The organism is Brevibacillus laterosporus DSM 25, assembly GCF_002706795.1.
Classification (GTDB): domain Bacteria; phylum Bacillota; class Bacilli; order Brevibacillales; family Brevibacillaceae; genus Brevibacillus_B; species Brevibacillus_B laterosporus.
The window spans coordinates 346,030-461,372 of record NZ_CP017705.1 but is presented as its reverse complement, the minus strand read 5'-3'; the positions used below and the strand labels follow the sequence as shown (position 1 = coordinate 461,372).

Below are 115,343 nucleotides of genomic sequence, written 5' to 3'. Positions count from 1 at the left end.
CATGTTGATCAAATTAAAGAGATGATAAAGAATTGGGAGGAAACAGATGCAAAACGAACATCAATCGAACGAGCGCTTAAGACAAACTAATAAACGTAATGTAGCCGTCCTTGTAGCTATGATCATCATGATTCTGATGGTTATGAGTACCTATATTCCTATGCCTTATTATGTTCAGCGCGCTGGAACGGCAAAAGAGCTTGCCCCCATGATTACTGTAGAGGGTGGCGTGAAGGACGAGAAGGGCACATTTATGTTGACCACCGTACGTATGTCCCGAGCAACACCTTTATGGTATGTATACGCACAATTTTCTAAGGATGCTGATCTTATTTCAGATAAATTTATTACGGCTCAGGGTGAAAGCGATGAAGATTACGCAAAACGAGAGCTATTGGTCATGCAACGCTCTCAACAGGTTGCAGAAGCGGTTGCTCTTAAAAAAGCAGGTTATCCAGTCAAAATGGAAGATCAAGGAGTCCTAGTTTTGTCTGTTATGGATGGCTTTCCAGCTAAAAAAGTATTAAAGGTAGGCGATGTCATTACCTCGCTAAACGACAAGCCTGTGAAAAATAAGAATGACCTATTCCTCTTATTAGAAGGAAAGAAAGCGGGGGATGCCATCCAATTGCAATTTAAACGGGATGGTAAGGAAGAGCAAGCGGAATTAATTTTGGTTCAATTACCAGAAAATAACGGAGCTACGTCCCATCGAGCTGGATTCGGTATTACACCACAGGATCAAAAGCGTATCCTATTTGATAAAAAAATAACGATTGCCGCTAATAATATTGGGGGACCATCCGCAGGCTTAATGTTTACCTTGGAAATTTATAATCAATTGCGCTCAGAAATCGATATAACGCGTGGCTATCGTATCGCTGGAACGGGTGAAATGAATTCGGATGGTACAATAGGGCGGATCGGGGGTATCAATCATAAGGTTATCGCCGCTGATGCCGCAGGAGCAGAAATATTTTTTGCACCAAACGATACGAGCGGCGATAAATCAAACTATGAAATAGCGGTGGAAACAGCGAAACGTATTCACACTTCTATGCGGATTGTACCAGTAAAGACGGTAGATGATGCACTTCAGTATCTACAGCACCTAAAGCCAAAGGGAACAGAGTAAGTTTCTCTATTGCTCAGGTGTGATTTGTAAAGGAATTCGTCGATATTCCTCCAAAAAGGGCTGCTCGATGCAAGTAGGATGCGCCAAACGGTACAAAGCATTTGAGCGAATATCAATATCAAGCATAGGGTGCAATCCATCTCGTACATTCGTGTAGAGAGGGATTGCACTTTTTTGTTTAGCCTGCTGGAGTAATTCTCTTCCTTTCTGGCTGAACCCAAGCACACGGGCGTATGAGGCCCCATGTCGGAGGTTGAAAGTAGATATTTGTTCTTTTGTCACATCGAGTAACACGTTAAGTAACATACGTTGAATGCGGTTTTGTGTATATCGCTTACTTTTGGCGGAAGTGATCACCTCTGCAACTGTTTTTGATCGCCGTACCGATTCAAGGAGCCGGTATTCCATGCCTTCTTCAATTTCATGGTACGCGGCAAGTTTTTGTGGAGTGAGCTGTAAGAGACGATGGAATACAGGATGAACGAAATCCTCCCAACTCATAGGACAAAGTCCCGAATTCCATTCACGTTGCAACACATCTATGGTAGTTTTAGGTACGTAAGAGGCGACTGTAGCTACACTTTGCTGTTTATCTGTCAATATTTTTCGCAAAGCAGTAGCGCTGGCTATCTGCTCGTCTGTGATCGTTTCTTGATGGTAGCCTGCTTTTTGGCGTTGAATGGTGACAGGTACAATTTTGCTGTTTAACCTAGCCAGCGATAGGAGATAGTTAAAACCGAGTATATTATTTGGTTGATCGAGGGTGGTACCGTGAATGCCACGATCAGCGAGGTACATGTGAGCTGCTTCAGCGTACGCCTTAGGGTAAGGGAGACCATCACGTAGACCTGCTTTTAGTAAATGAGAAAATTCAGGTGTTTCATGCGCTAGCAGCTGTGCCGCTTGTTTCATCCAACTAATGTCTCCACTTTCACTACCAAAGCATAGCGTATCTACTACACCGATCCGATCTAACAGCGAGACTGCGCCATGGGCAAACAACTCAGCGTTAGAGGTGGCAAAGAGGGTGGGAAGTTCAATTACCAGATCAACACCTAAACGAAGAGCCATCTCGGTTCGAGCCCATTTCGAAACGATGGCAGGTTCACCCCGTTGTAAAAAGTTACCGCTCATGACCGCGACACAGGCGTCAGCCCCTGTCTTTTTTTTCGCTAACGAAAAATGAAGCTTGTGTCCATTATGCAAAGGGTTGTATTCTACTATAAGGCCCACTGTTTTCATTTGTAAAAATTACATCCTTTCTACCAGAACCTATCTGTACTGGTAGTGTAGACAAGTTCATTTGTTCTGGCAAATTCTATTTGCAGCTAATAAGGTGTCAAGGAAAATAGGTTGACAAAGATGTAGGCAAAAGCTATAATCATCTTTGTTGTGCATGAGGTGATAACATGAATATTAAACTAATAGAATTGCACCACAGAAAAGGAGAACCACTTCCTTTTCAAACAAACTTGGATTCCCAGGATTTAAAGAAGCGTCATCAAGAGATTCGAGACTTATCACCCGTAAGCGTTACGGGAGAGGCTGTGGAGCTCGGTGGCTTAATCTATATCAAGGGAGAAATACAAGCAGAAGCTAAGTTCGTTTGTGCGCGTTGCTTGACACCGTACACGGAACAGCTTTCGATTCCTTTTTCTGAAACCTTTGCGCCGAATACATCCGATATCGAATTCGATGAGGATAGCGATATTCATCAGGTGACTGGCGAAGAGATCGAGTTGGACCCGTTCCTGGAAGAAGACTTCCTGTTGTCGATTTCAGCGTTTCCATTGTGCTCCAAGGATTGTGAGGGACTGTGCTCGAATTGCGGAATCAACCGCAATGAACAGTCATGCAATTGTTCCACAGAACGTATTGATCCGCGTTTAGAAGCTCTAAAGAAATTCTTCATTCAAGCAGAAGAATAAGCTTGTTTTCAAGATGAAGCGCTTCTCTTTGGATGAATTGCTTCATTTTTGAACGGGTTGGTCGATTCCTGTGAATTGGTCCTAACCCACATACATCGGTTCCACAGATAACCATTTCACTTATGGCTTTATGCCTTGAGTTTCTATATGGGGAACCTTCAGACATTTTGACTTCGAAGGAGGTGTAAGGAAGATGGCAGTACCTCAACGTAGAACTTCCAAAACTCGTAAAAGATTGCGTCGTACGCACTTCAAATTAGAGATTCCAGGTATGGTTAAATGCGATAACTGCGGCGAACACAAACTAGCTCACCGCGTATGCGCAAGCTGCGGAACTTACAAAGGTAAGAAAGTGGTTCAATAAGTAAGAGGCAAGGTGAGATAATCACCTTGCTTTTTTTCTATTCAAACGGGAATTTATAACGGATTAAGTTGTTTTTTATGAATAGGGTTGTAAAAACACCCTCCCTCCCGTATACTAATTTAGTACCTGGTATTAAAAACAACTCGTAAGCATAGATAGAAAAAGCTAAGGGGGGTGCCGAAAATCGCTCGCATAGCAAAGAGAGATCGTCAAAGACAGCTCGTGGATAGTCTGGAACGAAATCCATTCGCTACGGATGAAGATTTGGCTACGATGTTTGATGTTAGCATTCAAACAATCAGGCTGGATCGTTTAGAGCTAGGCATACCGGAATTACGTGAACGGATTAAGACTGTTGCAGAAAAAAGTTTGGATCCAGTCAAATCACTAGGAATTGAAGAAGTGATTGGCGAAGTAATAGATCTACAGTTGGATGATTATGGAATTTCTGTTTTAGAAATAACAGAGGAGCATGTGTTTCATCGAACACAAATTGCTCGTGGGCATTACATTTTTGCTCAAGCCAACTCCCTGGCCGTTGCTGTCATCGACGCGGATGTTGCTTTAACGGCTACAGCCCGCATGCGTTTTATCCGACCTGTGAAGCAAGGTGAGAAGCTAGTTGCCAAGGCTGTGGTTCGTTCTACGGAAGGGGACGAAAGCAAGGTGCGCGTCGAAACGAAGGTCCAAGGAGAAAATGTGTTTACTGCTACCTTCAGGGTGTTTCGTATCCGGGAGTAGTAAGAGCAGAAAGAAACAGGAGGGAATTGTATTTGCGTATTTCACTTGATGCCATGGGGGGCGATCATGCACCCCGCAGTGCTGTAGAAGGAGCTCTGGAGGCTATCGCTGTTGAACCCTCCTTACAAATTGTTTTAGTTGGGGATGAATCAGCTATTGGCAACTATCTGCCTACACCCCGTCCATCTAATATTGAGATTTTACATACAACAGAAAAAATAGCAACAGATGAAGAACCGGTCAAAGCAGTACGCCGTAAAAAAGATTCTTCCTTAGTGAAAGCTGTTGAGCTAGCACGTCAAGAGGAAGTAGAAGCGGTCATTTCAGCTGGTAACACCGGCGCGCTGATGACAGCTGGCTTACTTGTGACTGGACGTATGAAGGGAATTGAGCGTCCAGCTCTTGCTGCGATGATTCCTAAGATTAAGGGTGGGGTTACTTTGGTGCTTGATGTTGGTGCCAATATGGATGCCAAACCGCAACACCTTGTGCAATATGCCATTATGGGTAGCCTTTATGTAGAAAAAGTCTTAGGAATTAAACAACCACGTGTTGGACTACTAAATGTCGGTACGGAAGAAGCAAAAGGTAATGAGCTGGCAAAAAGCACCTTTCCTTTGCTAAAAGAGAGTCCGGTACATTTTATTGGAAACGTAGAAGCACGAGACTTATTAGAGGATGCTTGCGATGTGCTGGTATGTGAAGGCTTCTCTGGCAACATATTATTAAAAAACACAGAGGGAACGGCATTAGCAATATTCTCCCAGTTGAAACGTGAGCTTACTTCAACTCTCATGAATAAACTGGCTGCTGCTATTTTAAAACCAAGTCTAAAGCGTTTTGCTAACCGCATGGACTATGCAGAGTATGGTGGTGCGCCGATGCTTGGATTGAAACGACCTGTCTTTAAGGCGCATGGTTCATCCGATGCAAAAGCTTTTAAAAATGCCCTGCTTGCAGCGGCGCGTTTTTGCAAGTCTGATGTCAATCAGCTCATCTTGAAGGAGCTACAGATCGATCATAGCGGAAAAGGGGAAAAAGAATGAATGGATTACGTCCTGTAGGAATCCTGGCAACAGGCTCCTATACACCTGATAAAGTGTTAAGTAATGCCGATTTGGAAAAGATCGTGGAAACCTCTGACGAATGGATTACCTCTCGTACTGGAATTCGTGAACGCCGAATTTGTGCGGAAGACCAAGCTTCTTCAGACCTAGCCTATGAAGCTGCTGTGAGAGCGCTGAACAAGGCAAATATTAGTGCTGAAGAGATTGACATGATCATTGTGGCAACAGTAACCCCAGACCATTCTTTCCCATCTACATCATGCATATTACAAGAAAGATTGGGTGCTAAGAAAGCGTCAGCAATAGATCTTTCAGCAGCATGCACTGGCTTCATTTACGGGGTAACGACTGCTACACAATTTATCGCGAATGGCATGTATCGTTATGTGCTGGTAATCGGGGTAGAGTCATTGTCCAAAATTACAAACTATGAAGATCGAAATACATGCGTACTGTTTGGTGACGGTGCAGGAGCCGCTGTTCTTGGTCCTGTTCCAGAGGGAATGGGCTTTAAAGCATTTGATCTAGGCGCGGATGGATCTGGCGCCAAGTTATTAAGTCTACCAGCTGGCGGTTCACGTTACCCAGTTTCGAAAGAGACAGTAGAGAACAAAATGCACTATTTGAGCATGACAGGCAATGAAGTCTTTAAATTTGCCGTGCGTGTAATGAACAGTGCAACTGAAACGGTTTTAACAAAAGCAGGTTTAGAAAAGGAAGCAATCGATCTCTTGGTACCACATCAAGCGAATCTACGTATCATTGATTCAGCTGTGAAACGGTTTGGCTTGTCAGAAGATAAAGTGGTAATTAACTTGGATCGCTATGGAAATATGTCGTCTGCCTCTATTCCTGTTGCATTGGATGAAGCAATCCAATCGGGAAGAGTAAAAGAAGGAGACAATGTTATTCTCGTTGGCTTTGGTGGCGGCTTGACTTGGGGAGCAGCGCTGCTTACATGGTGCACACGTGAGCAAAACGGCGAATAATACGAAGTACACAGGGATTGGAGTCGAATGGATTTGAATAAACTAGCATTTGTTTTTCCAGGACAAGGCTCTCAGTTTGTTGGAATGGGAGCACAGTTATGTGAAGAATCATCAGCGGCAAAAGCGATTTTTAGTCAGGCGGATGAAGCGTTAGGCTTCTCGCTTTCACATCTTTGTTTTGAAGGACCTGAAGAGGAGTTGCGTTTGACAGTAAACACGCAACCAGCTATTTTGACCATGAGCGTTGCTGTTCTCAGGGTTTTACAAGAAAAATGCCCTGATCTGAAGCCGGATTTCGTGGCAGGACACAGTTTGGGCGAGTATTCTGCACTGGCAGCTGCTGGAGCAATCAGCTTTACTGATGCTGTGAAAACCGTACGAGCTCGTGGACAATTTATGGAACAAGCAGTGCCTGCTGGCCAAGGGGCTATGGCAGCTGTACTTAATATGGACCGCCAAAATTTGCGAAGCATATGTGAACAAGTTACCGAAGCCGGATATCCTGTTCAGCTTGCAAATATGAACTGCCCAGGACAAATTGTAATTTCAGGTAGTGCTGAAGGTGTAGAAAAAGCAGGAGTACTGGCAAAAGAAGCGGGCGCTAAACGCGTCATGCCACTAAATGTTAGCGGACCTTTCCATTCTTCTTTAATGCAACCAGCTGCTGAGCTTTTACAAGCTGTTTTGGCTGATATCGAAATAAACGATGCCAACGTATCAGTAGTGACGAATGTTACGGCACGTCCTGTGACGAAATCTAGTGAAATCACTACGAGCTTGGTTGAACAGGTATCTTCTCCTGTTCTTTGGGAAGATTCGGTTGCTTGGATGATCGAGCAAGGCGTGACTACGTTTGTTGAGATCGGTCCAGGAAAAGTATTAGCTGGTCTGGTGAAAAAAATTGCACCAAAAGAAGCCAACATAAAAATCTTTAGCCTGCAAGACATGGATTCACTTACTGAATTCGTTGGAGGAGGAGAAGCATGTTAATGTTAGAAGGTAAAGTAGCTTTGATTACAGGAGCTTCTCGTGGTATCGGTCGTGCCATCGCGCTAAAATATGCGGAAGCAGGAGCGAATATCATCGTTAATTATTCAGGAAACGAAGCGAAAGCTCAGGAAACAGTGGCCGACATCGAAAAACTGGGTCGTGAAGCAATTATGATTCGCGCCAATGTAGGAAATACAGAAGAAGCGGAGAATATGGTAAAAGAAGCGTTGGAGCGCTTTGGAAAAATTGATATTCTCGTAAATAATGCAGGAATTACTAGAGATAATCTCTTAATGCGTATGAAAGAGTCAGAATGGGATGAGGTTATCAACGTCAATTTAAAAGGCGTATTTAATATGACAAAAGCGTTGACTCGTCCAATGATGAAACAACGTGGTGGAAGCATCATCAATATTACATCGGTTGTAGGTGTATTAGGTAACGCAGGACAGGCTAACTATGTGGCTGCCAAAGCAGGAGTCATTGGCTTAACCAAAACCACTGCTCGTGAACTAGCTTCACGAAACATTAAGGTGAATGCTATTGCTCCAGGATTTGTTGACACTGATATGACAGATGTTCTACCTGAAGATGTCAAGAGTGGAATTCTAGCACAAATTCCATTTAACCGTCTGGGATCAGCTGACGAAATTTCTAATGTAGCCCTTTTCCTAGCATCTGATGCATCTAGCTACATGACAGGGCAAACTTTACATGTAGACGGCGGTATGTATATGTAAACTGGTTTTTACTAGGGACATCCCGTATAATACGTGAGAGGGGGTGAAGTAAGTGGCAGAAATTCTTGATCGTGTAAAGAAAATCGTCATTGACCGTTTAGGTGTAGACGAAGATAAAGTAACGTTGGAAGCTTCTTTCAAAGAAGATCTAGGGGCAGACTCTCTTGACGTAGTTGAGCTTGTTATGGAATTAGAAGACGAGTTCGACCTAGAGATATCTGATGAAGATGCAGAAAAAATTACTACTGTGGGTGAAGTAGTTAATTACATATCTTCCCACAAGTAATCGCTAAGGAGGGGCTCCGTTTCGACGGGGCTTCTCCCTTTACGCAAATAAGTGATTTTTTCAACAGACGTACGTTACTAATAATGTAAAGCTAGGATGCGCAAGCTGATTTATATAGAGGTGAATGAACATGAGACGTAGAGTAGTCATTACGGGTTTCGGATGCATTACTGCACTTGGAAAAGACCCAGAAACCCTTTGGAAGAACCTGCTTGCAGGTAAATCAGGGATCAGTCCGATTGAGAATTTTGACGCGACCGATTATCCTACAAAAATTGCAGCAGAAGTTAAAGATTTTGATCCAGAACAATATATGGATAAACGAGAAGCACGTCGGATGGACCGTTTCGTGCAGTTTGGTCTGGCAGCAGCGAAGGAAGCAGTGAAAAACGCAGATTTGACCATTACTGATGAGAATGCTGAGCGTATCGGTGTCTATATTGGTTCAGGAATAGGTGGACTTAGCACATGGGAAGAACAACATCAGATTTTGGTGGAGAAAGGTCCACGTCGTGTTAGCCCGTTCTTTATTCCTATGCTAATCGCTAATATGGCTTCTGGAATTGCTTCTATCGAGTTGGGGGCTAAAGGTCCAACTTCGAGTGCAATCACTGCATGTGCAACAGGTACGAATGCAATTGGTGACGCTTTCCGTCTCATTCAGTTCGGTCAAGCTGATGTTATGATTACGGGTGGAACAGAAGCGACGATTCGTCCGATGGGGATGGCTGGTTTTTGTTCCTTAAAAGCAATGTCTACTCGTAATGATGAACCACAAAAGGCAAGTCGTCCTTTTGATCAAGGTCGAGATGGTTTTGTTATGGGTGAAGGTGCTGGGGTATTGGTTTTGGAAGAATTAGAGCACGCTAAACAACGTGGAGCAACCATTATTGCCGAGGTAATTGGCTACGGTATGAGCGCTGATGCGTTCCATATTACTGCTCCGGATGAAAATGGAGACGGTGCACGCCGCTGTATGTTAAATACGTTAAAAGATGCGGGCATATCTCCTGAGCAAGTGGACTACATCAATGCACATGGTACATCTACTCCAGCTGGGGATGTGGCTGAAACAAAAGCGATTAAGAACCTGTTTGGCGAGCATGCCTATAAGTTAGCTGTGAGTTCTACAAAATCGATGACAGGTCATCTGTTGGGAGCAACAGGCGCAATCGAAGCGATGGCGACGGCTTATGCTCTGCGTGACCAGATTTTACCTCCAACCATCAACTTAGAGAACCCTGACCCAGAATGCGATCTGGATTATGTACCAAACAAAGCGAGAGGGGCAAAGGTGGAATATGCCTTGTCTAACACGTTTGGCTTTGGTGGGCATAATGCGACCATTCTTTTAAAACGTTATGCGGAGTAGGGTATGCATTCGGTGAGGGAAGGTGTGAGAGGGATGAATTTTAAACAGCTGCAAGAAAAAATCGGAATCGTATTTACTGATGAGTCCTTGTTGCGGCAAGCATTCACCCATTCTTCCTATGTGAACGAGCAAAGGGGCAAACGGATTTCTGACAACGAACGCTTGGAGTTTTTAGGTGATGCGGTGTTGGAGCTAACGGTCTCCCAATTTCTCTACAAAATGTTCCCGAAAATGAGCGAAGGTGAAATGACCAAGCTTCGTGCGGCGATCGTATGTGAACCGTCACTCGTTAAGTTTGCGGAGTTGCTTCATTTTGGTGAACTGGTGCTATTGGGAAAAGGCGAGGAGCTTACAGGAGGGCGACAACGTCCAGCTCTCCTCGCTGACGTTTTTGAAGCCTTTGTCGGCGCTTTGTACCTTGATCAAGGCTTGGATGCGGTTTTTCAATTCCTAGAAAAATATGTGTATCCGCGCATTGATAAAGGTGAATTTACACAAGTGACCGATTTTAAAAGTCAATTGCAAGAGCTTGTTCAACAGGACAGCTTGGGAGAAATTATTTATCGAATTTTGCAAGAGAGAGGGCCTGCCCACAATCGTGAGTTCGTATCCGAAGTGATATTGAATGGGAATCAGTTGGGAGTAGGCTCTGGTCGTTCCAAGAAAGAGGCAGAACAACGCGCTGCTGCACTTGCTCTCATGAAAATTGAGACGAAAGCATAAAAATAGCTGTAAACCTATAAAAAAGACTAGGCTTCTACTTTGTTTTATCTACAAGGTAGGGGCTTAGTCTTTTTTTTGATGAAAAGTTATTTACAATTATTTTGAAATAAGATGAAACGCTTGTAGAAGACCGCAACATTAATTGGAAAGTACCACTGACGAATTAATTAGGATGAAGTGCAGAGCAAACCAATAATAGAAACATGGTTTGAATAGTAGGAATCGTAAGTCCTTACTTTGGCTGAAAACAAAGTAAGGGCTTCTTTTGTTTTCATTCTAAATAAAGCTTAGTTTTTCTATAAATGCAGGATATATGGAAAAAATGGTAACACGCCAGAAAATCAGGTATTTCCCAAGTCACCCTACGCCAAATGGGTCATCTGTGATAAACTAGGAGAGTTAAAGAGGATTGAGTATGTTTAGGGGAGATTATCATGTATTTAAAACGGTTGGAACTGATCGGCTTTAAGTCGTTTGCAGACCGGACCGAATTGGAGTTTGTACCGGGAGTGACTGCGGTAGTTGGTCCAAACGGTAGCGGCAAGAGCAATGTATCGGATGCGATTCGTTGGGTGCTTGGTGAACAAAGCGCCAAGTCGCTTCGTGGCTCCAAGATGGAAGATATTATTTTTGCTGGTAGCGATACGCGCAAACCGGTAAATTTCGCGGAAGTATCTTTGACCCTAGATAACTCGGATGGCTCTTTGGATACCGAATACTCCGAAGTGACCGTTACACGTCGAGTCTATCGTTCAGGGGACAGCGACTATTCTATTAACAAGCGTTCCTGCCGATTAAAAGATATCATGGAACTGTTTATGGATACCGGTGTGGGAAAAGAAGCCTACTCCATCATTGGACAAGGACGAATCGAAGAAATACTTAGTACAAAATCAGAAGATCGCCGGGGCATTTTTGAAGAAGCAGCCGGAATTGTAAAATATAAAACTCGTAAGCGAGAAGCAGGCAAGAAACTGGATGAAACTACCCAAAATTTAGTGCGCATTTATGATATTCGCAATGAGGTAGAAGAGCAAGTAGGACCACTGCAGGAGCAAGCTGAAAAAGCAAAGACCTATAAAGGGCTACATGAAAAGCTGATCCAGCATGAGGTAGCCCTCTACGTGCAGCAAATCGAACAGACGCATGCCAAATGGGAAGAAACGAAACGACAGTCAGCTGATTTTGAAAACCAATTGGCCAAGCGTACCGCGCAAGCAGGCCAGCAAGAAGCTGAGCTGGAGCAAGCTCGTTACAAGGTTAACCAAATTGACGAATCAATTGAAGAGCTTCAACAGGTATTGCTAACGGTTAGTGAAGAGGCGGAGAAGGTAGAGGGTCGCCGTGAGGTATTGCGGGAGCGCAAAAGAAATCTTGAAGCGAATCGTAAGCAAACGATGGAGCAAATGCATCGCTTAACCGAGAAGCAGCATGCCTTAGAGGAAGAGCTGACAGCGGAAGAGGCACGTCGAGAAGAAGCCAAGGGAAAGATGCGTGAAGCAGAAGGAAAGCTCAAGAAGGCGGAATCTGAATTCCAGGTTGTCGTGCGTGGATTGACAGATGACTTGGAAAAGCTGAAAAGCGATTACTTCGATAAGCTTAATGAAATGGCTCGCCTTCGTAATGATATTCGTCATCAAGAACAGACGCGTGATACCAGCAAGGCGCGAATAGAACGTCTGCAAGTAGATCGTGATCGCTTGGTTAGTGAAGAGTCTACTCAGCTGCATACAGGTGAAGGGCATGCCACTGAACTGGCAACAATTGAGCAAAAGCTAAATACAACCTTAACCCGTTTCCGTGAACTCATGGCCGAAACTCGCGGACAAGAACAACAGATTGAAGAGGCTGAAAAGGAAGTACGTCGCCTTGAACAGCAACGGGAAGCTACACGCTCTAGATTAGACTTATTAAAAGAGATGCAGCATGATTTCGCAGGCTTCCAGCAGGGGGTTAAAGAAATCTTACGAGCTCGTGAAAAAGGCATGAAAGGAATTCACGGAGCGGTTGCTGAGCTAATGACGGTACCGCGTAAGGTTGAAACGGCTATCGAGGTTGCTTTGGGTGGAGCGCTACAAAATGTGGTCGTAAACGACGAAGCAGCGGGACGTGAAGCGATTACCTACTTGAAACGGCATAATCTGGGGCGTGCTACCTTTTTGCCACTATCGGTGATTCGCTCTCGTTCACTTACCAGTGAAGATGAACGGCAATTGCGCCATGAAAGCGGAGTGGTAGGTATTGCCAGTCGTCTTGTTTCCTTTGATGAAGCTTATCGCGCTGTTGTCGAGTCTATGCTTGGCAATGTGATTATTACTGAAACATTGGAGCAAGCAAACCGTGTAGCGAGAAGTTGTCATTACCGGTATCGGGTGGTTACGCTAGATGGTGATATCGTTAATGCAGGCGGCTCTATGACAGGTGGAGCTGTGAAGAAGAACAATGCCAATCTTCTAGGGCGCAACCGTCAGGTAGAAGAGCTAGAAGGTATGTTAGACACCTTGCATAATGAAATGATACAGAAAAAGGCTAGCATTGATGCTGTTACAAAAACTGCGAAACAAGCAGAGGAACAACAGGAAAAGTTGCGTGAACAGGGAGAAGTTCTCCGTTTACGTGAACAGGAATTAAAAGGGTTGTTACAACAGGCGGAGTTATCTGGAAAGTCATTACGTGAACGTATGGCTGTACTTGATCAGGATATGGCTCTCTATCAAAAAGAGATGAACGATGCTGAGCATAAGCTGATGGAACTTACCCAGCAATTGAAAGGGCTAGAGGAAGAAGAGCATTTGCTCACAACCGCCATCGCTACAGCAGAAACAAGACGAAAAGAGCATATGCTTAGCAAGGAAGAAATGAATGAGCAGATTACCAGTCTGAAGGTGCTGGTGGCTCAAGTAAAGCAGGAGCATGCTTCTCGAATTGAACAGGTAGAGCGTTTGCGTGAACAACGTACCTTGTTGACGAAAGAATGGGAAGAAGCAAATCAGGCATTGATGGATCTACATAGTCTGGATGATAATAATGATTCATTTTTTGGAGAGCTGGATGAAAAAATCACCGAGCTTCGCCAGGATAAGGACCGTGTTGCCAACTTAATTTCTGAACGACGTGGAGATCGAGCTAGTCTATTTGCTAAGCAGGAGCAATTGGAGCTTGAAGTAAAAGAGATTCGTAAACAAGTAAAAGCACTTGAAGAGAAACTACATGCCGAAGAGGTAAAAGGAAACCGGTATGAAGTGGAATTAGATCATTTGCTAAACAAGCTATCAGAAGAGTACGAGCTAAGCTTTGACCTTGCCAAGCAGAAATATCCTCCGCTGGGAGAGATTGCTGAGCAACAGGTGGTAGTTAATGGATTGAAGAAGCAAATAGCTGCACTCGGTACGGTTCATTTAGGAGCAATTGAAGAGTTTGATCGCCTAGCAGAGAGGTTAGATTTCTTGCGTAAACAAGAAGAAGACCTAATAGAGGCAAAAGAGATGCTCTATCAGGTGATTGCTGAAATGGACACAGAGATGTCGCGTCGTTTCCAACAGACATTTGATGAGATTCGAGTCCAATTCCAGGATGTGTTTGTGCAGTTGTTTGGAGGAGGTCGAGCTGATCTCTTATTGTCACAACCGGATCGATTGCTGGAAACAGGAATTGATATTGTGGCTCAACCGCCTGGTAAGAAATTGCAGAATTTAGCTTTGTTATCTGGAGGAGAACGCGCATTAACAGCTATGGCGCTATTATTTGCCATTCTGCGTGTAAAACCAGTGCCATTCTGTGTATTAGATGAGGTCGAGGCCGCACTGGATGAAGCCAATGTCAGCCGCTTTGCAGAATACATGCACCACTTTAGCGGTGAGACCCAGTTTATTTGTGTCACACATCGGAAAGGTACTATGGAAAGTGCTGATGTTTTGTACGGTATTACTATGCAGGAAGGCGGCGTTTCCAAGCTGGTGTCTGTTAAGCTTGAAGAAACGAAAAAACTGATTGATTCAGCTTCATAGATAGTTGTAGTCTTGTAGACTCAACGCATCATGAAAAACAAAGAAACAATATTCAAGGAGGGTCATTTGTGAGCTTTTTTAAAAAACTTCGTGATTCCATCGTTAAAAAATCAGAAGAGGTAACGCAGAAGTTTACGGATGGGTTAACCAAAACCAGAGATCTTTTAGTAGAAAAAGTAGAGGATTTAGTCCGTCGTTACAAAAAAATTGATGAGGATTTCTTTGAAGAGCTAGAAGAGATTCTAATAGCAGCTGATGTAGGCGTAAATACAGTGATGGAGCTCGTTGATGATTTGCGAGGTGAGGTTCGTAAGCACAAGATTGAGAATGCTCTTGACTTGCAACCGATTCTATCGGAAAAGCTAGTTAACTTATTACGTAATGATGAAGCCCACAATACGGCATTACAGATAGAAGAAGGACGTTTAAATGTTGTGTTATTCGTAGGGGTAAATGGTGTAGGGAAAACCACCACCATTGGTAAAATGGCCCATATGTTTAAACAACAAGGCAAAAAAGTAGTTCTGGCTGCGGGGGACACGTTTCGTGCGGCAGCGATTGAGCAGTTGGAGGTTTGGGGGAATCGTGTTGGTGTAGACGTGATTAAACACCAACAGGGCGCTGATCCGGCAGCTGTCATCTATGACGCGGTGCAAGCGGCTAAGTCACGTAAGGCAGATATTCTTCTCTGCGATACGGCGGGGCGCTTGCAAAACAAAGTGAATCTAATGGAGGAGCTAAATAAGATCTTCCGTGTCCTACAACGAGAAATCCCGGATGCTCCACACGAAGTATTGTTGGTTCTAGACGCTACGACTGGACAGAATGCTATGAATCAAGCTAAGGCTTTTGGGCAATCAGCAGGTGTCACAGGCATTGTATTGACCAAACTAGATGGTACAGCGAAGGGTGGTATCGTTATTGCTATCCGCAATGAACTGGATATACCGGTGAAATATGTAGGTTTGGGTGAAAAAATGGATGATTTACAAGCCTTTGATCCAGAGCAATTCGTACATGCACTGTTTGCTGGCTTGATTGAAAAAGAGGCAGAACAGGAAGCTGAATCCAAGCAAGAATAGTGAGCTTACGAACGCTGTTTTTGTAGAATTTATATAGAAAAAATTAATGTCAACAAAAAGACTTGACAGTAGGCGCAGGATTGTATAGTATATTACTTGGCTCTGTAAAGGAAAAGAACTTTACACAGTAGCAACCGATCTAACTGTAAAGGATTGGTTCCATGCTGGAAAAAACGAATCAAGTGAATCTCTTATTTGACTTCTATGCTTCTCTTTTAAAAGGAAAGCAACGTGAATACCTTGAGCTTTACTACCTGGATGATCTATCGTTAAGCGAGATTGCAGAAATGCATGAAGTAAGCCGACAAGCCGTTTATGATCATATCAAGCGAGCTGAAAAGCAGCTGTATGAATATGACGAGAAGCTGAAGCTAACAGCGAAATACGAACAGCGTCAAGAGGTTGTGAGGATGATGATCAATCTGGTAGAGGCCACAGGTGGGGACGATACGAGAGAGGAATTGCTTATCTTGCTCCGCCAACTGTCAGAGATGGATTAGGAGGGGCACATATGGCATTTGAAAGCTTGGCAAGCCGATTGCAGGGCGCCTTTGATAAGCTGCGTGGCAGAGGTAAAATCGACGAGACCATCGTAAATGAAGCGATGCGTGAAGTACGTCTCGCTTTATTGGAAGCAGATGTTAACTTTAAAGTCGTGAAACAATTTGTCGCTCGCATCAAGGAACGTGCAGTTGGACAAGATGTTTTGAAAAGCTTAACGCCAGGACAAATGGTTATTAAAGTGGTAAATGAAGAGCTGACTGAGCTTATGGGCGGTAACGTCTCCAAGCTAGCTGTCTCTAACCGGCCACCGACTGTTATTATGATGGTTGGTCTACAAGGTGCGGGGAAAACAACCACAACCGGTAAACTGGCTAAGCTATTACAAAAACAAAATCGTAAGCCTATGCTAGTTGCTTGCGATATTTATCGCCCTGCTGCAATTAAGCAGCTACAAGTACTAGGTGAACAACTGAGTACTCCTGTATTTTCTATGGGTGATCAAGTCAGTCCTGTAGAAATCGCTACGAAAGCGATTGAACATGCTAAAGAAAATCACTACGATTACGTGATTCTTGATACGGCAGGTCGTCTGCACATTGATGAAACTCTTATGGAAGAGCTTCAACAAGTGCGTGAAGTGGCAAAGCCAGATGAGATTTTGCTGGTTGTGGATGCTATGACTGGTCAGGATGCAGTCAATGTAGCAGAGAGCTTTAACAATCAATTAGAGCTTACAGGTGTGATTCTTACTAAGCTAGATGGAGACACACGTGGTGGTGCGGCCCTGTCCGTTAAAGCAGTGACTGGTAAACCGATCAAGTTCGCAGCAATGGGTGAAAAGCTTGATGCCTTGGAACCATTCCATCCAGATCGTATGGCATCACGCATTCTGGGTATGGGCGATGTACTGAGCTTGATAGAAAAAGCACAGGAAAACGTCGATGTGGATAAAGCAAAAGAGATGGAGCGCCAAATGCGCCAAGGGGAATTCACTTTTGACATGTTCTTGGATTCCATGCAGCAAATGCGCCAGTTAGGACCTCTTGAGGACCTATTGGGAATGTTGCCTGGCATGAATAAGATGAAGGGCATGAAAGATCTAAAGGTGGATGAAAAGCAAATCGCTCGTACGGAAGCCATCGTGAAATCGATGACAAAGGAAGAGCGCGCTAACCCTGATGTCATGAATGCAAACCGTCGCAAGCGTATTGCTGCTGGTAGCGGAACCACGATCCAGGAAGTGAATCGTTTTATCAAACAGTTCGAAGATATGAAGAAAATGATGAAGCAATTCACAGGCATGACGGACAAAATGAAAAAGAAAAGCAAGAAAAAAGGCGGATTCCTTCCATTTAAAGGGAATTCACCAATCGATCCGTTTGGTGGCATGGGTGGAGATACCGATGATAAAAAAGGTGGCTTCAACTTCCCATTTAATCCGTTTAAATAATGTAGGCTTGAACTCTCTTCGCTCTATAAAGGCGATAGTTCAGATATATAGACACATACAACGTTTATCGTTGATTCTTTTAGGAGGTGAACAACATGGCAGTTAAAATTCGTCTAAAGCGCATGGGTTCTAAAAAGGCTCCTTTCTACCGTGTGGTAGTTGCGGATTCTCGTTCCCCACGTGATGGTCGTTTCATTGAAGAGATCGGCTATTACAATCCAGTTGCTCAACCAGCAGTGGTTAACATTGACAGCGAGAAAGCTGTTCAATGGATCATGAACGGAGCGCAACCTACCGATACAGCTCGTAACTTGCTTTCTCAAGTAGGCGTACTTGCGAAAGTACACGAAGCAAAAATCGGCAAGAAGTAAGATTGGGACGGTGATCTTTAGATGAAGGCTTTGATCGAAACGATCGCGAAAGCTCTTGTGGATCATCCGGAACATGTGAAAGTGAACGCAGTGGACAAGGAGCGTATCTTGGTTTTCGAGCTTTCCGTTCATCCAGATGATATGGGTAAGATTATTGGAAAACAAGGTCGCATTGCGAAAGCCCTGCGGACGGTTGTAACGGCTGCTGCAGTGCAGACTGATAAGCGGATTACCGTTGAAATCGTATAAAAAAGACTGGGGGTTTCTCCAGTCTTTTTTCGTATCTACATACGTGTTAATCCCACATGCAAAGGTATAACGTTACTAAATGTGTTTATATAAACGAAAGCAACGAAATAACTTTCTTAGCTGTCGGGAGGCGGGGCCTATGATCAGCATTGAGAGATTGGTGCATGTAAAAGTTGTTTTAACGGAGAAAACAAAGGCGTTATTACGGGAAGAATACGAAAGAAAAGCACAATATGTGCATATGGAATTGGAGCAATGGCGATTCCAGCGTAAAAAAATATTAGCTGAAGCAGAAAAAAGAGGAAGCGAAGGGGTACGTTTAGCTTTGGAACGGTTGGATCAGGAAGAAGGAACCTTACGTGAAAAATTGGAGCTTATTTCTATTCAACTGGAACAAGTAGAAAGGCTTCCCTTAGAAAGTGAACTCCATCAGCAGACCCTTAAAAGTCAAGTTGAAATGGAAGTAGGGGACCGTTGGAATGAAAAAATGGCGGATGCCGAAATTATTATTCGTGATGGGATTGTAATAGAAATACGTCAAGGAGGCAAAAGCTTGTGACACAACCAAAATTTTATACGGTAGGGAAATTGGTTAATACACAGGGATTACGTGGAGAAATGCGTGTTGTTTCTACAACAGATTTCCCAGATGTTCGTTTTAAAAAAGGTAATAAATTGCATTTGTTCCATCCAAGCTTGACTACACCGGTAATCGTTGAAATAGCTTCGTATCGTGAACATAAAGATTTTACCATCTTAACCTTTAAAGGGTACTCATCCATTGATGACGTAGAAAAGTATAAGGGTGGGGAATTAAAGGTTCCTGAAACGGAACTACTAGATCTGGAGGAAGACGAGTTTTATATCCATCAGCTCATTGGTTGCGAAGTGATTACGGACACAGGTGAAGTATTAGGCAAAATTACAGAGGTTCTACAACCAGGTGCCAATGACGTTTGGGTGGTAAAAGGAAATAATGGTAAAGAAATCATGCTACCTTTCATTGATGATTGCATTAAAAAGGTAGATGTTCAGAACAAAAAAGTAATTTGCCACATCATGGATGGATTGCTGTAGAGGAGAGTTAGATCATGCGTATTGATGTACTAACACTGTTCCCAGAGATGTTTACAGGGGTATTCTCTACCAGTATTTTAGGAAAAGCAGCAGAGAGAGGAATCGTCGATTTTGGAGTGATTAACTTTCGCGATTATTCGAAAAGCAAACATGGAAACGTAGATGACACTCCCTATGGAGGCGGTGGTGGCATGGTCTTAAAGCCGGACCCGATCTTTGATGCTGTGGAAGCCCTCTCAGTTCGTGAGGGTGCTTTCAAACCGCGCGTTATATTAATGTGTCCGCAGGGAAGACGATATGATCAAAAAATGGCAGAAGAGTTGGCTCGGGAAGAACATCTCGTGTTCATTTGCGGTCACTATGAAGGCTATGATGAGCGGATTCGTGAGCATCTGGTGACGGATGAAATCTCTATAGGTGATTATGTGCTAACAGGTGGAGAATTAGGTGCTATGGTTGTGATTGATAGTGTTGTTCGCTTACAGCCAGGAGCTCTAGGTAATGAAATGTCTGCTGTAACAGACTCTTTTTCTACGGGACTTTTAGAGCATCCTCATTACACACGTCCTGCTGACTTCAGAGGCTGGAAGGTGCCTGATATTCTATTATCTGGACATCATGCGAACATTGAAAGATGGAGATTGAAAGAATCTCTAAAGCGCACCTGGCAACGCCGGCCAGAGTTACTGGAGAAGATCGAGAAAACCAAAGAAATCGAAAAGTTGCTAGTAGAAATTCAGCAAGAAGAGAGTGACTCTTAATGCTCACAAGCAAGGAAAGCAGAATTATACCTGAACCTGATTGCCACTGATTTTTATAGTCCGGTTATATCAGTAGTTTGAGGGAATTTTATCCTTGATTATTTTCCAATAATGCTTGTTAATAGCCTTTAATTATGCTAAAATATCACTTGTGGCAATTTTGCCGCTGACTTCGACGGTCCGCTACTCGTTCGTTAACCCAACTAGAGGTTTAGCAATAGAGGCGAGTAAGAACGTCTGTGTGGAAGGAGTGAATCATGATGAATCAAATTATTCGTGAATTGGAAAAAGAACAACTGAAACAGGATCTTCCTGCGTTCCGTCCTGGTGACACTGTACGTGTACACGTTAAGGTTATCGAGGGTACTCGTGAGCGTATTCAGGTGTTCGAAGGCGTTGTTATCCGCCGCCGTGGTACTGGTGTAAGCGAAACTTTCACTGTTCGTAAGATTTCTTACAACGTGGGTGTTGAGCGTACATTCCCACTACACACACCGAAGATCGACAAACTTGAAGTAGTTCGCCATGGTCGCGTACGTCGTGCGAAATTGTACTATCTTCGCGATCGCGTAGGTAAAGCTGCTCGTATTAAAGAAATTCGTCGATAAGAATAAGAGGGGGGCTGCTTGCCAGTCCCCCTTTTTTCAGTTACATTCGGTTTTGAATGCCCTCAGTTCTCTAGAAAATACAGTTCATCTCAGATAGATGCACTTATAAAGTGTAAAGATATCTTCTGTCATATATAATAGATAAATGAGACTCTAGAGCAGGAGGAAAGATTATGAGCGAAAACGCCTCGACTACCAAGAAGAAAAATGAAGCTTGGGAATGGATTAAAGCGATTGTCATAGCAATAGCTTTAGCATTCTTCATCCGTACTTTTTTATTTGCCCCGTTTATCGTCGAGGGTCATTCCATGGATTTTACTTTGCATAACGAAGAAAAACTCGTGGTTAACAAAGCTCTCTATCATCTAAGAGAGCCACAGCGTGAGGAAATTATCGTATTCCATGCGTCTGAAAAACGTGATTATATTAAACGGGTCATCGCTGTTGCGGGAGACACCGTTGAAGTAAAAGACGATGTTTTGTATGTTAATGATAAGGTAGTGGAAGAGCCATACTTAAAAGAGAAACGTGATCTTGCGGAAAAAGAGAAGGATCTACCACTAACCACTCCTTTCGAAAAACTAACGATTCCACCTGGGCATATTTATGTGATGGGGGACAATCGCCAAAATAGTTCAGATAGCCGAGAGTTTGGTCCAGTTGAAGTAAGTAAAGTGGTAGGCCGGGCAGAGTTCGTCTTCTGGCCTTTAAAAGATATACGCATGACACGCTAATCAAGTAAACAGCTGTGTAAAAAAGTAGGTGAATGTACGATGACAATCCAATGGTTTCCAGGGCATATGGCCAAAGCTCGTCGCCAAGTAACGGAAAAATTAAAGCAAATTGATGTGGTCATCGAGCTTCTGGATGCAAGGCTACCTTTGTCTAGTCGTAACCCGATGATCGATGAGATCGTGGCAGAAAAACCACGTTTAATATTATTAAACAAAGCAGATTTGGCTGATCCAGCTGTAACAGAAATGTGGACGAGATATTTTAAAGAACAAGGCGTCCGTACGCTACCGATTGATGCTTTATCAGGAAGAGGAGTTAATAGACTCCCTGAGCTATGCCAAGAATTAGCTTCAGATATGTTACAAAAACGTGCAGATCGTGGAATGCTGGCAAGAGCAGTACGAATCATGATCTTGGGTATTCCAAACGTTGGTAAATCTTCACTGATTAATCGTCTAGCCAAACGCTCTGTTGCACAAACAGGAGATCGTCCTGCTGTTACAAAATCACAACAATGGGTAAAAATGGGCGATACACTGGAGCTTCTGGATACACCAGGTATTCTTTGGCCTAAGTTTGAGGATCAAATGGTAGGACTACGCTTAGCTGCAAGTGGTGCTATTAAGGATGAACTAATTGATTTCTCAGAGGTGGCCTTGTACGCAGTTCGTTATATGATGCATTACTATCCAGAGCGATTAAAAGACCGCTATAAGCTAACTGATCTACCTGAAGATGGCGTAGAATTACTTGAAATGATCGGGAAAAAACGTGGCTGTATGGCATCAGGTGGTCATATTGACTATGACAAAGCTTCCGAGTTATTGTTACGTGAACTACGCTCAGGAAAGATTGGTCAAATTACGTTAGAGCGCCCGATTGATTGGGAAATGGAAGTAGCGATTGGCGAACCGCGTTCTATCTATGATGAATAAATAAAGTACGTATGGACCCTTGCCGCAATGGCAGGGGTTTTTGCTTGTTTGATCCAAAGAGATGAAATGTTTTGGATCATCCAATTCGTATTGCTTACTCAGCTGATGCAAAAGATTTTGGCAACGAATAATCATTACTGTTTTATTGATTGATAGTAGTAGATTATTTGAATGACTGTAGACGTGAAAAATTTTTGTCGCAAGGCTAGTCTTACGATAAAATAAAGAGAGAAAGTAAAGGAAGTCGGGAGAGAAAATTAATGAACATAGCGGAAATGTCGATACAAAAGATAAGAGAATGGGTTGAAGGGGCAGATCAGCTGTCTTCTGAGGAACGCTTGAAACTCTCTACAGATCAAAGAAAAGGTGTTCAAGCAATATGGCGCAGATTTATTACTCAGGAAAATCATTTGAAAAAGCAGCAAGCCCTTTGGGAAGCTATGACCGAAACAGAGAAATTGTACTGGTCACAAGGTAATGAATACATAGTAGGTATCGATGAAGTTGGAAGAGGCCCCCTAGCTGGTCCAGTTGTTGCTTCAGCCGTTTGTTTGCCCGTTGATTTTTATCTTCCAGGTTTAAATGATTCCAAAAAAGTGAGTGCCTCTATGCGAGAAGCTTATTATGAAGTAATTATGCGAGAAGCAACAGCTGTGGGTATTGGGATCGTTTCTGCTGAGCGCATTGATGAAATTAATATCCTGGAAGCGACGCGCGAAGCAATGTATATAGCAGTAAAAGAGACAGGAATCACTCCAGACCTGTGCTTAATTGATGCTGTACATTTACCACGTTTAGAAACCCCACAGATCTCTATTATTGGCGGTGATGGCAAAAGTGTTTCCATCGCGGCTGCATCAATCGTAGCTAAAGTGACGCGTGACCGTCTTATGGAAGTATATGCTACAGAGTATCCGGTATATGGCTTTGAACAAAATGCTGGTTATGGTACTGCGGAACACTTACAGGCTTTACGAACGTATGGTCCTTCAGCATTGCACCGCAAGACCTTTGGGGGAGTTAAGGAACTTATTACCGGATAGAGCAGTAATCAGATACGTTCGAGCAAGGCCAAGAATCTTTACTGATCACAACCAGCATTGATGAGGATCTTTCTAGCCTATTTCGTACATAAATATCTCTTTGGAATAAATTTTTATTTGTTTTTACATGAAAGGAGGACGAACGATGATCCAAGCTGGTCAACTGCTATCTAACATGTTGCAACAAACCCGCACAAGTGGAAACAAACAGATCGAGCTAAGCCCTAATCAGGTGGTAAAGGGAACCATAGTAAAAGTACTTCCGGAACAAGGGGCTATCGTCCAAATTGGCGGAATGCAAATGGTTGCTAAAATGGAGACGAATTTGGAAGCGGGTCAAAAAGCATGGCTACAGGTTCAAGGGAATACAGAGCCACTTACTTTGAAGGTGGTTCATACGGAGGCAGGTCAAACCACCAAAGAAGCCTCTCAGGAGGGCTTATTACGCTCTTTTGGATTACCTAATCAACCGGAATTAAAAGAAGCCCTGCAATTTTTACTCGATAAAAATTTGCCTGTAAACAAGCAAACATTAATGGAGCTTGGTCAAATTATAAAAACACAAGGATCAGGTTCAGATGTCATGCAATCCGTGCAAACAGCACTTACTAAACAAATTCCAATCACGCAGGATGTAGTCATGGCGTTGCGCAGCTTTTTATTTGGAAATAATATTTCTGACTCTATTCGTGCTTTTTTACAACAGGTTACTGATACGCTAGCTACACTCCCATTACAGAGTGAGGCAGCAGGAGCTGCTGAGCAGACTCAAACAGCATCGCAAGGCGCTTCCTCAGCTTCTACGTCACCACAATTGCAACAATCTTTACGAACTCTTGCAACCTTATTACAATCATTACCGCTACAGCTAAATGAAGAGACGCCATTGCTAAATGGGAACTCAGGAATGGTGCCAAAACAAGTGATGGGGAATCCTTCGCAAACGTCATTACAACAAAATATAAGCAACCAAGAAGCTGGGACAGGACAACAAACAGGAGTAGGATTACAAAATGGAGCTTCATCTGTTGGATTAGGTCAGCAAACAGGGCAACAGCAGAATCTTTCGAATCAATCACCAAACCAACAGAAGCTTATGTCATCATCCTTAGCCGATGACACAACTACTTTTTTGTCCACTCAAGGGTCAAATGTGCAAAAAGGAGTAAATGCTGGAGTTATAAGTGGAGCAGATGCAGATGCGCAAACCCAATTGAATGGGAATATTAATGGGGGAAGAGGACAGGCTGCTTTGCAACAAACAGAAGGTACAAGTCAATCATCTTCACTTCCTTCATCTGGAACGACACGCACTCTTACAGAATCAGTCATTACCACAGGGAATAGCAACCAAACAATCAATGCTAGAGGGGATTCTAACCAAAATAGTCAACAACAATCCAGTGTTCAAGCTCCTGTGCAGAATTCTACTGTGAATACGACGATCCAGTCTTCTGGCATGCTCGCCTCAGAAGAGTCATCTAACCAACAATCTATCGTAAATAATCAGGCAGTATCCTCCCAATCAAATGAGGGATCATCAGTGGATCAATCTCATTTACGGAAGAGTACTGGAATTTTGCAACAAAAGCTGGAATTGCTAGGTGTCACTAATGAAAGAAATATTTTTCAAGCTGGACGGACAGGCACAGAAACAATTGATCAACAGCAATTACAAAATATAAAAAGTTTGTTATTACAAATTACACAGGCTTCACAAGGCGTATCTTTAGCATTAAAGGAAACGGCAGAGCAATTGCTCCAACATATTACTGGACAACAATTAATGATGTCGACATCTCAGCAGACGCAACCACTGACGCATGTGATGATGCAAATTCCAATTAAGACTGAGCAAGGAGAAGATACGGCTTTTGTACAAGTAGAAGCTCGTAAACAAAAAGGTGGGCAATTAGACCCAGGAAATTGTAGATTATTTTTTCAATTAGATTTACATGCTCTGGGTATGACCATGGTTGATGTAGGCATTGTCAATCGAATTACAACTATTCAGGTATATAATGATCAAGCATGGTTGGAGCAACTGATTCAGTCAGAAAAGCAAACGTTTACCCAGCAACTCCAGGAAGTGGGCTATCAGCTATCTATTTTACGTGTACTGCCACTACCAGATGCCAAATCTGGAAATGGCGGACTTACAAGAGAAACAGAGCAAATGAAAAGTAACTACACAGGTGTTGATTTTCGTGTCTAATAAAGAAAGGGGGAGAACGTTATGGAACGATCATTTAACAACAATGCCTTTCAAGAAAATCCGGTACCACGATTAAAGAAAGCAGTCGCGTTGCGATACAAAGAAGATCAAGACGATGCTCCACGCCTGGTTGCTAAAGGGGGCGGTTATATTGCCGAGAGTATTCTACAAAAGGCAAAAGAACATAACATTCCTGTTCAGGAAGACCCTTCGTTATTAGAGGTTCTGTCTAAATTGGATTTACAGCAGCAAATTCCCCCTGAATTATATCAGGTGGTAGCAGAAATTCTTGCTTTTGTATATCGATTAGATAAGAAAGAGTGGGGGTAATGACAGATCGAAGAAGGCTGATTGGTCAAATCGGGGAAGGTAGAGCGAGTGATTATCTTGAAAGCCTGGGCTATAGTATTATTGGTCGTAATGTTCGGCTCTCTCAAGGTGAGATCGATATAGTTGCGATGGAACAGCGGACAGTTGTATTTGTTGAAGTTCGGACTCGAATAGGCAAAAGAGGAGTTATTCCAAAGTATGGAAGTCCTGTTGAATCTATAACTCCACGTAAACAACAAAAATTGCGACAGCTAGCTCTAGCCTACCTCCAAAATCATAATCAGTCCTATGATACATTTCGGATTGATGCTATTGCAGTATGGATTTCCCCTGATCTTTCACAGACCGAAGAAGGTCTTGAGCATTACAAATATATCTAGTTGATAATGCGACAATTATCTAGTTTGTAAGAAATAGGCGGTTCATAGTGATTTATCTACATCAATAGTTAATCTTCGAGCGTAAAATACAATGTACTCGACAAGTTGTAACTCCTCCATATTAAGTAATACATCTGGTTTGGCTGTCTTTAGTCAGAAATGACGTAATGACAGCCATTTTTTTGTGCAAGAACTATATTTTTCCTGGTGAAATAAAAAAGCCGTTTTCTTCCGAAGAAGAGAACGGTTTTTTTGATAATACATAAAGGAAAACATAAATAGTGCGTATGTAACAATAAAAAATTATTCTTTCGTGCCAACAGGCATATCATTCAGACAATCATGGCAAATGATTTTACCTTTGAAGTGAGTAATTTGGTCTGCGTTTCCACAGAAGATACAAGATGGTAAGTATTTTTTCAAGATTACGCGTTCTCCATCTACATAGATCTCCATAGGATCTTTGATTTCAATGTTTAATGTACGTCTCAATTCAATAGGAAGAACGATACGTCCTAGTTCATCCACTTTTCTTACAATACCTGTTGATTTCATAGGTGTAAATCCCCTCTCTGTCAGATGTATTTAGTCAAAATTCGACAGGTTATCTGATTATTATCGTACCAATATTTAATAAATAAGTCAATCTTTACTTCTTTTAAAAAAGTGAATATTCTACTAACATTTATAACTTTGATTCCGCTTTCACGAGACTATTTACTTATTATGGTTCCTGCCCATAAAAATAGTACTCAATTGTTACACTGTGTATTGTGAATACGTCGCTATCTTATCGAAGAGATTTTTTTGTTTGTTTTATGAATTCACTTCGATAATAGGTAGGAAACATACCTAACAGTTATTTACCCAAAAATGGCGTATGGTTACCTTGTTTGTAAGAAATATTTTTTGGGTCACGCGAAAATAGCCTTATCCAATGAACGATATTGAATTGCTTCTGCTACATGTGAAGTTTTGATATCCAGAGAACCATCTAAATCAGCAATAGTACGAGCAACTTTAACAATACGATCATATCCACGAGCACTCAGCCCTAGTTTATTAAAAGCAATGCTCATTAACTCTTGTCCGCCTTTATCAAGAGAGCAATATGTTCGTAATTCTTGTCCAGTCATCGAGCTATTAAATGAAAAACGTTTGTTTTGACGGTAACGCTGACATTGGATACTACGAGCCATCTCCACACGTGTGAGGATTGAAGCTGAATTTTCCTCCCCTTCTCGCTTTGTTAACTGTTCCACTGAAACACGAGGAACCTCCAAATGAATATCAATGCGGTCTAGTAAGGGACCAGAGATTTTGGAACGATATTTTAATACTTGTAAGGGTGAGCAACGACAGACATTTTGATCTTTGGAACCATAATACCCACATGGACAAGGATTCATAGATCCAATTAGTAAGAAACGTGCTGGATACATATAGGCTTGTTTGGCCCTACTGATGGTAATTTGACCATTTTCAAGAGGTTGTCGTAATACTTCAAGTACCCCCCGAGAAAATTCCGGCATTTCATCAAGAAAAAGGATTCCACCGTGAGCCAGACTACACTCTCCCGGTCGTGGGATTTGAGATCCACCACCTGCTAAAGCGGCTTGGGTGATAGTATGGTGTGGTGCACGCAAGGGGCGGGTGACAATGAGTCCATGCCGAGTTGTTAAGCCCGCAATGCTGTAAATTTTGGTTACTTCAAAGGATTCCTCCCGGGTCATTTTAGGCATGATGGATGGAATGCAGTTGGCCAATAAAGTCTTTCCTGATCCAGGCGGACCAACTAGCATTACATTATGAAATCCAGCTGCTGCAACTTCCAGCCCCCTTTTTACGAAATGTTGTCCCATGACATCAGCAAAATCGTAAGAAGGAATCGCATTAGGATGTCTACTTTCGTTTCTAAGCTCAATGGAGCTTGGATGAGTGTAGTCAGTATTAACTAGAGTAGGATCGATTACATGGACCCATTCGTTCCCTTTATTAGCCTCCACAGCTGTTCGTAAATGAGGTACAGGCATGGTTTCTAAAGGAACGAGCTCTGCTTCTGCTTGATTAGCAGTGGGTAAAATTACTCTCGAAAAACCTCTTTGATGAGCCTCCAATAGCATGGGCAAAACACCTAGAATGGGGCGTAAGCTACCATCCAGTGCTAGTTCACCGATAATGAGTGGAATAGCTGATGTCATTTCAATTTGTTTAGATGCTAGTAAGATTCCAAAGGCAATCGCTAGGTCAAAGACTGATCCTTCTTTTCGCACATCTGCAGGGGCTAGATTAACGGTAATACGCTGCATAGGGAAGTCGAATCCGGAATTTCGTATGGCGGATCGGACACGATCCCGTGCTTCTTTAACAGCGCTACCACCTAAACCAACCACTTCAAAGTGTGGCAATCCATTAGAAATATCAACCTCTACCGTAACTAGCATGCCATCTATTCCATGAATAGTAGCTGAATAAATTTTTGCATACATGTTAGATATCCCCTTTACCAGTCATTACAAGTTGATTTGAACTAGATGTAATCCATTTTCAAGTCATCTGAATAAGGAAAATAAAATCAAGTTCAAACCTATCAATGTATACATTAGATGTAATGTAAGCTCAAATAGAGCGATCCTATGCTATAAACCATCTAATTTTGACTGTATAAAAAGTTAAAGGGTATCTGCAACAAAAATGATTTCGTCTTTCAAAATCGTGCTAGCTGTTCCCATTAGGCCTGTCATTTTGTACAATGAGAAGTAAGTCCATGTACGATAACAATATTTTACTCTACGTTTCGTTAAAAACAGATTTTGTAGAGTATTACGAACGGACATCTTATATAGAAGTAAGGATGATCAGATTGAATATACTAACAGTGGATCATATTAAAAAAAGTTTTGGAGAAAAAATCTTATTTGACTCCATTTCCTTTCATATTGCTGAGAACCAGCGAATTGGTTTGATTGGTGTAAATGGTACAGGTAAGTCTACCTTGCTTAAAATTCTTGCGGGTATTGAGGAAGCTGATCAGGGGGAAATCCTTCATTCCAATCATTTTCGAGTAGAATATTTGCCACAGAATCCAGAATTTGATGGAGGTTCAACTGTCCTAGAGCAAGTATTTTATGGAGATACCCCTCTCATGCAGGCATTACGAGAATACGAGGTTTCTTTGGAAGAACTACAGCAAGATCAGGAGAACGAGCGCAAGCTACAGCGGTTATTACGTGCCCAGCAACAAATGGACGCAACTAATGCTTGGGATGCAAATACCAAAGCAAAAACGATACTCACCAAGTTAGGAATTACCCAGTTTGTGCAGAAAGTAGAGAAGCTTTCTGGTGGACAACGTAAACGGGTAGCGATGGCCCGTGCGCTAATTCAACCTGCCGATTTACTAATTTTAGATGAGCCAACCAACCATATTGATAATGAAACGGTAGAATGGTTAGAAGAGTACCTCTCTTCCTTTAAGGGTGCATTATTACTAGTAACCCATGATCGTTATTTCCTTGATCGAGTAACAAATCGAATTTTTGAATTGGATAATGGTAAGCTGTATAGCTATGAAGGTAACTATGCATCATTTCTAGAAAAGAAGGCAGAACGAGAAGAAAATGAAATGGCTCAAGAAAGCAAGCGACAAAATCTGTTGCGTAGAGAACTGGCATGGCTGAGAAGAGGAGCTAAAGCACGAACCACTAAACAAAAAGCACGGGTACAGCGAGCAGAAGAGCTACGTGACAAGAAAGTAGAGGGTCCACAGGCCAAGCTTGATATTGCTTTGGGGGCAAGTCGTCTTGGTAAGAAGGTAATTGAAGCAGAGAAGGTCTCTAAAGCATTTGGTGAACGTACACTCCTTACCGATTTTAGCTATATTGTAGTACCTGGAGATCGAATTGGGATTATTGGACCTAATGGTAGTGGAAAATCAACGCTGTTAAACATGCTTGCAGGTCGCCTACAACCTGATAGTGGGACTATCGAAACAGGAGAAACGGTTAAGCTTGCGTTCTACACACAAGAAAATGTAGAAATGGATGAAAACGTACGAGTCATTGAATACATTAAAGAAGTGGCTGAACAAATCAAAACAGCTGATGGATTCACCTTGTCCGCTTCGCAGATGCTGGAACGATTTTTATTCACCCCCAATCAGCAATGGACGTACATTTCTAAGCTATCTGGTGGGGAGCGTCGCCGTCTGTATTTGCTACGGACGTTAATGGGCGAGCCAAATGTTTTGTTCCTTGATGAGCCTACGAATGATCTGGATATACAAACGCTTAGTATTTTAGAAGACTATCTAGATAACTTCTCAGGGGCTGTTATTACTGTCTCACATGATCGTTATTTCTTAGATCGAACGGTTGAGCATCTGTTTGCTTTTGAGGGGCAAGGAACAATTCGTCATTATATGGGAAATTATTCTGAGTACCTAGACGAGAGTAAGCAAGAGAAAGCATTAGCTGAAAAAGCGGCTAAAGGAAGAGCGGAGGAACAAAGATCAGATCAATCATCCACTCAGGCCACTAGAGGTGGAAATCGAACCAAAAAATTATCCTATAAAGACCAACGAGATTGGGATGAAATAGAAGATCGCATTGCTGAATTGGAGGAAAAGCTCTCAGAGATAAAAAATCAGGTTGCAAATGCTGGTAGTAATGTGGAGCGAGCACAGGAGCTGTTCGCGCAGGAGCAAGAGATAGCCAGTCAATTGGAGCAAGCCATGGAACGCTGGACGGAGCTATCTCTCATGGTGGAAGAATTAGAGGAAGCAAATAAACGAGAGTAACAAAATATGGAAGGTCTAACATCATTCAAGTAATTGTTAGATCATTGGAGGGAAGGTTGAAAAGACCTTCCTTCTTTTTTTTGAACAATCATAAACTGATTCATTCCTATGTAAAACGTGTAAAATTATGCAACAAGTGCATCATATAATTTTTCACATTCAATGAAGAATGGGATTACCAGAACCATCATAATATATTTTCAATGGTATTCAGGCAAAAGTCCTAAGACAAGAATGGGTGAAATTACCTGACAATAAACGGTGGACTCACCTAGCAATTTACAGTATATTCAAAAGGAAATCACGCACGTTTATGGTAGTACACCCATCATTTTCTGTGCGTGTAGTCGGAATAAAAGAATTACATGATGATTTGATTAAAAACCTGTGGAAGAGAGGGAATTAACATGAAAAAGCAGAGTAGAATACAACTGTTAGTAGCGGGTACCATGATATTGTCTTCAGTGATAGTACCTCAGGCAATTCTGGCGAAGCCTGTAGCAGTGAAGCCAGTTCAAACTAAGACAGCATTTACGCAAGGAACTGGTTACCAAGCTGGGACCTATGATTATCAAGCAGCACAACCTTCTACATATAATTGGACCCGCCAATCACGTTATAATGTTGCTCCTAACCCAGTAGAGAAATGGTCAATTACTTCGGGAAAATCTATTAAATCCTCACCTGTGGTTACAGACAATGGAACAGTCTATGTAGCCTCTAATGGAGGAGAACTTTATGCCTATCAAAACGGGCGTGTTAACTGGAAAGCTCTGCTAAAAGGTGATTTGTCTAGTAGTGTAATCGGAAAGGATGGAACGATTTATACGGGGTCGTCTGAACATTCCTTGTTTGCTGTTTACCCAAGTGGAGTGAAAAAATGGGAGAAACGTACAGTTGGTGAAGTAACTACGTCACCTGCACTTGGTTCAGATGGAACGATCTATGTAGGAACTGGCGATGGTAAATTACAAGCTTTTAACGAGAATGGATCCGAAAAATGGACATTTAGTGCAAAATCACCTGTAACTACAGCTCCCATCATTTCAAAGGATCAAGTGGTCTATCTGGGGACTTCTGACGGTAAATTGTATGCTGTCCATGCTGCATCAGGAAAAATGAAATGGACGTTGAAATTAAATGCTCCTATGAAGCAATCTCCAGTAATCGGAAACGATGGTACTCTGTATTTGGGTACAGAGGATGGAATGATATATGCGATTGCATCCAATGGGAAAGAAAAATGGTCTACTTCTGTTGGAAAGAAAATAACCTCGTCACCTGCGATTGATTCTAACGGAACACTTTATGTTGGAACAGATAGCGGTATGTTTATTGCATTAGATTCTAAAAACGGTAAATTAAAATGGTCCTTTAACGGCGGTCATCAGATCGATTCAGCACCAATCATTGACGCCAATGGGGTTATTTATATGGTAACAGGAAACGGCATGTTGCGTGCACTTGATCAAAAAGGAAACCGAATTTGGGAATACAACATGAAAGACAATACAGTCTCAGCACCTGCTATTGGTGCGGATGGTACTATTTATCTTGTGTCTCAAAATGGACGTGTAACAGCAGTTGGCAAGTAAGCAGATATAAAAATAGGTAAAGGAAAGCTAACACATATAAATGAATGGGAAGGGAATCGCTTCTGTATGATAAGTGATTCCCTTTTTTGTTGACTAAAATTTCGATAATGAATAGTCTTTTCTGAATACCTGTAAAAATCAGGCGCGAGTTATGCTATAGATATCTTCTGAGAGTATGTGACTCGATATGGAGTAGATAGAAGGAAAGGATTGATCGTGTGTCAATGTCATTTTCAGTACAATCCATCGGTGTGGTTCAATCCCCAGTGTTAGAAGGAAAGGATGAGGAATGGGGAGAAGTCGTATCAGAGATACTTATCTATCCTCCTTTTCAAGAGGGCTTACTTGGCCTGGAGAGCTTTTCTCACGTAATGATTTTGTTTTACATGCATAAATCATCATTTCAAACTAAGAAGCATCTTATTAGGAGGCCCCAGGGTAGAGAAGATATGCCAGTGACCGGCATCTTCGCACAACGGGCTAAACATCGACCTACCCCTATTGGCACCACGGCTGTTGCAATTATGGATATCCACAAAGATCGTTTGATTGTAAAAGGATTAGATGCCATACACGGGACACCTGTACTTGATATGAAACCATATTTCCCAGCTTTTGATCATGTTTCAGATGTACAAGTGCCTGATTGGGTAGGCTACTTAATGAAACATTATTTTTGAATAGGTTCATTTTAGATAAAGCGGTCCATTATGGGGCGCTTTTTCTGTTAAAAAAACAGTAAGAACGGAGAAATTGAAATCAGATCAGTTTTTGTCTTTGTTTTGTAATATTACTTTAGTATGATAAGAAAAATTAATTGAAATGAGTACAGGTAACATAAACTAAAAAGGAATAAGATATGTAAAAGTAAGGAGCCTCTTAACGGGAAAGAAGATTGATTTGACCGAAAAGCTTGCATAATGAACATCTTCATAAAAACAGTGGAAAGGCAACGGGGTGAATGATGAAATCCTTATGTACATTTCTTGCAGAGATCCATCGTGTCTCGGAGAGTGAAATTCTGTTTGATTTGTTCCATGATCGTCTTCCTTCCATACATCCAATGCTACTTAAACGGTTACTTGTTTTACCACGTGTATATTTTGACTTCCTTATTGAAAAAGGGGTTTTGCAGGTAAGGGGAGTGGATACTTATCAACCTACCTATCGTAACAGTGTCGCAGTTGGAATGAACATGAAGTCGTTAGGGAGCACGGTTCTATTTGATATGTGTTTTTCTAAAGAAACCTATCAGCTATGGCAAAAGATGGATGCAGTCATTGAAGATATATCATTACCAGCCGATCTATTTGAAGATTATGTTTATCGATTAGGAGCGCTGAGTCGTTTTCGCCATTTAGGCAGATTGGATGACCCTATAATAGCTACTAAGCTGGGTGAAAACGATATGATTGAATTTAAGCAGGACTTCTTAAATTCAAAGCAAGCGATCATCAAAGCGATTGTCGCCTTTGCCAATAGTAATAATGGTAATATATTTTTAGGCATTAGCGATGATTCAAAGATTGTGGGCGTGAACGATGAGCTAGCTCATTATGGTGATCCTGATAAATACTTACTTGCTATCACGCAGTATATTCAAATTAAGACTACGCCGATTTTACACCCTTTTCCCAAAATCTCCTTACGGGAGGTAGAGGGAAAATTTGTAGTTAGTATATTCGTAGAGGTTGGTAATGAATTGATGTGCGGACTAGATAAAAATAATGAAAAATATGTCTCGATTCGAACAAACAATCGCTCCTTCATTGTCAAAGATCCTCATCAAATCGGCGAAATTTATGTAAAACGTAAATTAGGCAGCGATATTAGCCGTCGCCTAGGACTGCTGTAGATATACAGCAAAGAAACAGATCAGGAGGGGACATGCGTGAAAAAAAGCTGGCATGTTTGCTTGATGTCCGTTATATGGACTTGTTTCGTCGTTGTTGGTTGCTCCACGCAATCAAGCGGTTATGGATCAGAGGAGAAAGTAGACCTTTCACAGGTTTTTCAGGCACTGGTAGGTGTCTCTGTCCTCACTACAACCGGACAAGAAATACCATTATCTATGGAAGAGTTTGAGAAAAATTTTACAGGTCGTCGCCTGTCATTGATGATGTCAAAGGACAGGCTGGAGGATCAGGAGATTAAATTTAGACTAATTGCCTATAGACAAAAAGAAGCTCCACTGGTTATGGAGGTTGGAGAGCATGGTTTCACCTATGCAAACAATACATATCGAGGTGAAAATGCAAGTGTGTTCTATCAAACCGCTCGAAAGCAACTTGGGCTAGCTATTATAGGTGTTCAAGAACTGGATGGGTTAGAATTCAAAGCTCTAGACTTACCCCAGACAAATACCCTGACAGTGCGAGGGGCAGTAGCCCAAGATGCTATTAAATTGTTATCAGAGAGCAAAATGGTAGACCGACCTGTTCAGGCGTACCCACTTTATCCTTCCTATCAGGTGAGCTATCCTCAGAGACAGAATGAACTTCATTATGAACTACTCCAACCAACATTACTTCGTTGTGTGGTAGGAAGAGAAACGATTTATTATCAAACAAATTCCTCCTTGTATCAACTGGTAACCAAGTTGTTGCCAGAGAGTCCTAAAAAGACGGTATGGGAGGAATTATATGAAGCAACACGATTGGAAGCGAAGAATTACCAACAACAAGACAATAGGAGAGAAGCTCACCTTAACAAACAGAACCTTATGCAACAGGGTAGAATACATCAAGTGATTCGTGTACTTACACGTACACAACATTCCACCTCTACCATTGTACATCAAGAAAATTCGACAACATCATTGAATCTGATCTTCTATATCAATAAACAACAGTATCAAATGAAGATAGAGGGAGATTATGTTTTCTATCGAGGTAAGCAATACTATTGGCCTAATTTACAAACGAATCTTGAATCTATTCTATTTACGATGGAAGACTAAATAATTTACTTAGTTCATAAATGATAACGTACCATTAAGTGAGTGACTTTTTTCATATCTTATCGTAAAATAAATACGTCATAACATTGACACTTTTTGCCCGACCAGAGCCTATTAGGGCTGGTTTTTGCTTGGTCTAGCAAGAAATTATACTTTTGCTCACCATTATTGATTCAAACTGCCATAGGAGGTTGCAGAATGAACATTCATGAGTATCAAGGAAAACAGATACTAAAACAATACGGAGTAAAGGTACCGGAAGGTCGAGTAGCTTTTTCTGTAGATGAAGCAGTGAAAGCAGCAGAAGAGCTTGGCACCCAGGTCGTAGTGGTAAAAGCACAAATTCATGCTGGTGGTCGTGGAAAAGCTGGTGGTGTTAAAGTCGCTAAGAATCTGGATGAAGTCCGTACATATGCGAACGAAATTCTTGGTAAGGTGCTTGTAACCCATCAAACAGGTCCAGAAGGCAAAGAAGTTAAGCGCTTACTAATTGAGCAAGGCTGTGACATTAAGAAAGAATATTACGTAGGGGTAGTAGTTGATCGTGCCACCAATCGTGTTGTCATGATGGCATCAGAAGAAGGCGGTACAGAGATTGAAGAAGTAGCAGCTCATACACCTGAGAAGATTTTTAAAGAAGTAGTTGATCCTGTTACGGGTTTACTACCATTCCAAGCTCGTCGTTTGGCTTTTGCGATTAATATTCCAGCTGAGTTAGTAAATAAAGCAGCTAGTTTCATGATGAGCTTATATCAAGCGTTCGTTGAAAAGGATTGTTCCATCGCTGAGATTAACCCGCTAGTTGTTACAGGTGACGGCGAAGTCATGGCTTTGGATGCAAAATTAAACTTTGATAGTAATGCCCTCTATCGTCATTCTGATGTATTGGAATTACGTGATTTAGAAGAAGAAGACGAAAAAGAGATTCAGGCCTCTAAATATGATCTATCCTATATCGCCCTAGATGGTAACATCGGTTGTATGGTGAATGGGGCTGGTTTGGCAATGGCAACTATGGATATTATTAAATTCTATGGTGGAGATCCGGCCAACTTCCTAGATGTTGGGGGCGGTGCGACAGAAGAGAAAGTAACGGAAGCTTTCAAAATCATTCTGTCAGACCCTAAGGTGAAAGGTATTTTCATCAATATCTTTGGTGGTATTATGAAATGTGACATTATCGCGAGCGGTGTAGTAGCAGCAGCGAAACAAGTAAGTTTGGACAAGCCTCTAGTCGTTCGTCTGGAAGGTACAAACGTTGATCTTGGTAAACAAATCCTGAAAGATTCAGGGTTAGATATCGTTGCAGCTGATTCCATGGCTGATGGGGCCGAGAAAATCGTTGCTCTCGTAAAGTAGGATATTGTCCGTTACAGAAGCAAGAAGACGATAAAAAGGTGGGAAACATACGCGATGAGTATTTTAATTAATAAAAATACTAAAGTGATTACACAGGGGATTACAGGCTCTACAGCTTTGTTCCATACTCGCGGTGCTGTTGAATACGGAACACAAATGGTAGGTGGCGTACGCGCTGGAAAAGGTGGACAAGAAGTAGATGGGATTCCTATTTTTGATACCGTTGTGGAAGCTGTAGAAAAAACAGGTGCCACTGTATCTGTGATCTACGTACCGCCAGCAGGTGCAGCAGATGCCATTATGGAAGCTGTAGATGCCGAGCTTGATTTGGTTATTTGCATCACTGAAGGAATTCCTGTTCTTGATATGGTTAAAGTGAAACGGTACATGGAAGGCAAGAAGACTCGTTTAATCGGTCCGAACTGCCCAGGGGTAATCACTCCAGGTGAGTGTAAAATCGGGATTATGCCAGGTTACATCCATACACCAGGTAAAGTGGGAATTGTATCCCGCTCTGGTACTTTGACATATGAAGCAGTGCATCAAACAACAACCCGTGGTATGGGTCAATCAACAGCAGTTGGTATTGGTGGCGATCCAGTCAACGGCACCAACTTTATCGATGTATTAACATTATTTAATGAAGATCCTGATACAGAAGCGGTTATTATGATTGGTGAAATCGGGGGTACAGCAGAAGAGGAAGCGGCTGAATGGATTGCAGCTAACATGAAAAAGCCGGTAGTTGGATTCATCGGTGGTCAAACAGCTCCTCCAGGCAAACGCATGGGTCACGCAGGAGCGATTATCTCAGGAGGCAAAGGAACTGCTGCTGAGAAAATTGCTAAATTAGAAGAATGTGGCGTACGTGTTGCTAAAACCCCTGCTGTTATTGGAGAAACATTAGTAGAATTCCTTACAGAAAAAGGAATGCTAGACAAAGTAATGAGCAAATAATTACTTCCAAAAAGTCAACAAGCTGAACTACTCCAAAAACAAGATTTGGAGCAATGTTTGGGTTTGCTTGGCTTTTTGTTTTTTTTATTTTTGTGCTATCCCTCTTACTCTTTTTATAATGAAGAAAAAGAAAGAGTGAAGATAGATGAGGGAGCTAGAGGACCGTGATTGGATATATACATTGAGTAGACATCGTGGCGTAGGTAGAAAAACACTATGGGCTATATATGAAGAAAAGAGAAGCTTTGAGCCCCCATATAACCTAGACTGGCTAGGAAGAAGAGAAGGAGATAGGGGCTTTCTTACTGGTATTACTGCAAAACAGGTATATGAGGAAAAGGTAGAGAGGAAACGAAAGGGAATCCAATTCATCACGTATTGGGATCAAGAGTACCCAGATCATTTACGGGAGATACCTGATCCACCTATTCTTTTATATTATCGTGGAAATTTGGACTTACTACGTAAAATCTCGATCGGTGTTGTGGGCACAAGAAATCCTTCAGCTTATGGTCGAGATGTTTGTAAGATGCTGGTAAGTAGTCTAGCTAAATCCGGCATGGTCATTGTGTCAGGTGTTGCTAAAGGGATTGACACCATTGCTCATCAGACGGCCCTCCAACATCAGGCAGAAACAATTGGTGTTCTTGGAAATGGACTGGATCAGATTTATCCTGCTCAAAATAGGTTATTATATGCTCAAATGGCACAACATGGCCTGGTTATATCTGAATATTCAGATGGAACTGCTCCAAGAACTGGTTTTTTTCCTGAACGCAATCGGATTATTAGTGGACTTTGTTGGGGGACAATAGTTGTGGAGGCAGCAGCGAAAAGCGGATCACTTATTACTGCGCGTTGTGCCTTGGAACAAAATAGAGAGGTATTTGCTGTTCCTGGTTCCATTTTTGCTAAAGGGAGTGAAGGGACTCATTATTTGATAAAAGAAGGAGCGAAACTAATAGGTTCATTAGAAGACATCATAGAAGAATTACCCTATCATTTACAAGCTACATTCCAAAAGAAACCTTTAGATACGGAGGCAATGCATTTGTCAGCAGGTGAGAAAGCCATATTATCTAGTATGAAAGAAAATAGTCTTCATATAGATGAAATAAAGCTCAGAATATCAAAGGATTTTCAGAAAGACTTTCATATTTTTTTACTTTTATTGGTAGGAAAAGGTTTGATCGAAGAGGAAGCTGGACAATTTTATAGAAGAAGAGAAGTATAGAAGGAAAATATTAGAAGTTTGACAAATGGATATCTCGTATTGAATAATAGGGGAGATTCATTTTGTAAGGGGGAAAAAATAGAATGGCTGATACTCTCGTTATCGTCGAGTCCCCGGCGAAAGCAAAGACGATAGGTAAATATCTGGGCAGCAAATATGTCGTGAAAGCGTCAATGGGCCATGTACGCGACCTTCCTAAAAGTCAAATGGGGGTTGATGTTGGTAACCATTTTGAACCCAAATACATAACCATTCGTGGTAAAGGTGACATTTTAAAAGGATTGAAAGATGCAGCTAAGAAAGCGACTAAAGTATATCTCGCAGCTGACCCGGATCGCGAAGGGGAAGCTATTGCTTGGCATTTAGCCACATATCTTGGTCTTGATATATCAAAGCCTCTACGTGTAGTGTTTAACGAAATCACGAAAGAAGCTATCAAAGATGCTTTTAAGCATCCAAGACACATTAATATGGATTTGGTTCACGCTCAACAAGCTCGCAGAATTTTGGACCGTCTCGTGGGCTATAATATTAGTCCTATCTTATGGAAGAAGGTACGCAAGGGCTTGAGTGCAGGTCGTGTTCAATCTGTAACAGTGAAAATGATAAATGACCGAGAAAAAGAGATTCAGCAGTTTATTCCTGAAGAGTATTGGACGATTACTTCTACATTAGAATCCAACAAAAAACCATTTGAAGCTCGTTTTTATGGATATGCTAATGAGAAAGTAGAACTCTCTTCAGAAGAGAATGTGCAAGAGATTTTGAGAAAAATCAAGAAAGACGAATACAGAGTCGTAAAGGTGCAAAAGAAGGAACGCAAGCGTCATCCAGCACCTGCTTTTATCACAAGTTCCTTGCAACAGGAAGCGGCTCGCAAGCTTAATTTCCGTACCGCTAAGACAATGATGATTGCTCAACAATTATACGAGGGTATTGATTTAGGTAAAGAAGGTACTGTCGGTTTAATTACGTATATGCGTACAGATTCAACACGCGTATCACAGACCGCTCAAGACGAAGCGAAAGAATTCATTACGAACCAGTATGGGCAAGAGTTTTCTCTAAAAGAAGCTCGTCAAGCACCTAAAAAAGAGAATGCTCAGGATGCACATGAAGCAGTCCGCCCTACGTCTGTCTTACGCACGCCTGATGACATGAAGGAACACTTAAGTCGAGATCAACTTCGATTGTATCGCTTGATATGGGAGCGCTTTTTGGCAAGTCAAATGGCCTCAGCCGTTCTTGATACAATGAGCGTAGATATAGAAAACAATGGTGTAATGTTTCGTGCCAGCGGTTCTAAAGTACAATTTGCAGGCTTTATGAAAGTGTACGTTGAGGGAAATGATGACGGCTCCAATGAAGATGATAAGCTGTTACCTCCGATTGAAGAAGGGCAGATTCTATCTGAACAAGCAATCGAACCAAAACAGCACTTCACACAACCACCACCACGTTATACGGAAGCAAGATTGGTCAAGACGTTGGAGGAAAATGGAATAGGTCGTCCCTCCACATATGCTCCTACCTTGGAAACGATTCAAAAGCGTGGGTATGTTGCTTTAGAAGAGAAGAGGTTTATACCTACTGAACTTGGTCAGATAGTCATCTCTATGATTGAAGAGTTTTTCCCGGAGATTTTAGATGTAGAATTTACATCTGGAATGGAGGGAGGGCTCGATAAGGTTGAGGAAGGGATTGCAGACTGGGTAAAGGTTCTCGATTCGTTCTATCAAGGCTTCGCTGAACGGGTTAAAGTTGCAGAAGAAGAAATGAAGGAAGTGGAACTAAAAGATGAAGTTTCAGATGAGATTTGTGAACTATGCGGAAAGCATTTGGTTTACAAATTAGGTCGCTTCGGAAAGTTCCTGGCTTGTTCTGGATTTCCAGACTGTAGAAATACAAAACCAATTGTCAAACATATTGATGTTAAATGCCCAAGCTGTAAAAGTGGTGAAGTAGTAGAGCGGAAAAGCAAAAAGAACCGCATTTTCTATGGATGTACCAACTATCCGGAATGTGAATTTTTATCCTGGGATAAACCAATTTCCAGACCTTGTCCGAAGTGTGGCGAGATGCTTGTTGAAAAGAAACGAAAAAAACAAGGCGTAAATATTGTCTGTACAAAATGTGATTACGAAGAAGAAGGGGATTCATAGAACTTTTTGTTCTATTCCCCTTATCAATTAAATAGTAGGTATAGAGAGGATTTTTCACCATGACACAACCTTTTGTAACTGTGGTTGGAGCAGGTCTTGCTGGTAGTGAAGCTGCTTGGCAAATCGCTCAGGCTGGTGTTGCTGTGAAGTTGTACGAAATGAGACCAGTGAAGCAAACCCCTGCGCACCACACAGATAAATTTGCTGAATTGGTTTGCAGTAATTCACTACGAGCTAATTCATTAACCAATGCTGTTGGGGTTTTAAAAGAAGAAATGCGTCAATTTGATTCTGTAATCATGAAGGCAGCAGATCGATGCCAGGTTCCTGCTGGTGGAGCTTTGGCTGTTGACCGTCATGAGTTTGCAGAGTATGTTACGGAAGCCGTACGCAACCATCCGTTAATTGAGGTAGTGAACGAAGAAATTACGGAAATCCCTGAAGGCATTGTGATCATTGCATCTGGTCCGCTTACTTCACCAGCACTTTCTGAGAAATTAAAGGAGCTTACGGGAGAAGAGTATCTGTATTTCTATGATGCTGCGGCACCTATTATCGAGAAGGATTCAATTGACATGGAGAAAGTGTTTGTTGCCTCTCGATATGATAAAGGGGAAGCAGCATACTTGAATTGTCCAATGAACGAAGAGGAATTTAATCGTTTCTATGATGCATTAATTTCTGCGGAAACCGTTCCTCTGAAGGAATTTGAAAAGGAAGTCTTTTTCGAAGGGTGCATGCCGATTGAGGTCATGGCTTCTCGTGGGCGTCAAACAATGCTATTTGGTCCATTGAAACCAGTAGGGCTAATTGACCCACGCACCGGAGAACAGCCGCATGCTGTTATTCAGCTTAGACAAGACAATAGTGCTGCAACTTTGTACAACATCGTAGGGTTTCAGACTCATTTAAAATGGCCAGAACAAAAGAGGGTTTTTCAATTGATTCCAGGACTGGAAAATTGTGAAATCATTCGTTACGGAGTTATGCATCGAAATACGTTTATCAACTCACCAAAACTATTGCGGCCAACTTATCAATATAAAGAGCGGGATAGTTTGTTTTTTGCGGGACAGATGACTGGTGTTGAGGGTTATGTTGAGTCTGCAGCTTCTGGGTTATTAGCGGGGATTAATGCGGCGCGTTTTGCTAAGGGAGAAGAGCAAATGGTTCTTCCGGTGGAGACTGTAATGGGCAGTATGGCACATTATATCACAACAACCAACGCCAAACATTTCCAACCAATGAATGCTAATTTTGGTCTTTTGCCAAGTTTAGGAATTAAAATTAGGAACAAAAAGGAAAAAAACGAAAAGATCGCTGAACGGGCGCTTGGCAGTATTCAGAATTTTACACATAAAAGACATAATTAAAGTTGTTTCATTGTTTAACGCTATGTTACTATATATGTGATTTGGGAGGAGTACATCTCAGATGGACAATTCATCAGAGTTTTCCGCATGGATCACATCTTACATCCATTACCTAAAGGTGGAAAAAAACGTCTCTCCTCATACGCTGAAGCAATACGTAGCAGATATCAATGAATTTGTCGTATTTATGAAACAGCAACAAATCAACGAATTTGCTGCTGTTTCTTATTTACATGGTCGGTCTTTTTTGGCTCATCTTGCGAGAAAAGGTCTTTCCCGTCGAAGTATTGCGAGAAAATTGTCTAGCTTGCGGAGCTTTTATCGCTTTTTAATGCGTGAAGAGCATCTGGATCAAAATCCGTTTCAGATGGTATCTACACCAAAAGTAGAGAAGAAGCTACCTACCTTTATGTATCCGCATGAAATAGAAACTCTATTAGGTGTAGTTGATACATCTACACCGCTTGGTCTTCGTGATTTCCTTATTATGGAACTTTTATACGCAAGTGGAATGCGCGTGTCTGAATTGGTTACAATGTCAATGAATGATGTTGACCTTCAGAATGGAATCGCTCTTGTTTTCGGTAAAGGTGCTAAGGAAAGGTATGTGCCAATTGGGAGTTTTGCTATTAAAGCCATGCAAAAGTACTTACAGGCAGGTCGTCCGAAGTTACTATCCAAGGCTGAAAAAGATAGCCCAATACTCTTGTTAAATTATAGGGGAACCCCTTTATCTGATCGTAGTGTGCGCCGAATGGTAGATAAGTATCTACAGCAAGCAGCCCTTCATCTAGGGATTTCACCGCACAGTTTCCGTCATTCTTTTGCCACTCATTTACTAAATGCAGGGGCAGATTTGCGGACGGTACAAGAGCTATTAGGACATGTGAATATCTCCACTACACAAGTATACACCCACATCACAAAAGAAAGATTACGGGAGGTATACGATACTGCACATCCGCGTGCAAATTTTCACAGGGGGTGAACGACTATGGAACAATTTCATGCTACAACCATTTTTGCCGTCCAGCATAAGGGTGAAGCGGCGATGGCAGGAGACGGTCAGGTTACGTTTGGCAATAGTATGGTAATGAAAAATACAGCCAAAAAAGTACGAAGACTATATCGGGAAGAAGTTATGGCAGGATTTGCTGGCTCTGTAGCTGATGCAATCACTTTGTTTGAGCTTTTTGAAGGCAAACTAGAAGAGTATCATGGGAATTTACAGAGAGCGGCGGTCGAGCTGGCAAAAGAGTGGCGTTCAGATAAAGTATTACGCCGTTTGGAAGCTATGATGATTGTGTGTAATCGCAAGCATCTTCTTTTAATCTCAGGTAATGGGGAAATTATTGAACCGGACGACGGCATTTTGGCCATCGGATCAGGCGGAAATTTTGCCCTTGCAGCGGGACGGGCTTTGAAGAAATTTGCACCAGAGCTTACAGCTAGGCAAATTGCTGAAGCCAGTCTTTTAACAGCCGCTGAAATTTGCGTCTTTACGAATACGAATTTAGTAATTGAAGACATGAAAATGGAAGGGTAGGGAGAGATGTCCTTGTTAATAAATTGGGAGCAATTGACCCCCCGCTTGATTGTAGAACATTTGGATAAATACATTGTAGGGCAGCAGCAGGCCAAACGTGCCATTGCTGTAGCGCTTCGCAATAGATATCGTCGCAGTCGCTTGCCGGAACAAATTCGGGATGAAGTGATTCCAAAAAATATTTTGATGATTGGACCCACTGGAGTCGGAAAAACGGAGATTGCACGCCGTATCGCAAAGCTAACCGGAGCTCCGTTTATAAAAGTAGAAGCTACGAAATATACAGAAGTCGGTTACGTAGGTCGCGATGTAGAATCGATGGTACGCGATTTAGTCGAATCGTCTATCCGGATTGTCAAAATGGAAAAGATGGAAAAAGTCAAGGAACAGGCGGAGAAAAATGCTGAAGAAGCGCTAGTTCAGCTTTTACTTCCTTCAAAGAAACAGCAAAACAACTTTAAGAATCCGTTTGAGATGTTATTTTCTAACCAGCAACAAACCGAAAAAAACGATCAGGAAGATCCAAACCTGGAGCAACAGCGTAAACAAGTGGCCTGGAAGCTGGCGGCAGGTCAGCTGGAGGACGAAGAGATCGAAATAGAGGTAGAAGATCAGTCGCCGTCCATGCTTGATATGTTGCAAATTCCTGGTGCAGAGCAGATGGGTAATCAGATGCAGGAAATGTTTGGAAGCTTGATACCTAAGCGAACCAAAAAACGCAAGCTGGCCATCCGAGAAGCACGTAAAATCTTGATTCAACAAGAAGCTCAAAAACTGGTAGATATGGATGAAGTGACTCAAGAATCAATATCTCGAGCAGAACAATTTGGGATTATCTTTATCGATGAGATTGATAAAATCGCCGGAAAAGATAGCCGTGGACCTGACGTGTCACGCGAGGGAGTCCAACGTGATATTTTACCGATCGTGGAAGGTTCTACGATTATGACCAAGTATGGACCAGTGAAAACAGATTATATGCTTTTCATGGCTGCTGGGGCGTTCCATGTAGCCAAACCATCTGATCTAATTCCGGAATTACAGGGGCGTTTCCCGATTCGAGTAGAGCTTTCAAGCTTGAAAGTTGAAGATTTTATAAGAATATTGACAGAACCTAAGAATGCTTTAATTACACAATATCAAGCCCTTTTGGAAACGGAAGGAATTAAAATTGTGTTTTCTGAAGATGCTATACATGAGATAGCACGATTGGCAACAGAGGTGAATCAAAGTACTGATAATATCGGAGCAAGAAGGCTACACACCTTATTAGAAAAATTGCTTGAGGATTTATCATTTGAAGCACCAAATATTAATCTGAGTGTGATCAATATTACCGCTCAATATGTACAAGAAAAGTTAAATAGTATTGTACAGAATCGCGACCTAAGTCAATACATTTTATAGAGAGAAAACATATATTGGCGATCTATTTGTGAGAAGATGTCAGGAGGAAATATACGATGGATTTACTAACAAAAACTAGAAGGATTAACCGTATGCTTCAAAAAACGGCTGGTAACGCGGTTAATTTTAATGAAATGTCTAGCGTACTAAGCGACGTTATTGAAGCGAATATTTTCGTTTTAAGTAGAAAAGGAAAATTGCTGGGATATGCAATTGCGCAAGAAATCGATAATGATCGTATTCGCAAAATGCTTGAAGATCGCCGTTTCCCAGAAGAATATAGCAATGGTCTATTAAAAGTAGAAGAAACATCTGCAAACCTAGATGTTAACAGTCCACATAGTGCCTTCCCAGTGGAAATGAAAGAAGTATTCCCTACAGGCTGGACTACAATTGTTCCGATTATGGGTGGCGGAGATCGTTTGGGTACATTGATCTTGGCACGTGTAAACAAAGAATTTGTCGAAGGTGACCTAATTCTAACTGAAGTGGGCGCTACTGTAGTAGGTATGGAGATTTTGCGTGAACGTGCAGAGGCAATCGAAGAAGAAGCGCGTAGTAAAGCTGTTGTACAAATGGCTATTGGTTCTTTGTCCTATAGTGAACTTGAAGCAGTTGAGCATATTTTCCAAGAACTAGATGGGAAAGAAGGCCTACTTGTTGCTTCAAAAATTGCTGACCGTGTAGGCATCACACGTTCTGTTATTGTTAACGCTTTGAGAAAATTAGAGAGTGCTGGTGTAATTGAATCTCGTTCTTTGGGTATGAAGGGTACATTTATTAAAGTTCTGAATGGCAAACTTCTTCCGGAATTAGAAAAGCTTAAAACGCCATAAACTGACATAAAACCCAGTTGTTATGCGCTTTATTGAAAAATGAAGAAGGGGGTCTATTGACCTTCTTCTCTTTTTTTTCATATTTATCACTTATTTATATAGTATTCACAATAAGTATTCACATTATTAATACATTTATGAAACGAATGTGACAAAATTGGTAAAAAGCACTGTTTTTATGGGCGTTTTCACCAATTGAGACTTTTGTAACATTTTTCCTAGTCCTAGTAAGATAGGGCTTTCTTAGTAGTTTTCTTCATGGTATTATAGGTGCGTGTTAGATGTCGAATTGCAAAGAAAATAGAAGAAAAATGTAAGCTTAGGCACAAAGGAGGGGAGAGAAACTTGATTCAATCTACGCAATTAAATGTACTAGAAAACTCATTGGACGCCGCTATGCTTAGACAAAAAGTGATTAACAACAATATTTCTAACATTGATACCCCTCATTTTCAAAGCAAGCACGTAGTGTTTGAAAGCTTGTTGAAGGAGGCATTGGAAGGAAATAATGGTCGAACCTTGGAAGCATATCGAACGAATCAGAGACACATTCCATTTGGCACAGGTTTAGGTAAAATCCCTCAGGCCCAGACTATGACGAACAACGAAACGTTAATTCAAAACAATGGAAACAATGTGGACGTTGATTTTGAAATGAGCCAACAGGCCAAAAACACCATCTGGTATAATGGCCTCGTTCAGTTAACAAATGGATACTTTACCAAAATGAAGAGTGTTGTTGAGGGAGGAAGATAGTAGATGAGTCTGTTTCGTGGAATTGATACAAGTGCCTCTGCCTTGACTGCCAATCGGCTAAGGCTGGATACGATTGCTTCTAATATCGCAAATGCCACTACGACGCGTGGGAAATTCGTAGATGGAGCGTGGCAACCGTACCGACGTAAGATGGTAGAATTATCACCAAGAACAGGAGAGTCTTTCGACAATCTTCTACAAGCGGCAGTCGGGAATGTAGAAGGCCGTCAGGAGTCGGGGGTACATGTTACCGGGATTAAGGAGGACAATAGTCAATTCCAGCGGGTCTATAATCCTGAGCATCCTGACGCAGACCTAGATGGCTATGTCCTGATGCCTAATGTAGATGTGACAAAAGAAATGATTGACATGATTTCTGCTTCTAGGTCTTATGAGGCAAACGTTACAGCTATGAATGCACTAAAGGGCATGATGCAAAAGGCACTAGAGATTAATGGTAAATAATAAAGGGGTTGGCTGACAGATGGAAATTAATAACATAGGTTCAGTCATAAATGCACAGCCGCTACAAGTAAAAAACACAGCTTCACCGGCTGAAGTAGCACGAAATTTCTCGGCCTATATGACCGATGCCCTGGATGAAGTGAATCGGGCTCAGTTAGTTTCAGAAGAAATGTCAATGAAATATGCAGCTGGAGAAGTGACTGATGTCCATCAGGTGATGGTAGCGGGTCAAAAAGCTTCTCTAATGTTACAAATGACGATGCAAGTACGTAACAAAGCGATCGAAGCATATCAGGAAATCATGCGCATGCAGGTGTAAGGTTCCAAACTGGTATGCAGCTCTGTAGAGGTGAACCATGAACGAACGTTTATTGTTATATAGAGACAAGGTAAAGACAATGTGGGACAAGCTCACGAAAAAACAAAAACTATTGATAGGTGCTTCAGCTCTTTTCCTACTTATCGCGCTTTCCCTTTATTTATACATAGCTTCTCGTCCTGTATATGTAAATTTATATGACAGATTGAGTGAGCAAGAAGTTGGTGCGATCAAACAAGAACTAGAAGCAAAAAACATCCCATATCGATTAACAGGTAATGGGACAGGCATTGAGGTGCCACAAACGATGGCACAAGATGTCATAGTTGATTTGGCAGCACAAGGAATTCCCAAAGATGCCGGCATCAGCTCAGAAATTTTTTCTAATAATATGTTTGGCATGACCGATCGCCAGTTTGAAGTGATGAAGAAAGATGCTCTTCAACAGGAGATTCGAAAAATCTTGGAAAAAGTAAAAGGGGTTCGCACGGCTCAAGTTATTCTAACCATGCCGGAAGAAACCACGTTTGTTACAGATAACACAGATAAAGCCACAGCATCAGTCATGGTAGAGGTAGACCCAAGTACTCAATTAAACGATGCACAAATCAAATCCTTATATCATATTGTTTCACGTTCAGTGAAAAATTTGCCTGTAGAAAACATAACGATTACCGATCAATATTCCAATACGTTGGAGTTAGCTAGTAAAGAAGAGGGCAGTTCCATGACTGCTTTCGAACAGCAAGAGCGGATACGTAACAAAGTAGAAAGAGAAATACAGAAAAATTTATTCAACATGCTGTCCACCATTATGGGACGAGATAAAGTTGTCGTACATACAATGGTACAAATGGATTTCTCAAAAGAAAACCGAGTCGAAAATTTGGTTTCACCTGTTGTAAATGATGAAGGTATTATAATTAGTTCTCAAAAATTATCAAAAGCATATACCGGACAAGGTACCCCTCCTATTGGTGGAGTAGCCGGTACAGGTGATAATCAGGTTGGTAGCTATCAATCTGCTACAGCTCAAGGTAGCAATAGTGAATATGAAGAGCTATCTGACACTGTCAATCGTGAAGTAAACCGTATAACTAAGAATGTAACCGCTAGTCCATATCAAATTGTCGATATTTCTATCAACGTTGGGGTTGAGCCTCCAAATGGGGGAACGTTGGATGACGCTACCAAAGAAAACATACAAAAAGTAATTGGTAATGTTGTTCGTGTAGCCGTCAGCAATAAGAATTTACCCGATGATGAAGTGAACAAGCGTATTTCTGTTTTTGCAAAACCGTTCTCCGGCAAGCTAGACGATAACAACAATGGCTTCTTTACTCCAACCATGATGTATGGAGTTGGGGCAGTTGCATTATTAGCCTTAGGAGCACTAGCATTCGTGCTTATTCGTCGACGCAAACAGCAAGAGCAAGAAGAGGTAGAGTTCGAAGAGGAATTTCCTTTTACTCCTTCGCTTGATATTCCAGATCTATCTTCGTTGGAAGATGATACAGATGAAGCGATGGTTCGTAAACAGCTGGAAAAATTGGCTCGAAGCAATCCAGACGAGTTCGTCGTTCTGCTTCGTACGTGGCTAGCAGAAGACTAAGGAGTGAGTATAGTGGCTCGTGTCGCAAAAGAGTTATCCGGAAGGCAAAAAGCTGCGATTTTGCTCATTTCGCTTGGTCCAGATGTCTCGGCACAGGTATTTAAGCATTTACGTGAAGATGAGATTGAACAACTTACACTGGAGATTGCCAGTGTACGTAAAGTGGATCATGAAGAAAAAGGCAAAATACTAGCAGAATTCCATCAGATTGCAGTTGCCAAAGAAGTAATAGCACAAGGTGGTATTACGTACGCAAAAGAAATTTTGGAAAAAGCATTAGGAGAGAGCAAGGCGCTAGATATCTTGAACCGTTTGACAGCCAATTTGCAAGTGCGCCCGTTTGACTTCGCTAGAAAAGCGGATCCTAGCCAAATCCTTAACTTTATTCAAAATGAACATTCACAAACCATTGCATTGGTACTAGCTTATTTAGAACCACAACAGTCATCTATGATCTTGTCATCACTGTCACAGGATCGTCAGGCAGATGTAGCTAAACGGATTGCCTTAATGGATAGCACATCTCCAGAGGTAATTGCTCAGGTAGAACAGGTATTGGAACAAAAACTTTCCGCAACTGTAACCCAGGATTACACACAAGCGGGTGGTATTGAATCCATTGTAAACATATTAAATGGTGTTGACCGTAGTACGGAACGAACCATACTTGATTCACTAGAGATTCAAGACCCAGAGCTTGCTGAAGAGATCAAAAAGCGGATGTTTGTATTCGAAGACATTGCTACACTCGACAATCGTTCCATTCAACGCGTTATTCGCGATGTGGACAACAACGATTTGCAACTTGCGCTTAAAGTGGCAAGTGAAGAAGTACGCGAAACGGTTTTCCGCAACATGTCCAAGCGGATGGCAGATACCTTCAAAGAAGAGATGGAATTTATGGGACCTGTGCGATTGCGTGATGTCGAAGAGGCACAATCCCGCATTGTTGCTACCATTCGCCGCTTAGAAGAAGCTGGAGAAATCATCATCGCCCGCGGTGGAGGAGATGATATCATTGTCTAGGATTTTTAAGGCAAATCGATATGTCCAGTCTGTGGATACCTATGTACTTGAAGTGACTCAGCAAATGAATGCCGCTATACAAGTACAGACGGATGAAGTAGAAGAAATGTTGCTGGAAAATAAAGTTATAGAACATCAGAAACTGCAAGAAGAAGCAAAGGCCATTATACGAGATGCGGAAGAGTTAGCTGAAAGTATTATGGCTGATGCTTCTACTCAAGCAGAGCAAATGCGCGAGCAAGCTCGGCAGGAAATAGCCGAGTGGTGGGAGCAACAGCAAAAAGAAGCAGAGGAAATGGCGCAGGAGACCAAAGAAATGGCTCGTGTAGAAGGTTACACTCTTGGACAGGAGCAAGGCTTGGAGAATGCACGCCTCGAACAAGAAGAAAATGTTCAAAAGGCTAAGGATGTTTTAACCCAAGCCTATCAGACCAAAGAGAGTATTATAGCGGAAGCCGAGCCATTCTTAGTTGAGCTAAGCTTGGAAATCTCTCGTAAAATCATTCATGATGAGCTGGTGCTAGCACCTGAAAAAGTCGTTGAGATTGTTCGACAGGCTTTAAAAAGCTCACGTTCGCATGGGGTTGTATCTATTTTGGTGAATCACAAATTGTATCCTTTTGTCGAAGAGCATCGCGAACAACTGCTTTCGTTAATCGATGGGCAAGCGGAACTAGGCATTTATCCAGATTATGCGGTAGAAGATGAAGGCTGCATTATCCGGACAGCCTACGGAAGTGTGGATGCCAAAATTGATACCCAACTAAAAGAAATAAAACAAATTCTGATGGACGTAGCGCGGGGAAGTGAATCCCAATGATTACATTAAATGCAGAAAAATATAAAGTTGCTATGCAAACAATCACTCCTCACCGCATAAATGGTAAGGTGACGCAGGTAGTGGGACTTACTGTAGAGTCCCAAGGACCTGAGGCTAAATTAGGCGAGATATGTATGATTGAATCGCCTCATCACAAAGAACCAATTATGGCTGAAGTGGTGGGGTTTCGAGATACGAAGGTTCTATTAATGCCACTTGGTGATTTATCGTATATCGGTCCTGGATGTGATGTAGTAGCTACAGGTAGACCTTTATCAGTGAAGGTAGGACCCGAAATTTTAGGAAGTATTCTTGATGGGCTTGGTCGTCCTTTGTCAAATGAATCACTTCCATATGGGCTAACGAACTATCCAACTGATAACACGCCTCCTAATCCATTGACAAGGCCGAGGATAGCAGAACCGCTAAGCCTAGGTGTACGAGCTATAGATGGCCTATTGTCCATGGGAAAAGGCCAGCGTGTAGGTATCTTTGCCGGCTCTGGTGTAGGGAAAAGTACTTTAATGAGCATGATCGCTCGCAATACGACTGCTGACATTAATGTTATTGCTCTTGTCGGAGAACGTGGACGTGAAGTGCGTGATTTTATCGAACGTGATTTGGGCGAAGAAGGATTAAAACGGTCTGTAGTTGTAGTTGCTACATCAGATCAACCAGCAATGATCCGTATTAAAGGTGCGATGATTGCTACTGCGATTGCTGAATATTTTAGAGATCGTGGACTTAACGTGATGTTAATGATGGATTCTGTGACGCGTTTTGCTATGGCCCAACGTGAGATTGGCCTCGCCATTGGTGAGCCACCAGCTACACGTGGATATACCCCGTCTGTGTTTGCTATGTTACCTAAGCTATTGGAACGTTCAGGTACTTCAGATAAAGGTAGTATTACCGCTTTGTATACCGTATTGGTAGACTCTGATGATATGAATGATCCGATAGCTGATGCTGTACGTGGGATATTAGATGGTCATATTGTTTTGGATCGCAAAATTGCTCAACGAGGACATTTTCCGGCGATTGATATTTTGCAAAGTGTAAGTCGGGTAATGAGTGAGATTTGCTCTCCTCAACATTTACAAGCAGCTCAGGAATTAAAACGACACATGGCTACATATAAAGAGGCAGAGGATTTAATTAATATTGGAGCGTACAAGATGGGGACGAATCGAGAAATTGATGCCGCCATTCGCCATAGAGAGACTATCCGAGCATTTACGGCGCAGGGGGTTAACGAACCATCCGATTTTAATACGACTCTACAAGCATTAACCGCTCATTTTGGGAGTGTGATGTAACGTGAAGCCTTTTCGCTTTCATATGCAAAAAGTACTTGATTTAAAGGAAAAAGAAACAGAACAAGCACAATGGGCATTTGGTCGATCGGTACAACAAAAGCAACAAGAAGAGCAAAAGCTATACCGACTTGTTGATAAGCGAAATGATATGTCCGATTCGCTTGTGGATATGCAACATGATGCATGCAGCGCATCAGATTTATTAGCCGTTACGAGATTTCAGCAGGTAGTAGACCGCCAGATTGCCACGCAAAAGCGTCGCATTATTGGTTGTGATAAAGAAATCGAACGATGCAAGGAAAAATTGCATTTCCATTTGCAAGAATCCAAGCTATGGTCAACCCTGCGTGATAAAGCTCAAACCAAGTATATAGAATGGCAAAACCAGGTAGAACAAAAAGAAATGGATGAGATCGGTACGAATCGATTCCGCCGACAATTGAAGCAGGGGTGAAAGGAGGCGTCTTCATGGAAGAGGAAATCCAGGAGGAACGCGAGTATAACAGGCTAGAGTGGCTCTTATACATCATTGTTATTCCTGCCTTATTTGCTAGTTTGTTAGCTGGAATCTTGGCAAGCCTCCTTGGCTACAATGTCGTGGGAAGCGTAAAAGATTGGCTAAATAGCGTTCCATATGTAGAAAAGCTAATACCAGACGATGCACCAACTAGTCAAACGGTAGAGGATAACAAAACAGAACCAGCAAAGGCTCAGGTAAATGAGGAAGCAACGAAAAGTAAACAGGCCGCTGAACAATTGCAAAAAGAAGTAAGTCAAAAAGATACCACGATTGCGGCTTTGCAAAAACAAATTGTTAATTTACAAAAAACAACTGAAGAAAACCGCATAAAAGAGGAAGAAAGACAAAAGCAGTTTCAGGATTTAGCTAAGATCTATAGTTCTATGTCGGCTAAAAATGCTGCTGCGATCGTAGGGAACCTTAGCAAGGAAGAAGCCGTTGTTGTTCTTTCAAAGATGAAAACGGACGAACAGGCTCAGCTGTTGGCGAAGATGGACCCGAAGAAGGCTGCGGATATTTCTATCCTACTTAAGGATAATCAAATTTCAAAAGATGATGACATCGCTGCACTACAACAGCGGGTCCAAATTTTAACGAAAGCCTTAAGTGAAACTAGAGAATCAAGCAAAATAGATGCAGAGAGATTAAATAAAAGCTTTGAGTCAATGAATACAGGAGATGCATCTAAAATTTTAATCTCATTGTATAAAATCAATACAGAACGCGCTTTAAGTGTACTGGGACAAGTATCTGACAATAAACGGGGCGAGTTATTAGGTGAAATTAGCAAGTCAAACCCCGAATTAGCAGCGCGCTTAACGAATGCGTTGCCTCGATGAAGTACAAATGTTCTTCATCGTTTACATAGCAACGAAATTATATAGGAGGTGATTAGATGAATATTGGAAACATGCAAACTGTAACGCCTATGGGAACTGGTACGACAGGAGCTACTCCTGCATTAAATGGAGGACAAGCTTCTGTAGCCGGCCAAGAACAAGGAGTTTTTTCTTTGCAATTAGGCCTAGCGGTTGGAGCCTTTACTAACATGGCTGAAGTGGAATTTCCTGGTCTTTCTGAAGAAGATGCAAGTGCATTAGGAGACCTTATGGCGATGCTTCAGCAGTTGCTAGGAACCAATCAACAGATGCTCTTGCCACAAGAACAGCAAATCAGCAATGGGGATGGACAAGCTGAAGAAGCTTCTGGAGGCAAGCTTCCAATCATCACACTTACAACGGCTGAGGGAAAACAAACCTTACTTCAAGCTTTGACAGCTCAAGGAATGTCTACGGAAGATGCTAACAAATTAACTGATTTGTTGCAGAAACTACCGACGATGACACCTGATCAGGCAAAAGGAGATTATCAAAAATTGCTTGAAACTGTGCAAAAAACGTTGGGACAAATGGGGATTTCTTTACAAAAGGATGGGGTTCTTGAAGAGCAACAATCCGTAATGGTTACTCCTCAATTGAAAAAGCAGTTGACTCCTACTACAGCTAATCGAGTAGAGGTTTCAAATCAAATTTCTACCCAAATGCAACCGGTTCGCGTTCATCATGCATTGAGCCAATATGGACAGGAAGCGGGCATTCAGGTGAAATCGTTCCAATCTACATTACAGGAAGCGATCGCACCAGTAGCTATGAATCCGGAGACAGCTGATGTCGACTCGACAACTCAACTCCAAGTGGAGAACATTTCAACTACTCCGGTACAAAAACAAGCAGGAACAGCATCAGAAATGAAAAGCTTCCCTGTTCGAGCAGAACAAATGCCACAACAGGTTACGGATATATTTGTCCGTCAGCTGAAAGTGGGTACACTCCAAGGGGTTACGGAAGCGAAACTAATCTTGTATCCACAGGAGCTTGGTAAAGTTGATGTGCGCATTAGCTCACACAATGGTGTGATAACCGCTCACTTTATTGCAGACTCCAAGCACGGTAAAGACATGCTGGATCAACAAATGGCTCAACTCAGAACCGCTTTTGCCCAACAGGGAATACAAGTGGATAAGTTGGAAGTAAGCCAACAAAATAATTCCACTCCATTCTCTTTTGATCAGGGCAAGGAGAATGGCGGTCAGCAGGCTCGTGAGCAATCTCAGGATCAAGGTGCACAGAACGAGCAAGCAGAGGCTTCCTTTGACAGTGTTCTCGAAGGTGAACGTGAAAGCAATACAAGGCTGGGAGCATCTCGCGTAGACCTGAACGCATAAAGGGTATAAGGATGGAGGGATAGCTTTGAACCATCACATACGTGTAGGAAGCACCTATTATCCTTCGCGGCTCTCCACTCCTAAGCAGACGGGGGCTTCGCAACCAACGACTAAGCCGTTTGATCAATGGCTTTCTGATTCCTTAACGACCCAGCAGAGCTCCTCTCCAAAAGCTCTCTCCTTTAGTCAACATGCTGTACAGCGGATGCGAGAGAGTGGAATCGAGTTGCAACCAGAAGATATGCAACGGCTGGAGAGTGGATTTCAAAAGGCGAGGGACAAAGGAGCACGAGAGTCCCTAATCTTAATGGATAATGTCGCCTATGTCGTAAGCATCTCTAATCACAAGGTAATTACGGCTATGGATGAAAGTCGAATGAAGGAAAATGTATTTACCAATATTGACAGTGCAGTCTTTGTATAAATAGGGCCGGCCCTCATGTAGGAAGCCCACGGATTGCCAAATGACTGAGGTAATCCAAACTTTAAAAAACAGGGAGGTTTATTAATGATTCGTTCGATGTATTCCGGTGTATCCGGCATGAAGGGTTTTCAAACAAAATTAGATGTAATTGGTAATAATATTGCCAACGTGAATACGGTTGGTTTTAAGAAAAGCCGTGTAATGTTCCAGGATATTTTGAGCCAAAAGGTTGGTAGTGAATCAGGAACTTCCGAAACAAGAGGAAGTGTTAACCCGATGCAAGTAGGGTTGGGAAGTAAAGTAGCTTCTATCGATGTGGTTCATTCTGTGGGGAGTCCTCAAACGACAGGGCTTTCATCTGATTTATCTATTGAAGGTGATGGATTTTTTGTAGTATCGGATGGCGAAGATACTAGATATTTAACACGTGCTGGTGAATTTGTACGTGATGTTGAAGGGGAGCTTGTTAATCCACAGGGACTTCGATTATTAGATGCTGATGGTGCACCTATTAAGATTGACAGAGAAACCTACGTTTCGTATTCAATTGGGGCGGATGGTAGAGTCATAGGAGTTACTAAAGACCAACAAGTTGAGGAAATTGCTACAATTGGGATAGCAGTTGTATCCAATCCAGGTGGATTGGAAAAGATAGGTGGTTCCCTGTATCAAACAACCGTAGCTTCAGGAAATACAGGAAATGAAATAACCAATCCAACCGAAGCGAATAGCAAAGTCATCTCCGGTCAACTTGAAATGTCTAACGTAGACCTTAGTGAAGAGTTCACTGAAATGATTGTTGCACAGCGTGGGTTCCAAGCAAATTCACGTATCATTACAACTTCCGATAGTGTTTTGGAAGAACTGGTGAACCTAAAACGATAGGTAACAAACAGTAATTAGAAATAATTATAAGCATCACAACGATAAGGTATGAGGAGGAATTTCTCCTCCTCTACCACCTTTGAAAGGAGTCGTTCGATGATTCGCTTGACCCGGTTTAACGGAAATACATTTTATTTAAACGCGGTTCATATTGAAGTAGTAGAAGCAACACCAGATACCATTATTACCTTAACCACTGGGAAGAAGTATCTGGTCAAAGAGACAGTCGAAGACATCATTCTTCAAATGAAGCAGTTTTATCAGGAATCGTATTTGGCAAAGACGCTTGAGCAACCAAGTGAATCTAGCTAATAACGGGAGGCCGCTATGTTTCAAAATAAATTAGTAAATATGGCACTTATTATTTTAATTGCTATCACTCTGTTAGGTGTGGCAGCATTCTTTATGTACATGTACACGTTTGCTCCATCGAAACCAGCTAATGGAGCTGAGGTAGTTAAGGCATTAAATGCAGATGAAATGAAGGAATACTCGGTAGATACCGAAGACATTACCACCAATCTTTTAACCAATAACTTTGTGGTGGTACGCTTTAGCATTACAGCAGATGGTAAAAATGGTAAAGCTGAACTAGAAAAAAGATTGCCGCAAGTAAAGCAGGTCATCATTAAAAGCTTGGCTGGATTGACTCCAGAAGATTTAAAAGGAACGGAAGGCATTAACAAGCTTGAGGCCAAAGTTCTAAATGATGTTAATACAATTATGCAAGATGGTAGAATCATTCTCGTTAGCACGACTAACCTAAAAAAGACATAAGAGATGGGAAAAAACGATGAGTGGGATGAAACAAAGCGCAAAAGGAGGTGACCGCCATGGCCGAGGTACTTTCACAAAGTGAGATAGACGCGTTATTAGCTGCTCTTTCCTCTGGAGAAATGGATGCTAATGAACTAAAAAAAGAAGACGCTGAGAAAAAAATCAAGGTATACGATTTTAAACGAGCGCTTCGCTTCTCTAAGGATCAGATCCGTGGACTGACGCGAATTCACGAGAATTATGCCAGACTCTTAACTACCTATTTTTCAGCGCAGCTTCGGACCTTCGTGCAAATTAATGTCGCCTCTGTTGACCAGTTGCCATACGACGAATTTATCCGATCTATACCGAAAATGACCATCCTAAATATCTTTGAGGCACCGCCTTTAGAAGGTAGAATGGTAATGGAAGTAAATCCAAATATCGCTTATGCGATGTTGGATCGATTATTGGGCGGTCAAGGAATGATCCCTGATAAAATGGGAGCATTGACCGAGATTGAAACGACCGTAATGGAACGCGTCTTCAGCAAGGCGCTAGATAGTTTTCACGAAGCTTGGAAGCAAATTATTGAATTAGATCCATATTTGGAAGTTCTGGAAATGAATCCGCAATTTATGCAGATTGTTTCACCTAATGAAATTGTTGCTGTTATTTCCTTTAGCACCAAGATTGGTGATACGACAGGCATGATTAATCTTTGCTTGCCGCACGTGGTATTAGAACCGATCATGCCAAAATTATCTGGGCAATACTGGTTCTCAACACAGCGACGACAACGAGATGAAGCAGAAAGACAGCTTTTAGAAGATCAAGTCAAAACTGCTAAATTGCCGATTTGTGCGGAACTAGGAACAAGCACCATCACCGTACGAGAATTTTTACAACTAACACAAGGTGATGTCATTCAATTGGACCAAACCATCGATAACAGATTACATATCAAAGTGGGCGATTGCCTAAAATTCTACGGGCAGCCAGGTACATTAAAAGGTAAGGTAGCTGTACAAATCGATGAAGTGATAGAGGAGGGGGAGGAAAACTATGAGTAGAGATATGTTGTCTCAAGAAGAGATTGATGCCTTGCTAAAAGCCAACGATAACCTCTCTGAGGAGCCAACGCAAGTGGAGAACAACATCCCTGATGTTGATGAATATCTCTCTCCCTTTGAGCAAGATGCTTTAGGCGAAATCGGTAATATTTCGTTTGGCAGTGCAGCAACCGCGTTATCTACTCTGTTAAGTCAAAAGGTAGATATTACGACACCAACAGTCTCCATCGTGAAGAGAAGTGAGTTAGTCGATGAATTTCCACGACCTCATGTTGCGGTGCATGTTGAATATACGGATGGATTTCAAGGTATCAACATGCTTGTTATTAAGGTAGCAGATGCCTCTGTCATTGCAGATTTAATGATGGGTGGCGATGGTCGAAATAGCGGGCTTGAGCTATCAGAAATGCATTTGAGTGCTGTGCAGGAAGCGATGAACCAAATGATGGGTTCTGCGGCAACCTCAATGTCGACCATTTTTAATCAATTAGTCAACATTTCTCCTCCTGGGATTGATATGATGGATTTACAGAATGGCCAAGGAGAAGAAGGATTGCCTAGTGGTGAGGAGCTTGTCAAAATCTCCTTCCAAATTAAGGTTGGAGATCAAGGAGAGCTAATTGATTCTAATATTATGCAGCTTTTACCAATTGATTTTGCCAAACAAATGATTAGTCGTTTGATGGGAAGTGAAGGACCGGAGATGGTTGAAACATCAGCAACAGCTTCTATCATGCATGAATCTTCTATGGATTTTGGAAAACCAGCTGCAACTCCGCAAGCAACACCTGTAGCAGCAACAGAAGCGCCAATGCCAGCATCAGCGCCTCAACCACCAGTAATGGAACAAGCACCTGGTATGCCGATGAGTGCGGCTCCGAGCGGTTATGAACAACAACCACCGCATCCGTATCCACCGCAACCAGCACCATATGGCTACCCACCAAATCAAGGGTATGCACCATATCCGTATCCATATCCGCCGTATCCACAACCATATGCGCAGTCTCCGCAACAGGCTGGGGGAGCGGTTAACTCACAGGTAGCGGCAGCAAATGTTCAACCAGCACAATTTACACCATTCCAGGGGAATAATGTTGCTCAACCAGATGAGCAGAACCTAGGATTGCTATTGGATATTCCGCTTCAGGTAACTGTTGAGTTGGGTCGTACAAAAAAACTAATTCGCGATATACTAGAGATGTCTGCTGGTTCTATTATTCAGTTGGACAAATTAGCGGGCGAGCCTGTTGATATATTAGTCAACAACAAGCTGATCGCAAAAGGTGAAGTCGTTGTCATTGACGAAAACTTCGGAGTGCGTGTAACCGATATTATTAGTCAATGGGATCGTGTACAGAAGTTACAATAAGCAGATTTCTTTAAGGAGGAACAGTAGGATGTCTAACAAAGTGTTAATCGTGGATGATGCAGCATTTATGAGAATGATGGTAAAGGAAATCTTGACGAAAAATGGTTTTACGGTAGTTGGGGAAGCGAGCGATGGTGCGCAAGCAGTTGAAAAGTATAAGGAATTAGGTCCTGATTTAGTAACCATGGATATTACAATGCCAGAAATGGATGGTATCACAGCTTTGAAGGAAATTCGCAAGATGGATCCTAATGCTCGTGTTATCATGTGTTCCGCAATGGGACAACAATCCATGGTTATCGACGCTATTCAGGCTGGTGCGAAAGACTTTATCGTAAAACCTTTCCAAGCGGATCGAGTAATCGAAGCCATCAAAAAGACGTTGAGCTAAACGATTATGAATGCAATGAACATTCGTAGTTTGTTCGTGGCAATGTTACTAGTTTTTGCTGTAGTAGCGCCTTCACCAACAGTTAGTTATGCGGAGGCGAAACAGACAGAAGGATCGGCTTTTGACTGGTTACAGCAGGATGCAAAACAGGGAAAACAAGGGACTGGGGGAGAGTTATCTACGGATTCTCCAGTTCCAAAAAGCCCTAGTATTCTTGGATATGTGGTCCAAATCGTCTTTTCATTGGCAGTCGTTGTCGGGCTAATCTATCTCTTATTCAAATGGTTAGGAAAGAGACAAGCTGGAGGTTTTCGAGAAAGTGGTCCATTTCGCACTGTAGGAGGCTATTCTCTTGGAACAGGTAAGTCCATTCAATTGGTGATGATTGGCGACTCGCTATATGTGTTAGGTGTAGGGGATAATATTCAGCTTATTCGCCAGATTCCACCCGGCGATGAGTTGGATGTTATTTTAGCCGATATCGAGAATAAAACAGCTCCTGACTGGTCATGGAATAAGCTTGGTCATTTGTTTCAAGCACAATCTAAGACTACATCCACGTACACTCAACAAACAGATGCCTCTTTTGATCAGCTACTGGACGAACAGTGGCGGGAAGTCTCCCATGCGGAGCAACAAAAGAATCAATGGGAACAGAACCGCCGCAAAGGGGATTAGTCATGAACAGATTTTTGCCACTTCTATTAATATGTGCAACGTTTCTTTGTTTGATGACCTATACACAAGTTGCTGAAGCAAGTACATCAGATGCAGCGGGGCTTTTGAACAAAATTCCACAGGTAGAGTTTAAAATCGGTGGGGGAGCAGATAGTCCCGAGAAAACGGCTTCTTCTATTCAATTGCTGTTAATGTTTACGGTTCTAGCCTTAGCGCCAAGCATCTTAATTTTAATGACTTGCTTTACGCGTATTGTAGTGGTGTTGTCGTTTGTACGTACCGCATTGGCTACTCAACAAATGCCACCTAACCAGGTGATTGTGGGCATGGCGTTGTTCCTAACTTTCTTCGTCATGGCACCTACATTTCAAACCATTAATGATACCGCAGTAAAACCGTTTATGGAGGGAAAAATCACGGAGCAACAAGCATTAGATAAAGCAGTTACTCCGTTAAAATCGTTTATGCTAAAGCAGACTAGACAAAAGGATTTAGCGTTATTTTTACAATACTCGAAATCTGAAAAACCAAAGTCAATTGAAGATGTATCTCTTGTAGCCTTGGTTCCTGCTTTTGCAATCAGCGAATTAAAAACAGCTTTTCAAATCGGTTTTATGTTGTTTATTCCATTTTTGGTTATCGATATGATTGTCGCTAGTATTTTGATGGGTATGGGGATGATGATGCTTCCACCTGTCATGATTTCACTACCGTTTAAAATCCTGTTGTTTATCATGGTGGACGGTTGGTATCTCGTTGTGAAATCACTCTTTTTAAGCTTCTAGGAGGCCTGATGAAACATGACATCAGATATGATCTTACAAATTGCGCAATCCTCGGTATATACCATATTGATCGTGCTTGCCCCTATTTTGGGAATTGCGTTGTTAGTCGGGCTAATGGTGAGTATTTTTCAGGCAACAACACAAATTCAAGAACAAACGTTGGCGTTCATTCCGAAGATCGTGGCTGTGTTTCTTTCCTTGCTTATTTTTGGGCCGTGGATGCTACGTATTGTCATTGAATTTACAGCAAATATCATGGGTAACCTGTACAGATTTGTGGGGTAGAATATGCAACTGATTGAAACGTTCTTGCCCATGTACCTGCTGGTATTTGTGCGAATTATATCCTTTGTGGTATCGGCTCCACTATTTACGCAACGCGGTATGCCTAACCAGTTTAAGATCGGCTTCGCTGCTGCTATGGCGTTCATCAGTTTTGCTTATGTACCCATTGTGGATAAAATTCCGCTTGATATCACTTTTGCTGCTTATGTAGTAAAAGAAACGATCGTGGGCTTGTTATTGGGGTTCTTGTTACAGCTCATGTTTTCGGCTGTACGGGTAGCGGGTGGACTCATGGATATGCAAATGGGTTTAGCTATGGCTAACGTTGTAGATCCTGCTACGGGTGCTTATGTACCAGTCACGGGTCGTTTGAAAGAAATCCTAGCTACCTTATATTTTTTGAGTATTAATGGACATCATTTGATGATTCAAGGCATTCTCAAAAGCTATCAGACAATCCCTATTAGCAAATTGGGAATCTCGTTTTCTTCGGAAGCATTTGGAGAGTTTATGCTAAAGGCTTTCTCGCAGATGTTTTTGAGTGCCTTCATGATGGCGATTCCGATAGTCATTGCTTTATTTCTGGTAGACCTCTCTCTTGGTATTATCGCCAAAACGGTGCCACAATTTAATATCTTTGTGGTCGGTTTACCTTTGAAACTGTTAATTAGCTTTTTAATGCTCATTTTCATAATGCCTGGATTCTTTTTAGTACTCAGTAATTATATTTCCAAGATGTTTCAGGCCATGGCGGAATTGATCGGGATTTTGGGAGGAGCATGATGAGTCATCCACGTTTTTTTGTGACAGTAGATCTGCAATTTTTTAACGGCGAAAAAACAGAAAAAGCAACTCCTCAAAAACGTCAGGATTCTCGTAAAAAAGGGCAGGTTGCTAAAAGTTCAGATTTGGCTCCCGCTTTTATGATCAGCTCCGTGTTTTTTCTGTTGATGATTGCTGGCTCTTGGATGTTGGGCATCTTTGAAGGCATTCTACGCGAATCGTTGGGCAGTTATGCGACCTGGGAAGTAAATGCTGAAAATCTTCAGGTGATTACCCTGCAGGTCGTCAAAGAGGCAGCCAAGATTCTGGGTATGGTGTTTGGCGTCTGCATGTTGGTCGCGTTAGTGGTCAACTATTTGCAAGTCGGGGTGCTTTTCTCTTTAGAACCAATTCAATTTAAACTAGAAAAACTAAATCCAATCGAAGGATTTAAGAAAATCTTTTCGATGCGGACCATTGTTGAATTGTTTAAATCTATTTTAAAGATCACAGCAGGAATGATTGTTGTTTACATGATCTTATGGGATATCAAGGATAAGATTCCACGACTTTCTTTTTCTACACTTGAAGCAGTGCTAGAGTTTACGGGCTGGCAGGTCGTCAAGTTGGGAATTTCAGTCGGTATGCTGTTGGTTATCTTAGCGTTCCTTGATTATCTATATCAACGCTTCGAATATGAAAAGAATCTGCGCATGTCCAAACAAGACATTAAGGATGAACATAAAAAAATGGAGGGTGACCCCCTCATTAAAAGTAAAATTAAAGAACGACAAAGACAGATGGCAATGCGCCGTATGATGCAGGAAATTCCAAACGCAGATGTCATTATCACCAACCCGACACACTTTGCGGTAGCGATTAAGTATGATTCTGCTGAAATGATGGCGCCGACGGTGATTGCTAAAGGTCAGGATTTTTTAGCTCTGAAAATCCGGGAAATTGCCAAGGAGCATCGCATAGTTACCATGGAAAACAAACCACTTGCCAGAGCATTATACGCACAAGTGGAGATTGGACAGACAATCCCAGAGGAACTGTTCAAAGCGGTAGCAGAGGTATTGGCCTATGTCTATAAACTTCAAGGTAAAGTGAAACGATGAAAGGAGGAGACGAGATGGGTGCAAAACAGTTGGGCATGATCATCTTCGTGTTAAGCATTGTCGTAATGATGGTAATCCCTTTACCATCCGGATTGTTAGATATGCTACTGATTGTTAATATATCGTTAGCCCTGGTTATCCTGCTCGTCTCGATGTATACCAAAGAGGCTCTGGAATTTTCCATCTTTCCTACATTATTGCTATTAACAACACTATTCCGGTTGGCTCTAAATGTTTCAACTACGCGTAACATTCTATCCACTGGACAGGGTGGTACAGTTATCGAAGCATTTGGAGATTTCGTAGTAGGTGGTAACGCTGTTATCGGTTTTGTTGTATTCCTAATCTTGATCATCATCCAGTTTATCGTTATCACAAAAGGTTCGGAACGTGTAGCAGAAGTAGCTGCTCGTTTTACATTAGATGCGATGCCAGGGAAGCAAATGAGTATTGACGCAGACCTAAATGCAGGAATGATTAGTGAACAAGATGCGAGACAGCGCCGTCGTAAAATTGAGCGAGAAGCGGACTTTTACGGCTCCATGGACGGGGCAAGTAAATTCGTAAAAGGGGACGCTATTGCAGGTATCGTTATCTTTATCGTCAATATTATTGGTGGTTTTATTATCGGGGTAGCTATACATAAATTAAGCTTTATGGAAGCTTTAAGTACCTTTACACTACTTTCGATTGGTGATGCCTTAGTAAGCCAGATTCCTGCGCTACTTATTTCGACAGCAACAGGTATTATTGTGACACGTGCTTCTTCAGAAGGTGGTTTGGGAGAGGATATTACAGAACAATTGTTTGCTCATCCTAAATTGCTGTACGTAGTTGCTGCAGCGATGCTTCTACTCGGATTGTTAACACCAATAAGCTTACTTCCTACAGCTGTAGTAGCAGTCATATTAATTATTGCGGCAATGAAATTAACGAAACAGCAGAAGAGCGAATTAGCGGAATCCTTTACACAGGAAGAAGAGCAACAGCTTGAAGAAGTTCGAAGTCCAGAAAGTGTGGTTAATCTTCTACAAGTTGATCCCATTGAGTTTGAATTTGGCTATGGATTAATTCCGTTAGCAGATGCTAAGCAGGGTGGAGATTTGCTCGATCGAGTCATTATGATTCGTCGTCAGTGCGCACTTGAATTGGGACTTGTTGTACCTGTTATTCGTATTCGCGATAACATTCAACTAAAGCCGAATGAATACATTATCAAAATTAAAGGTAATGTGATTGCAACTGGTGAGATTTTGATGGATCACTATCTAGCAATGAGCCCTGGATTTGAAGATGAATCTGTAGAGGGCATCCCAACGATGGAACCAGCGTTTGGCCTACCAGCTCTTTGGGTCTCTGAAGAAAATAAAGAGATGGCTGAGTTGTCTGGCTACACGGTTGTCGATCCGCCATCTGTAGTTGCTACGCATCTAACAGAGATTATTAAACGCCATGCTCATGAATTACTTGGACGTCAAGAGACACGAGCGCTAATAGATAACGTACGTGAATCAGCACCAGTGTTAGTAGATGAATTAATCCCATCCTTACTTTCGATTGGAGATGTTCAGAAGGTTCTACAGAAATTATTGAAAGAAAAAATTTCGGTTCGTAATCTTCCTGTCATTTTGGAAGCTTTGGCCGATCACGCTATGTTCTCCAAAGATCCAGAAGTATTGACCGAATATGTGAGACAGGCATTAGCTAGACAAATTACGTTACAGTATACGCAACCTGGGGAACCGCTCCGAGTCATTACAGCAGGGCCAAGTTTGGAAAAAACCATTTCCGAGAGTGTTGAGCAATCGGAACAAGGCAGTTACTTAGCCATGGACCCTGATACCTCTCAGCGCATCTACCAAAATGTGTCTGAGCAAGTAAATCGTATGGTAAACATGGGTCAACAGCCTGTTATCCTGTCTTCTCCTATGACTCGCATGTATTTACGACAATTGATGGAGCGTATGTTGCCTGACATTCCTGTTCTGTCGTACAGTGAATTAGAACCTCATGTTGAAGTGCAGAGTGTAGGAGTGGTGAATGTATAATGAAAGTCAAACGATACTTGGTTGAATCAATGCCAGAGGCCTTAGAAAAGATTCGTGTCGAACTCGGGAAAGATGCTGTCATTTTAAATACGAAGCCAGTTAAGACAGGCGGCTTCATGGGGATGTTTAGGAAACAGCAAATCGAAGTGATCGCAGCAGCGGAAACCAAGGAAGAAAAGCAGGCTCCAGTAAAGCCTGCTACTTCCGTTCCTAAACTGGATAGGCAAGAGAATGGGAATTCATTTGTAGGCAAACAAGGGTACCAATCACCTAACAAAAATGAACCATCCTCTGTTGGACAGCGTCCCAAGGTTATTCAAACAGCTTCTCATCCCAACGCAGCTCCTCACACAAATTCAAAAGAGGGGCTATTGGTAACTCCTGCACAAGATGGGGATTTTGTGCAACAAGAGGAGCAACCAAAGTCATTGGCAGGGGCACTTGCAGCCATCCGCTACCAACAAGCAATACATACCTTAGCAGATGCCAATCAGCAATTGGGCACAGTTTTACCGAGTTCAACTCCAGATACTGTTCCTCTAGTACAAGACCGAGAGGAAGGGAAGGAATTCATAGCACCGCAATCGGGTGAAGGGACTTCTACTCCTATTGTAGGAGAGTCTTCATTACCAGATCGTTCTCAGAGATTAGAACCCTCGTTAACAATGAATCAGCCTGATGCTACTGTTCCTACAGAAAAAATGCAGCAAGAAAAACGGCTTGATCAAGCGACAGGTATGCAGGAATATCGCGACATGATTGGGGAGCTTAAAGATATGAGAGTAATGCTTCACAAGCTCTTGTTTGCTAAACAGGCTAGCGAGCAATTACCTCCATCGCTTGCAGAATGGCGAGAGAAGCTATTGCAACATGAAATGCAGGAAAGTACGATTGCTACTCTATTACATGATATTTTACTAGAGCTACCTGATCCTTATCATGCTACTCAAGAAGAAGTAGATAACCTAATGAAGCGCAGGATAGCAGAACGAGTAGCTAAGCATGTTCCTGATGATTCGAAGACTAGGAACCCTCAAAAATATCTATTCTTTTTTGGACCAACAGGAGTGGGTAAAACGACAACAATCGCCAAGCTGGCAGCCTGGCATATGTTAAAAGAGAAGCGAAAGGTAGGGTTTATTACTGCCGATACTTATCGGATTGCAGCAGTGGAGCAATTGAAGACATATGCCAATATTTTAAATGTGCCGTTGGAAGTTGTTTTCTCTGCAAATGAAATGGAGAATGCCTTGGACAAAATGCAGGGCTATGATCTTATTTTCATTGATACAGCTGGACGAAACTATCGAAATGATGAATTTGTGAGTAAAATAAAAGAGTATTTACAATGGGAAGAAATGAGCGAGCATTTACTAGTCATGAGTCTAACTTCCAAATTTGCGGACATGCAGGCAATCATAGAGCAGTTTAAAGATGTGCCTATCTCGCAGGTTATTTTGACGAAAGCTGATGAAACGCTACATTACGGACCAATCTTGTCGTTACTCGAACAATATGATCTTCCTCTTTCTTATTTGACTACAGGACAAAATGTTCCCGATGATATTGAAGTCATCACAACGGAGAAACTGACCAAGTTGATCGTGGGGGAAGAGGCATATGCATGATCAGGCTCAAAAGTTGCGAGAACAGTTTCAACGAAAGCAGCAAATGCATGATGCAAATAATATAGAGACACGAAAAACGCGACTCGTAGCCGTTACTAGCGGAAAGGGTGGCGTTGGTAAATCAAATGTCACTCTTAATTTAGCCCTGGGTCTCATGGAGCAAGGAAAGAAGGTTCTTGTATTTGATGTTGATCTAGGCTTGGCTAATCTTGACGTTTTAATGGGAGTTACCCCTAAGAAACATTTATTTCATCTTCTTGAAGCAGACCATACCGTATGGGATATCATTGAAAAAGGTCCTAAAGGTTTGGAGTTCATTGCAGGTGGCTCAGGCTTTAGTGAAATGTCTCAGCTACAAGATTGGGAATTGAGTAAGGTTTTTGATGAATTAGGAAAATTACAAGGTTATGCCGATATTATCCTTTTTGATACAGGAGCTGGGCTCAGCAAAGAATCTCTACAGTTTCTAATGGCATCTGATGAAATTTTGCTGGTGACTACACCTGAGCCTCCAGCTATCACTGACGCGTATGCAATGATGAAGATGGTTCATTTACAAAAACCTGATGCTAAAATCAAGTTAATTATAAATCGTGCTTCAACAACACGGGAAGGTCAGCAAACCGCTGATAAACTGATTACAGTAGCCCAACGCTTTTTAGAATTTCCTATAGGAATGCTTGGAATATTGCCGGACGACTCGTATGTCTCAAAGGCAGTCAAGCAACAGCACCCCCTTTTACTCGTTTATCCACAGTCTCAGATGGCAAAAGGCATTCGCCAACTGGCTGCAAAATATACTGCCGAGCTCAATCCTTCTTCAACAGAACCGGAAGAGCAAGGTGGACTAAGAGGATTTCTTGCCAAATTACGAAATTGGATGTAACAGATGGTGTAAACGATTGAAGTGACTAGAAGGGAGCGGTAACATGACGAAAATCAAAGTAATAGTGGCAGACGATTCCGCTTTCATGCGCAAGGTCATTTCTGACATTTTGACAAACGATCCTACCATTGAAGTGGTGGCTCGTGCTCGAAATGGAATGGAATGCTTAGAAAAAGTAAAGGAACTACAACCAGATGTGGTTACACTTGACGTGGAAATGCCTATCTTGGATGGACTTGCAACATTAGAGAGACTGATGGTAGAGCATCCTTTGCCTGTTGTCATGTTGAGTAGTTTGACTAAAGAAGGAGCGGATGCCACTTTAAAAGCGCTGGAGTTAGGTGCTTTTGACTTTATTGGCAAACCCTCTGGGCCTATTTCCTTAGATATTCATAAAGTTGGTACACAGCTTGTCGAAATCGTGAAGGAAGCTGCGGCAGCAAAGGGGCGTATCAGGCATAAACAAATAGCTCCAATGGCTAGAGCTCCTGTTAAAAAACCACTGATAGAGCCAAAGAAGAAGCTACTTCAAACAGAAAAGACGAGTGAGCACCTCCCAACTCCTACGAAAGAAAGTATGGGATTGCAACATACGGAATTGCCGGATAAGTCGGGGACGAAAGTTGTGTTTTTGGGAACTTCAACAGGAGGACCTCGTGCTTTGCAAACTTTGTTAACTCAGATACCTGCTTTTTTTCCAGCACCGATATTAATCGTGCAGCACATGCCACCTGGATTTACAAAAAGTTTAGCCCAACGTCTAGATAGTTTGTGCCAAATCACAGTAAAGGAAGCAAGTGATGGGGAAGAAGTGAAGGCAGGTATAGCTTATATTGCACCGGGGGGCTATCATATGGAAGCTACGCAACCATCCGGTGGAAAAATCATCATTACATTACATCAAGAAGCGCCACGTGGCGGTCACCGTCCGTCCGTTGACGTTTTGTTTGAATCAGCGAGCAAACTTACGCATACAAGGCAGTGGGCGGTCATTTTGACTGGAATGGGAGCTGATGGAACAGCGGGCCTACGACAGATGAAGGAAGCTCATCACGTCGTAGGATTGATAGAAGATCAGAGTAGTTGTGTCGTGTTCGGAATGCCACGTGCAGCCATTCAAGCTGGATTAGCGGATCATATCGTTCCACTGGACCACATGGCGGAGACGTTAGTTCGACTCGTAACATGATGGGGGAGGTTATATATACATGGATATGAATCAATATCTTGATATGTTTATTGAAGAGTCCAAGGAACATTTGCAGGCGATTAACTCCAATCTGTTGTCTCTGGAGACCGATCCGCATGACATTGGAATCGTTAATGAAATCTTTCGTTCAGCCCATACCTTAAAAGGAATGGCAGCAACGATGGGCTTTGAAGATTTAGCCAGCCTAACACATGAAATGGAAAACGTACTTGATTTGATTCGTAATCAGAAGCTAATGATTACAAGCGACATTATGGACGTTATTTTCAAAAGTGTCGATATCATGGAAGGTATGGTTCAAAACATCATGGAAGGTGGAGATGGTGCTGCTGACGTTAGCGCGTTAGTAGGAGTTCTCCGTTCAATTGTGGCGGGAGATTTTAACGAATCATCCCCTGAGCCTACCGATACAATGGCTGAAGGTACCGATTCTGATTCTGAAACGAATGACCAAGTGGAAGAAGTGCAAACCGAAACACGTGATTATCAGCTGGATGATTATGCGATCACGATTATGCGTCAATCGCAGGAAACAGGGAACAATTTGTACTGGATTCGTGTAAGCCTGCAAGCGGAATGTGTACTAAAAGCAGCTCGTGCTTATATGGTGTTTGACCAATTTGACACCCATGGAGAAGTGATCAAGTCAACTCCTTCTGTAGAAGAGATTGAAAACGAGAAATTTGATAAATCCTTTGAGGTTGTTTATATCACTTCAAAATCTTTAGAAGAGATCCATAAAGCAATTAGCAACATCTCTGAAATCGAGGAGGTATTGATTGAAGAGATTGACTTGGCAGATGGTGAAAAGGAAGTGGCTGTGGCAGCTCCTGTCAAAGAAGTCGCTAAGCCTGAACAAGAGCAAAAGCCAGCAACTCCGGCTACACCGGTTAAAAAACCTGCTGCTAGCAAAACCATCCGTGTCGATATTGAACGTCTAGACATCTTAATGAATTTGTTTAGCGAACTAGTTATCGACCGCGGACGTTTAGAGCAGTTAGCAAGAGAAATCGGTAAAACAGAACTACATGAGACAGTTGAACATATGAGTCGGATTAGCGGGGATTTACAAAATATCATCCTAACCATGCGTATGGTTCCAGTAGAGCAGGTATTCAACCGCTTCCCTCGGATGGTTCGAGATTTGGCTAAAGAATTAAACAAGAAGGTAAACCTAGAGATTTTCGGGGCTGAAACAGAGCTAGATCGAACAGTAATTGATGAGATTGGCGATCCGCTCGTTCACCTATTGCGTAACTCTATTGACCATGGTTTAGAGTCTCCTGAGAAGCGTAAACAATCTGGCAAGCCAGAAGAGGGTGTTGTTCAGCTAAAAGCGTATCATAGCGGTAACCACGTCTTTATTGAAGTACGTGACGATGGAGCCGGTATTGATAAGGATAAAGTACGTAACAAAGCGATTAGCCGTGGAGTAGTAAGTGCTGCTGTTGCGGAAACAATGGCGGATAGACAGATATACGAACTTTTATTCTCCTCAGGATTTAGTACTGCTGACGTAGTATCTGACATTTCAGGACGCGGTGTAGGTCTTGATGTTGTTAAAACCAAGATTGAATCGTTGGGTGGCTCCGTGTCAGTGGATTCAGCGTTAAATGAAGGCTCCGTTTTCCGTATTCAGCTACCGTTGACTCTTTCTATTATCTCTGCAATGCTGGTTCAGGTTGAGAATGAAAAGTATGCGGTTCCGTTAAGCTCCATTATTGAGACTGCTGTCTTCAAGAAAAGCGAAATCATGATGGCTCATCGTCAACAAGTAATTGACTTCCGAGGGCGCATTGTACCTCTTGTGTCTCTTCAAGAAATTTTCCAAATTCCTACGAGCGGAAAAGCACGTGAGGATGAGGTAGCTGTCGTTATTGTTCGCAAAGGGGAAAAAATGGCTGGTTTAGTTGTTGATTCCTTTATTGGACAACAAGAAATCGTACTGAAATCGCTAGGCAAGTATCTAGTAAATGTCTTTGCTATTTCGGGAGCAACGATATTAGGCGATGGACAGGTCGCATTAATTCTCGATTGTAATGCCCTAATTAAGTAGGTAGGAGGTCATGAGTATGTTGGATATGAAAGCAGCATCTGAAGAAGTGAAAGTAATTATTTTTCGTTTGGTAGACGAAGAGTACGGTGTAGAGGTTCAACAGGTGAAATCGATTGAGAAGCTGGAGCATATTACCCGAGTACCACGTACACCTGAATTTGTAAAGGGTGTTATCAATTTGCGTGGTGTGGTTACTCCAATTATTGATTTACGTAGTCGTTTTCAATTGGCAGAAACAGAATGCACGGAAGCTACGCGGGTGATCATCGTAGCTGTAGACGAACTGGAAGTTGGACTTATTGTTGATTCCGCAAACGACGTGGTTGATATTCCCGTTAATGCAATCGAACCGCCACCAGCCGTGGTTGGCGGAGTAGAAGCAACCTATTTACGTGGTGTGGCTAAATTAGAAAAACGTCTACTAATCTTATTAAATCTGGATAAAGTGTTGAGCACAGAAGAGATTAAACAATTGGATTCGTTTGAGGTTTAGTCTATGACTCATATTAAGAAATTAGGCGAATTTCAATTAGATGTGCTACGTGAAGTAGGCAATATTGGGGCTGGTCATGCTACCACGGCACTTTCGCAATTGATTCAAAAAGAAATCGACATGACCGTTCCACAAGTCAAAATCATCTCTTTCCAGGAAATTGCTGATTTCCTGGGTGGAGATGAAGTGGTGGTAATCGCAGTCTTTTTGCGTGTGGAAGGTGATTGCCCTGGAAATATGTTTTTTATTATAGATATTCCTTCCGCTAAAAATTTGTTGCAGCACCTGCTTGGTATTGTACCGCAAGAAGAGCAAGAAGAGGTTTTTAGTGAGATGGAAATATCTGCTTTGCATGAGATCGGTAACATTATGGCGGGCTCTTATCTGTCATCATTAGCCGATTTTACGAAGCTTAATATGCAACCGACCGTACCTGCTCTTGCGATTGATATGGCAGGCGCTCTATTGAGTTATGGACTTATTGAACTAGGTCGGGCTGGTGATTTTGCTTTAACGATTGACACAGCTTTTATGGAAGGTAACGAAAAAATGCAAGGTCACTTTTTCCTCATCCCAGATCCGGATTCATTTGCAACATTATTCCAAGCATTAGGGGTCCCGTTAGATGGAAATTATTAAAGTTGGAATGGCAGACGTAGGAGTAGCTAGTGCCCCCGACCATATTCGTACGACAGGCTTAGGTTCTTGTGTCGGGGTTGTACTATATGATCGTATTAGTAAGATTGCGGGAATGGCACATGTCATGTTACCGGATTCAAGCCTAGGGAAAAATACAGAGACCAATCATTTGAAATATGCTGATACAGCAATTCCTGAATTAATTGAACGAATGAAGAAGTTGGGAGCGCAAAGTCGTTATATGACAGCTAAGCTGGCTGGAGGATCCCAAATGTTTACCTTTCTTTCTACCAACGACGCAATGAGAATTGGTCCTCGGAATGTGGAAGCTTGTAAGGTAGCTTTAAAACAATTCGCCATTCAGATAATTGCAGAAGACACTGGTGGAAATTGTGGACGAACTATTGAAGTTGATGCGGAAACTGGATTATTGCAGATCCGGACCGTAAATCAAGGGACTAAGGAAGTATAACCATGAACCAAACCGTGAAAAGAAGTCTTTGGTTAGGATGCATTGCATTTCTACTAACGTTTTTGGCAGCCGTTACTGGCAATTTGTTCGTTGTATCGTTTTATCGTGGAGTTATGGCTTTTCTTGTCGTATTTATAATCGCTTTTCTTGTTCTGATGGTATTATCATTTCTTTTTCCAAAAGAGGATGCAACCGAGCTAGAGAATAATGATGGTGATGAAGACGTAGACGTAGAAACAGTCAGGGAAGAGCAAGAAGACGCTCTAGTTCCAGGGGAAACAAATGAATCTCTGGAACCAGAAGATGAGTTTATTCCATTAACAGCACAGCGTGTACAAGATGAATCTGCAGAGCATGACCCAAAATTAATTGCCCAAACGTTAAGAAGATTTACTGATGAGTAAAAGGCAGGTGATTAAACCATGGCTCGCGTATATAATCAAGAGAAGGTAACAAAAGAATTTGATAAATGGATGGAATGGAAAGAAAACGGGAGTCGAGAAGCGGAAATAGAACTGGTGGAAAAATTTTTGCCGCTAGTAAATAAAGTGGCAATGCGTCTTTCCATTGGTTTGCCTAACAACGTGGATAAGGATGATCTCATCAGCTATGGTCGATTCGGGTTGCTTGATGCTTTAAACAAGTTTGATTATAAACGGGGCTTGCAATTTGAAACGTATGCCATGTGGAGAATTCGTGGAGCCATGATTGATGGTTTACGTGAAAATGATTGGATTCCTCGCACGGTACGGGATAAGGCAAAAAAAATCGAAGAAGCATATACATATTTAGAGCAAAATCTGTTACGTTCTCCCACTGAGAAGGAAGTAAGTGTTCATTTGGGAATAACGGAAAAAGAAGTTCAGCAGGTGATGTATGATACCTCGCTATCCAGTATGTTGTCGATTGACGAAGCAGTAGGTGATGAAGATGAACAGAAAATTGCTCGTCATGCTTATTTAATAGATGATCTTATGCCAAGTCCTGAAAACGTCGCCCAAATGCAGAATTTGAAGGAAGTTCTAACCCAAGCCATTGATAAACTGCCAGAAAAAGAACGCCTCGTTGTTTCACTTTTTTACTTTGAAGAGTTAACTCTGTCTGAAATCGCTGAGGTCATGAGCTTATCCCCTTCACGTATTTCCCAGTTGCATTCCAAAGCGATTTTTCGTCTGCGCAACACGTTGGCAAAATGGAGATCGCAATTGATGTAGAAAACTGGTGGCGCAAAAAAGCGCAGAAAAAGGGGGGTTTTACGTGAATCAAATTGCCGATTACGCGGATATTCACATTTCATCTGACAAACTTATTGCTGAGATTACTTTAAAAGCAGCTAGTGATGTCCCGCTAAAAGAGGAAGACTTGATTCGATTTTGTGAAACAAAAGGTGTGAGATTTGGACTAATAGAAAATCATGTACGTGCCATCTGTTCTACCCCATCTCAATATGTAAATATTCCTCTCAGCATTGCTAAAGGACAGGAGTCGATATCGGGTAAAGATGGTAGCATTCGTTATCTATTTCAAGATGAGTCAGCAGAGAGAACTTCCCCCAAAATGCTTGAAGATGGACGAGTGGATTATTATTCCGTTCTCAACATTGCTAATGTGACACGTGGTCAGCTTTTAGCTGAAAAGATTATGGCAACACCGGGAGTACCAGGTAGAACTGTTACAGGCGAAGTGATCCCACCAAAGCCTGGTAAAGAAGCAATATTAAAATCAGGTAAAGGGATTGTGTTAAATGAAGAACGAACATTGGCATACGCTGTTATAGACGGTCAAGTATCGGTGGACAATGATAAGATTCATGTGTTCCCTGTCTATGAAGTCAATGGAGACGTTGATTTCAGCGTAGGTAATATTGAATTTGTAGGAACTGTTGTTATTCGTGGTCATGTGCCAACTGGCTTTACGATAAAAGCCACAGGTGATATTCGAATCTATGGAAGTGTTGAGGGAGCGGAGCTTATTGCAGAAGGCTCCATTGATATTAAAAACGGTATAGCTGGTCAGGATAAGGGACGAGTTCAGGCAGGAAATAACGTGACGACTTCCTATATTCAAAATGGGAATGTAACCGCTGGGAATAACGTTTTCGTTAAACAAAGCATCATGTTTTCACACGTAAAGGCTGGGAAGCAGGTGGTTTGTAAAGGAACCAAAGGAATTATTATTGGTGGGGTCATTCAGGCAGGCGAGAAGATTATTGCACAAGTAGTTGGCAATATGAGTTCCACGCCAACCAGCCTTGAAGTGGGTGCTAAACCTCAATCCCGCGATCAAGTCAGCCAAATTAAAAAGAAATTAACCGACCTTCATGATCAGAAGCGCAAGGCGGATCAAGGGCTACAGGTATTGATGCAGATGATGCAAGCCTATGGAGATTTGCCTGCTGACAAGAAGGCGTTACAGATTAAATTGAACAATACCAAACTGGTATTGGATAAAGAAATAAAAGCGTTAGAAGAAGAAAAACGAGCGCTTGAGGCAGAACTGGAACAAGAGATGCCTTCCTACATTGAGGTGTCTCAGTTAATTTTCCCAGGAGCAAAACTGGTTTTTGGTAAGCATGTGCGTTTTATTAAACAGGAGTTTAGCCGTACTCGATTTCTAGTTTTGGATGGAGAGATTTCTACTTCCACTCTCATTTAGAAAAGGAGAGAAATGCTGATGAGTTTTAAAGCACTCGAATTGCAGCATGCTATTCCAAGGACTCAAGAGATAGGTAGATGGCAAGAACAACTGCAACAGCGGGCTGCAGCTGAGCAACAGCAAATTAAGGAAGAGCAGAAGAGGTTAGCTGAAGCCAAACGAAATAAAACGGAGAATGTGCATAAATCAGAACAACAGCAAGTTAAAAATAAACAAGAAGAGTCTGCAAAGAAACATGGAGGAGAACATGGACAAATGCAAGAGGGATCAGTAGAAGGAGAAATGAAAGCGCAAACCCATCCGTCGCCTGATCCAATCCGTGGTCATCATATTGATATTTCTTTGTAACTATTCTAACTAGGTGAAAGCAAATGACTCAATTGTTATATATACTACTAGGGATTGGCCTAATCGCAATCATGCTTTCAGGCCTCTCCCTTTGGTTGTCTAAAAGAAAACGTCAAGAATGGATAGGTTCTGATGCAAATTCTTCGATGCAGCATTCAGAGCTCAACAGCCTGGATCGCACTAGCATGGAGACAACTCTTAAACGCTTTGTTCAACAAGTAAAAAGGGAAAATGAAGAAATAGCTGAAAATTTGCATGCAAAGATTGAGCAAGTAAGAAAAAGTCAGCAGGAAGTAGTAGCTTCTACTACACAATATGAACAAAAAAACCGTTCTCTACAGCTGGAAATTGAAAAACTACATCATCAATTCATGGAGTTGCAAAAATCCCACGCTTTATTAAAAAAGGGAGTAGAGCAATCTCAAATGTTGAGTCAAGCTAGTGTGAACCAACAACCAGAGATTTCTCAAGACGTGTTGGCATTAAAAGATCGGTACCAGCGAGTGTTTGAATTAGTACAACAAGGGCTCACTACTCCTGAGATCGCTAAAAAGCTTGGAGCAGGTCATGGGGAGATTGAATTAATTTTAACGCTTGCCGAGCCGATTGAAAGAGAGGCCTGACATGAAAACGAGAATCGGGTGGATGGGTTTTGGACTAGGGATCGGGGTCGTATTCTCTGCTTTATTTCTTCTAGTTTTTGGGCAAAAGGCGATTAGCATGGATGAACTAAAGCAAATTGCTACTACTCAAGGTTGGGTAGTTCTTTCGAAAGAAGAATTTCAAAGCATGCAAGTACAGGTGCCTCCGAAAGGACAGCCACAAGCAACTCCAAATACCAGTAACGAAAAACAAAGCGGACAACCAGCTACCTCTGCCTCAAACGGACAGAAGCAATCAGAGAAAAAGCCTGATACTGTTCCAACAGCAAATAGTGAGAAAAAGAAGCTAGCTTCTGAACTTGATAATGAAGCAACGAAAGCTTCTCGATCAGCGACAGAGAAGCAAAAAACTAATGATTTGTCCAGCAAAGATCAAAAGAAGACAGAACAATCTGCCGAGAAATCAGATAAGAAAACGAAAGAAAACGAGAAAGCTACTCAGTCTGCTAAAAGTTCATCATCTACGACACAACCCCAATCGAAGGATGCTTCTAATCAGAATCCTACTCGCAGCTCTCAGGAAACCACTGAGCCATCCACGCCCACTACAGGTGTAAAGGAGTCTGTGAAAAAGCAGGAGCAGCCGATAGAGCAAACGACGAATAATAAATCGGAAGTGGAGAAAAAGGATACGCCAGATAAGTCAACAGAGAAACAAAAAGAGAACACAGATATAACGCCACCAGTTCCTCCGACTCCTCCTGAGCCGCCTAAAACTCCTGTAGCTGATTCCATATCCGATCATAAGTAAGCGACAGATGAAAGTATGAGTACCATAGTAATTTTACTGTAAAGCAGGCTTATTGATCATATGTTGTTCAAATTTTGGATAAAATGGATATGGTTAGGTGAAAATAACAGTAGATTGAAGCAACTTTTCTAACACTCTTTATTGCATTTGTTATTTTGATATGATATAGTTTTCTTCGGTGTTAAATACACACGCAGGCTAATTTCGGCAACGGTGCTACCATTTGGTAGTTTTGCTTGAAAAATGAGGTCCGCGGAGGTTGACACAAAAAACCAAACTAGAGGAGGTGTGAAATATGGCGGTAATCTCTATGAAACAACTTCTTGAGGCTGGTGTTCACTTCGGTCACCAAACTCGTCGTTGGAACCCAAAAATGGATCGCTATATCTTCACTGAACGTAACGGAATTTACATCATCGACTTGCAAAAGACGGTGAAAAAGGTAGAAGAGGCTTACAACTTCATGCGCGAAGTTGCTGCTAACGAAGGTAAAGTACTTTTCGTTGGAACTAAAAAACAAGCGCAAGAATCTGTTAAAGAAGAAGCTGAACGTACTGGTCACTACTACATTAACCAACGTTGGTTGGGTGGTACATTGACTAACTTCGAAACTATTCAAAAACGTACTGCTCGTCTTGCTCAACTAAAACGTATGCAAGAAGATGGTACTTTCGATGTTCTTCCTAAAAAAGAAGTTATCGTATTGAACAAAGAAATGGATCGCCTAGAGAAATTCTTGGGCGGTATTGCGCACATGAAAGAATTACCAGACGCATTGTTCGTAATCGACCCTCGCAAAGAGCGTATCGCTGTTGCAGAAGCTCGTAAATTGGGTATCCCAATCGTAGCGATCGTTGATACTAACTGCGATCCAGATGAAATCGACTATGTGATTCCTGGTAACGATGACGCTATCCGTGCTGTTAAACTATTAACTGGCAAGATGGCTGACGCTCTGTCTGAAGGAAACCAAGGCGGAGAGCAAACAACCACGGCGTAATGAATGAGGGTGGACTGAGGGTTTTCAGAACCCCGTCCACCTTTTTCTACGAATACAATAGTATCTCCCGACGAAGAGTTTCACACATTACATACGTAGGCAATAAGATGCTTGCGGATTAGTTGAAGGAGGATGTAATTCAATGGCAATTACGGCACAAACAGTTAAAGAATTGCGCGAAAGAACAGGCGCAGGTATGATGGACTGCAAACGCGCACTAGAAGAAGTAAATGGTGATATCGAAAAAGCGATTGACCTACTTCGTGAAAAAGGTATCGCAAAAGCTGCGAAAAAGTCCGGACGTATCGCTGCTGAAGGTTTAACTGGATTCGCAGTAAACGGAAATATTGGTACAGTAGTAGAAGTTAACTGTGAGACGGACTTCGTTGCTAAAAACCCTGAGTTCCAACAACTAGTTAAAGATATTGCTGAACACGTAGTAAACGCTCGCCCGGCTACTGTTGAAGAAGCTTTGACTCAAGCTTTCCAAGGTGGAGAAGATTTGGGTACAACAATTAACGCGAAAATCGCAACAATTGGTGAAAACATCAGCTTCCGTCGTTTTGAAATCCTTGAAAAAGCTGACAACGGCGTTTTTGGTGGATACCTACACATGGGTGGAAAAATCGGTGCGTTGGTAGCTTTAAATGACTCTGACAATGAAGCTTTGGCAAAAGACCTAGCAATGCACGCAGCAGCTTCTAGCCCACGTTTTGGCGTGAGAGAAGAAGTTTCTCAAGACGTGATTGATCGTGAGCGTGAAGTATTGAAAAACCAAGCGCTGTCTGAAGGCAAACCTGCTAACATCGTAGACAAAATGGTGGAAGGCCGTATGGCAAAATTCTTCGAAGAATACTGCTTGGTTGAGCAACCATTTGTTAAAGATCCAGACAAACGCGTTTCTCAATTGTTGAAAGAAGTAGGAGCTAGCTTCAAAGGCTTCGCTCGCTTCCAAGTTGGGGAAGGTATTGAAAAGAAACAAGAAGATTTTGCTGCTGAAGTAATGGCGCAAGTGAATAAGCAATAAGATGAAAATAGGGAACACCGCTGTGTTCCCTATTTTTAAAGAAAGACAGGAAATAAGAGCAATACGAAATGAAAATGGAGGTCTTTTCGCATGCCAGACGCTGCATATAAACGAGTCATACTAAAGCTGAGTGGAGAGGCACTAGCTGGGGAACTAGGGTATGGAATCGACCCAAAAGTTATCGCTTCGATTGCAAATCAAATAAAGGAAATCGTAGAGCTTGGTGTAGAAGTAGCCGTAGTAGTAGGTGGTGGAAACATCTGGAGAGGACTTTCGGGAAGCTCCAAAGGAATGGATCGTGCAACAGCTGACTACATGGGCATGCTTGCAACCGTTATGAACGCGCTTGCGATGCAAGATGGGTTAGAACAAGTTGGCGTACCTACCCGTGTTCAAACTTCTATTGAAATGCGTCAAGTAGCTGAGCCATACATTCGTAGAAAGGCTATTCGTCACTTAGAAAAGAGTCGAGTTGTCATTTTCGCGGCGGGAACAGGTAACCCGTACTTCTCCACCGATACTACAGCAGCATTGCGTGCTGCCGAGATCGAAGCAGAGGTTATCCTGATGGCAAAAAATAAAGTGGACGGTGTTTATACGGCTGATCCAAGCATTGACGAAAGCGCTACAAAATACGATAACCTAACTTTCCTTGAAGTTTTAAACAAAGGCTTGGGCGTGATGGATTCTACCGCTTCCAGTCTGTGCATGGATAATCATATACCACTTATTGTTTTTGCCATAACGGAAGAGGGCAACATTCGTCGGGCCGTCATGGGAGAAAAAATTGGGACTATAGTAAAGGGGGATGCTTAAATGCCACAAAACATCTTAAAGGATATGGAAGATCGCATGAGCAAGGCGATTCATACATTAAAAAAGGACCTAGCGACATTGCGAGCAGGTCGTGCAACTCCAGCTATGTTAGATAAAATCGTGGTGGATTACTATGGAACACCGACACCAATCAATCAATTGGCTAACGTAGTTGCTCCAGAACCGCGTATGTTGCAAGTTCAGCCTTGGGATAAGAATGCCCTAAAGGATATCGATAAAGCAATCATGCAATCTGATATCGGACTTACGCCAACCAATGATGGTTCGGTCATTCGTATTGCAGTTCCACCACTTACAGAAGAACGCCGTCGTGACTTAGTGAAAGTTGCAAGCAAGAGTGGTGAAGATGCAAAAGTAGCAATTCGTAACGTACGTCGCGATGCAAATGAAGGTATTAAAAAGTTGGAAAAAGCGGCTTCTATTTCTGAGGATGAATCCCGCGGTCATCAAGAAACGGTTCAAAAAACAACCGATAGGTTTATTGCGGAAGTTGACAAAATCGTAAAAGATAAAGAGAAGGACATTCTCGAGGTATAATGTGAGAAAATGTTCCCCCTCTCTGAAGAGGGGGAGCTATGTCTATGTCTCTCTTTTTGGGGGAAACCTGTATGTTAGAACGGTTAGGGAAAATGTTTAGCGGTAGGCAGGAAGAACGTAAAGACAATACGTTTGATCAAGCAGGAATCATTCCGCACCATGTAGCAGTCATTATGGACGGTAATGGACGATGGGCTAAAAAACGTAATTTACCGCGTGTTGCTGGACACCATCAGGGAATGAAAACCGTAAAAGATGTGGTGAAAGCAGCTGATGAAATCGGTGTAGGTGTATTAACTATGTACGCCTTCTCTACAGAGAATTGGAAACGTCCTAAGGACGAAGTTGAATTTCTAATGAAACTCCCACAGGAGTTCTTGTCGACTGAATTGGTAGAATTAGTCGAACGAAATGTAAGAATACGCATGATAGGTTCTCGAGAAGGATTGCCTTCTCATACTCTAAAGGCTTTGATTGAAGCAGAGGAAAAAACAAAAAACAATACTGGATTACAACTTAATTTTGCCCTTAATTATGGAGGGCGTGATGAAATTTTAAAAGCGACAAAAGAGATTGCTCAATTGATCGCTCAAGGCAAGTTAACACCTGAACAAATTGATGAGGAAACAATTGCCTCACATTTATATACACAAGGAATTCCCGAACCTGATTTGTTAATTCGCACGAGCGGAGAAATTCGTATTAGCAATTTTATGTTATGGCAGCTAGCTTATACGGAATTTTGGTTCACGGATGTGTATTGGCCCGATTTTTCCAGAGAGTATTTCGTGCAGGCGATTGCTGAATACCAAGGTCGAGCTCGTCGATATGGCGCAGTTTGATCTGGAGAGGTGGAACAAGTGAAGGAACGGATAATTACCGGATTACTTGGGGGTGTTGGTTTTCTAACCCTAGTATATCTGGGAGGGATTTGGTACTCATCCCTTGTATTACTTATGGCCTTCATCGGCCTTTTTGAATTTTTACGCATGGCCAACATAAAGCCATTTAGTTTTCCAGGTATCCTAGGCTATGTCATTTTAATAAGTGCTTGGCAACCAGATCTCACAGCTTTATTTTTCCCAGTACTCGGGTTTTTGAAGGTAAGTGATTTTGGTGCAATCACAGTAGAATGGAGTCAAATTCTTCTTCTACCGTTATTTTTGTTGCTATTTTATACTGTACTTAGCAAAAATCGATTTCATATTGAACATGCCGCTCTGGTATTACTCGGAGCGTTATACATAGGATATGGTTTTCATTACGTTGCCGTGGCTCGTGGGGGCGTAGGTCTAGCTGGATTTTGGCTCACTATTATCATTTTGTTATCTGTATGGTCAACGGATTCTGGAGCCTATTTTGCAGGCAAAGCATTGGGGAAACGCAAATTATGGCCAGATATTAGTCCAAATAAAACGGTAGAGGGAGCGCTTGGAGGTTTCCTTGCCTCCCTTGTAGTTGTCGGTGTAATCGATGCTTTATTGATTTTTTTGCAAGTACCAGGAGCTCTTCCATGGGGACAAGCTTTGGCAATTGCAGCAATTACAGGTATTGTCGGTCCGCTGGGAGATTTAGTAGAATCAGCTTACAAGCGTCATTTCGCAGTGAAGGATTCAGGCCATATTCTTCCAGGGCACGGTGGCATCCTCGATCGTTTTGATAGTATGCTAATTGTGTTTCCAGTACTGTACTTGTTTGGCTTGTTTTAAGTAAAAGTTCTTAGACAATAGGGGTTTTGAGGTGAAATGGGTGAAGAACATATCGCTGTTAGGTTCTACCGGTTCGATCGGGACAAGTACCATGGAAGTAGTGAAACAGCACCCCGATCAATTTAATATCGTAGCAATGGCAGCCGGTCATAACATTGACTTATTGGAAGAACAAGCTTTGTATGCTAAACCGGAACTGATTTCCGTAGGGACAGAAGAGCTCGCACGAGAATTATCGAAACGTCTAGCTGGAGTTTTATCTGTAGAGATTGTGTACGGACTAGATGGCTTGATTGAGGTAGCAACACATCCACAAGCATCGTTTGTGATGTCAGCAGTAGTAGGTAGTGTAGGAGTTAAACCAACTCTGGCTGCTATTGAACGTGGCAAAACCATTGGACTTGCTAATAAGGAAACCTTGGTAAGTGCAGGACACTTAGTCATGGAGGCTGCTCAAAAGCATCAGGCGACGATTGTTCCTGTTGACAGTGAGCATTCTGCCATTTTTCAGGCTCTAAATGGTGAAAATCGACAGGATGTTTCTAAACTAATTATTACAGCTTCAGGAGGATCACTCCGACATCTGTCTCGGGATGAGTTAGCTCATGTTACTCGTGAAGATGCTTTGCGACATCCCAATTGGAGTATGGGAGCTAAAATAACAATTGATTCGGCTACCATGATGAATAAAGGATTTGAAGTATTAGAGGCTCATTGGCTATTCGGCATGCCATATGAGCAGATAGAGACAATTCTTCACTATGAAAGTATTATACATTCTATGGTAGAATACAAAGATAAGGCCGTGATAGCACAATTGGGAACACCGGATATGAAGGTTCCAATTCAGTATGCTCTAACCTATCCAAGTCGGTGGCCGTTACCGACTGAGGCTTTGGACCTCGTTACATGCGGTACGCTTCATTTTAAAGAGATGGATTTCACCCGCTATCCACTCTTAAAACTAGCGTATGATTGCGGTAAGGTTGGTGGTACACTGCCCGCTGTTCTAAATGCGGCCAATGAAGTAGCAGTTTCGCGTTTTTTGCAAGATGAACTAACAATTGTTGGAATTGAAGATGTCGTTCATCAGGTATGTGCACTGCACCAAACAAGTCTACATCCTACCTTAGAAGAGATTGATGAAGTTGATGCATGGGCACGACATACTGCACGAAACTGGGGCAAGTAAGAGTTGAAGAAACAAGCGAAAAGCTTTGCCAGAGACAGGGTACTGATTAGACGCTATAACTACATATAGTAGAGTAGTGGTCCTGTTTCGATAGAACGGGTGAGTGCTTCTCAATCACGAATTAGAAGGAAAGGTGGCTATATCTATGCAAATGCCTCCCGTACAGATTGGTTTTGGATCGGTAATCGCTTTCGTGGTTATTTTTGGATTGTTGGTCTTTTTCCATGAAATGGGCCATTTTTTGTTAGCAAAACGGGCAGGTATTTTATGCCGCGAGTTCGCGCTAGGAATGGGACCAAAAATGTTTAGCTTTAAAAAAGGCGAGACAGAATATACACTGCGTTGGTTACCTATCGGTGGTATGGTACGAATGGCTGGTGAAGACCCTGAGATGGAAGTATTGCAACCGCATATGGAAGTCGGGGTTCTGTTTAATCAAGCTAATCAGGTTTCTCACATTTATGTTACTCCAAATGATATCCCCGATCATGCAACTATAGGTAATGTGGTCCGCTATGATCTTGAACATGATTTGATCATGACATTGGATATACAGGGAGAAGCGAAGACATTTGCTGTTGATCCTCAGACGATGTTGGTGATCGAAGGTAAGGAAGTACAGATCGCCCCTTTTAATCGCCAATTTAAAGGGAAAACATTATGGCAACGTTTCTTGGCTATTTTTGCTGGACCTGCTGCTAACTTCATTTTAGCTTTTGCTATATTTGTGGTGGGTGGTTTATTCTTCGGAGCTCCGACAAAAGATGCTGTTTTAGGCCAAGTTATTCCAGATGGACCTGCTTATCAGGCTGGGTTGAAACAGGGAGATCGCATTCTCAGCATCGATGGTACAGCAATAAATGAATGGAACCAATTTGTGGGAGTAGTTAATGCATCCCCTAATAAAAAAATTGAAATGAAGATCAATAGGGATGGGCAAGACATTGTCGTACCTGTACAGGTAAATGAACAAGGTAAAATAATGGTTGGTGCTGGTGTCAAGAAAGAGTTTGGATTAGCGATTAAGCATGGCTATGACCAAACAATTTTTTGGACTAAAACAATCTTCACCAATCTGTCTCAGCTCTTTACGGGACATGTAAGTGTGAAAGATTTGAGTGGACCAGCAGGTATCTTTACAATGACAAGCCAATTTGCGCAAAGTGGTCTTGCGGCACTCTTTACATGGACAGCACTTTTGAGTATTAACCTTGGCATTTTTAACCTGCTTCCAATCCCTGCCCTAGATGGTGGACGCATTGTGTTCATTGCGATTGAGGCACTGCGTGGCAAACCGATCGATCCTAACAAAGAAGGCATGGTTCACTTTGTTGGTTTTGCTTTATTGATGATGCTAATTCTAGTTGTGACTTGGAATGATATACAACGACTCTTTTTACAGTAATTCATCTGTAGAGAGAGACAGATAAAGGAGTGTGCTTACTTTGTTTAAGCGCGAGGAGACCAAACCGGTATTTGTAGGCGGAGTCCAAATTGGGGGACAGAAAAGTGTGGTTATCCAATCTATGACCACCGCTGATACGCGTGATGTAGAAGCTACGCTCAAACAGATAGAGCAATTACATGAAGCTGGGTGCCAAATTGTTCGCTTAGCGGTTGTTAATGAAGATGCTGCCAAAGCAATCAAGCAAATTAAAGAACGTTCACCATTGCCGTTAGTAGCTGATATTCATTTTGACTATCGATTAGCGCTTACAGCATTGGAAAGTGGAATTGATAAAATCCGAATTAATCCAGGGAATATTGGTAATCGGAAACGAACACAGGCAGTAGTCGATGCTTGCCGTGAACGAAATGTTCCTATTCGTATTGGTGTAAACTCAGGTTCAGTAGAAAAACGTTTACTAGACAAATACGGATATCCAAGTCCGGAAGCGATCGTGGAATCAGCCATGAACCACGTCGAGATTCTGGAAGACCTAAACTATGATAATATTACGATCTCACTAAAATCTTCAGATGTTCCAACCATGATTCAGACCTATTCGTTAATGGCAGAACGTCGTCCTTATCCGTTACATGTAGGGGTAACAGAAGCAGGTACGCAATTCTCTGGTAGCATTAAATCTGCTGTAGGAATTGGTACGGTTTTATCCATGGGCATCGGTGACACAATCCGTGTATCACTCACGGCTGATCCTGTTGAAGAAATTAAGGTAGCGAAACAGATTTTGCGCAGTCTAGATATCGTCAATAATGATCCAGTTGTTATTGCTTGCCCATCTTGTGGTCGTTGTGCTATTGATCTGATCGGGTTGGCAACTAAGGTGGAAGACGCAGTCAGCACATTGAAAAAACCATTGAAGGTGGCTGTTATGGGCTGTGCAGTTAACGGACCAGGTGAAGCACGTGAAGCCGATGTGGGTGTTGCTGGTGGTAATGGAGAGGGTCTAATCTTCCGCAACGGTGAAATCATCCGTAAAGTAAAAGAAGACGAACTTTTTGAAGAGTTAATGAAAGAGATTAACACAATCATGGAAGAAGAATAGAACGTGTTGATTTGATCAAAGGAGGAACTTGTGTGTTAAGGCAAAGCCAATTACTAATCCCTACTTTACGCGAGGTACCAGCAGACGCAGAAATTGCCAGTCATAAACTGTTGTTGCGTGCTGGTCTTGCAAGACAGTTAGCTTCCGGTATTTATACATTTATGCCGATTGCTCTGCGTGTCCTCCATAAAATTCAAAACATCGTGCGTGAAGAAATGAATAACGCAGGTGCACAAGAGATTTTAATGCCAACGATTCAACCAGCGGAAATTTGGGAGAAAAGTGGTCGGTGGGACCATTATGGTCCTGAATTGATGCGCTTACGTGATCGCCATGATCGTCGTTTTGCTTTAGGACCAACTCATGAAGAGGTTGTAGCTACCCTAGTAGCTAGCGAAATCAATTCCTATAAAAAATTGCCAATTAACCTGTATCAAATTCAAACAAAATTCCGCGATGAGGTACGTCCGCGTTTTGGATTGATACGTTGTCGAGAATTTATGATGAAGGATGCTTATTCTTTTGATAAAACTCAAGAAGGTTTGGATAAGAGCTTTGATGATATGTTCCATGCGTACCACCGTATTTTCACTCGTGTTGGACTTAACTATCGTGCGGTAGAAGCCGACGCGGGTTCTATTGGTGGAACAGGGACTTACGAATTTATGGCGCTGTGTGAAATCGGGGAAGATACGATTGCTTATTCTACAGAAGGCGATTATGCAGCTAATCTGGAGAAAGCGGAAGTTTTGTATAACGGACCAACTTCTGTAGAAGTAGACGTGGCTCCATTAGAAAAAATCCACACACCAAACACCAGAACCATTGAACAATTAAAAGAAAGTCTGGGTATTGAAGGCAAAGACATCGTGAAAAGCTTAGCTTACATGGTGGATGATCAGTTTGTACTCGTTTTGATTCGTGGGGATCATGAATTGAATGAAGTGAAGCTAAAAAATATGTTTGACGCGATTGATATACGCATGGCGACAGAAACAGAAATCACTGAGAAGCTAGGTGCTCCAGTCGGTTTTATTGGTCCTGTTGGTGCTGGTGAGAAAAAGATTGAGGTAGTAGCAGACAATTACGTTCAAGAGGTAGCTAGTGCTATTGTTGGAGCAAACGAAGTAGATTACCATTTGAAGAACGCGCAATATGGACGCGATTATCAGGTGTCTCGTTTTGCTGATCTGCGAAATATTCAGGAGGGTGATGTTTGCCCACGTACACAAGCTCCAATCGCCTTCGCCCGTGGTGTAGAAGTAGGTCACGTATTTAAGTTGGGTACAAAATACTCAGAGCCAATCGGAGCTACCTTCCTAGATGAGAATGGTCGTGAACAAACGATGATCATGGGATGTTACGGTATTGGTGTATCTCGTACACTGGCTGCTGTCATTGAACAAAACAATGACGAGAATGGTATTATCTGGCCAGTATCTGTTGCTCCATATCATGCACATGTAATTCCGATTAATGTAAAATCGGATCAACAGCGTGAAATGAGTGAAGAGATTACAGCAGCATTGCAAGCTGCAGGAGTAGAAGTGTTGTACGATGACCGTACGGAACGTGCCGGTGTGAAGTTTAAGGATGCCGATTTACTTGGTTTACCACTTCGAATTACGGTTTCCGATAAATTAGAACCAGGTACAGTGGAAGTTCGCGTAAGACGTACGGGTGAAGCTACTGTGGTAGCTGTGAGCGAACTTATCCCTTATGTAAAAGAACAGCTAGCAAATCTGTAAGAGTTAGATATCAAAAGGAATGCAGGATTTGCTTTGGATTTTGTAGAAAAGAAAAAGGTACCCCAGATCAGCAAGGGGTACCTTTTCTATGTAGATATTACCTTTGGTTCTGCCTAGTATTTTATCGTAAGGTAGAGAAGGAGAAAAGCGAGAGGTGAGAAAAGTTGGATCTATTAACAGAACAAAAACATAGATTTTCTCTGCTCCTCAAGCAATTAGAGGTTCCCCAAGAGATGGTTGAGCGGTATTTTACCGAGGGGTATATTGAGAAGCTAGAAGTATATAAACAAACTAAGGAATGGATTTTTCATTTCACATTTGAAAAAATGATGCCAGTTGATATATATCGTGCGTTTACCAAACGATTGCAACAAACATTTGCACACTTAGCCAAGGTTGATGCGATTTTTCGTTATTCCTTACAGCCGCCCGTACATATTGTGGTGGAAGAATACTGGGATTACTTGTTGAACGACCCAGATGCTCATTTGCAAACATTGGTAGGAACCCTAAAAACAGGACGAATGGAGACAGCGGGGGACCAGGTAAAGCTATTGTTACCAACTGAAATGGCAGTAGATATTATGAAATCGAAAAAAGCAGATGAACAACTGACGGAAGCATTTTGGAAGATTGCTCAGGTACGCCCGCGTTTTCTATTCCAAGCAGAAGAAAACGATGAGGCTATGCAGGCTTTTATTGAGCAACGTAAAGAAGAGGAACGAGCGTTGGTTAAAAATGTAATGACTCAGCAAGCTCAGGCTGAGAAAGAGCGTCAGAATGGACAAGAGGCTGAAGCGATTACTACTGTTACCATTGGATATGACATTAAGGAGGAACCTGTACCTATCTGTGAGATTCAAGAGGAAGAGAGACGAATTACGATTCAGGGTACAGTCTTTAATGTAGAAATTAAAGAATTAAAAAGCGGACGCCATATCTTAACATTCCATATGACAGATTATACTGATTCGCTGACCGTCAAAATCTTTTCGCGTGATAAGGAAGATGTTAAAGTACTAGAGGCGATTAAAGACGGTATGTGGATTAAAGCACGCGGTAGCGTCCAGCATGATACCTTTATGCGTGAGCTGGTTATGATGGCAAATGATATCAACCAGATTGAACAGCAAGGACGCAAGGACCGAGCAGAGGAGAAACGGGTTGAGTTACACGCCCATACTCCTATGAGCATGTTGGACGGAGTCGTTTCCGTGAAATCTTACATTACGCAAGCTGCTAAATGGGGACATAAAGCTGTGACAATAACCGACCATGGTGTCGTACAGGCATTCCCTGAGGCTTATGGCGTAGCCAAAAAGAACGGTATCAAATGTATCTTAGGTTTAGAAGCCTATGTAGTGGAAGATGGCATTAATATTGTATATAACTTGGATCGTGGAGCAACAAATTATGCTATCGATGAGAAGACCCCCTATGTCGTATTTGATACAGAGACAACGGGATTGAATGCGAATGAACATACTATTATTGAAATTGCAGCTGTAAAAATGATAGGTTCAGAAATCATTGAAGAATGGACAGAATTAATTGATCCTGGTATTTTGGTTGGCCCCAAAACCACGGAGATTACAGGGATCACAAACGAGATGCTACGGGGAAAACAGAAGCTAGACGTTGTCTTGCGCCGCTTTAAAGAATTTGCTGGAGATTCTATTCTTGTTGCCCACAATGCCGAATTTGACCAAGCATTTATTAATGCATGTGCCATTCGAGTGGGTATGGAACCGTGGACAAATTCATTCTTAGACACTTTGCCACTCGCACGTATGATGTATTCAGGCATGCGTAATTATCGTTTAGGAACTTTAGCGAAACGTTTTAATGTTGAATTGATCAATGCTCACCGGGCATTGGACGACACCGTCGCACTGGCAAAAGTATTCCAGCTCATGTTAAAAGACGTGAAGGAAGCTGAGATCAAAACACTTTCAGAACTAAATGAGCGAAGCAATGCTCAGGCAGATTATAAGAGTACTCGTCCATTCCATGCTACGATATTAGTGAAGAACAAGGAAGGCTTAAAAAATCTGTATAAGCTGGTGTCTATCTCGCATACGGAAACCTTTTTCCGTGTACCACGTATTATGCGTAGCCAGATTACGAAATATCGGGAAGGCTTGTTGATTGGAACGGCGTGTAAAGAAGGAGAGCTGTTCCAAGGTATTCTACGTGGTAAGCCAGAACAGGAATTGGAAGAGATTGCTAGATTTTATGATTATATCGAGTTGCAACCCCTCGAGCATTACAAACCATTATTGCGTAATGAGACGATTCCAAACACGGACGTGGTGAAGACATATCATGAAACATTGATACGTATTGCTGACCATTTAGAGCGACCTGTTGTAGCTACGGGTGATGTTCATTTTCTGCACCCTCGAGATCATACGTTCCGTGAAGTATTCTTGTTATCAAAAGGAGACCAAGATGCTAACGACCAACCTCCACTATATTTCATGACCACTGAGGAGATGTTGGAGGCATTCTCTTACTTGGGTGAACAAAAGGCTAAAGAAATTGTTATAGACAATACAAATGCCATTGCTGACATGATTGATGAAGTTAGCCCGATCCCAGACCGTTTGTATACCCCTGTCATCGAAGGGGCAGATGAAGAACTACGTGATATGTGCTATAACAAAGCAAAGCGAATCTATGGTGATCCGTTACCAGAGATCGTTGAAAAACGCTTAGAAAAAGAATTGACAAGTATCATTAAACACGGATTTGGCGTTATTTATCTTATTTCACAGCGCTTGGTGACAAAATCACTTAGCGACGGCTATTTAGTAGGTTCCCGGGGATCGGTAGGCTCTTCTTTTGTAGCAACTATGTCCGATATCACAGAGGTTAATCCACTACCACCGCACTATGTTTGCCCGAGCTGTCAGCATAGCGAGTTTATTATGGACGGTTCCATTGGTTCTGGGTTCGACTTAAAGGACAAGGATTGTGAGAAATGTGGTACTAGATATACGAAAGATGGCCAAGATATTCCGTTCGAAACCTTCCTTGGATTTAAAGGAGATAAGGTTCCCGATATCGATTTAAATTTCTCTGGTGACTATCAACCAAGGGCTCATAAATATACGCAAGATCTATTTGGTGTCGATAATGTTTTTCGTGCAGGGACGATAGGTACGGTTGCGGAAAAGACAGCGTATGGCTATGTTCGGAAATGGGCGGAAGAGCGCAAGCTAATGCTGCGCGGAGCAGAAATCGCACGATTGGTAAATGGTTGTACGGGTGCAAAGCGGACTACTGGACAGCATCCAGGGGGAATTATTGTGTTGCCTGACTATATGGATATGGAGGATTTTTGTCCTATTCAATTCCCTGCTGATGATGTTAAATCTGAATGGCGAACAACGCATTTTGACTTCCATTCCATCCATGACAATTTATTAAAGCTAGATATTCTTGGTCACGACGATCCGACCGTTATCCGGATGCTACAGGATTTGACGGGATTAGACCCAAAACAAATCCCGTTGGACGATCCAAAAACGATGTCTATCTTTAGCTCAACAGAATCGATAGGTGTAACGGCTGATCAAATCCGTACAAATATGGGCACATTAGGGATTCCGGAATTTGGTACTAAATTCGTTCGTCAGATGTTAGAAGATACAAAACCAACCACCTTTGCTGAATTAGTACAGATTTCTGGTCTCTCTCATGGAACTGACGTATGGCTAAACAATGCCCAGGAATTGATACGTAATCAGACATGTAAGCTTTCTGAAGTTATTGGTTGTCGTGACGATATCATGGTATATCTGATTTATAAAGGATTGGAACCATCACAAGCCTTTAAAATAATGGAATCAGTGCGTAAAGGAAAAGGTGTAAGCGAGGAAGACCAAGAGGAAATGCGAAATCATGATGTGCCTGAATGGTACATAGGCTCTTGCCAACGGATTAAGTATATGTTCCCAAAAGCGCATGCGACTGCTTATGTAATGATGGCGGTTCGGATCGCTTATTGTAAGGTACATTATCCATTGGAATTTTACGCTACGTATTTCACAGTTCGTGCTGATGATTTCGATATTCCATTGATGGTACAAGGATCGGCAGCTATTCGTCAACGGATTGAAGAGATTGAGGAAAAAGGTCACGATGCCCAACCGAAAGAAAAATCCTTACTGACTGTACTAGAGATGGCATTGGAAATGGTAGAGCGAGGCTTTAGCTTTACCAATGTGGATCTATATCGTTCAGATGCTGAGAAATTCCTGATTGATGGAAATAAACTAATCGCACCGTTTAATGCGATTCCAGGATTAGGAACTAACGCAGCAATCAGTATTGTAGAAGCACGTGAACAGGGCGAATTTTTATCAAAAGAAGACCTGCTTAGTCGTTCCAAGATTTCTAAAACAATTTTGGAGTATCTGGACGAACAGGGAGCACTACAAGGTATGCCAGAATCAAATCAATTGTCCTTGTTTTAGCGGTTTGAGAGCATAGCAAATTTTACTAGATAATACTTTTGAAATGGCAACTTTAACGATATATACATCTATCATTACATTATACTTTTGATAGATGTATTGTTGAGGTTGCCTTTTTCTTACTTGATATTTAAAAATAAGGCAATATAGGTCAAAAGCTTGCAGCACTTCGCTATTTCTTTATGCTTCCTCTATTACTGCTCCTTGTGTTTATGCGAGGAAATCTGGGAATGCTATGATAGAGATTAAAAAGCATCCAAAAGAATGGATGTTGTGGAGCACGGTTGGTTTTGGGCTGTTTTACGTAGATGGAGCGCCAAGTCAGAGTCAGAGTTTCCAAACCTCCCTAGTTGCTCTTTTCTCAGGATTTGTGCCACTGCTTTATTTTTCCGTGTAACTGAAATGGTAAAAGGAAGCATGCGTCAATTAGCGGCCGTAGAAGCAACACAGTCGATGGAAGTCTTATTTACTACAGCAGGAGAGGTTATTTGGTTATCTGCTAGCTTGCCTACACCATTGGTTGGTGGGGCTTCTGCTTATCATGCTTGGAATGGTTCTACACAGTGTTTCGGGGAGGAAAGAAAAGGAAGCATCCCCTGTTAATGTATCGGGGTAACCAATGCAGGCTGTGCTATGATTGGTTTAATGGGGATTCAGCAGAGTTTTGGTAAGTCTGATCAAAAGAGGCAGTGGTTGTCAAGACCCATGGTATTATGCTATAATTTTTTTGGAAATACTGGTTATACACGTACGAGAGTGGGGAAACCCACTCTTTCTTCTTGACCACAGGGGATTTCCTGATAGAAAGCTTCTTATGGCAAAGAATTAGACTTGTGACCACCCGGTGCCACCTTGGTAGCCGGTTACACATTTATAACAGTATGGATATGCTTAAAGGAGGAACTTGCTTGAGCAAGGTAGTGCAAATTGTTGAGGAACTACTGACTCCTATCCTTGAAGAAACAGGATTGGAACTGGTGGATATCGAATACAAAAAGGAAGGTAGCAACTGGTTTTTGCGTATCTTTATCGACAATGATTCGTCCAACATCGATATTGAAGATTGTGGTACCGTTAGTGAAAAACTAGGAGCAAAGCTGGACGAACTGGACCCGATTCCAACAGCATATTTCTTAGAGGTTTCTTCGCCTGGAGCGGAGCGTCCTTTACGTAAAGAAAAAGATTATCACAAGGCTGTAGGCAAACACGTACATATCACCACCAAAGAAGCGGTGGACGGTCACACGTTGTTTGAAGGTACATTAGAATCGTTTGACGGTGAGACGTTAACGATTTCTGAACAAAAAAACAAATATACAATTAAAATGGAACAAATAAGCGAAGCCCGATTGGCTATCGTCTTTTAATTGAGGGGAGGACATTAGTACAATGAATGCAGAGTTTATTACAGCACTGCATGATCTGGAAAAGGAAAAGGGGATTGACAAAGAAGTTTTGATTGAGGCGATTGAGGCAGCGCTGATCTCTGGTTACAAGCGCAACTTTAATTCCGCACAAAACGTCCGTGTTGATGTAAACCGCCATTCAGGTCAAGTTCGCGTGTTTGCACGTAAAAATGTTGTAGAAGATGTGTTAGATGCTCGCTTGGAGATTTCTTTGGAGGCTGCTAATGAAATTGATCCAAACTTCCGCATTGATGACATCGTTGAGATTGAGGTAACGCCTCGTGATTTTGGACGCATTGCGGCTCAAACTGCGAAGCAAGTCGTTACTCAACGCATTCGTGAAGCAGAACGCGGACTTATTTATAATGAATTTATTGATCGTGAAGAAGATATCGTTAATGGTATTGTTCAACGTCAGGATTCCCGCTCCTATTTTGTTGACTTAGGTAAAGTGGAAGCGGTAATGCCTCTAACTGAGAAAATGCCATCAGATGATTTTAAACCACAAGACCGTATCAAAGCATATATTATTAAAGTGGAAAAAACGACAAAGGGTCCACAAATCGTAATTTCCCGTACGCATCCAGGACTATTAAAACGCTTATTTGAACTGGAAGTACCTGAAATTTATGATGGTGTAGTTGAAATTAAATCAGTAGCGAGAGAAGCAGGAGATCGATCTAAGATTGCTGTTCACTCCACAAACGAGGAAGTCGATCCAGTTGGTGCCTGTGTAGGTCCTAAAGGTCTACGCGTACAAACTATCGTAAACGAACTAAAGGGCGAAAAAATTGACATTGTTCGCTGGTCTGAGGATCCGGCTGAATACGTGGCTAACGCGTTAAGTCCATCTAAAGTGGTTCATGTTGAAGTGAACGAAGAGGAGAAAATGACGCGCGTAATCGTACCTGATTATCAATTATCCCTAGCTATCGGTAAACGCGGACAAAATGCACGCTTGGCAGCCAAACTTACTGGATGGAAAATAGATATTAAGAGTGAAAGTCAAGCTGAACAAGAGGGGATCTCCTATCCTAAGCCTTCCGATGAAGATGCTAGCGATGTGGGTATGGAATGAAAGTAAAAAAAGTTCCGTTACGTAAATGCATTGTTTGTCAGGAAATGTACCCGAAGAAGGAATTGCTCCGCGTCGTTCGAACGCCGGATGAACAAATTTTGATCGATCCGAGCGGAAGGGCGTCCGGACGCGGCACTTATGTTTGTCAAAAAGAGAGTTGCCGTACACCAGATACTTTCACTGCTGGAAAATGGAAAAAAGTTTTGGAACGTGCGCTAAACACCAGCATTTCACAGGAACAATATGATAACTTCCGCGAGAAATGGCTGGAGATGATGGGGAAATGAATCAAAGAGTAGCGCAATTGCTAGGGTTGGCCATGCGTGCAGGCAAAGTAATAACGGGTGAAGGTCTCGTGATCAATGGGGTTCGTAACGGACAGGCAAAGCTTGTCCTTCTGGCTACAGATGCATCAGCTAACACGACCAAGAAAGTGTCCGACAAATGCCTGTATTATAAGGTGCCTTGTTATTCGCTTTCGACCAGGTACGAACTTGGAAGTGCGATTGGTAAAGAAGCTCGGGTCTCGATCGCCATCACTGATAGTAAGATGGCGAAGAGCATGGAGAACCTTCTCACACCTAATCCATAACAAGGGGTGATTACATGAAGACACGCGTATACGAATACGCAAAGAAACATAACATGAGCAGTAAAGAAATTGTTACTCTCTTGAAGAGAATCAATATAGATGTCAGCAATCACATGAGTATTATGGACGAAGAAACGGTACAAAAATTGGAACAGCATTTGGCAAATTTACGAGCAAATGCTGCCAGTGGTAACACCCAAGCAAAACAAGTGCAACAACCAAAGCAAGATAAGCCACAAACCAAAACGAGCAGCGAGGCGCGAGCCACATCCCAATCGGAAAAATCCCCCAAACAAGACGGTCAAAAACCGCAAATTGCAAATGCTGCTGGTAACACCTCAGCTCAAGCAAAGAGCAGAGGGACGCAAAACCAAAATCAGGGGAAGAATCAGGAGCGAAGAGCAAATACTATGAGTCAAAACAAAAAACAAGATGCAAAGCAAAATGAAGTAAAAGAGCAAACGACCAACATTGAGGCAGAACGTAAAGAAGAAACTCTAGCGGACAAAGCGAAAATTCCAGCAAAAGTTGGAATGGAAAAACGCGAAAAAATTAAGAAGGCTCCACAAACTAAAAAAACCTTTGAAGACAACAGAAAAGGACCGCAGTTTAACAAAAACCAAAGACGTTCAAATGGACGTCAAGGTGGACATACTCCTGCACCACGTCCTGTGTTAGAATTGCCAAGCAAAATTACGTTTACAGAGTCACTTACTGCCAACGAATTGGGTAAAAAGCTAAGAAGAGAACCAGCAGAAATTATTAAAAAATTATTCGCTTTGGGTATCATGGCTACGATCAATCAGGATCTAGATCGAGATACTATTGAATTAATTTGTGCTGACTACGGTGTAGAAGTAGAAGAGAAAATCATCATTGATGAAACAAACTTCGAAACAATCGCTGAAGTGGATGCAGAAGAAGAGCTACGTGAACGCCCTCCAGTTGTTACCATCATGGGTCACGTTGACCATGGTAAAACAACGTTACTAGATGCGATTCGCTCTACAAATGTAGTTGCAGGAGAAGCTGGTGGTATTACACAGCATATCGGTGCGTATCAAGTTGAAATCAAAGGCAAGAAGATTACTTTCTTAGACACACCTGGTCACGCCGCGTTTACAACAATGCGTGCTCGTGGTGCTCAAGTTACGGATATTACAATTCTTGTTGTAGCTGCTGATGATGGTGTTAAACCACAAACAATCGAAGCAATCAGCCATGCGAAAGCGGCAAATGTTCCGATTATCGTTGCTGTCAACAAAATTGACAAACCAAGTGCTGATCTAGATCGTGTGAAACAAGAATTAATGCAATTCGAATTAGTATCTGAAGAGTGGGGCGGCGATACTATTTTCTGCCCGCTATCTGCGAAACAGCGTACTGGTATTGAAGAACTTTTAGAATACATTCTATTGGTATCTGAAGTACAAGAATTGAAAGCCAACCCTGATAAACGTGCTCGTGGTACGGTCGTTGAGGCGGAGTTGGACAAAGGACGTGGCCCTGTTGCAACTGTTTTGGTTCAACATGGTACGTTGCGTGTTGGTGATCCAATCGTTGTAGGCTCTGCTTTTGGCCGCATTCGCGCAATGGTGAACGACAAAGGTCGTCGTATGAAAGAAGCACCACCGTCCATGCCAGTTGAAATCACCGGTTTAAATGATGTACCTCAAGCTGGGGATCAATTCATGGTATTTGAAGATGAAAAGAAAGCTCGTTCCATCGGTGAGTCTCGTGCAGTTAAACAACGTGATTCTGAGCGTCGTGCAAGTGCGCGTGTTTCCTTGGATGACTTGTTTACTCAAATCCAAGAAGGCGATATTAAAGAATTAAACCTAATCATTAAAGCGGACGTTCAAGGTTCTGTAGAAGCGCTTCGAGGTTCTTTAGAGAAAATAGAAGTAAATGGTACTCGTGTGAAAGTTATTCATACAGGTGCGGGTGCGATTACAGAGTCTGATGTTACTTTAGCAAATGCATCTAACGGAATTATCATTGGTTTCAATGTTCGTCCTGAACCGAATGCTCGCAGTATGGCTGAGCAAGAGCAAATTGACATTCGTTTACACCGTGTTATTTACACTGTTATTGAAGAGATTGAATCCGCATTGAAAGGGATGCTTGATCCTGTATATAAAGAGGAGATTATCGGTCAAGCGGAAGCTCGTCAGATCTTCAAAGTATCTAAAGTAGGTACAATCGCAGGTTGCTACGTTACGGAAGGTAAGCTAAGCCGTGATGCAGGGGCACGATTGATCCGTGATGGTGTAGTTATTTACGAAGGTAAATTAGATACGCTAAAACGTTTCAAAGACGATGTGAAAGAAGTGGCAACGAACTACGAGTGCGGTGTTACTCTAGAACGTTTCACTGACATTAAAGAAGGCGACATTATTGAAGCCTTCATTATGGTTGAAGTTAAAGCCTAATGGTAGCTGTGACGCAGTTAGAATTGTTTATGCCCTATACGAGTTCTCTTAAGGAAAAACGTTCGATTATTAAAAGCGTCATGAGTCAAATTAGAAATAAGTACAATGTATCAATTGCTGAAATAGACTTTCACGAGCAATGGCAGCGTACCTTACTTGAGGTAGCTGCCGTTGCCAATGAATACTCCTTTTTGCAAAAGGAAATTACCACCATCGTGCGGTTTGTAGAAACATTTTCCGACGTAGAGTTAATTCGGGCGGATACGGAATACTACGACTGAGGTACGATTTACGTTCGGAGGTGAATGAAATGAGCATGAATAAAACCCGAATGAGTCGCGTAAGTGAAGAGATCAAAAAAGAATTGAGCGTTCTTTTGCAACGTGAAATGAAAGATCCACGCATCGGTTTTGTAACAGTAACAGATGTGGAAGTAACTAGTGACCTTCAACAAGCAAAAGTGTATATTAGCGTTTTCGGAGATGAAAGCAAACGAGAGGAATCGCTGAAAGGTTTGCAAAAAGCAAAAGGCTTTCTACGCACAGAAGTGGGGCGTCGTATCAAATTAAGACATGTGCCTGAGCTTCTATTCAAACTGGATGCTTCCATTGATTACGGAAATAAAATCGATAACCTTTTGCGTGAAATCTCCCCAAATGAAGGAGAGAAATAGGATGAATATCGATCAAACTGTTTTCTTAGATGCCGCTCGTTTTGTTCGTGAAAACGAGCGTTTCTTAATTATTTCCCACGTAAACCCTGATGGTGATACGACGGGCTCTGCTCTTGCTATGGCTCTTTTATTAGAACAGATGGGTAAAAGCTATGTGATTGTAAACCAAGGATCTACACCTGATATGTTCTCCTTCCTGCCGCGCTTCAACCACATCATCAATCTATCTGACCAAACTGTGGATGAGAAATTCTCCTGCGTTATCGCTGTAGACGCAGCAGATAGCAGTCGGATGGGAGAAGTAACTCATTTGTTTAATCCAGATGCACAAATTCTAAATATTGACCATCATCCTACCAATGATGCGTTTGGTACGTACAATATTATCCTGCCTCATGCAGCTGCAACAGCAGAGATTATGTATGATTGGTGTGTTGCTTCCTCCTTTTCATTAACAAAAGAGATTGCTACATGTATTTATACTGGATTACTTACGGATACAGGTGGTTTCCGGTATTCCAATACGACACCGCATGTGATGGAAATCGCTTCACATCTACTTACGTATGAAGTTTCTTCAGCCGAGATTGCAGAACGCTGTTTAGAGAGCATTACGTTAAAGCATGTACAGATTCTTAAACGTGCTTTAGCATCTCTGGAGCTTATCAATGAGGGGCTCGTTGCTACTATGCAGATATCAAAACAGGATTTTTTAGAAACCAATTCAACAAATGATGATACAGGTGGTATTGTAAATTACGGGCGTAATATTGAAGGTGTCGAGGTTGGAATATTGCTAACAGAAGTAGAAGAAGGCATTGTCAAAATTAGCCTGCGTTCACGTGCAAAGGTAGATGTGGCTCAACTAGCTAAGAATATCGGTGGCGGTGGACATGCCCGCGCAGCAGGATGCACGATGAAGGGTGTAACACTGGAAGAAGCCAAGAAATCTGTTTTGCGATTGGTAGATCAAGTGCTTGGAGTGGAAAGATATGAGTGAGCAACACGGAGTTCTCGTTTTACATAAACCTGCCGGAATGACTTCACATGATTGTGTTGCAAAAATTCGTCGTATTTTTCAAACGAAAAAAGTGGGGCATACAGGTACACTAGACCCTGATGTGACGGGTGTGTTACCTATATGTATAAACAATGCGACACGAATTGTGGAGTATTTGCAGGAGCTTCCAAAAGCTTATGAAGTTGTCATGCGTATTGGTTCAACCACTACGACCGAGGATGCCTCTGGTGAAGTATTGGAGACAGCTACGGTGGACGTTGCTACCATTACTAGAGAACGAGTAGAGGAAGCAATGAAGGAAATGCTTGGGGTAATCGAGCAAATTCCTCCAATGTATTCTGCTATTAAGGTAAATGGGCAGCGTTTATATGATTTAGCTCGTGAAGGTATTACGATTGAGCGAAAGGCTCGCGAGGTTACTATTTATGAATTACAACTACATCAGATTGAATCTAACGAAGAGTACGTAGATGTGTCGTTTTATTGTCTTTGCTCCAAAGGGACGTATATGCGTACGTTATGTGTTGACCTTGGACAAAAACTGGGGTATCCTGCGCATATGGCCAAGTTAGTTCGTGTTAAAAGCGGACCGTTTACAATGGAGCATGCCCTTACGTTTGAGGAATTGGAAGCATGCATGAACAAGGAGCAAACGACGAAGAGCATTGAGCAACTTGTTATTCCAATTGGAGAAGCCTTATCTTATTTGCCTCGCTATGAAATTACAGCGGACAGAGCTAAGGCTGTACTAAATGGTTTGGAAACAGGTCTGCCAGGCTGTCAAGTTGAGGAAGGAAAGCTCATTTGTTTGTATAGTAATGGTCAGTTACTTGGCATTCACAAGGTGTATAAGAGCCAACGAGGTCTATATGCCAAACCAGAAAAAGTTTTTCGCACATGAGGTGGGGACTTTGAACATAATACGACTATCCTATCCGCTTTCATCTGAGATCGAATTACAACCATGCGCGGTCGCCATGGGATACTTCGATGGTGTTCACATTGGGCATCGTCGCGTCATCCAACGAGCGATTGATCATGCCCAAACTCACGGAATGAAAAGTGGTGTCTTGACCTTTGATCCACATCCACGTGAAGTTCTAGGTAGAAGTGGTTATTCTCAATATATCACTCCCTTGGATGATAAGCTGGAGCAATTTGAAAAAATGGGAGTAGACATCGTTTTTGTCATGCAATTTGACATTGGCTTCTCCTCTATTTACCCTGAGGATTTTGTAGAGGAAGTTATTCTGCCTCTTCAGGTAAAGCATATTGTGGTTGGCTTTGACAATACATTTGCTTATCGAGGCATGGGTACAACACAGACGCTATTAGAACTAAGCAAAGAGCGATATACTGTAGACATCATTGGCCCTGTGAATCGTTTAGGCGAAAAGGTGAGTAGCACCATTATTCGGGAATACTTGCACCAAGGCGAAGTAGAGCAAGTACGTCATCTTTTAGGACGTCCTTATAAGGTAAAGGGAACAGTGATTCATGGAGATAAGCGCGGTAGAACCATTGGGTTCCCAACTGCCAATGTCGGGGTGGACGAGCCTTATTTAATTGGAAAAAATGGTGTATATGGCGTTCGAATTACCGTGGATGAACAAACCTATGATGGCGTGATGAATATTGGAATTAAGCCTACTTTTGAATTGGAGAAGCGAGAAAAATCACTGGAAGTTCATATCATGGGTTTTAAAGATGAGATTTATGGTAAAAATGTAGAAGTAGAATTATTCTTCATGATCCGTGATGAAATCAAATTCTCTGGCGTGGAAGCTCTTGTGTCCCAAATCCAACAAGACGTGAACTTTGCTAAAGAAAAATTTTCTAAGTTGGCTTAATTCGCTAGCTAAGTGAATGATTTCCTTTACTTTTTGAAAAAAAGTATGCTATAATCTGTACTGTTCTAAGCAGAACGACCCTCTAGCTTGGCTGTCCGATTCTCACCGACGGCATGCTCAGCTAATGGGAAATTTAATGGAGGTGAGTACGAATGGCACTTACTCAAGAGCGTAAAACTCAATTGATCAACGAATTCCGTACACATGATAACGATACTGGATCTCCTGAGGTTCAAATCGCAATTCTTACGGAAAACATCAACAATCTTAACGAACACCTACGCACACATAAGAAAGATCACCACAGCCGTCGTGGTCTATTGAAAATGGTAGGTCAACGCCGTAACCTTTTAGGTTACCTAAGAGACAGCGACGTTGCTCGTTATCGTACATTGGTTGACAAACTTGGTCTTCGCCGTTAATCGGCACGTCTGAAAAAGCGGGTGAATTCCCGCTTTTTCTATTATCATATCTATTTTATTTCTGCCACAGCAGGAAATAATACATAGAGATAGAAAAGAATCATGTTAGACTATGGTCTATTTAAGGAGGACTGCTAAAAGAATGGAGCAACAATATCGTACTTTCGACTTTGATTTAGCAGGCCGAAAACTTACGCTTGAGTTTGGAAAAGTTGCAAAACAGGCACAAGGTTCGGTCTTAGTGCGTTACGGAGATACCACCATTCTATCTGCGGTTACCGTTTCTAAAGAGCCAAAAGACTTGGATTTCTTTCCATTAACGGTAAACTATGAAGAACGCTTATATGCAGTAGGTAAAATTCCAGGTGGATTTATTAAGCGAGAAGGTCGCCCAAGCGAGAGAGCTATTTTGGCGAGCCGATTAATTGACCGTCCAATCCGCCCTCTATTCTTGGAAGGCTTCCGTAATGATGTACAAGTAGTAAATACTGTTCTTTCCGTTGATCAGGATTGTTCAACAGAAATCGCAGCAATGATTGGTACTTCTGCTGCATTAAGCACATCTGAAATTCCATTTAATGGTCCGATTGCAGGTGTTATTGTAGGTCGTATCGATGGTAAATTTATTATCAACCCTACGATTGCTGAGCAAGAGAAAAGTGATATTCATCTAGTGGTAGCAGGTACGATGGACGCTATTAACATGGTAGAGGCTGGTGCAAAAGAAGTACCGGAAGAAATTATGTTAGAAGCGATCATGCATGGTCACGATTACATCAAGAAAATCGTTGCTTTCCAAAATGACATCGTAGCTGAAATTGGCAAACAAAAAATGGAAGTAGTATTGCATAGTGTGGACGAAGAAATTGACCAAGCTGTGCGTGCTTTTGCTGATGCGAAAATACGTGAAGCAGTTCGCGTAGAAGAGAAACACGCTCGTGCTGAAGCGATCGATGCTGTTAAAGAAGATACACAAGCACATTTTGCTGAGGTATATCCAGAACATGCGGGAGAAATTAGCGAAATTCTTTACAACATGGTTAAAGAGGAAGTTCGTCGTCTCATTACGCATGAAAAAGTTCGCCCAGATGGTCGTGCACTTACTGAAATCCGTCCATTGTCGAGCGAAGTGGGTATTTTACCTAGAACACACGGTTCTGGTTTATTTACTCGCGGTCAAACCCAAGCATTGAGCGTTTGTACATTAGGAGCACTCGGTGATGTACAAATTTTGGATGGACTTGGTCTTGAAGAAACAAAACGCTTCATGCATCATTACAATTTCCCGCCATACAGTGTAGGGGAAGCACGTCCACTTCGTCCTCCAGGTCGTCGCGAAATCGGTCACGGTGCATTGGGTGAAAGAGCAATTGAACCAATCATCCCTAGTGAAGTAGAATTCCCATATACAATTCGTCTAGTATCAGAGGTAATCGAATCTAATGGTTCTACTTCTCAAGCGTCTATTTGCGGTAGTGTTCTTGCATTGATGGATGCCGGGGTACCAATTAAAGCACCAGTTGCCGGTATTGCAATGGGCTTGATCATGGATACAGATGGTGAACATTTCTCCATCTTGACAGACATCCAAGGCATGGAAGACCACTTGGGAGATATGGACTTTAAGGTAGCAGGTACGGCTGAAGGTGTTACAGCTCTTCAAATGGATATCAAGATTGAAGGTATCAACCGTGAAATCCTAGAGCAAGCATTGACGCAAGCGAAGGAAGGCAGAATGCATATCCTTGAAAGCATGCTAGCTACGATCAATGCTCCGCGTGATCACTTGTCTCCTTACGCACCAAAGATCATGACAATGTCAATTAACCCAGAAAAAATTCGTGACGTTATTGGGCCACAAGGTCGTATTATCAATAAGATCATCGAAGAAACAGGTGTTAAAATCGATATTGAGCAAGATGGTCGTATCTTTATCGCATCTACGAATGCAGAAGCGAACCTACGTGCAAAACAAATCATCGAGGATTTGGTACGCGAAGTAGAAGTTGGTCAAACTTACTTGGGAACTGTTAAACGTGTTGAAAAATACGGGGCTTTCATCGAGTTGTTTGCGGGTAAAGAAGGACTTTGCCACATTTCACAACTAGCGGAAGAGCGCGTTGCTAAAACGGAAGATGTAGTTTCTGTAGGTGATAAAATCTTGGTTAAAGTAACGGAGATTGATGACCAAGGTCGCGTTAATATTTCGCGTAAAGCTGTTCTAAAAGAACAAGCACAAGCTGCACCAGAAGCAACTGAATAATAGATAGCCAAAAAGCTTTGCCGATCATGGGAAACTATGTGGGTGCAAGCTTTTTTTGCTTCTATCGAGAACTTTCTCTACATAGATTGGACAAAGAGGATAGAGAATAAGGAAGAAGAACTCGATAGATAAAAGCAAAGGTGATGAAATTGTGAAACAGCATTCCAAAAAAACAAGAAAATATATGGCGGTAGCAACTGTTTGTGGAGCGTTACTGTTTGGCTTAGTAACCTCATCTCCTGTTAGCACATATGTTACACAACTAAAAGTTGGCGTTACTCCAGTGCAAGGTCAAATTACAATTGAAGAGCCATTTAGAGAAAAAATAGAGCAGTGGCAAAAGGAGCGAGAGGAAGCACCACAAGACGCCTATCTTGATCCTGTTTGGAAAGCGATTCCCGGATATAACGGACGAGTAATCGATATTAACGCAACGATTGCCCAAATGAAGAAAACAGGCAAGCAGGATGAAAGTGCAATTGTTTTTAAAGAGCAGATGCCAAAGGTACAGGTAGAACAGCTAGGGGCTCATCCTATTTATAGAGGTAATCCCAAAAAAGAAGCAGTAAGCTTCATGATTAATGTGGCCTGGGGTAATGAATACCTTGATAAAATTCTTACTACATTAGATAGGCATAAAGTAAAAACCACATTCTTCTTAGATGGATCTTGGGTCAAACGAAACCCCGAGCTAGCGAAGAAAATTTATGACAAAGGTCATGAAATAGGCAACCATGCGTATTCTCATCCAGATATGAGCAAGCTGGGAGAGGCACGTATTCGCCAAGAGATCAGTAAAACGCAAGACATCATTTCTCAGACAATCGGCTTAAAACCTACTTTATTTGCTCCACCATCTGGTTCCTTTAATCAACGGGTGGTAGAAATTGCGCATCAGGATTACCAAATGAAGACAATTCTTTGGACAGCAGATACTGTTGATTGGAAGAATCCACCGGTTGGAACGATGGTAGAGCGTATTCGCAAGAAGTTAGATAAAGGAGTACTCATACTGATGCACCCTACTGAACCTTCAGCTCAAGGACTGGATCAAATGTTGACACTGGCTGAGAAAAAAGGATTGAAACCAACGACTGTTTCAGAGGTAATTTCTAGCCGTCGTTTACCGTAGAATCTTGTGGAATATTGTACCGGACGCTATTTTTTGCTATAGTAAGACATGTTATTTTCAATTGAAAGCTAAACGCTTATCAGTAACATGTACAACAGGGAAGCGACTTTATGATCGCTTCCCTGTGTGGCATAAGCCAGAGATAGCAGATTGATAGAGGGGGATCAGATTTGATTCAAACATATACGTGTGCAAATGGTGTCCGGATTGTTACCGAAAAAATAGCTAGTGTTCGATCCGTTGCTTTAGGCATATGGGTAGGAACGGGTTCAAAATATGAAAATGAGAAAAATAACGGGATTTCACATTTCCTAGAGCACATGTTTTTTAAAGGCACTACGACTCGCAGTGCGAAAGAGATAGCTGAAGCGTTTGACGAAATTGGTGGGAACGTAAACGCCTTTACATCCAAAGAATATACTTGCTATTATGCGCGTGTACTTGATCGTCACGCACCGCTTGCTCTCAATATTTTATCCGATATGTACTTTAACTCCGTGTTTGACGCAGAGGAATTGGAGAAAGAAAAGAACGTAGTGCTAGAAGAAATCAGTATGTATGAGGATACGCCAGATGATTTGGTGCACGACCTGATTGCACGCGCTTCCTATGCAGATCATTCGCTCGGGTATACGATACTGGGAAAAGAAGACGTGCTAAAAGGCATGAAACGTGAGGATTTGTTGACATATATTGAGCAACGATACTTACCAGAGAACACGGTAATTACAGTGGCCGGTAATTTTGACGATGAGTTAATTACATTGGTTCAATCATTATTTTCTACGTACCAGCGTACAGGTAAAACAATGGATATCGCTACACCAACCTTTACAGGTCAAAGCATTGTACATCAAAAACAGACCGAGCAGGCTCATCTATGCCTGTCTATGCCTGGCTATGCTGTTGGACATGACGATGTTTATTCCTTAATTATTTTAAACAATATTTTGGGTGGTAGCATGAGTTCTCGTTTGTTTCAAGAGATTCGTGAAGAACGCGGTCTAGCTTATTCCGTTTATTCTTACCACTCCTCATATAAGGAATCTGGTACATTTAATATTTATACGGGAACAGCACCAGAGCATGTAGGAAAAGTATTCGACATAGTGTCTAATGTTCTACATGACGTTCGTACAAATGGAATTACAGAAAAAGAACTGAACAAAGGAAAAGAACAGCTTAAAGGTAGCTTGATGCTAAGCTTAGAAAGCACTAGCAGTCGTATGAATCGTTTGGGTAAAAATGAACTGTTACATGGCAGACACCTTACATTAGACGAAATTATCGCGAAGGTAGATCGTGTAAGTCAGGAATCTGTTTTAGCAGTGGCTAAAGAATTATTCCACTCCAAAATGGCGATGGCCATGGTTAGTCCGTTGGAAGCATTCCCAGAAAATGTTGATGCAAATGTATTCTTAACTTAAAAAAGAGGTGTCTTTTGTGTTTGTAAACATTAAGAAAATGTCTCCGATGATTGGAACGGATATTCCTTTACCGCATTATGCAACAACAGGTTCTGCTGGACTTGATCTAGCAGCATGCATTGAACAGGAAATTACGATTGCTCCTGGGGAACGCGCCAAAATTCCTACAGGGATTGCTGTACAAATGCCTGACGCGAGTATGGTAGGTTTGGTGTTCCCACGTAGCGGCAACGCGTTTAAACACGGTATATCATTAACGAATGCCGTCGGAGTTATTGATAGTGATTATACGGGTGAGATTCAAGTGCTGTTGCAGAATTTAGACACAACTGAACCATTTGTGGTCAGAAAAGGAGATCGAGTTGCCCAATTACTCTTTATGCCAGTGACTCAAGCACGATTAGAAATTGTTGACGAGTTGGAGAAAACAGAGCGTGGTGCAGGTGGATTCGGTTCTACTGGTAAATAAGTGAGTGGAGAAAGGGCTTCTCCTAAGTCGTAATAGGCTTAGAGAGAAGCCTCTTTTTTATTGGTAATCTCATAATTATTTTAGAAAAAATTCTCTTTTGCTACATTCTTACGTATAAACTGTTCAGCTTTTTCGTATATTCTGCTGTGAGTGGACAAACAAAGGAGGAAATAAAATGCGATTAAGCGAGTTTAGTGGCAAAGAGATCGTTGATATTGATTATGGAGAAAAACGTGGAGTAGTAGCACAATCCGATATGGAAATTAATCCGATAACTGGAGAAATTACTGCCATTGTTGTTTCAAATAACTCTTTATTTGGAATAGGGAAGAAAAAAGCAGACATCATTATTCCTTGGAAGTCTATTGTACAAATCGGTCCTGATATGATAATTGTACAGTTACAGCCTATACAAAACCAATTTTCAAAGGAATCTCCAGTAACGAAACGATAGGTGTTCGAATAGGATGACGGTAGATTAACGAAGTGCACGAAATGTAACTCGACCGTGAACAAAAAACGGTTCGTCAACTATTTTACATTTTCCAAAGGACTTGGAAAAATTCTTTGCGTTTCCAGGTTATCTTGCGTAAAATGTTTGGAAAGGGGAACACGGCATGCTGACGGGAAAACATGTTGCTTTTATTGGCGGTGATGCTCGTCAACTGGAAGTCATTAAAAAATGCATTCAGTTGGACGCCACAGTTACTCTTATTGGATTTGATAACTTGGAGAGTAGCTTTACAGGAGCAACGAAGAAACCATTAACATGCGATGTGTTAAAAGATGTTGATGCCCTGATCCTACCTATCGTCGGTACGGATGACAAAGGAATGATTGAAAGCATTTTTTCTACAAAAAGTATTCAACTCTCTAAGGAGCATTTTGAAGCTTTACCAGAAAAATGCGTTGTCTATACCGGGATGGCGAAGCCTTATCTGAGAGAGCTATTAAAAATGTATAACGTTCCGCTAAAAGAGCTATTAAATCGTGACGACGTGGCTATCTATAATTCCATTCCTACTGTGGAAGGAGCATTGATGGTAGCGATCCAAAACACTGATATTACGATTCACAGCTCTGATGTGATTGTTCTCGGATTAGGTCGAGTAGGAATGTCATTAGCTAGAGCTTTGCATGCATTGGGAGCACATGTTAAGGTGGGGGTAAAACGTCCAGAACACATAGCACGTAGTAATGAGATGGGCATTGATGCTTTTGATCTTGATGATTTTAAACTATATGTATCAAAAGTGGACATTATTTTTAACACAATCCCACATTTGATTATTACATCAGACATCATTGCACAGATGCCACAGACTGCTTTTATCCTAGATATTGCTTCTAAGCCGGGTGGAACCGATTTTCGTTATGCAGAACGTCGTGGAATCAAAGCGATCCTTGCCCCAAGCCTTCCTGGAATCGTTGCACCGAAAACAGCCGGGCAAATTATTGCCAATACCTTAGCGCGACTACTATCGGAGCAAGCTGACAATCAGGAGGGAACATCATGAGCGATCTGAGGGGAAGAACGGTCGGATTTGGGTTAACGGGCTCCCATTGTACATTGGAAGAAACCATGCCGCAAATTCAGCGTTTAGTAGATGCTGGAGCACGTGTTGTACCCATAGCGAGCCAGACCGTGATGACCACTGATACACGTTTTGGAACGACTAACCATTGGCAAAACCAATTAAAACAGATTACAGGCGAAGAGATTATCACCACTATTCCTGATGCAGAACCGCTTGGACCTTCCAAGCTATTTGACGTTATGGTGATTGCTCCATGCACAGGTAACACCACGAGCCGATTGGCGAACGCACTCACAGATAGCCCTGTTTTAATGGCTGCAAAAGCAACCTTGCGCAACCTACACCCAGTCGTCTTGGCAATTTCAACCAATGATGGACTTGGTTTAAATGCGGCTAATATTGCAAAACTTCTAGCTACCAAAAATATTTATTTTGTTCCGTTTGGGCAGGATGCGCCTGACAAAAAACCGAACTCGCTGGTAGCACGAATGGACCTCATTAAAGAAACGTGCGAGCTAGCTATACAACATCGTCAGTTGCAACCTTTGCTTATAGAAAGATTCCATTATTGATGCAGCTAACAGGCTCTTAGGAGGAGAAAAAGATGGAGAACCAACTGAAGGTAAATGTCGCAGTCGTGGGAGCGACAGGAGCAGTAGGACAGCAAATGATTCAGCTTTTGGAGAAACGAAATTTTCCAATCGGTCAACTGAAGTTATTAGCTTCAAAAAGATCGGCTGGTAAAAAGGTGCTGTTTAAAGGTAAGGAAGTGACAATTGAAGAAGCAACACCTGATAGCTTTATCGGTGTAGATTTTGCGCTTTTCAGTGCAGGAGGGGCGATTAGTAAGGAATTAGCTCCACACGCTGTACGTCACGGAGCAGTTGTCATTGACAATACCAGTGCTTATCGAATGGATCCGGAAGTTCCATTGGTTGTGCCCGAAGTTAACATGGATGCGGCACGCAAACACAAAGGAATCATTGCAAACCCTAATTGTTCTACCATTCAGATGGTTGCAGCATTAAAGCCTCTTTATGACCGTTTTGGAATAGATCGGATTATTGTTTCTACGTATCAAGCTGTATCTGGTGCGGGTGCTCAAGCGATCAATGAGCTGTTGACTCAAACCAGAGACATTCTAGATGGGAAAGAGCCGGAAGCAAATGTACTGCCGGTATCTAAACTTCCTGTTCATCATCAGATTGCTTTTAATGCGATTCCGCAAATTGATGTTTTCACAGACAATGGATTTACGTATGAAGAGATGAAGATGGTAAACGAAACAAAGAAAATATTGGGTGACGATCAAGTTTTAGTTGCAGCTACTTGTGTGCGTATTCCAGTAGTAAAAGGTCACAGTGAGTCCGTTTATATCGAATTTAAAAATGACTATGAACTGGAAGAAGTGAAATCTATACTAGCACATGCACCTGGTATTGTGCTTGTCGATTCCCCTGAAGAACAAAAATATCCATTGGCTACCGATTCTGCGGATAAGCTTGAAGTTTTTGTCGGTCGTGTTCGCCGAGATTTAACGCATCCACGAGGCATCCATATGTGGGTTGTATCAGATAATCTATTAAAGGGTGCTGCTTGGAACACCGTACAAATTGCCGAGGAGCTTATCAAGGCCAACAGCTAGGAGAGAGGTTTCATGAAAATACTTGTCCAAAAGTTCGGGGGTTCATCCTTAACAACGGAGGATCATCGTAATCGGGCAATTGGCCACATTGAAAAAGCACTGGCGGAAGGCTTTTCCTTGATAATAGTAGTGTCAGCAATGGGGCGTAAGGGTGATCCTTACGCCACTGACACGCTATTACAATTGATCCGACAAAATGGGGACAGCCTACGGGCGCGCGAAAACGACCTGTTATTGCATACAGGGGAGATTATTTCCGCCTGCGTCATCTCCAGCATGCTTAATGAGAGAGGCATCGAGTCCACAATTTTAACGGGTGGGCAAGCTAATATCATAACCACTAATGATTTTAGTAACGCACAAATCCTAACAATTGAACCTGATCGTATTCAACAAGAGCTTGAGCAAGGGCGTGTTGTTATTGTTCCGGGGTTTCAGGGCCGTACGGAAGATTGGCAAGTGACCACTTTAGGTCGTGGAGGAAGCGATACGACAGCAACAGCACTTGGCGTTGCCTTAAAAGCTGACATGGTTGATATCTTTACAGATGTAAATGGCATTATGACGGCCGATCCACGAATAGTAGATGAGGCTAAGTCACTTCATACCGTTACGTATACTGAGATTTGTAACATGGCACACTTAGGTGCTAAGGTTATTCACCCACGCGCTGTAGAAATTGCTATGCAAACAAATATCCCAATACGTGTACGCTCCACGTTCTCAGACGATCCAGGAACATTGGTTACTAGTCTACATGAGTTAGGTCGTTTTAATGAATCATTTAGTGACCGACTTGTAGTGGGGATTGCTCATGTTCCTAATATTACACAGATCAAGGTATTCTCTAAAGAAGGACAATATGATACTCAGCTTCAGGTTTTCAAAGCGATGGCACAGCATAACATCAGTGTTGATTTTATTAATGTAAATCCACTAGGTGTCGCTTATACGGTACACGATCACATGGCTGAAAAGGCGGCGACTATCTTAGCTGACATGGGATATGAGCCTCAACTAATGCCTCATTGTGCAAAGGTATCGGTAATTGGTGCTGGCATTGCAGGAGTACCTGGTGTTATGGCTTATATTGTAGAAGCACTCACCAATGAGGAGATACAGATACTACAATCTGCCGACTCGCATACAACCATTTGGGTACTAGTACATGACGAGGATATGGCTAGGGCTGTGCGAGCATTGCATCAGAAGTTTGATTTGTCTAATGCTCGCTTGTAATATAAGAAAAATAGGAATTAGAGAGCCTATAAGGAAAGTGGAAGACAGAGGAGAGATGAAACATGGCTATTTTCGGGCATATTGTGACTGCCATGGTAACACCTTTTAATGACAAGGGTCAGATTGATTGGGATCGCACAGAAAAGCTTATCGACTATCTAATAGACACAGGCTCAGAAGCACTCGTGGTAAGTGGTACAACGGGAGAATCACCAACTCTCTCTAGACAGGAAAAGCTTGATTTATTTGCTTTTAGTGTACAAAAAGCTAAGGGTAGGGTTAAAGTAATTGCTGGTACGGGTTGTAATGACACAGAAGAAAGTATCACCTTTTCCAGAGAAGCAGCAAAAACGGGTATAGATGCAATAATGCTAGTGGCCCCTTATTATAGTCGTACATCACAAGAAGGACTGTACCAACATTTTAAGGCTATTAGTGAGGCGGTAGAGCTACCAATCATGTTGTACAATGTCCCTGGACGCACAGGAGTTAACATGACAGCTGACACCACTTTGCGTTTAGCTGAGCTACCAAACGTAGTGTGTATCAAAGAGGCATCTGGAAATCTTACACAAATGGCACAGATCATTGAGCATGCACCTCAAGGCTTTGAGTTATATAGTGGTGATGATGGTTTAACTATACCTGTACTTTCCATTGGTGGAGTTGGAATAGTGAGCGTAACGAGCCACATAATTGGTCTAGAGATGAAAGAAATGATGGATGCGTTCTTCAAGGGAGATACGTCAAGAGCAGCAGCTCTTCATCGTCAGCTAGTTCCGATATTTGAAGGAGCATTCAAATATCCCAATCCAACACCAATTAAGGCTGCATTAAACAAAAAAGGGATTGAGGTAGGCGGTGTTCGATTACCGCTTGTGAATTTGACGGCCGAAGAAGCTAGCTATATAAATGAATGGCTTTAGAGTGTTGCTGTGAAATCATTCATGCCGGGAATGAAATCCGTTATTTTACTAGCATTTTAATAAATCGTTGGGTATGTCATATCAAAGTGACTACTCAGCGATTTTTTTATGCTTATAGATAGAATGGTTGTCTTTTCCTGTTTACAAATTGTTTTATAAGGTAGCACGGTACATGGATGGAGATGCTTAGCTACGCTATTTGTCCCATATCTTTACAAATATTTGCGAGTGGGAATACTAGGAGAAATGTGCAAACCCCTATCATTGCTGGGCGTAATAATGCTTAGATAAATTTATATATATGCTTTTCTTACTTGTATTCCTGTTTTTAATTCGGATATAATAGAAATAAGCGATTTGGGGCGGTTTAATTTGAGGTGTAATTTGACAACTAAATATAGGAGGTACATTCATTGTCTAAGTTGAATCAAAGTGTTCTTATCTTTGCCCTGGGCGGAGTTGGCGAAATTGGTAAGAACATGTACGTAGTAGAGACCGATGATGACATCGTTGTTATTGACGCGGGTCTCAAATTCCCAGAGGAAGAAATGCTGGGGATCGATATGGTAATCCCCGATATTACCTATTTGGAAGAAAATCGTGATAAAGTACGCGGAATTATTATTACACATGGACATGAAGATCATATTGGAGGACTAAGTTACGTATTGCGTCACCTTAATGTGCCGGTATATGCGACAAAGTTAACGTTAGGTCTGATTGATGTTAAATTGAAGGAAGCGGGTATTCTAAATACAACCACTCGTCACTTGATCAATAGCGATTCAGAAGTAAATCTTGGCAGTACATTAACAGCGACGTTTTTCAGAGTAAATCATAGTATTCCTGATTCAGTCGGTGTATGCTTAGCAACCCCTGAAGGTTATGTCGTCCATACCGGAGATTTTAAGTTTGATCAAACCCCCGTAAACAATCAAAGAGCTGATCTCGGAAAAATGGCGGAAATTGGGGAACGAGGCGTACTCTGTCTGTTATCAGACAGTACGAACGCGGAACGTCCAGGCTTTACTGGATCTGAAAGTTCAGTAGGGAAAGCATTAAAAGAAGTTTTTCATAAAGCGGAGGGGCGAATTATCGTTTCCACGTTTGCATCAAATGTTCATCGTATCCAACAAGTTTTTGATGCTGCTGTTCAATACAATCGTAAAGTAACTTTAGTAGGACGCAGCATGATCAATGTTATTACCATAAGTATGGATTTAGGATATTTACATGTTCCAGAAGGGATTATTGTAGATATCGATGAATGTAATAAACTACCGTTAGAACAAGTAGTTATTCTGTCAACAGGAAGTCAGGGAGAGCCTATGTCAGCGCTTACCCGTATTGCCCGATCCGCCCATCGGAAGATTGACATGATGCCTGGAGACACAGTAATCATAGCAGCAACACCAATTCCAGGGAACGAGAAATACGTTTCCCGAACCATCGATCACCTATGCCGAGCAGGTGCAGAAGTAATTTACGGAGGACATGGGCCAAATGGTACCGTTCACGTATCTGGACACGGGAGCCAGGAAGAGCTACGTTTAATGCTTAACCTGATGAAACCTAAATACTTTATCCCGATTCACGGGGAGTATCGTATGCAGCGTATGCATGCAATACTTGCTGAACAGGTGGGAGTAGCATCTGAGAATATCTTCTTACTTGATAATGGAGATACCGTGGAAATTGCAAAGGGTCAGGCAAGATACGGTCCTAAAGTGCATGCAGGCAACGTTCTTATTGACGGACTGGGCGTAGGCGATGTAGGTAACATCGTTCTACGTGATCGCAAATTATTATCCCAAGATGGAATTCTGGTTGTTGTCGTTACCCTCAGTAAACAACATGGTACTATCGTGTCTGGACCTGATATTATCTCTCGTGGCTTCGTATATGTACGTGAGTCGGAAGAATTGATGGAAGAGGCAAATCGTATCGTAGCCCAAACTCTGCAAAAATGTATGGATGAAAAAGTAAATGAATGGTCGTCACTTAAGAATAATGTAAAAGATACACTTGGTCGTTATTTATACGAACAAACACGCAGAAGACCAATGATTTTACCTATCATCATGGAAGTGTAATTCCAAACATGGCTATAGAGAGTCGGAAGTCCTTGTACAGCAAGGGTTTCTGGCTTTTTGTTTTGAAAAAGGTATTTTAACAGCTTCAACTATAAATAAAAAGAAAGGAGTGGATCATGATACAAGGAAATGGAAGAGTTTAAAACCGGATTTGATGTAGGGAGTAGGTATGATCGTATGAATTCCTATGAGCAGAGAGAAATCATGATTACGAAAACACACGAGCTATTTTCGGATAGTGGAGGGGATATCTTACTAGATAATGTCAACATCCCAACTAATAGGTGCAAATGATAAATGACTGTTATGATTGCTAGTTAACCTGACTCTATATATCATCAAGCCGC

At 42.0% G+C, this 115,343-nt stretch carries 115 protein-coding genes and 1 pseudogene (1 of these 116 running past the window's edge); 113 read left to right on the top strand and 3 right to left on the bottom strand.

Features of this window, described 5'->3' with window-relative positions; all coding sequences use genetic code 11:
- Positions 1-90, top strand: partial view of a patatin-like phospholipase family protein gene (locus tag BrL25_RS02175; RefSeq protein WP_018670778.1) — the end only. The gene continues 744 nt to the left of window position 1, outside the view; only the last 90 of its 834 coding nucleotides appear in the window; its start codon lies beyond the left edge, outside the window; it ends in the stop codon at positions 88-90.
- Entirely contained in the window at positions 47-1,135 is a 1,089-nt protein-coding gene (locus BrL25_RS02170; protein ID WP_018670779.1) for a SepM family pheromone-processing serine protease, read from the top strand. Before BrL25_RS02175 ends, BrL25_RS02170 begins: the two co-directional genes overlap by 44 nt.
- Before the next feature lie 6 nt (positions 1,136-1,141).
- On the opposite strand, the gene BrL25_RS02165 is transcribed toward BrL25_RS02170, so the two are convergent.
- The gene (locus BrL25_RS02165; RefSeq protein ID WP_018670780.1) at positions 1,142-2,377 is read right to left on the bottom strand and encodes a nucleotidyltransferase; all 1,236 of its coding nucleotides are present in this window, start codon (positions 2,375-2,377) and stop codon (positions 1,142-1,144) included.
- 167 nt (positions 2,378-2,544) lie between these two features.
- Between BrL25_RS02165 and BrL25_RS02160 the strand changes: the two genes are divergently transcribed.
- The 26 genes from BrL25_RS02160 to BrL25_RS02035 all read left to right on the top strand — a co-directional run bounded on the left by BrL25_RS02160 (position 2,545) and on the right by BrL25_RS02035 (position 26,082).
- Entirely contained in the window at positions 2,545-3,063 is a 519-nt protein-coding gene (locus BrL25_RS02160; RefSeq protein WP_018670781.1) for a YceD family protein, read from the top strand.
- A 193-nt stretch (positions 3,064-3,256) separates the two neighbouring features.
- Positions 3,257-3,427: a 50S ribosomal protein L32 gene (gene rpmF, locus BrL25_RS02155; RefSeq protein ID WP_018670782.1), complete on the top strand. Its 171-nt coding sequence runs from the start codon at positions 3,257-3,259 to the stop codon at positions 3,425-3,427.
- 174 nt (positions 3,428-3,601) lie between these two features.
- Positions 3,602-4,168: a transcription factor FapR gene (gene fapR / locus BrL25_RS02150; protein WP_018670783.1), complete on the top strand. Its 567-nt coding sequence runs from the start codon at positions 3,602-3,604 to the stop codon at positions 4,166-4,168.
- A gap of 32 nt (positions 4,169-4,200) precedes the next feature.
- Positions 4,201-5,214: a phosphate acyltransferase PlsX gene (gene plsX, locus BrL25_RS02145; RefSeq protein ID WP_018670784.1), complete on the top strand. Its 1,014-nt coding sequence runs from the start codon at positions 4,201-4,203 to the stop codon at positions 5,212-5,214.
- Positions 5,211-6,224 carry a beta-ketoacyl-ACP synthase III gene (locus tag BrL25_RS02140; protein WP_018670785.1) on the top strand — a complete coding sequence of 338 codons (1,014 nt, stop codon included), beginning with the start codon at positions 5,211-5,213 and terminating at the stop codon, positions 6,222-6,224. Before plsX ends, BrL25_RS02140 begins: the two co-directional genes overlap by 4 nt.
- 33 nt (positions 6,225-6,257) lie before the next feature.
- Positions 6,258-7,214, top strand: coding sequence for an ACP S-malonyltransferase (fabD, locus tag BrL25_RS02135; protein ID WP_026315085.1), 957 nt, complete (start codon positions 6,258-6,260; stop codon positions 7,212-7,214).
- Positions 7,214-7,954 carry a 3-oxoacyl-[acyl-carrier-protein] reductase gene (fabG, locus tag BrL25_RS02130; protein WP_026315086.1) on the top strand — a complete coding sequence of 247 codons (741 nt, stop codon included), beginning with the start codon at positions 7,214-7,216 and terminating at the stop codon, positions 7,952-7,954. Before fabD ends, fabG begins: the two co-directional genes overlap by 1 nt.
- Before the next feature lie 52 nt (positions 7,955-8,006).
- Positions 8,007-8,240: an acyl carrier protein gene (gene acpP / locus BrL25_RS02125; protein ID WP_003336866.1), complete on the top strand. Its 234-nt coding sequence runs from the start codon at positions 8,007-8,009 to the stop codon at positions 8,238-8,240.
- A gap of 130 nt (positions 8,241-8,370) precedes the next feature.
- Entirely contained in the window at positions 8,371-9,612 is a 1,242-nt protein-coding gene (gene fabF / locus BrL25_RS02120; protein ID WP_018670788.1) for a beta-ketoacyl-ACP synthase II, read from the top strand.
- Positions 9,613-9,645: 33 nt separating this feature from the next.
- Complete coding sequence (gene rnc, locus BrL25_RS02115) at positions 9,646-10,335, top strand: ribonuclease III (RefSeq protein ID WP_018670789.1); 690 nt, start codon at positions 9,646-9,648, stop codon at positions 10,333-10,335.
- Between the two features lie 434 nt (positions 10,336-10,769).
- A complete protein-coding gene (gene smc / locus BrL25_RS02110; RefSeq protein ID WP_018670790.1) occupies positions 10,770-14,342 on the top strand; it encodes a chromosome segregation protein SMC in 3,573 nt (1,190 codons plus the stop codon).
- Positions 14,343-14,410: 68 nt separating this feature from the next.
- Positions 14,411-15,424 (top strand): signal recognition particle-docking protein FtsY, encoded by a 1,014-nt coding sequence (ftsY, locus tag BrL25_RS02105; protein ID WP_018670791.1) that lies wholly within the window; start codon positions 14,411-14,413, stop codon positions 15,422-15,424.
- Positions 15,425-15,585: 161 nt separating this feature from the next.
- On the top strand, positions 15,586-15,924 hold the full coding sequence (locus BrL25_RS02100) for a putative DNA-binding protein (RefSeq protein WP_003336871.1): 339 nt from the start codon (positions 15,586-15,588) through the stop codon (positions 15,922-15,924).
- Positions 15,925-15,935: 11 nt separating this feature from the next.
- Entirely contained in the window at positions 15,936-17,378 is a 1,443-nt protein-coding gene (gene ffh / locus BrL25_RS02095) for a signal recognition particle protein (protein WP_018670792.1), read from the top strand.
- Between the two features lie 95 nt (positions 17,379-17,473).
- Positions 17,474-17,749 carry a 30S ribosomal protein S16 gene (gene rpsP, locus BrL25_RS02090; RefSeq protein ID WP_003336873.1) on the top strand — a complete coding sequence of 92 codons (276 nt, stop codon included), beginning with the start codon at positions 17,474-17,476 and terminating at the stop codon, positions 17,747-17,749.
- A gap of 21 nt (positions 17,750-17,770) precedes the next feature.
- Positions 17,771-17,998, top strand: coding sequence for a KH domain-containing protein (locus tag BrL25_RS02085; RefSeq protein WP_003336874.1), 228 nt, complete (start codon positions 17,771-17,773; stop codon positions 17,996-17,998).
- Positions 17,999-18,137: 139 nt separating this feature from the next.
- Positions 18,138-18,557, top strand: a complete 420-nt coding sequence (locus tag BrL25_RS02080; protein WP_018670793.1) for a YlqD family protein — start codon at positions 18,138-18,140, stop codon at positions 18,555-18,557.
- 59 nt (positions 18,558-18,616) lie between these two features.
- Positions 18,617-19,075 carry a ribosome maturation factor RimM gene (gene rimM, locus BrL25_RS02075; protein WP_236847629.1) on the top strand — a complete coding sequence of 153 codons (459 nt, stop codon included), beginning with the start codon at positions 18,617-18,619 and terminating at the stop codon, positions 19,073-19,075.
- A gap of 14 nt (positions 19,076-19,089) precedes the next feature.
- Complete coding sequence (gene trmD, locus BrL25_RS02070; protein WP_018670795.1) at positions 19,090-19,836, top strand: tRNA (guanosine(37)-N1)-methyltransferase TrmD; 747 nt, start codon at positions 19,090-19,092, stop codon at positions 19,834-19,836.
- 260 nt (positions 19,837-20,096) lie between these two features.
- The gene (gene rplS, locus BrL25_RS02065) at positions 20,097-20,444 is read left to right on the top strand and encodes a 50S ribosomal protein L19 (protein ID WP_003341429.1); all 348 of its coding nucleotides are present in this window, start codon (positions 20,097-20,099) and stop codon (positions 20,442-20,444) included.
- Between the two features lie 173 nt (positions 20,445-20,617).
- Complete coding sequence (lepB, locus tag BrL25_RS02060) at positions 20,618-21,178, top strand: signal peptidase I (protein ID WP_018670796.1); 561 nt, start codon at positions 20,618-20,620, stop codon at positions 21,176-21,178.
- A 39-nt stretch (positions 21,179-21,217) separates the two neighbouring features.
- Positions 21,218-22,114: a ribosome biogenesis GTPase YlqF gene (ylqF, locus tag BrL25_RS02055; RefSeq protein ID WP_018670797.1), complete on the top strand. Its 897-nt coding sequence runs from the start codon at positions 21,218-21,220 to the stop codon at positions 22,112-22,114.
- A 260-nt stretch (positions 22,115-22,374) separates the two neighbouring features.
- The gene (locus BrL25_RS02050; protein WP_018670798.1) at positions 22,375-23,157 is read left to right on the top strand and encodes a ribonuclease HII; all 783 of its coding nucleotides are present in this window, start codon (positions 22,375-22,377) and stop codon (positions 23,155-23,157) included.
- 145 nt (positions 23,158-23,302) lie between these two features.
- Complete coding sequence (locus tag BrL25_RS02045; protein WP_018670799.1) at positions 23,303-25,372, top strand: hypothetical protein; 2,070 nt, start codon at positions 23,303-23,305, stop codon at positions 25,370-25,372.
- Positions 25,373-25,393: 21 nt separating this feature from the next.
- Positions 25,394-25,702 (top strand): EscU/YscU/HrcU family type III secretion system export apparatus switch protein, encoded by a 309-nt coding sequence (locus BrL25_RS02040; protein ID WP_018670800.1) that lies wholly within the window; start codon positions 25,394-25,396, stop codon positions 25,700-25,702.
- Positions 25,702-26,082 carry a YraN family protein gene (locus tag BrL25_RS02035; RefSeq protein ID WP_018670801.1) on the top strand — a complete coding sequence of 127 codons (381 nt, stop codon included), beginning with the start codon at positions 25,702-25,704 and terminating at the stop codon, positions 26,080-26,082. The genes BrL25_RS02040 and BrL25_RS02035 overlap by 1 nt, the downstream gene beginning before the upstream one ends.
- A gap of 303 nt (positions 26,083-26,385) precedes the next feature.
- Here BrL25_RS02035 and BrL25_RS02030 read toward each other — a convergent pair whose 3' ends face one another.
- Together BrL25_RS02030 and BrL25_RS02025 are read right to left on the bottom strand one after the other, a co-directional pair.
- Entirely contained in the window at positions 26,386-26,637 is a 252-nt protein-coding gene (locus BrL25_RS02030) for an AbrB/MazE/SpoVT family DNA-binding domain-containing protein (protein ID WP_018670802.1), read from the bottom strand.
- A 359-nt stretch (positions 26,638-26,996) separates the two neighbouring features.
- On the bottom strand, positions 26,997-28,571 hold the full coding sequence (locus BrL25_RS02025; protein ID WP_018670803.1) for a YifB family Mg chelatase-like AAA ATPase: 1,575 nt from the start codon (positions 28,569-28,571) through the stop codon (positions 26,997-26,999).
- A gap of 374 nt (positions 28,572-28,945) precedes the next feature.
- Between BrL25_RS02025 and BrL25_RS02020 the strand changes: the two genes are divergently transcribed.
- The 85 genes and pseudogenes from BrL25_RS02020 (at position 28,946) to BrL25_RS01600 (ending at position 114,996) form a co-directional block, all read left to right on the top strand.
- The gene (locus BrL25_RS02020; RefSeq protein WP_026315088.1) at positions 28,946-30,880 is read left to right on the top strand and encodes an ABC-F family ATP-binding cassette domain-containing protein; all 1,935 of its coding nucleotides are present in this window, start codon (positions 28,946-28,948) and stop codon (positions 30,878-30,880) included.
- A 407-nt stretch (positions 30,881-31,287) separates the two neighbouring features.
- A complete protein-coding gene (locus tag BrL25_RS02015; protein WP_018670805.1) occupies positions 31,288-32,475 on the top strand; it encodes an outer membrane protein assembly factor BamB family protein in 1,188 nt (395 codons plus the stop codon).
- Positions 32,476-32,699: 224 nt separating this feature from the next.
- On the top strand, positions 32,700-33,155 hold the full coding sequence (tsaA, locus tag BrL25_RS02010; RefSeq protein WP_018670806.1) for a tRNA (N6-threonylcarbamoyladenosine(37)-N6)-methyltransferase TrmO: 456 nt from the start codon (positions 32,700-32,702) through the stop codon (positions 33,153-33,155).
- Positions 33,156-33,439: 284 nt separating this feature from the next.
- Positions 33,440-34,330 (top strand): AlbA family DNA-binding domain-containing protein, encoded by an 891-nt coding sequence (locus BrL25_RS02005; protein ID WP_018670807.1) that lies wholly within the window; start codon positions 33,440-33,442, stop codon positions 34,328-34,330.
- Positions 34,331-34,366: 36 nt separating this feature from the next.
- Positions 34,367-35,434, top strand: coding sequence for a hypothetical protein (locus BrL25_RS02000; protein ID WP_018670808.1), 1,068 nt, complete (start codon positions 34,367-34,369; stop codon positions 35,432-35,434).
- A 198-nt stretch (positions 35,435-35,632) separates the two neighbouring features.
- Positions 35,633-36,793 carry an ADP-forming succinate--CoA ligase subunit beta gene (sucC, locus tag BrL25_RS01995; protein ID WP_018670809.1) on the top strand — a complete coding sequence of 387 codons (1,161 nt, stop codon included), beginning with the start codon at positions 35,633-35,635 and terminating at the stop codon, positions 36,791-36,793.
- 54 nt (positions 36,794-36,847) lie between these two features.
- Positions 36,848-37,750 carry a succinate--CoA ligase subunit alpha gene (gene sucD, locus BrL25_RS01990; protein WP_018670810.1) on the top strand — a complete coding sequence of 301 codons (903 nt, stop codon included), beginning with the start codon at positions 36,848-36,850 and terminating at the stop codon, positions 37,748-37,750.
- Between the two features lie 145 nt (positions 37,751-37,895).
- Positions 37,896-38,984: a DNA-processing protein DprA gene (gene dprA / locus BrL25_RS01985; RefSeq protein ID WP_018670811.1), complete on the top strand. Its 1,089-nt coding sequence runs from the start codon at positions 37,896-37,898 to the stop codon at positions 38,982-38,984.
- Between the two features lie 83 nt (positions 38,985-39,067).
- Positions 39,068-41,146, top strand: coding sequence for a type I DNA topoisomerase (topA, locus tag BrL25_RS01980; RefSeq protein WP_018670812.1), 2,079 nt, complete (start codon positions 39,068-39,070; stop codon positions 41,144-41,146).
- A gap of 59 nt (positions 41,147-41,205) precedes the next feature.
- Positions 41,206-42,519 carry an FADH(2)-oxidizing methylenetetrahydrofolate--tRNA-(uracil(54)-C(5))-methyltransferase TrmFO gene (gene trmFO, locus BrL25_RS01975; RefSeq protein WP_018670813.1) on the top strand — a complete coding sequence of 438 codons (1,314 nt, stop codon included), beginning with the start codon at positions 41,206-41,208 and terminating at the stop codon, positions 42,517-42,519.
- 61 nt (positions 42,520-42,580) lie between these two features.
- Positions 42,581-43,507 (top strand): tyrosine recombinase XerC, encoded by a 927-nt coding sequence (xerC, locus tag BrL25_RS01970; protein WP_018670814.1) that lies wholly within the window; start codon positions 42,581-42,583, stop codon positions 43,505-43,507.
- Between the two features lie 6 nt (positions 43,508-43,513).
- Positions 43,514-44,065, top strand: a complete 552-nt coding sequence (hslV, locus tag BrL25_RS01965; RefSeq protein ID WP_018670815.1) for an ATP-dependent protease subunit HslV — start codon at positions 43,514-43,516, stop codon at positions 44,063-44,065.
- Positions 44,066-44,071: 6 nt separating this feature from the next.
- On the top strand, positions 44,072-45,472 hold the full coding sequence (gene hslU / locus BrL25_RS01960; protein WP_035311964.1) for an ATP-dependent protease ATPase subunit HslU: 1,401 nt from the start codon (positions 44,072-44,074) through the stop codon (positions 45,470-45,472).
- Positions 45,473-45,528: 56 nt separating this feature from the next.
- Complete coding sequence (gene codY / locus BrL25_RS01955) at positions 45,529-46,308, top strand: GTP-sensing pleiotropic transcriptional regulator CodY (protein ID WP_018670817.1); 780 nt, start codon at positions 45,529-45,531, stop codon at positions 46,306-46,308.
- Positions 46,309-46,653: 345 nt separating this feature from the next.
- Positions 46,654-47,064 carry a flagellar basal body rod protein FlgB gene (gene flgB, locus BrL25_RS01950; protein ID WP_018670818.1) on the top strand — a complete coding sequence of 137 codons (411 nt, stop codon included), beginning with the start codon at positions 46,654-46,656 and terminating at the stop codon, positions 47,062-47,064.
- A gap of 3 nt (positions 47,065-47,067) precedes the next feature.
- Positions 47,068-47,529, top strand: a complete 462-nt coding sequence (gene flgC, locus BrL25_RS01945; RefSeq protein ID WP_018670819.1) for a flagellar basal body rod protein FlgC — start codon at positions 47,068-47,070, stop codon at positions 47,527-47,529.
- 19 nt (positions 47,530-47,548) lie between these two features.
- The gene (gene fliE, locus BrL25_RS01940) at positions 47,549-47,848 is read left to right on the top strand and encodes a flagellar hook-basal body complex protein FliE (RefSeq protein WP_018670820.1); all 300 of its coding nucleotides are present in this window, start codon (positions 47,549-47,551) and stop codon (positions 47,846-47,848) included.
- A gap of 37 nt (positions 47,849-47,885) precedes the next feature.
- Positions 47,886-49,460, top strand: coding sequence for a flagellar basal-body MS-ring/collar protein FliF (gene fliF / locus BrL25_RS01935; protein WP_018670821.1), 1,575 nt, complete (start codon positions 47,886-47,888; stop codon positions 49,458-49,460).
- A gap of 12 nt (positions 49,461-49,472) precedes the next feature.
- Positions 49,473-50,486 (top strand): flagellar motor switch protein FliG, encoded by a 1,014-nt coding sequence (fliG, locus tag BrL25_RS01930; protein WP_018670822.1) that lies wholly within the window; start codon positions 49,473-49,475, stop codon positions 50,484-50,486.
- Positions 50,470-51,306 carry a FliH/SctL family protein gene (locus BrL25_RS01925; protein ID WP_026315089.1) on the top strand — a complete coding sequence of 279 codons (837 nt, stop codon included), beginning with the start codon at positions 50,470-50,472 and terminating at the stop codon, positions 51,304-51,306. The genes fliG and BrL25_RS01925 overlap by 17 nt, the downstream gene beginning before the upstream one ends.
- On the top strand, positions 51,303-52,625 hold the full coding sequence (fliI, locus tag BrL25_RS01920) for a flagellar protein export ATPase FliI (protein WP_018670824.1): 1,323 nt from the start codon (positions 51,303-51,305) through the stop codon (positions 52,623-52,625). Before BrL25_RS01925 ends, fliI begins: the two co-directional genes overlap by 4 nt.
- Before the next feature lies 1 nt (position 52,626).
- On the top strand, positions 52,627-53,079 hold the full coding sequence (gene fliJ, locus BrL25_RS01915; RefSeq protein WP_018670825.1) for a flagellar export protein FliJ: 453 nt from the start codon (positions 52,627-52,629) through the stop codon (positions 53,077-53,079).
- A 14-nt stretch (positions 53,080-53,093) separates the two neighbouring features.
- Positions 53,094-53,984, top strand: a complete 891-nt coding sequence (locus tag BrL25_RS01910) for a MotE family protein (RefSeq protein ID WP_018670826.1) — start codon at positions 53,094-53,096, stop codon at positions 53,982-53,984.
- 56 nt (positions 53,985-54,040) lie between these two features.
- Positions 54,041-55,369, top strand: a complete 1,329-nt coding sequence (locus tag BrL25_RS01905) for a flagellar hook-length control protein FliK (protein WP_018670827.1) — start codon at positions 54,041-54,043, stop codon at positions 55,367-55,369.
- 25 nt (positions 55,370-55,394) lie between these two features.
- Complete coding sequence (locus BrL25_RS01900) at positions 55,395-55,793, top strand: TIGR02530 family flagellar biosynthesis protein (protein WP_018670828.1); 399 nt, start codon at positions 55,395-55,397, stop codon at positions 55,791-55,793.
- An 84-nt stretch (positions 55,794-55,877) separates the two neighbouring features.
- Entirely contained in the window at positions 55,878-56,678 is an 801-nt protein-coding gene (gene flgG / locus BrL25_RS01895; RefSeq protein WP_018670829.1) for a flagellar basal body rod protein FlgG, read from the top strand.
- 96 nt (positions 56,679-56,774) lie between these two features.
- Entirely contained in the window at positions 56,775-56,990 is a 216-nt protein-coding gene (locus BrL25_RS01890) for a flagellar FlbD family protein (protein WP_018670830.1), read from the top strand.
- A 15-nt stretch (positions 56,991-57,005) separates the two neighbouring features.
- Positions 57,006-57,455: a flagellar basal body-associated FliL family protein gene (locus BrL25_RS01885; RefSeq protein ID WP_018670831.1), complete on the top strand. Its 450-nt coding sequence runs from the start codon at positions 57,006-57,008 to the stop codon at positions 57,453-57,455.
- Between the two features lie 56 nt (positions 57,456-57,511).
- On the top strand, positions 57,512-58,507 hold the full coding sequence (gene fliM, locus BrL25_RS01880; protein WP_018670832.1) for a flagellar motor switch protein FliM: 996 nt from the start codon (positions 57,512-57,514) through the stop codon (positions 58,505-58,507).
- Positions 58,500-59,879 carry a flagellar motor switch phosphatase FliY gene (fliY, locus tag BrL25_RS01875; RefSeq protein ID WP_018670833.1) on the top strand — a complete coding sequence of 460 codons (1,380 nt, stop codon included), beginning with the start codon at positions 58,500-58,502 and terminating at the stop codon, positions 59,877-59,879. The genes fliM and fliY overlap by 8 nt, the downstream gene beginning before the upstream one ends.
- A 28-nt stretch (positions 59,880-59,907) precedes the next feature.
- A complete protein-coding gene (locus BrL25_RS01870) occupies positions 59,908-60,270 on the top strand; it encodes a response regulator (protein ID WP_018670834.1) in 363 nt (120 codons plus the stop codon).
- A gap of 6 nt (positions 60,271-60,276) precedes the next feature.
- Positions 60,277-60,948, top strand: a complete 672-nt coding sequence (locus tag BrL25_RS01865) for a flagellar biosynthetic protein FliO (RefSeq protein WP_018670835.1) — start codon at positions 60,277-60,279, stop codon at positions 60,946-60,948.
- Between the two features lie 2 nt (positions 60,949-60,950).
- Positions 60,951-61,733: a flagellar type III secretion system pore protein FliP gene (gene fliP, locus BrL25_RS01860; RefSeq protein ID WP_018670836.1), complete on the top strand. Its 783-nt coding sequence runs from the start codon at positions 60,951-60,953 to the stop codon at positions 61,731-61,733.
- A 15-nt stretch (positions 61,734-61,748) separates the two neighbouring features.
- The gene (gene fliQ, locus BrL25_RS01855) at positions 61,749-62,018 is read left to right on the top strand and encodes a flagellar biosynthesis protein FliQ (RefSeq protein ID WP_003336924.1); all 270 of its coding nucleotides are present in this window, start codon (positions 61,749-61,751) and stop codon (positions 62,016-62,018) included.
- Between the two features lie 3 nt (positions 62,019-62,021).
- Positions 62,022-62,801, top strand: a complete 780-nt coding sequence (gene fliR / locus BrL25_RS01850; RefSeq protein WP_018670837.1) for a flagellar biosynthetic protein FliR — start codon at positions 62,022-62,024, stop codon at positions 62,799-62,801.
- Positions 62,801-63,901, top strand: coding sequence for a flagellar biosynthesis protein FlhB (gene flhB, locus BrL25_RS01845; RefSeq protein ID WP_018670838.1), 1,101 nt, complete (start codon positions 62,801-62,803; stop codon positions 63,899-63,901). The genes fliR and flhB overlap by 1 nt, the downstream gene beginning before the upstream one ends.
- 14 nt (positions 63,902-63,915) lie before the next feature.
- Positions 63,916-65,949 (top strand): flagellar biosynthesis protein FlhA, encoded by a 2,034-nt coding sequence (gene flhA, locus BrL25_RS01840; protein ID WP_018670839.1) that lies wholly within the window; start codon positions 63,916-63,918, stop codon positions 65,947-65,949.
- Complete coding sequence (gene flhF, locus BrL25_RS01835) at positions 65,949-67,577, top strand: flagellar biosynthesis GTPase FlhF (protein WP_018670840.1); 1,629 nt, start codon at positions 65,949-65,951, stop codon at positions 67,575-67,577. The genes flhA and flhF overlap by 1 nt, the downstream gene beginning before the upstream one ends.
- Positions 67,570-68,463: a MinD/ParA family protein gene (locus BrL25_RS01830; RefSeq protein ID WP_018670841.1), complete on the top strand. Its 894-nt coding sequence runs from the start codon at positions 67,570-67,572 to the stop codon at positions 68,461-68,463. The genes flhF and BrL25_RS01830 overlap by 8 nt, the downstream gene beginning before the upstream one ends.
- Positions 68,464-68,506: 43 nt before the next feature.
- Positions 68,507-69,652 carry a protein-glutamate methylesterase/protein-glutamine glutaminase gene (locus BrL25_RS01825; protein ID WP_018670842.1) on the top strand — a complete coding sequence of 382 codons (1,146 nt, stop codon included), beginning with the start codon at positions 68,507-68,509 and terminating at the stop codon, positions 69,650-69,652.
- Between the two features lie 19 nt (positions 69,653-69,671).
- Complete coding sequence (locus BrL25_RS01820) at positions 69,672-71,729, top strand: chemotaxis protein CheA (protein ID WP_018670843.1); 2,058 nt, start codon at positions 69,672-69,674, stop codon at positions 71,727-71,729.
- 16 nt (positions 71,730-71,745) lie between these two features.
- A complete protein-coding gene (locus BrL25_RS01815; protein WP_018670844.1) occupies positions 71,746-72,222 on the top strand; it encodes a chemotaxis protein CheW in 477 nt (158 codons plus the stop codon).
- A 3-nt stretch (positions 72,223-72,225) separates the two neighbouring features.
- Complete coding sequence (locus tag BrL25_RS01810) at positions 72,226-72,861, top strand: chemotaxis protein CheC (RefSeq protein ID WP_018670845.1); 636 nt, start codon at positions 72,226-72,228, stop codon at positions 72,859-72,861.
- The gene (locus BrL25_RS01805) at positions 72,848-73,333 is read left to right on the top strand and encodes a chemotaxis protein CheD (RefSeq protein ID WP_018670846.1); all 486 of its coding nucleotides are present in this window, start codon (positions 72,848-72,850) and stop codon (positions 73,331-73,333) included. The genes BrL25_RS01810 and BrL25_RS01805 overlap by 14 nt, the downstream gene beginning before the upstream one ends.
- 2 nt (positions 73,334-73,335) lie before the next feature.
- Positions 73,336-73,737, top strand: coding sequence for a hypothetical protein (locus BrL25_RS01800; RefSeq protein WP_018670847.1), 402 nt, complete (start codon positions 73,336-73,338; stop codon positions 73,735-73,737).
- An 18-nt stretch (positions 73,738-73,755) separates the two neighbouring features.
- On the top strand, positions 73,756-74,547 hold the full coding sequence (locus BrL25_RS01795) for a FliA/WhiG family RNA polymerase sigma factor (RefSeq protein ID WP_018670848.1): 792 nt from the start codon (positions 73,756-73,758) through the stop codon (positions 74,545-74,547).
- Between the two features lie 43 nt (positions 74,548-74,590).
- Positions 74,591-75,988, top strand: a complete 1,398-nt coding sequence (locus BrL25_RS01790; protein ID WP_018670849.1) for a FapA family protein — start codon at positions 74,591-74,593, stop codon at positions 75,986-75,988.
- 18 nt (positions 75,989-76,006) lie between these two features.
- Positions 76,007-76,336, top strand: a complete 330-nt coding sequence (locus BrL25_RS01785; protein ID WP_018670850.1) for a hypothetical protein — start codon at positions 76,007-76,009, stop codon at positions 76,334-76,336.
- Between the two features lie 23 nt (positions 76,337-76,359).
- Positions 76,360-76,959, top strand: a complete 600-nt coding sequence (locus BrL25_RS01780) for a DUF6115 domain-containing protein (protein WP_018670851.1) — start codon at positions 76,360-76,362, stop codon at positions 76,957-76,959.
- Position 76,960: 1 nt separating this feature from the next.
- A complete protein-coding gene (locus tag BrL25_RS01775; protein WP_018670852.1) occupies positions 76,961-77,749 on the top strand; it encodes a hypothetical protein in 789 nt (262 codons plus the stop codon).
- A 295-nt stretch (positions 77,750-78,044) separates the two neighbouring features.
- Positions 78,045-78,749 carry a 30S ribosomal protein S2 gene (gene rpsB / locus BrL25_RS01770; RefSeq protein ID WP_018670853.1) on the top strand — a complete coding sequence of 235 codons (705 nt, stop codon included), beginning with the start codon at positions 78,045-78,047 and terminating at the stop codon, positions 78,747-78,749.
- A 142-nt stretch (positions 78,750-78,891) separates the two neighbouring features.
- Positions 78,892-79,776 (top strand): translation elongation factor Ts, encoded by an 885-nt coding sequence (gene tsf / locus BrL25_RS01765; RefSeq protein WP_018670854.1) that lies wholly within the window; start codon positions 78,892-78,894, stop codon positions 79,774-79,776.
- A 90-nt stretch (positions 79,777-79,866) separates the two neighbouring features.
- Positions 79,867-80,592 carry a UMP kinase gene (gene pyrH / locus BrL25_RS01760; RefSeq protein WP_018670855.1) on the top strand — a complete coding sequence of 242 codons (726 nt, stop codon included), beginning with the start codon at positions 79,867-79,869 and terminating at the stop codon, positions 80,590-80,592.
- Entirely contained in the window at positions 80,593-81,150 is a 558-nt protein-coding gene (gene frr / locus BrL25_RS01755) for a ribosome recycling factor (protein WP_018670856.1), read from the top strand. It abuts the gene before it with no gap.
- A 71-nt stretch (positions 81,151-81,221) separates the two neighbouring features.
- Positions 81,222-81,992 (top strand): undecaprenyl pyrophosphate synthase, encoded by a 771-nt coding sequence (locus BrL25_RS01750; protein ID WP_026315091.1) that lies wholly within the window; start codon positions 81,222-81,224, stop codon positions 81,990-81,992.
- 18 nt (positions 81,993-82,010) lie between these two features.
- Positions 82,011-82,859, top strand: coding sequence for a phosphatidate cytidylyltransferase (locus BrL25_RS01745; RefSeq protein ID WP_018670858.1), 849 nt, complete (start codon positions 82,011-82,013; stop codon positions 82,857-82,859).
- Positions 82,860-82,899: 40 nt separating this feature from the next.
- On the top strand, positions 82,900-84,051 hold the full coding sequence (locus BrL25_RS01740; protein ID WP_026315092.1) for a 1-deoxy-D-xylulose-5-phosphate reductoisomerase: 1,152 nt from the start codon (positions 82,900-82,902) through the stop codon (positions 84,049-84,051).
- A gap of 145 nt (positions 84,052-84,196) precedes the next feature.
- On the top strand, positions 84,197-85,456 hold the full coding sequence (gene rseP, locus BrL25_RS01735; RefSeq protein WP_018670860.1) for an RIP metalloprotease RseP: 1,260 nt from the start codon (positions 84,197-84,199) through the stop codon (positions 85,454-85,456).
- A 40-nt stretch (positions 85,457-85,496) separates the two neighbouring features.
- Positions 85,497-86,561 (top strand): flavodoxin-dependent (E)-4-hydroxy-3-methylbut-2-enyl-diphosphate synthase, encoded by a 1,065-nt coding sequence (gene ispG, locus BrL25_RS01730; RefSeq protein WP_018670861.1) that lies wholly within the window; start codon positions 85,497-85,499, stop codon positions 86,559-86,561.
- Between the two features lie 32 nt (positions 86,562-86,593).
- Positions 86,594-88,309, top strand: coding sequence for a proline--tRNA ligase (locus BrL25_RS01725; protein WP_018670862.1), 1,716 nt, complete (start codon positions 86,594-86,596; stop codon positions 88,307-88,309).
- Positions 88,310-88,473: 164 nt separating this feature from the next.
- On the top strand, positions 88,474-92,790 hold the full coding sequence (locus BrL25_RS01720) for a PolC-type DNA polymerase III (protein WP_018670863.1): 4,317 nt from the start codon (positions 88,474-88,476) through the stop codon (positions 92,788-92,790).
- 182 nt (positions 92,791-92,972) lie between these two features.
- Positions 92,973-93,094, top strand: a pseudogene (locus tag BrL25_RS26650) (multidrug resistance efflux transporter family protein); the annotation flags it as partial.
- Entirely contained in the window at positions 93,055-93,393 is a 339-nt protein-coding gene (locus tag BrL25_RS01710) for a multidrug resistance efflux transporter family protein (protein ID WP_026315093.1), read from the top strand. The pseudogene BrL25_RS26650 and the gene BrL25_RS01710, both read left to right, overlap by 40 nt.
- A 305-nt stretch (positions 93,394-93,698) precedes the next feature.
- Positions 93,699-94,157 carry a ribosome maturation factor RimP gene (rimP, locus tag BrL25_RS01705; RefSeq protein WP_018670864.1) on the top strand — a complete coding sequence of 153 codons (459 nt, stop codon included), beginning with the start codon at positions 93,699-93,701 and terminating at the stop codon, positions 94,155-94,157.
- Between the two features lie 22 nt (positions 94,158-94,179).
- Complete coding sequence (gene nusA, locus BrL25_RS01700) at positions 94,180-95,274, top strand: transcription termination factor NusA (protein ID WP_018670865.1); 1,095 nt, start codon at positions 94,180-94,182, stop codon at positions 95,272-95,274.
- Entirely contained in the window at positions 95,271-95,561 is a 291-nt protein-coding gene (rnpM, locus tag BrL25_RS01695; protein WP_018670866.1) for an RNase P modulator RnpM, read from the top strand. Before nusA ends, rnpM begins: the two co-directional genes overlap by 4 nt.
- Complete coding sequence (locus tag BrL25_RS01690) at positions 95,558-95,866, top strand: YlxQ family RNA-binding protein (RefSeq protein ID WP_018670867.1); 309 nt, start codon at positions 95,558-95,560, stop codon at positions 95,864-95,866. Before rnpM ends, BrL25_RS01690 begins: the two co-directional genes overlap by 4 nt.
- Positions 95,867-95,880: 14 nt before the next feature.
- A complete protein-coding gene (gene infB, locus BrL25_RS01685; protein WP_018670868.1) occupies positions 95,881-98,298 on the top strand; it encodes a translation initiation factor IF-2 in 2,418 nt (805 codons plus the stop codon).
- Positions 98,298-98,579 carry a DUF503 domain-containing protein gene (locus BrL25_RS01680; RefSeq protein WP_003336961.1) on the top strand — a complete coding sequence of 94 codons (282 nt, stop codon included), beginning with the start codon at positions 98,298-98,300 and terminating at the stop codon, positions 98,577-98,579. Before infB ends, BrL25_RS01680 begins: the two co-directional genes overlap by 1 nt.
- Before the next feature lie 35 nt (positions 98,580-98,614).
- Entirely contained in the window at positions 98,615-98,971 is a 357-nt protein-coding gene (gene rbfA / locus BrL25_RS01675) for a 30S ribosome-binding factor RbfA (protein WP_026315094.1), read from the top strand.
- A 1-nt stretch (position 98,972) separates the two neighbouring features.
- A complete protein-coding gene (locus tag BrL25_RS01670) occupies positions 98,973-99,971 on the top strand; it encodes a DHH family phosphoesterase (RefSeq protein ID WP_018670870.1) in 999 nt (332 codons plus the stop codon).
- Complete coding sequence (gene truB / locus BrL25_RS01665; protein WP_018670871.1) at positions 99,964-100,893, top strand: tRNA pseudouridine(55) synthase TruB; 930 nt, start codon at positions 99,964-99,966, stop codon at positions 100,891-100,893. The genes BrL25_RS01670 and truB overlap by 8 nt, the downstream gene beginning before the upstream one ends.
- Entirely contained in the window at positions 100,862-101,842 is a 981-nt protein-coding gene (locus BrL25_RS01660) for a bifunctional riboflavin kinase/FAD synthetase (protein WP_018670872.1), read from the top strand. The genes truB and BrL25_RS01660 overlap by 32 nt, the downstream gene beginning before the upstream one ends.
- Before the next feature lie 152 nt (positions 101,843-101,994).
- A complete protein-coding gene (gene rpsO / locus BrL25_RS01655; protein WP_003336966.1) occupies positions 101,995-102,264 on the top strand; it encodes a 30S ribosomal protein S15 in 270 nt (89 codons plus the stop codon).
- Positions 102,265-102,406: 142 nt separating this feature from the next.
- On the top strand, positions 102,407-104,527 hold the full coding sequence (locus BrL25_RS01650) for a polyribonucleotide nucleotidyltransferase (RefSeq protein ID WP_018670873.1): 2,121 nt from the start codon (positions 102,407-102,409) through the stop codon (positions 104,525-104,527).
- Between the two features lie 151 nt (positions 104,528-104,678).
- Entirely contained in the window at positions 104,679-105,659 is a 981-nt protein-coding gene (locus BrL25_RS01645; protein WP_018670874.1) for a polysaccharide deacetylase family protein, read from the top strand.
- A gap of 170 nt (positions 105,660-105,829) precedes the next feature.
- Positions 105,830-107,086, top strand: a complete 1,257-nt coding sequence (locus BrL25_RS01640; protein ID WP_018670875.1) for a M16 family metallopeptidase — start codon at positions 105,830-105,832, stop codon at positions 107,084-107,086.
- 16 nt (positions 107,087-107,102) lie between these two features.
- Positions 107,103-107,555 (top strand): dUTP diphosphatase, encoded by a 453-nt coding sequence (gene dut, locus BrL25_RS01635; protein WP_018670876.1) that lies wholly within the window; start codon positions 107,103-107,105, stop codon positions 107,553-107,555.
- Between the two features lie 175 nt (positions 107,556-107,730).
- Positions 107,731-108,009 (top strand): YlmC/YmxH family sporulation protein, encoded by a 279-nt coding sequence (locus tag BrL25_RS01630; protein ID WP_018670877.1) that lies wholly within the window; start codon positions 107,731-107,733, stop codon positions 108,007-108,009.
- Between the two features lie 163 nt (positions 108,010-108,172).
- Complete coding sequence (gene dpsA, locus BrL25_RS01625) at positions 108,173-109,072, top strand: dipicolinate synthase subunit DpsA (protein WP_018670878.1); 900 nt, start codon at positions 108,173-108,175, stop codon at positions 109,070-109,072.
- A complete protein-coding gene (locus tag BrL25_RS01620) occupies positions 109,069-109,665 on the top strand; it encodes a dipicolinate synthase subunit B (protein ID WP_018670879.1) in 597 nt (198 codons plus the stop codon). Before dpsA ends, BrL25_RS01620 begins: the two co-directional genes overlap by 4 nt.
- 32 nt (positions 109,666-109,697) lie before the next feature.
- A complete protein-coding gene (locus BrL25_RS01615) occupies positions 109,698-110,738 on the top strand; it encodes an aspartate-semialdehyde dehydrogenase (RefSeq protein ID WP_018670880.1) in 1,041 nt (346 codons plus the stop codon).
- Positions 110,739-110,750: 12 nt separating this feature from the next.
- Positions 110,751-111,977 (top strand): aspartate kinase, encoded by a 1,227-nt coding sequence (gene dapG / locus BrL25_RS01610; protein WP_018670881.1) that lies wholly within the window; start codon positions 110,751-110,753, stop codon positions 111,975-111,977.
- Between the two features lie 62 nt (positions 111,978-112,039).
- Positions 112,040-112,903 carry a 4-hydroxy-tetrahydrodipicolinate synthase gene (gene dapA / locus BrL25_RS01605; RefSeq protein ID WP_018670882.1) on the top strand — a complete coding sequence of 288 codons (864 nt, stop codon included), beginning with the start codon at positions 112,040-112,042 and terminating at the stop codon, positions 112,901-112,903.
- A 413-nt stretch (positions 112,904-113,316) separates the two neighbouring features.
- Positions 113,317-114,996, top strand: a complete 1,680-nt coding sequence (locus tag BrL25_RS01600; RefSeq protein WP_018670883.1) for a ribonuclease J — start codon at positions 113,317-113,319, stop codon at positions 114,994-114,996.
- Positions 114,997-115,343 lie beyond the last annotated feature (347 nt).

Bases quoted from the DNA above. Each gene is read 5' to 3' on its own strand.
- BrL25_RS02170 (WP_018670779.1), top strand. From the start codon at position 47: ATGCAAAACGAACATCAATCGAACGAGCGCTTAAGACAAACTAATAAA.
- BrL25_RS02165 (WP_018670780.1), bottom strand. From the start codon at position 2,377: ATGAAAACAGTGGGCCTTATAGTAGAATACAACCCTTTGCATAATGGA.
- BrL25_RS02160 (WP_018670781.1), top strand. From the start codon at position 2,545: ATGAATATTAAACTAATAGAATTGCACCACAGAAAAGGAGAACCACTT.
- rpmF (WP_018670782.1), top strand. From the start codon at position 3,257: ATGGCAGTACCTCAACGTAGAACTTCCAAAACTCGTAAAAGATTGCGT.
- BrL25_RS02140 (WP_018670785.1), top strand. From the start codon at position 5,211: ATGAATGGATTACGTCCTGTAGGAATCCTGGCAACAGGCTCCTATACA.
- fabG (WP_026315086.1), top strand. From the start codon at position 7,214: ATGTTAGAAGGTAAAGTAGCTTTGATTACAGGAGCTTCTCGTGGTATC.
- fabF (WP_018670788.1), top strand. From the start codon at position 8,371: ATGAGACGTAGAGTAGTCATTACGGGTTTCGGATGCATTACTGCACTT.
- rnc (WP_018670789.1), top strand. From the start codon at position 9,646: ATGAATTTTAAACAGCTGCAAGAAAAAATCGGAATCGTATTTACTGAT.
- smc (WP_018670790.1), top strand. From the start codon at position 10,770: ATGTATTTAAAACGGTTGGAACTGATCGGCTTTAAGTCGTTTGCAGAC.
- BrL25_RS02100 (WP_003336871.1), top strand. From the start codon at position 15,586: ATGCTGGAAAAAACGAATCAAGTGAATCTCTTATTTGACTTCTATGCT.
- ffh (WP_018670792.1), top strand. From the start codon at position 15,936: ATGGCATTTGAAAGCTTGGCAAGCCGATTGCAGGGCGCCTTTGATAAG.
- rpsP (WP_003336873.1), top strand. From the start codon at position 17,474: ATGGCAGTTAAAATTCGTCTAAAGCGCATGGGTTCTAAAAAGGCTCCT.
- BrL25_RS02085 (WP_003336874.1), top strand. From the start codon at position 17,771: ATGAAGGCTTTGATCGAAACGATCGCGAAAGCTCTTGTGGATCATCCG.
- BrL25_RS02080 (WP_018670793.1), top strand. From the start codon at position 18,138: ATGATCAGCATTGAGAGATTGGTGCATGTAAAAGTTGTTTTAACGGAG.
- rimM (WP_236847629.1), top strand. From the start codon at position 18,617: ATGCGTGTTGTTTCTACAACAGATTTCCCAGATGTTCGTTTTAAAAAA.
- trmD (WP_018670795.1), top strand. From the start codon at position 19,090: ATGCGTATTGATGTACTAACACTGTTCCCAGAGATGTTTACAGGGGTA.
- rplS (WP_003341429.1), top strand. From the start codon at position 20,097: ATGAATCAAATTATTCGTGAATTGGAAAAAGAACAACTGAAACAGGAT.
- lepB (WP_018670796.1), top strand. From the start codon at position 20,618: ATGAGCGAAAACGCCTCGACTACCAAGAAGAAAAATGAAGCTTGGGAA.
- ylqF (WP_018670797.1), top strand. From the start codon at position 21,218: ATGACAATCCAATGGTTTCCAGGGCATATGGCCAAAGCTCGTCGCCAA.
- BrL25_RS02050 (WP_018670798.1), top strand. From the start codon at position 22,375: ATGAACATAGCGGAAATGTCGATACAAAAGATAAGAGAATGGGTTGAA.
- BrL25_RS02045 (WP_018670799.1), top strand. From the start codon at position 23,303: ATGATCCAAGCTGGTCAACTGCTATCTAACATGTTGCAACAAACCCGC.
- BrL25_RS02040 (WP_018670800.1), top strand. From the start codon at position 25,394: ATGGAACGATCATTTAACAACAATGCCTTTCAAGAAAATCCGGTACCA.
- BrL25_RS02035 (WP_018670801.1), top strand. From the start codon at position 25,702: ATGACAGATCGAAGAAGGCTGATTGGTCAAATCGGGGAAGGTAGAGCG.
- BrL25_RS02030 (WP_018670802.1), bottom strand. From the start codon at position 26,637: ATGAAATCAACAGGTATTGTAAGAAAAGTGGATGAACTAGGACGTATC.
- BrL25_RS02025 (WP_018670803.1), bottom strand. From the start codon at position 28,571: ATGTATGCAAAAATTTATTCAGCTACTATTCATGGAATAGATGGCATG.
- BrL25_RS02015 (WP_018670805.1), top strand. From the start codon at position 31,288: ATGAAAAAGCAGAGTAGAATACAACTGTTAGTAGCGGGTACCATGATA.
- tsaA (WP_018670806.1), top strand. From the start codon at position 32,700: ATGTCATTTTCAGTACAATCCATCGGTGTGGTTCAATCCCCAGTGTTA.
- BrL25_RS02005 (WP_018670807.1), top strand. From the start codon at position 33,440: ATGAAATCCTTATGTACATTTCTTGCAGAGATCCATCGTGTCTCGGAG.
- sucC (WP_018670809.1), top strand. From the start codon at position 35,633: ATGAACATTCATGAGTATCAAGGAAAACAGATACTAAAACAATACGGA.
- sucD (WP_018670810.1), top strand. From the start codon at position 36,848: ATGAGTATTTTAATTAATAAAAATACTAAAGTGATTACACAGGGGATT.
- dprA (WP_018670811.1), top strand. From the start codon at position 37,896: ATGAGGGAGCTAGAGGACCGTGATTGGATATATACATTGAGTAGACAT.
- topA (WP_018670812.1), top strand. From the start codon at position 39,068: ATGGCTGATACTCTCGTTATCGTCGAGTCCCCGGCGAAAGCAAAGACG.
- trmFO (WP_018670813.1), top strand. From the start codon at position 41,206: ATGACACAACCTTTTGTAACTGTGGTTGGAGCAGGTCTTGCTGGTAGT.
- xerC (WP_018670814.1), top strand. From the start codon at position 42,581: ATGGACAATTCATCAGAGTTTTCCGCATGGATCACATCTTACATCCAT.
- hslV (WP_018670815.1), top strand. From the start codon at position 43,514: ATGGAACAATTTCATGCTACAACCATTTTTGCCGTCCAGCATAAGGGT.
- hslU (WP_035311964.1), top strand. From the start codon at position 44,072: ATGTCCTTGTTAATAAATTGGGAGCAATTGACCCCCCGCTTGATTGTA.
- codY (WP_018670817.1), top strand. From the start codon at position 45,529: ATGGATTTACTAACAAAAACTAGAAGGATTAACCGTATGCTTCAAAAA.
- flgC (WP_018670819.1), top strand. From the start codon at position 47,068: ATGAGTCTGTTTCGTGGAATTGATACAAGTGCCTCTGCCTTGACTGCC.
- fliE (WP_018670820.1), top strand. From the start codon at position 47,549: ATGGAAATTAATAACATAGGTTCAGTCATAAATGCACAGCCGCTACAA.
- fliF (WP_018670821.1), top strand. From the start codon at position 47,886: ATGAACGAACGTTTATTGTTATATAGAGACAAGGTAAAGACAATGTGG.
- BrL25_RS01925 (WP_026315089.1), top strand. From the start codon at position 50,470: ATGATATCATTGTCTAGGATTTTTAAGGCAAATCGATATGTCCAGTCT.
- fliI (WP_018670824.1), top strand. From the start codon at position 51,303: ATGATTACATTAAATGCAGAAAAATATAAAGTTGCTATGCAAACAATC.
- BrL25_RS01910 (WP_018670826.1), top strand. From the start codon at position 53,094: ATGGAAGAGGAAATCCAGGAGGAACGCGAGTATAACAGGCTAGAGTGG.
- BrL25_RS01905 (WP_018670827.1), top strand. From the start codon at position 54,041: ATGAATATTGGAAACATGCAAACTGTAACGCCTATGGGAACTGGTACG.
- flgG (WP_018670829.1), top strand. From the start codon at position 55,878: ATGATTCGTTCGATGTATTCCGGTGTATCCGGCATGAAGGGTTTTCAA.
- BrL25_RS01890 (WP_018670830.1), top strand. From the start codon at position 56,775: ATGATTCGCTTGACCCGGTTTAACGGAAATACATTTTATTTAAACGCG.
- BrL25_RS01885 (WP_018670831.1), top strand. From the start codon at position 57,006: ATGTTTCAAAATAAATTAGTAAATATGGCACTTATTATTTTAATTGCT.
- fliM (WP_018670832.1), top strand. From the start codon at position 57,512: ATGGCCGAGGTACTTTCACAAAGTGAGATAGACGCGTTATTAGCTGCT.
- fliY (WP_018670833.1), top strand. From the start codon at position 58,500: ATGAGTAGAGATATGTTGTCTCAAGAAGAGATTGATGCCTTGCTAAAA.
- BrL25_RS01870 (WP_018670834.1), top strand. From the start codon at position 59,908: ATGTCTAACAAAGTGTTAATCGTGGATGATGCAGCATTTATGAGAATG.
- BrL25_RS01865 (WP_018670835.1), top strand. From the start codon at position 60,277: ATGAATGCAATGAACATTCGTAGTTTGTTCGTGGCAATGTTACTAGTT.
- fliP (WP_018670836.1), top strand. From the start codon at position 60,951: ATGAACAGATTTTTGCCACTTCTATTAATATGTGCAACGTTTCTTTGT.
- fliQ (WP_003336924.1), top strand. From the start codon at position 61,749: ATGACATCAGATATGATCTTACAAATTGCGCAATCCTCGGTATATACC.
- fliR (WP_018670837.1), top strand. From the start codon at position 62,022: ATGCAACTGATTGAAACGTTCTTGCCCATGTACCTGCTGGTATTTGTG.
- flhB (WP_018670838.1), top strand. From the start codon at position 62,801: ATGAGTCATCCACGTTTTTTTGTGACAGTAGATCTGCAATTTTTTAAC.
- flhA (WP_018670839.1), top strand. From the start codon at position 63,916: ATGGGTGCAAAACAGTTGGGCATGATCATCTTCGTGTTAAGCATTGTC.
- flhF (WP_018670840.1), top strand. From the start codon at position 65,949: ATGAAAGTCAAACGATACTTGGTTGAATCAATGCCAGAGGCCTTAGAA.
- BrL25_RS01830 (WP_018670841.1), top strand. From the start codon at position 67,570: ATGCATGATCAGGCTCAAAAGTTGCGAGAACAGTTTCAACGAAAGCAG.
- BrL25_RS01825 (WP_018670842.1), top strand. From the start codon at position 68,507: ATGACGAAAATCAAAGTAATAGTGGCAGACGATTCCGCTTTCATGCGC.
- BrL25_RS01820 (WP_018670843.1), top strand. From the start codon at position 69,672: ATGGATATGAATCAATATCTTGATATGTTTATTGAAGAGTCCAAGGAA.
- BrL25_RS01815 (WP_018670844.1), top strand. From the start codon at position 71,746: ATGTTGGATATGAAAGCAGCATCTGAAGAAGTGAAAGTAATTATTTTT.
- BrL25_RS01810 (WP_018670845.1), top strand. From the start codon at position 72,226: ATGACTCATATTAAGAAATTAGGCGAATTTCAATTAGATGTGCTACGT.
- BrL25_RS01805 (WP_018670846.1), top strand. From the start codon at position 72,848: ATGGAAATTATTAAAGTTGGAATGGCAGACGTAGGAGTAGCTAGTGCC.
- BrL25_RS01800 (WP_018670847.1), top strand. From the start codon at position 73,336: ATGAACCAAACCGTGAAAAGAAGTCTTTGGTTAGGATGCATTGCATTT.
- BrL25_RS01795 (WP_018670848.1), top strand. From the start codon at position 73,756: ATGGCTCGCGTATATAATCAAGAGAAGGTAACAAAAGAATTTGATAAA.
- BrL25_RS01785 (WP_018670850.1), top strand. From the start codon at position 76,007: ATGAGTTTTAAAGCACTCGAATTGCAGCATGCTATTCCAAGGACTCAA.
- BrL25_RS01780 (WP_018670851.1), top strand. From the start codon at position 76,360: ATGACTCAATTGTTATATATACTACTAGGGATTGGCCTAATCGCAATC.
- BrL25_RS01775 (WP_018670852.1), top strand. From the start codon at position 76,961: ATGAAAACGAGAATCGGGTGGATGGGTTTTGGACTAGGGATCGGGGTC.
- rpsB (WP_018670853.1), top strand. From the start codon at position 78,045: ATGGCGGTAATCTCTATGAAACAACTTCTTGAGGCTGGTGTTCACTTC.
- tsf (WP_018670854.1), top strand. From the start codon at position 78,892: ATGGCAATTACGGCACAAACAGTTAAAGAATTGCGCGAAAGAACAGGC.
- pyrH (WP_018670855.1), top strand. From the start codon at position 79,867: ATGCCAGACGCTGCATATAAACGAGTCATACTAAAGCTGAGTGGAGAG.
- frr (WP_018670856.1), top strand. From the start codon at position 80,593: ATGCCACAAAACATCTTAAAGGATATGGAAGATCGCATGAGCAAGGCG.
- BrL25_RS01750 (WP_026315091.1), top strand. From the start codon at position 81,222: ATGTTAGAACGGTTAGGGAAAATGTTTAGCGGTAGGCAGGAAGAACGT.
- rseP (WP_018670860.1), top strand. From the start codon at position 84,197: ATGCAAATGCCTCCCGTACAGATTGGTTTTGGATCGGTAATCGCTTTC.
- BrL25_RS01710 (WP_026315093.1), top strand. From the start codon at position 93,055: ATGGATGTTGTGGAGCACGGTTGGTTTTGGGCTGTTTTACGTAGATGG.
- nusA (WP_018670865.1), top strand. From the start codon at position 94,180: ATGAATGCAGAGTTTATTACAGCACTGCATGATCTGGAAAAGGAAAAG.
- rnpM (WP_018670866.1), top strand. From the start codon at position 95,271: ATGAAAGTAAAAAAAGTTCCGTTACGTAAATGCATTGTTTGTCAGGAA.
- BrL25_RS01690 (WP_018670867.1), top strand. From the start codon at position 95,558: ATGAATCAAAGAGTAGCGCAATTGCTAGGGTTGGCCATGCGTGCAGGC.
- infB (WP_018670868.1), top strand. From the start codon at position 95,881: ATGAAGACACGCGTATACGAATACGCAAAGAAACATAACATGAGCAGT.
- BrL25_RS01680 (WP_003336961.1), top strand. From the start codon at position 98,298: ATGGTAGCTGTGACGCAGTTAGAATTGTTTATGCCCTATACGAGTTCT.
- rbfA (WP_026315094.1), top strand. From the start codon at position 98,615: ATGAATAAAACCCGAATGAGTCGCGTAAGTGAAGAGATCAAAAAAGAA.
- BrL25_RS01670 (WP_018670870.1), top strand. From the start codon at position 98,973: ATGAATATCGATCAAACTGTTTTCTTAGATGCCGCTCGTTTTGTTCGT.
- truB (WP_018670871.1), top strand. From the start codon at position 99,964: ATGAGTGAGCAACACGGAGTTCTCGTTTTACATAAACCTGCCGGAATG.
- BrL25_RS01660 (WP_018670872.1), top strand. From the start codon at position 100,862: ATGCCAAACCAGAAAAAGTTTTTCGCACATGAGGTGGGGACTTTGAAC.
- rpsO (WP_003336966.1), top strand. From the start codon at position 101,995: ATGGCACTTACTCAAGAGCGTAAAACTCAATTGATCAACGAATTCCGT.
- BrL25_RS01650 (WP_018670873.1), top strand. From the start codon at position 102,407: ATGGAGCAACAATATCGTACTTTCGACTTTGATTTAGCAGGCCGAAAA.
- BrL25_RS01630 (WP_018670877.1), top strand. From the start codon at position 107,731: ATGCGATTAAGCGAGTTTAGTGGCAAAGAGATCGTTGATATTGATTAT.
- dpsA (WP_018670878.1), top strand. From the start codon at position 108,173: ATGCTGACGGGAAAACATGTTGCTTTTATTGGCGGTGATGCTCGTCAA.
- BrL25_RS01620 (WP_018670879.1), top strand. From the start codon at position 109,069: ATGAGCGATCTGAGGGGAAGAACGGTCGGATTTGGGTTAACGGGCTCC.
- BrL25_RS01615 (WP_018670880.1), top strand. From the start codon at position 109,698: ATGGAGAACCAACTGAAGGTAAATGTCGCAGTCGTGGGAGCGACAGGA.
- dapG (WP_018670881.1), top strand. From the start codon at position 110,751: ATGAAAATACTTGTCCAAAAGTTCGGGGGTTCATCCTTAACAACGGAG.
- dapA (WP_018670882.1), top strand. From the start codon at position 112,040: ATGGCTATTTTCGGGCATATTGTGACTGCCATGGTAACACCTTTTAAT.